The 115,343-nt window shown below is 38.6% G+C and carries 77 protein-coding genes, 15 tRNA genes and 4 pseudogenes (2 of these 96 running past the window's edge); 61 read left to right on the top strand and 35 right to left on the bottom strand.

What is annotated here, in order from left to right:
* On the top strand, positions 1-913 hold the 3' portion of the coding sequence (locus SKA34_RS05605; RefSeq protein ID WP_232284221.1) for an EAL domain-containing protein. The gene continues 1,040 nt to the left of window position 1, outside the view; the window shows 913 of its 1,953 coding nt (coding positions 1,041-1,953); its start codon lies off the left edge, out of view; it ends in the stop codon at positions 911-913.
* 816 nt (positions 914-1,729) lie between these two features.
* Here SKA34_RS05605 and SKA34_RS05610 read toward each other — a convergent pair.
* The 3 genes from SKA34_RS05610 to SKA34_RS05620 all read right to left on the bottom strand — a co-directional run bounded on the left by SKA34_RS05610 (position 1,730) and on the right by SKA34_RS05620 (position 6,120).
* On the bottom strand, positions 1,730-3,823 hold the full coding sequence (locus SKA34_RS05610; protein ID WP_006644540.1) for a tRNA(Met) cytidine acetyltransferase TmcA: 2,094 nt from the start codon (positions 3,821-3,823) through the stop codon (positions 1,730-1,732).
* Between the two features lie 100 nt (positions 3,824-3,923).
* Positions 3,924-4,898 carry a ParB/RepB/Spo0J family partition protein gene (locus SKA34_RS05615; RefSeq protein ID WP_006644541.1) on the bottom strand — a complete coding sequence of 325 codons (975 nt, stop codon included), beginning with the start codon at positions 4,896-4,898 and terminating at the stop codon, positions 3,924-3,926.
* A gap of 7 nt (positions 4,899-4,905) precedes the next feature.
* The gene (locus SKA34_RS05620) at positions 4,906-6,120 is read right to left on the bottom strand and encodes an AAA family ATPase (RefSeq protein WP_006644542.1); all 1,215 of its coding nucleotides are present in this window, start codon (positions 6,118-6,120) and stop codon (positions 4,906-4,908) included.
* Positions 6,121-7,479: 1,359 nt separating this feature from the next.
* On the opposite strand from SKA34_RS05620, the gene SKA34_RS05625 reads away from it, so the two are divergent.
* From SKA34_RS05625 to SKA34_RS05635, 3 genes are all read left to right on the top strand, one after another.
* On the top strand, positions 7,480-9,480 hold the full coding sequence (locus SKA34_RS05625; RefSeq protein WP_006644543.1) for a replication initiator protein RctB domain-containing protein: 2,001 nt from the start codon (positions 7,480-7,482) through the stop codon (positions 9,478-9,480).
* A 168-nt stretch (positions 9,481-9,648) separates the two neighbouring features.
* A complete protein-coding gene (locus tag SKA34_RS05630; protein ID WP_006644544.1) occupies positions 9,649-11,949 on the top strand; it encodes a patatin-like phospholipase family protein in 2,301 nt (766 codons plus the stop codon).
* Between the two features lie 404 nt (positions 11,950-12,353).
* Positions 12,354-16,748, top strand: a complete 4,395-nt coding sequence (locus SKA34_RS05635) for a M36 family metallopeptidase (RefSeq protein WP_006644545.1) — start codon at positions 12,354-12,356, stop codon at positions 16,746-16,748.
* Between the two features lie 50 nt (positions 16,749-16,798).
* On the opposite strand, the gene SKA34_RS05640 is transcribed toward SKA34_RS05635, so the two are convergent.
* From SKA34_RS05640 to SKA34_RS05655, 4 genes are all read right to left on the bottom strand, one after another.
* Positions 16,799-17,884 (bottom strand): hypothetical protein, encoded by a 1,086-nt coding sequence (locus SKA34_RS05640; RefSeq protein WP_232284222.1) that lies wholly within the window; start codon positions 17,882-17,884, stop codon positions 16,799-16,801.
* Between the two features lie 60 nt (positions 17,885-17,944).
* Positions 17,945-18,655: a hypothetical protein gene (locus SKA34_RS05645; protein WP_006644547.1), complete on the bottom strand. Its 711-nt coding sequence runs from the start codon at positions 18,653-18,655 to the stop codon at positions 17,945-17,947.
* A 318-nt stretch (positions 18,656-18,973) separates the two neighbouring features.
* Complete coding sequence (locus SKA34_RS05650; protein ID WP_006644548.1) at positions 18,974-19,762, bottom strand: helix-turn-helix transcriptional regulator; 789 nt, start codon at positions 19,760-19,762, stop codon at positions 18,974-18,976.
* Positions 19,763-19,836: 74 nt separating this feature from the next.
* On the bottom strand, positions 19,837-20,460 hold the full coding sequence (locus SKA34_RS05655) for a hypothetical protein (RefSeq protein ID WP_006644549.1): 624 nt from the start codon (positions 20,458-20,460) through the stop codon (positions 19,837-19,839).
* A 266-nt stretch (positions 20,461-20,726) separates the two neighbouring features.
* Between SKA34_RS05655 and SKA34_RS05660 the strand changes: the two genes are divergently transcribed.
* The 5 genes from SKA34_RS05660 (at position 20,727) to SKA34_RS05680 (ending at position 21,231) form a co-directional block, all read left to right on the top strand.
* A tRNA-Ser gene (locus SKA34_RS05660) sits at positions 20,727-20,817 on the top strand.
* Between the two features lie 41 nt (positions 20,818-20,858).
* Positions 20,859-20,935: transfer RNA gene (locus SKA34_RS05665), tRNA-Asp, on the top strand.
* 43 nt (positions 20,936-20,978) lie between these two features.
* A tRNA-Thr gene (locus SKA34_RS05670) sits at positions 20,979-21,054 on the top strand.
* Positions 21,055-21,063: 9 nt separating this feature from the next.
* Positions 21,064-21,148 (top strand) — tRNA-Tyr (locus SKA34_RS05675).
* Positions 21,149-21,155: 7 nt separating this feature from the next.
* Positions 21,156-21,231, top strand: a tRNA-Asn gene (locus SKA34_RS05680).
* Between the two features lie 78 nt (positions 21,232-21,309).
* On the opposite strand, the gene SKA34_RS05685 is transcribed toward SKA34_RS05680, so the two are convergent.
* Positions 21,310-22,203, bottom strand: coding sequence for a DMT family transporter (locus SKA34_RS05685; protein ID WP_006644550.1), 894 nt, complete (start codon positions 22,201-22,203; stop codon positions 21,310-21,312).
* A 93-nt stretch (positions 22,204-22,296) separates the two neighbouring features.
* Between SKA34_RS05685 and SKA34_RS05690 the strand changes: the two genes are divergently transcribed.
* The 6 genes from SKA34_RS05690 to SKA34_RS05715 all read left to right on the top strand — a co-directional run bounded on the left by SKA34_RS05690 (position 22,297) and on the right by SKA34_RS05715 (position 24,422).
* Positions 22,297-23,769 carry a PLP-dependent aminotransferase family protein gene (locus SKA34_RS05690; RefSeq protein WP_006644551.1) on the top strand — a complete coding sequence of 491 codons (1,473 nt, stop codon included), beginning with the start codon at positions 22,297-22,299 and terminating at the stop codon, positions 23,767-23,769.
* A 151-nt stretch (positions 23,770-23,920) separates the two neighbouring features.
* Positions 23,921-24,011: transfer RNA gene (locus SKA34_RS05695), tRNA-Ser, on the top strand.
* A 41-nt stretch (positions 24,012-24,052) separates the two neighbouring features.
* A tRNA-Asp gene (locus tag SKA34_RS05700) sits at positions 24,053-24,129 on the top strand.
* 43 nt (positions 24,130-24,172) lie between these two features.
* A tRNA-Thr gene (locus SKA34_RS05705) sits at positions 24,173-24,248 on the top strand.
* Between the two features lie 9 nt (positions 24,249-24,257).
* Positions 24,258-24,342, top strand: a tRNA-Tyr gene (locus SKA34_RS05710).
* A 7-nt stretch (positions 24,343-24,349) separates the two neighbouring features.
* A tRNA-Asn gene (locus SKA34_RS05715) sits at positions 24,350-24,422 on the top strand.
* Positions 24,423-24,471: 49 nt separating this feature from the next.
* Here the strand turns inward: SKA34_RS05715 and SKA34_RS05720 are convergent.
* Positions 24,472-26,250 (bottom strand): LamG-like jellyroll fold domain-containing protein, encoded by a 1,779-nt coding sequence (locus SKA34_RS05720; RefSeq protein WP_006644552.1) that lies wholly within the window; start codon positions 26,248-26,250, stop codon positions 24,472-24,474.
* A gap of 160 nt (positions 26,251-26,410) precedes the next feature.
* Positions 26,411-29,293 (bottom strand): GNAT family N-acetyltransferase, encoded by a 2,883-nt coding sequence (locus SKA34_RS05725; RefSeq protein ID WP_006644553.1) that lies wholly within the window; start codon positions 29,291-29,293, stop codon positions 26,411-26,413.
* A 219-nt stretch (positions 29,294-29,512) separates the two neighbouring features.
* Here SKA34_RS05725 and SKA34_RS05730 point away from each other — a divergent pair, with 219 nt between their 5' ends.
* The 3 genes from SKA34_RS05730 to SKA34_RS05740 all read left to right on the top strand — a co-directional run bounded on the left by SKA34_RS05730 (position 29,513) and on the right by SKA34_RS05740 (position 34,284).
* Positions 29,513-30,073: a 3'-5' exonuclease gene (locus tag SKA34_RS05730; protein WP_006644554.1), complete on the top strand. Its 561-nt coding sequence runs from the start codon at positions 29,513-29,515 to the stop codon at positions 30,071-30,073.
* A 244-nt stretch (positions 30,074-30,317) separates the two neighbouring features.
* Positions 30,318-32,288 (top strand): excinuclease ABC subunit UvrB, encoded by a 1,971-nt coding sequence (gene uvrB, locus SKA34_RS05735; RefSeq protein ID WP_006644555.1) that lies wholly within the window; start codon positions 30,318-30,320, stop codon positions 32,286-32,288.
* A 619-nt stretch (positions 32,289-32,907) separates the two neighbouring features.
* A complete protein-coding gene (locus SKA34_RS05740; RefSeq protein WP_232284223.1) occupies positions 32,908-34,284 on the top strand; it encodes an EAL domain-containing protein in 1,377 nt (458 codons plus the stop codon).
* Positions 34,285-34,389: 105 nt separating this feature from the next.
* On the opposite strand, the gene SKA34_RS05745 is transcribed toward SKA34_RS05740, so the two are convergent.
* Positions 34,390-35,481: a DUF4056 domain-containing protein gene (locus SKA34_RS05745; protein ID WP_006644557.1), complete on the bottom strand. Its 1,092-nt coding sequence runs from the start codon at positions 35,479-35,481 to the stop codon at positions 34,390-34,392.
* 212 nt (positions 35,482-35,693) lie between these two features.
* Positions 35,694-36,908 carry a glycosyl hydrolase family 18 protein gene (locus SKA34_RS05750; protein WP_039859733.1) on the bottom strand — a complete coding sequence of 405 codons (1,215 nt, stop codon included), beginning with the start codon at positions 36,906-36,908 and terminating at the stop codon, positions 35,694-35,696.
* 234 nt (positions 36,909-37,142) lie between these two features.
* Here SKA34_RS05750 and SKA34_RS05755 point away from each other — a divergent pair, with 234 nt between their 5' ends.
* Positions 37,143-37,982 carry a helix-turn-helix domain-containing protein gene (locus SKA34_RS05755; RefSeq protein ID WP_006644559.1) on the top strand — a complete coding sequence of 280 codons (840 nt, stop codon included), beginning with the start codon at positions 37,143-37,145 and terminating at the stop codon, positions 37,980-37,982.
* 27 nt (positions 37,983-38,009) lie between these two features.
* On the opposite strand, the gene SKA34_RS05760 is transcribed toward SKA34_RS05755, so the two are convergent.
* The 4 genes from SKA34_RS05760 to celB are packed head-to-tail and all read right to left on the bottom strand — an operon-like array spanning position 38,010 to position 40,941.
* Positions 38,010-38,327, bottom strand: a complete 318-nt coding sequence (locus SKA34_RS05760) for a PTS lactose/cellobiose transporter subunit IIA (protein ID WP_006644560.1) — start codon at positions 38,325-38,327, stop codon at positions 38,010-38,012.
* A 4-nt stretch (positions 38,328-38,331) separates the two neighbouring features.
* A complete protein-coding gene (locus SKA34_RS05765) occupies positions 38,332-38,637 on the bottom strand; it encodes a PTS sugar transporter subunit IIB (RefSeq protein ID WP_006644561.1) in 306 nt (101 codons plus the stop codon).
* Between the two features lie 15 nt (positions 38,638-38,652).
* A complete protein-coding gene (locus SKA34_RS05770) occupies positions 38,653-39,615 on the bottom strand; it encodes a N(4)-(beta-N-acetylglucosaminyl)-L-asparaginase (RefSeq protein WP_006644562.1) in 963 nt (320 codons plus the stop codon).
* A gap of 3 nt (positions 39,616-39,618) precedes the next feature.
* Entirely contained in the window at positions 39,619-40,941 is a 1,323-nt protein-coding gene (gene celB / locus SKA34_RS05775) for a PTS cellobiose transporter subunit IIC (protein ID WP_006644563.1), read from the bottom strand.
* Positions 40,942-41,566: 625 nt separating this feature from the next.
* On the opposite strand from celB, the gene SKA34_RS05780 reads away from it, so the two are divergent.
* Positions 41,567-42,394: a DMT family transporter gene (locus SKA34_RS05780; protein WP_006644564.1), complete on the top strand. Its 828-nt coding sequence runs from the start codon at positions 41,567-41,569 to the stop codon at positions 42,392-42,394.
* 67 nt (positions 42,395-42,461) lie between these two features.
* Positions 42,462-43,639, top strand: a protein-coding gene (locus SKA34_RS05790) for an IS3 family transposase (protein ID WP_086004105.1) whose coding sequence is annotated in 2 segments (ribosomal slippage) — positions 42,462-42,720 and positions 42,720-43,639 — 1,179 coding nt in all. Because the reading frame shifts where the segments join, the coding sequence is not laid out codon by codon here.
* Between the two features lie 208 nt (positions 43,640-43,847).
* Here SKA34_RS05790 and SKA34_RS05795 read toward each other — a convergent pair.
* A complete protein-coding gene (locus SKA34_RS05795) occupies positions 43,848-45,149 on the bottom strand; it encodes an amino acid permease (RefSeq protein ID WP_006644565.1) in 1,302 nt (433 codons plus the stop codon).
* Between the two features lie 1,155 nt (positions 45,150-46,304).
* Here SKA34_RS05795 and SKA34_RS05800 point away from each other — a divergent pair.
* The 4 genes and pseudogenes from SKA34_RS05800 (at position 46,305) to SKA34_RS05815 (ending at position 51,360) form a co-directional block, all read left to right on the top strand.
* On the top strand, positions 46,305-47,759 hold the full coding sequence (locus tag SKA34_RS05800; RefSeq protein ID WP_039859737.1) for a peptide MFS transporter: 1,455 nt from the start codon (positions 46,305-46,307) through the stop codon (positions 47,757-47,759).
* A gap of 360 nt (positions 47,760-48,119) precedes the next feature.
* A complete protein-coding gene (locus SKA34_RS05805; protein ID WP_006644568.1) occupies positions 48,120-49,487 on the top strand; it encodes an NCS2 family permease in 1,368 nt (455 codons plus the stop codon).
* A 149-nt stretch (positions 49,488-49,636) separates the two neighbouring features.
* Positions 49,637-50,722: pseudogene (locus SKA34_RS05810) on the top strand (linear amide C-N hydrolase).
* A gap of 452 nt (positions 50,723-51,174) precedes the next feature.
* Positions 51,175-51,360: a hypothetical protein gene (locus SKA34_RS05815; protein ID WP_006644571.1), complete on the top strand. Its 186-nt coding sequence runs from the start codon at positions 51,175-51,177 to the stop codon at positions 51,358-51,360.
* 127 nt (positions 51,361-51,487) lie between these two features.
* On the opposite strand, the gene SKA34_RS05820 is transcribed toward SKA34_RS05815, so the two are convergent.
* Positions 51,488-51,730: a Rho-binding antiterminator gene (locus SKA34_RS05820; RefSeq protein WP_006644572.1), complete on the bottom strand. Its 243-nt coding sequence runs from the start codon at positions 51,728-51,730 to the stop codon at positions 51,488-51,490.
* An 851-nt stretch (positions 51,731-52,581) separates the two neighbouring features.
* Between SKA34_RS05820 and SKA34_RS05825 the strand changes: the two genes are divergently transcribed.
* On the top strand, positions 52,582-54,216 hold the full coding sequence (locus tag SKA34_RS05825) for a chitinase (RefSeq protein WP_006644573.1): 1,635 nt from the start codon (positions 52,582-52,584) through the stop codon (positions 54,214-54,216).
* A gap of 165 nt (positions 54,217-54,381) precedes the next feature.
* Here the strand turns inward: SKA34_RS05825 and SKA34_RS05830 are convergent, their stop codons facing one another.
* On the bottom strand, positions 54,382-54,900 hold the full coding sequence (locus SKA34_RS05830; protein ID WP_006644574.1) for a hypothetical protein: 519 nt from the start codon (positions 54,898-54,900) through the stop codon (positions 54,382-54,384).
* A 5-nt stretch (positions 54,901-54,905) separates the two neighbouring features.
* Complete coding sequence (locus SKA34_RS05835) at positions 54,906-57,053, bottom strand: LruC domain-containing protein (protein ID WP_006644575.1); 2,148 nt, start codon at positions 57,051-57,053, stop codon at positions 54,906-54,908.
* A gap of 340 nt (positions 57,054-57,393) precedes the next feature.
* On the opposite strand from SKA34_RS05835, the gene SKA34_RS05840 reads away from it, so the two are divergent.
* The 5 genes from SKA34_RS05840 (at position 57,394) to SKA34_RS05860 (ending at position 57,876) form a co-directional block, all read left to right on the top strand.
* Positions 57,394-57,484, top strand: a tRNA-Ser gene (locus tag SKA34_RS05840).
* A gap of 46 nt (positions 57,485-57,530) precedes the next feature.
* Positions 57,531-57,606, top strand: a tRNA-Thr gene (locus tag SKA34_RS05845).
* A 9-nt stretch (positions 57,607-57,615) separates the two neighbouring features.
* A tRNA-Tyr gene (locus SKA34_RS05850) sits at positions 57,616-57,700 on the top strand.
* Between the two features lie 19 nt (positions 57,701-57,719).
* A tRNA-Gly gene (locus SKA34_RS05855) sits at positions 57,720-57,794 on the top strand.
* A 6-nt stretch (positions 57,795-57,800) separates the two neighbouring features.
* Positions 57,801-57,876: transfer RNA gene (locus tag SKA34_RS05860), tRNA-Asn, on the top strand.
* Between the two features lie 156 nt (positions 57,877-58,032).
* Here the strand turns inward: SKA34_RS05860 and SKA34_RS05865 are convergent.
* Entirely contained in the window at positions 58,033-58,248 is a 216-nt protein-coding gene (locus tag SKA34_RS05865) for a helix-turn-helix transcriptional regulator (RefSeq protein WP_005366791.1), read from the bottom strand.
* 133 nt (positions 58,249-58,381) lie between these two features.
* On the opposite strand from SKA34_RS05865, the gene SKA34_RS05870 reads away from it, so the two are divergent.
* From SKA34_RS05870 to SKA34_RS05880, 3 genes are read left to right on the top strand one after another with little or no spacing between them, the layout of a single operon-like run.
* Positions 58,382-58,594: a hypothetical protein gene (locus tag SKA34_RS05870; protein ID WP_005366793.1), complete on the top strand. Its 213-nt coding sequence runs from the start codon at positions 58,382-58,384 to the stop codon at positions 58,592-58,594.
* Between the two features lie 9 nt (positions 58,595-58,603).
* A complete protein-coding gene (locus SKA34_RS05875; protein ID WP_006644577.1) occupies positions 58,604-59,779 on the top strand; it encodes a site-specific integrase in 1,176 nt (391 codons plus the stop codon).
* Position 59,780: 1 nt separating this feature from the next.
* Positions 59,781-59,993 carry a hypothetical protein gene (locus tag SKA34_RS05880; protein WP_006644578.1) on the top strand — a complete coding sequence of 71 codons (213 nt, stop codon included), beginning with the start codon at positions 59,781-59,783 and terminating at the stop codon, positions 59,991-59,993.
* Positions 59,994-61,077: 1,084 nt separating this feature from the next.
* On the opposite strand, the gene SKA34_RS05885 is transcribed toward SKA34_RS05880, so the two are convergent.
* A complete protein-coding gene (locus SKA34_RS05885) occupies positions 61,078-61,719 on the bottom strand; it encodes a hypothetical protein (protein WP_006644579.1) in 642 nt (213 codons plus the stop codon).
* A 457-nt stretch (positions 61,720-62,176) separates the two neighbouring features.
* Between SKA34_RS05885 and SKA34_RS05890 the strand changes: the two genes are divergently transcribed.
* The 4 genes and pseudogenes from SKA34_RS05890 to SKA34_RS05910 all read left to right on the top strand — a co-directional run.
* Complete coding sequence (locus SKA34_RS05890; protein ID WP_006644580.1) at positions 62,177-62,458, top strand: hypothetical protein; 282 nt, start codon at positions 62,177-62,179, stop codon at positions 62,456-62,458.
* Positions 62,459-63,133: 675 nt separating this feature from the next.
* Positions 63,134-64,366: pseudogene (locus SKA34_RS05895) on the top strand (class I SAM-dependent methyltransferase); the annotation flags it as partial.
* A 119-nt stretch (positions 64,367-64,485) separates the two neighbouring features.
* Positions 64,486-65,663, top strand: a protein-coding gene (locus SKA34_RS05905) for an IS3 family transposase (RefSeq protein WP_086004105.1) whose coding sequence is annotated in 2 segments (ribosomal slippage) — positions 64,486-64,744 and positions 64,744-65,663 — 1,179 coding nt in all. Because the reading frame shifts where the segments join, the coding sequence is not laid out codon by codon here.
* Between the two features lie 29 nt (positions 65,664-65,692).
* A pseudogene (locus SKA34_RS05910) lies at positions 65,693-66,097 on the top strand (HNH endonuclease domain-containing protein); the annotation flags it as partial.
* A gap of 69 nt (positions 66,098-66,166) precedes the next feature.
* Here the strand turns inward: SKA34_RS05910 and SKA34_RS05915 are convergent.
* Genes SKA34_RS05915 through SKA34_RS05925 form a run of 3 tightly spaced genes read right to left on the bottom strand, consistent with a single transcriptional unit; the run spans position 66,167 to position 72,037 of the window.
* Complete coding sequence (locus SKA34_RS05915; protein WP_006644584.1) at positions 66,167-69,250, bottom strand: tyrosine-type recombinase/integrase; 3,084 nt, start codon at positions 69,248-69,250, stop codon at positions 66,167-66,169.
* Positions 69,247-71,490 carry a hypothetical protein gene (locus tag SKA34_RS05920; protein ID WP_006644585.1) on the bottom strand — a complete coding sequence of 748 codons (2,244 nt, stop codon included), beginning with the start codon at positions 71,488-71,490 and terminating at the stop codon, positions 69,247-69,249. Before SKA34_RS05920 ends, SKA34_RS05915 begins: the two co-directional genes overlap by 4 nt.
* A complete protein-coding gene (locus tag SKA34_RS05925; RefSeq protein ID WP_232284224.1) occupies positions 71,474-72,037 on the bottom strand; it encodes a hypothetical protein in 564 nt (187 codons plus the stop codon). The genes SKA34_RS05920 and SKA34_RS05925 overlap by 17 nt, the downstream gene beginning before the upstream one ends.
* Positions 72,038-72,672: 635 nt before the next feature.
* Between SKA34_RS05925 and SKA34_RS05930 the strand changes: the two genes are divergently transcribed.
* Positions 72,673-73,191: a winged helix-turn-helix domain-containing protein gene (locus tag SKA34_RS05930; RefSeq protein WP_006644587.1), complete on the top strand. Its 519-nt coding sequence runs from the start codon at positions 72,673-72,675 to the stop codon at positions 73,189-73,191.
* A 250-nt stretch (positions 73,192-73,441) separates the two neighbouring features.
* Here the strand turns inward: SKA34_RS05930 and SKA34_RS23875 are convergent, their stop codons facing one another.
* The 8 genes and pseudogenes from SKA34_RS23875 to SKA34_RS05965 form a co-directional block, all read right to left on the bottom strand.
* Complete coding sequence (locus tag SKA34_RS23875; protein WP_369750672.1) at positions 73,442-73,909, bottom strand: DMT family transporter; 468 nt, start codon at positions 73,907-73,909, stop codon at positions 73,442-73,444.
* Positions 73,910-73,978: 69 nt separating this feature from the next.
* Positions 73,979-74,334: pseudogene (locus SKA34_RS23880) on the bottom strand (EamA family transporter); the annotation flags it as partial.
* A 565-nt stretch (positions 74,335-74,899) separates the two neighbouring features.
* Entirely contained in the window at positions 74,900-76,990 is a 2,091-nt protein-coding gene (locus SKA34_RS05940; RefSeq protein ID WP_006644590.1) for a M9 family metallopeptidase, read from the bottom strand.
* A gap of 336 nt (positions 76,991-77,326) precedes the next feature.
* Positions 77,327-78,553: an RHS repeat-associated core domain-containing protein gene (locus SKA34_RS05945; protein WP_006644591.1), complete on the bottom strand. Its 1,227-nt coding sequence runs from the start codon at positions 78,551-78,553 to the stop codon at positions 77,327-77,329.
* A 128-nt stretch (positions 78,554-78,681) separates the two neighbouring features.
* Positions 78,682-79,944, bottom strand: coding sequence for an RHS repeat-associated core domain-containing protein (locus SKA34_RS05950; RefSeq protein ID WP_006644592.1), 1,263 nt, complete (start codon positions 79,942-79,944; stop codon positions 78,682-78,684).
* 3 nt (positions 79,945-79,947) lie between these two features.
* A complete protein-coding gene (locus SKA34_RS05955; protein WP_006644593.1) occupies positions 79,948-83,745 on the bottom strand; it encodes an RHS repeat domain-containing protein in 3,798 nt (1,265 codons plus the stop codon).
* A gap of 73 nt (positions 83,746-83,818) precedes the next feature.
* Positions 83,819-85,012: a hypothetical protein gene (locus tag SKA34_RS05960; protein WP_006644594.1), complete on the bottom strand. Its 1,194-nt coding sequence runs from the start codon at positions 85,010-85,012 to the stop codon at positions 83,819-83,821.
* A gap of 263 nt (positions 85,013-85,275) precedes the next feature.
* Positions 85,276-86,469 carry a hypothetical protein gene (locus SKA34_RS05965; RefSeq protein ID WP_006644595.1) on the bottom strand — a complete coding sequence of 398 codons (1,194 nt, stop codon included), beginning with the start codon at positions 86,467-86,469 and terminating at the stop codon, positions 85,276-85,278.
* A gap of 478 nt (positions 86,470-86,947) precedes the next feature.
* Here SKA34_RS05965 and SKA34_RS05970 point away from each other — a divergent pair, with 478 nt between their 5' ends.
* The 17 genes from SKA34_RS05970 (at position 86,948) to SKA34_RS06045 (ending at position 106,959) form a co-directional block, all read left to right on the top strand.
* The gene (locus SKA34_RS05970) at positions 86,948-87,478 is read left to right on the top strand and encodes a helix-turn-helix domain-containing protein (protein ID WP_232284225.1); all 531 of its coding nucleotides are present in this window, start codon (positions 86,948-86,950) and stop codon (positions 87,476-87,478) included.
* Between the two features lie 2 nt (positions 87,479-87,480).
* Positions 87,481-87,903, top strand: coding sequence for a hypothetical protein (locus SKA34_RS05975; protein WP_006644597.1), 423 nt, complete (start codon positions 87,481-87,483; stop codon positions 87,901-87,903).
* 48 nt (positions 87,904-87,951) lie between these two features.
* Positions 87,952-88,506: a hypothetical protein gene (locus tag SKA34_RS23505; protein ID WP_006644598.1), complete on the top strand. Its 555-nt coding sequence runs from the start codon at positions 87,952-87,954 to the stop codon at positions 88,504-88,506.
* 61 nt (positions 88,507-88,567) lie between these two features.
* Positions 88,568-90,448 (top strand): Ig-like domain-containing protein, encoded by a 1,881-nt coding sequence (locus SKA34_RS05980; RefSeq protein ID WP_232284226.1) that lies wholly within the window; start codon positions 88,568-88,570, stop codon positions 90,446-90,448.
* Positions 90,449-90,747: 299 nt separating this feature from the next.
* Positions 90,748-91,929, top strand: coding sequence for a DUF3103 family protein (locus tag SKA34_RS05985; protein WP_006644600.1), 1,182 nt, complete (start codon positions 90,748-90,750; stop codon positions 91,927-91,929).
* Positions 91,930-93,424: 1,495 nt separating this feature from the next.
* Positions 93,425-93,988, top strand: coding sequence for a hypothetical protein (locus tag SKA34_RS05990; protein WP_006644601.1), 564 nt, complete (start codon positions 93,425-93,427; stop codon positions 93,986-93,988).
* A gap of 882 nt (positions 93,989-94,870) precedes the next feature.
* Entirely contained in the window at positions 94,871-95,434 is a 564-nt protein-coding gene (locus SKA34_RS05995) for a hypothetical protein (protein WP_006644602.1), read from the top strand.
* A 212-nt stretch (positions 95,435-95,646) separates the two neighbouring features.
* Positions 95,647-96,030 carry a hypothetical protein gene (locus tag SKA34_RS06000; protein ID WP_006644603.1) on the top strand — a complete coding sequence of 128 codons (384 nt, stop codon included), beginning with the start codon at positions 95,647-95,649 and terminating at the stop codon, positions 96,028-96,030.
* On the top strand, positions 96,027-98,759 hold the full coding sequence (locus tag SKA34_RS06005; RefSeq protein ID WP_006644604.1) for a TcfC E-set like domain-containing protein: 2,733 nt from the start codon (positions 96,027-96,029) through the stop codon (positions 98,757-98,759). Before SKA34_RS06000 ends, SKA34_RS06005 begins: the two co-directional genes overlap by 4 nt.
* 9 nt (positions 98,760-98,768) lie before the next feature.
* The gene (locus SKA34_RS06010; RefSeq protein ID WP_006644605.1) at positions 98,769-99,521 is read left to right on the top strand and encodes a hypothetical protein; all 753 of its coding nucleotides are present in this window, start codon (positions 98,769-98,771) and stop codon (positions 99,519-99,521) included.
* Positions 99,521-100,549 (top strand): hypothetical protein, encoded by a 1,029-nt coding sequence (locus tag SKA34_RS06015; protein WP_006644606.1) that lies wholly within the window; start codon positions 99,521-99,523, stop codon positions 100,547-100,549. Before SKA34_RS06010 ends, SKA34_RS06015 begins: the two co-directional genes overlap by 1 nt.
* Positions 100,550-100,568: 19 nt before the next feature.
* Positions 100,569-103,145, top strand: coding sequence for an Ig-like domain-containing protein (locus SKA34_RS06020; RefSeq protein WP_232284227.1), 2,577 nt, complete (start codon positions 100,569-100,571; stop codon positions 103,143-103,145).
* Between the two features lie 305 nt (positions 103,146-103,450).
* Positions 103,451-103,768 (top strand): hypothetical protein, encoded by a 318-nt coding sequence (locus tag SKA34_RS23510; RefSeq protein ID WP_232284228.1) that lies wholly within the window; start codon positions 103,451-103,453, stop codon positions 103,766-103,768.
* Entirely contained in the window at positions 103,755-104,312 is a 558-nt protein-coding gene (locus SKA34_RS23515; RefSeq protein ID WP_006644609.1) for an Ig-like domain-containing protein, read from the top strand. Before SKA34_RS23510 ends, SKA34_RS23515 begins: the two co-directional genes overlap by 14 nt.
* A gap of 449 nt (positions 104,313-104,761) precedes the next feature.
* On the top strand, positions 104,762-105,019 hold the full coding sequence (locus SKA34_RS06030; RefSeq protein WP_006644610.1) for a hypothetical protein: 258 nt from the start codon (positions 104,762-104,764) through the stop codon (positions 105,017-105,019).
* A gap of 13 nt (positions 105,020-105,032) precedes the next feature.
* Positions 105,033-105,281, top strand: coding sequence for a hypothetical protein (locus SKA34_RS23285; protein ID WP_039859744.1), 249 nt, complete (start codon positions 105,033-105,035; stop codon positions 105,279-105,281).
* A 529-nt stretch (positions 105,282-105,810) separates the two neighbouring features.
* Complete coding sequence (locus SKA34_RS06045) at positions 105,811-106,959, top strand: multidrug effflux MFS transporter (RefSeq protein ID WP_006644613.1); 1,149 nt, start codon at positions 105,811-105,813, stop codon at positions 106,957-106,959.
* A gap of 291 nt (positions 106,960-107,250) precedes the next feature.
* Here the strand turns inward: SKA34_RS06045 and SKA34_RS23135 are convergent, their stop codons facing one another.
* Together SKA34_RS23135 and SKA34_RS06050 are read right to left on the bottom strand one after the other, a co-directional pair.
* Positions 107,251-107,403: a Hok/Gef family protein gene (locus SKA34_RS23135; protein WP_157044451.1), complete on the bottom strand. Its 153-nt coding sequence runs from the start codon at positions 107,401-107,403 to the stop codon at positions 107,251-107,253.
* A gap of 503 nt (positions 107,404-107,906) precedes the next feature.
* Positions 107,907-108,287 (bottom strand): hypothetical protein, encoded by a 381-nt coding sequence (locus SKA34_RS06050; RefSeq protein WP_223295690.1) that lies wholly within the window; start codon positions 108,285-108,287, stop codon positions 107,907-107,909.
* Between the two features lie 1,439 nt (positions 108,288-109,726).
* On the opposite strand from SKA34_RS06050, the gene SKA34_RS06055 reads away from it, so the two are divergent.
* The 5 genes from SKA34_RS06055 to SKA34_RS06075 form a co-directional block, all read left to right on the top strand.
* Positions 109,727-112,369, top strand: coding sequence for a hypothetical protein (locus tag SKA34_RS06055; RefSeq protein ID WP_006644616.1), 2,643 nt, complete (start codon positions 109,727-109,729; stop codon positions 112,367-112,369).
* A gap of 15 nt (positions 112,370-112,384) precedes the next feature.
* Positions 112,385-113,134 carry an ADP-ribosyltransferase gene (locus SKA34_RS06060; RefSeq protein ID WP_006644617.1) on the top strand — a complete coding sequence of 250 codons (750 nt, stop codon included), beginning with the start codon at positions 112,385-112,387 and terminating at the stop codon, positions 113,132-113,134.
* 14 nt (positions 113,135-113,148) lie between these two features.
* The gene (locus SKA34_RS06065) at positions 113,149-113,922 is read left to right on the top strand and encodes an ADP-ribosyltransferase (protein WP_006644618.1); all 774 of its coding nucleotides are present in this window, start codon (positions 113,149-113,151) and stop codon (positions 113,920-113,922) included.
* 112 nt (positions 113,923-114,034) lie between these two features.
* Positions 114,035-114,775 carry an ADP-ribosyltransferase gene (locus SKA34_RS06070; RefSeq protein ID WP_039859751.1) on the top strand — a complete coding sequence of 247 codons (741 nt, stop codon included), beginning with the start codon at positions 114,035-114,037 and terminating at the stop codon, positions 114,773-114,775.
* Between the two features lie 57 nt (positions 114,776-114,832).
* A protein-coding gene (locus SKA34_RS06075; RefSeq protein ID WP_006644620.1) for a hypothetical protein crosses the window boundary here: on the top strand, positions 114,833-115,343 show its 5' end (the start). Its footprint extends 1,778 nt past the window's final position; 511 of the gene's 2,289 nt are visible here — the first part of the coding sequence; the start codon lies at positions 114,833-114,835; its stop codon lies beyond the right edge, outside the window.

Raw genomic sequence — 115,343 nt, forward strand, 5'->3', positions numbered from 1 at the left:
TGATGATATCGTTAATAATTCAAAATTAGTCAGCCCATCAACTACAGATATTGGCTTAGTGTATAACGAAGCGAAAATTACTCCGAGCCAATTATTAACACAATTAGATAACGCATTAACGCAAGCAAAGCTTACCCCTCATAAATCCATTGCTTTAATAAAAGATCCTAATAGCCATAGCAGCTTAGGTAAACAACAGTGGAAACAATTACTAGAACAAGCGATTAATGAAGATTTATTTCAATATAAATTCCAGCCTGCAACATTAGAAAATAAAAGTGTCTACCATTATGAAGTATTCACCGCGATACAAAAAAATAAGAACTTTTATTCAGCCGGTCAGTTTTTAGGTGCTATCGAAGATTTGAAGATCGGAAGTTGGTTTGATCGACATGTCATTGTTACGATAGTTAACCGACTTAATGCAGATAGGACAATTGGTCCATTTGCAATTAACATTACTAACAGCAGTATTGGCGATCCTAGTTTCACTCGCTGGTTAGATAGACTCTTAAGTAATAATACTCAGATAGCCTCTAGATTATTTTTTGAATTACAAGAAATCAGTTGTATCAGAAACACCGATGCGACAAGCCTGTTGTGCAGCATTATAAAACGTTACCACTTCGGCGTAGGAATAGATAACTATGGACGTCATTTTCAATCGTTAAATTACTTAAAAGAAACTAATCCTGATTACGTTAAAATCGATTATGCATATACTTATCAATTAAATGACCAAACAAAATCAGCTGTGTTATCTTCTATATGCAGAACTGCACATAGTTTAGATATTAAGGTTATTGCTACTCGAGTTGAAACAGAAACACAGTTGGAGCGGTTATCTGATTTATTCGTAAGTGGTTATCAAGGTTTTATTACTGAAAAGTATTCACAGTTAGAAACTGTATAGATAATTTACAGTGTAAATAATATTGTTCACTAAAAACCAGTACCTCAGTACTGGTTTTTTAATTTCTATTTATTATCTAACTGATTCACCATATGACACAGCCACTATCATGACTTTTAATTTCAAGAAAGCAAGTTGATGTTACTGACTTATTTTAATCACTCGAATCACGCTTTGAATTGAATAGATCCAAATAAGTGCACTCTCAATTATCTAGGAATCAACATTTAATGAGTTCTCATTCTATTTTAAGAACTTATAGATATTTGCAAAACAATTCATTCTCGTTAATCAAAACTTCTTAATATTGGTTAGCCATTTATTTACAGTGTAAATACTATACTTCCACATCTAGTACCTAGTATCATTCCTTCTCTTTAAAGTGTAAATACTTGTTATAGCTTTTAATATTTACACTGTAAATCACTGAATAATAATATGCTACTATATGCATATTATGGATAGCTTCTATTTGAGATAATCCCTAACTATACAATTTAAAAGTTTCTTTTAATCAAACTTTTCAACTAATTCAATGAGTATCAGCAATCTCTTCATAATGCCGAAATTGATATAAAAAGCTAATTTAAAGCTTAATATATAACAAGCGCCTTGCTATCAAAAAAATATAGCTGCCCCTATATAGTGATGGCTAGAAGTAAGAAGTAAGAAGTAAGAAGTAAGAAGTAAGAAGTAAGAAGTAAGAAAATCATAAGTGGATAATTTACAGTGTAAAGCGAATATACAATTTACACTGTAAATAAAAGAGAGAAACAATTTACACTGTAAACAGTACTCCCTCGCTCTGAACCAACACTAGATAAGATTCTCACTAACAAATTGACGTAGAATATTTTCAGCTTGCTTGCGTCCAGTAAATTTGAACGAAGAGATAACATCAGTCCAAGCTTGGCGCTGCATCACTTTTGCTATGGCAAAAAACAATTCTGCATTTCGAGTACAATCATCACTTAGTAAATAAGATGATAACCTTGTTTCAATACTTGCAACCACATAATCATAGCCTAACGCCCCCAAGCAAAAACCATCAAGTTGAGACTGAATAAAGGGCTCAGAAAGTTGATAATCAATTGAATAACTCTTCTGATTTCTATATAAACGAAGAAATAATTCAGGCGCTAACTGTTGAAACTGTTCAACTCTTTGAGCGCTAAAACTCGCAGAAAATAAAAGCTCTGCATCATTAAACCAGATGTCATAACAATTATGATTGAATACCTTAACGCAGAGTAAAGAATGTAGACTACTGGCCGCATCTTTATTTATGCCTAAACGAATAGGAGTAAAACCTGCGTTATGCCAAAAATTCACTAGTTCATCGGTGGCGCCAAAACTTGTACCAATATAATCAACGCCGCATGCCAAAGCGTACTGCTCAGCACGAGATAATAATTGCTGACCAATTCCCTGCCGGTGGAGTACAGGTAAAACAGCAATACGTAATATTCGATAACATGACTGTTTCGCTGCCGCTTTTAAGCCTAGATGTGCTGCAATAGATTGTGCTAATAAATGCCCTTTAATTCTTCGCTGCCCAAGCATGATCGCTTCTGCTAAATCATCATCAAATCCACCTTCTTCGACTAACAAGCAGCAACCAATTACGTGATGTTCAGAGCGAGCAACTAATACATGTTGGGTAGAATCATCGAAAAGTTGTTGAACGTCATTTGGAGATGTTTGGTAATGGGCATGAATTAATAGACCAACAATTTGAGACAATAAATTTTTGTTTGTAACAAGCTCAGCCTTCGTTACGAGTTCATAAGAAATCGTTGCATGAGATAATGTCTCTAATGTTGAGTACTCTGCATTAAGTAGTAATGCATTGAAAACCCACTGTTCTAACGGATCGTTTACTTGCCAGCGAATAGGTTGCTCAATATGAACCGCTTTCCATTGTGGCATTTTCTTATTTAGTGCTTGCTTAAATTTAATTTCAAAACCACGCCCAGTCCCTTCATAGCCATGAATCGTTGAGGCAAATACTAAACGATTATGTCGATTCAATAACGCGATCAAGGTATCACCAGGAATAGCTGCAGCTTCATCGACAAGGATAAAATCATATTTATCCGCAACATCACAAATAACATCTTGTGCAATAAAATGCAGCTCACTCCCTTGGCATAATAATCGATGAGGATGAGTGGTATCAGCGTCAATCAAGCGTTGTTGCGCATGTGAAAAAACGGTAGATGCACAAGCAAAAGAAGGAGACGTCACCGCAATTTTCATTTTTCGCACAAGCATTAACTCTGCTGCAGCGATACCTAACGCAGACGATTTACCTCGCCCTCTATCGGCGGATAAAACTAACGGGCGCTTTCTATGACCAGCAGCAACTTTAATAATGGCATCAACCGCATGCTCTTGTTGTTGTGTTAAACAAAATCGAGGGGCACTTGAGGTAAAATCTACATGACTATGTGACTCACAAATCCAAGGTTTAAATACTGGAAGATTACTATTTTGGCATAACGTAATCACATCAGGTTCAGCACACAATAATGATAGACGCTTCATAAATGGAGAAATATTAGCATCACTTTTCCAACCAAGAGGTAAGAGTAATAACATTACCCCGCCCCCTTTTATTGTGCCAGACAACGCACCAATAACATTCGCATCAATACCGTGATGAGCGTTAATAGCAATACCGTCCGTCTCTTGTCCCAACCACTTTTTCGCTGTTTTAAAATGACAATGAACTATTGATTCAGGCGCATCTTCACCCGCCCAAAGCATCGCTGAATAGTGTTCAGAAAATAATTGCGTGATATTAGTCGCCCAGCGAAGATCACCTTCAACAATAACAAGTCGACGGCAATTAGCAGCAAGCGAGTCCATATGAAGCTGAGAAATAAATGTAGGAAGAAGTGATAACATAAAATAACCTGAACAACATGATTGTTGAGATCATAACATGTGAAGCAAAATTGAGATGAAAAAAAACCACGCTAGAATGCGTGGCTTTAATAAGAATTGATTATTTCAAATAATCATTTAAGTAATCAAGAATGTCACTGACTTGGCGATCGCTCATTTTTTTCAAACGTAACTGTAACTTATCACCGTCGCGAGTATAACTTACTTTACCTTTAATAAGCTCTTGAGAACTTGGTTTTTCAACAACAACTTTCGGCTGAAGTGCATCGCCCATCTCTTCAAGTTTAACCGTCACTTCGCGAGTAATTCGGCTGATACCTTGTGCTTTGATTGTTTTCCAGAGTGCCGTATTTTCAGCACTTAACTCTTCAATCATTTTTTTCTGTTGTTCAGCTTCTAAACCAAAAAAAACACGGTGAAGTTTAACAATAGTAGGACGACCAAGCTCACCAACGCTAGGATAAGCCATCAGCAATTCCATAGGTAAACTCGCCGCTTTTAAAGCACCACTTACTAGGGCTTCGCTGCATTGTAAATAACGAGCTAACTCTTTTTGATCCGCAACTTTTCCACTATCAAGTAGATGTTGCATCTCTTTACCACGCTCAAATAAACTTAGCGGTTTATGAGCGTTAGCGACGTCAGATAAAAATTTAGCATGCTCAGTATTAATACCTTTAGCGACATAAATTAAAAAATCTTTATGAGCTAAAATACAAGACATACGACGGCGGCTACCGTCTAAAACTTCAATACGACCATCATCTAACCAACGACCAACAGCTGGATATTGCTGTCCACGATCTTTCAATGTAGATAATATATCAGCTAGAGCATGCTCATTTAAAAATGCTTGTTCACGTGCATTCTCAGCAAAAACAGTAGTTTTAGTACTGACATCGTCAGCATTAATTTTAATTAATTCAAACGCAACTGTTTCTTCACCTGCTACAGCTAATTCTATTACTGCTGCTTTATCGCGTGCAGCTGTTTGTGCTTCTGTTACGTTGGTCGCGCGACGTTTATCCGCTTTACCAAACAGACGAGCATTAAGATCAGTTGTTTTAATAGCCATCTGTTAGTTACTCCTCGTTAAGATTTGCCCAGTGGCTATGCATCACGCGTTCTAGTTCTAAACCAACACGTTGAATAGCCTCTTGAGCGGTTGAAAGGGTCTTTTTACCCCCTTCAAACTCTGCTGCCGTTAAGTCAAATACCGTACTATACGTATCAGCACAAGTTTCAAATGCACGGCTACGTGGTACTGTGGCCATCATAACTTGATCACGAAGCAAGTAATTCATTTCAGTTAACACAGAAACTTGCTTCTTATTATCGTCTTCAAACATTGTTGGCATTAAACGAATAAATTCTAAGCCATGCCAATCTTCAGGGAACATCTCGTAAACAGTAGGTAAATGCTGGAAAAAGTTAACAGTAGATGCCCAGTCAAGACGTTTAGCAGCACAAGGAATGATTAACGCATTAGATGCATACATAGCATTCCATACCAACGGGTCGATGTGAGGGCCCGTATCAATCATAATAATGTCGAACTCATCTGCAATTGGATCAATTACTTTTTCTTTGAGTAAACGAACAATATCAAGATCTTGATTTACAGCAAGATCTTGCCAAGCATCGGCGTTAAACATCGCATCTTCAGGAAAGGCTGCTATGGTTTTAAGATTAGGATACTGGGTTGGCATAACCACATTATCTTTCAAGAAATCTTTATCCATTTCAACGCCATCAGGTACGTTGTCAAGCATAACGTCAACAGCAGAATATATTGTTTCTTGTTTTCCCACACTTATAAGAGGGTTTAAAAACAGACGTAATGAACCCTGTGGATCAAGGTCGATTAGACAAATACGATAACGTTTATCTAAATCTAAAGCTAAACAAGCAGCAATATGTACCGCTGTCATTGATTTACCCGTACCACCTTTCTGATTCTGAACATTGACAACCCAAGGCTTACGACCTGCACCTTCTCTCTCATGAAAAGCCGGCTTTTTTGCCGACGTCATCAGTTTATGGGCTTCATCTAATGTAATAGAGTAGTGATTAGCATTATTTTTCGTAAATTGATGACCATCAGCCTCCATACGAGAAATTGCATCATCAAGTTTACGTCTTGTTAACCCTGAGCGTGTTTCCATTAAAGCTTTAGACATCGGAGGGAATAACTCCTCACGACGCTCTTCTAAAACAATCTCAATTCGGTCCGCTTGTACTTGTTTTGTTTGCTCTGCAATATTGAGCAAATTTTGGATCGTCTGTTCCCTATTCATTATCACTCTTCGCCATGATGATAGACTAAGTAACATTGTACAGCAAATATAAAAGATAACAATAAAAAGCTGAACAATCAGTGTGATATCAATCTAAATTCAAAAAGCTTAATTTTTGATAAAAGCAGATAAAAGGTCATTATTTAAACATTATTTGACTCTAATAATGGGATTAACTACCCGAAATAAGACATAGATTTAAAGTGTTACACCGTCACAACTTTACAATGTAAATTGATTTTAGCAGGGTATTTACAGAAGCATGATAAAAACAAGCTAAGTTACGGAAGATGTTATTTCAATTTCAGATCAGCCTAAAATTGAACAAATAAGCATAAGATCTAACAGTATGATGAAATCAGTCAATTTCATAGCCATTTCATTAAAATAATTGATAATTAGTAGATAAAGGCAGATCACATCATCAAAAAAGCGAAAATGAATGAACAAAATCTTGATCATTGTTCCGAGAAAATAACGACGGTCATGAAAAGATGATCAAGTACTCTAATAAACAATATAAATCAGAACATCTTGAAGATATTAGATCATATTTTCAGGAAAAATGATCAAGGTAAAAAGGGGAGAATAGCGATTCACAACCATAATTACGGAAGCATGATAGAAAGACGATAAGTTACGGCGAGTGTAGGTTCAATAAGGGTTTAGCTAACAATATCCAGCTAAGAACAAGACCAAAAGGCCAATATTGAATGAAATGGGCAAATATTTGAAATGCAGATTCATTTACTTGATCATTTTTCCGAATATTAAACGATAAAATAACCACTTCTTTGGTAACATTCCGAATCAATGTAAAATGGATTAATCGTTATGGTCGCAGTTATCACACTGTTCATCATGATAAAAAAGTGAATGTTTTTTAAACAAACTGGCTTGAACGACACTCACATGATCATTGTTCCTAGTAAAAATGCCTTGATAAATGACCTTTTCACCGTGGAATTAAGAATAAATCAATACAGAGAAAGGATTGCTGTGGATAACTCTGTGAGTAAGCATTGAATCCATTATGATCATGCTTTCAATTGAATGCTGATCATCGTTTCAGAATGAAGATGATCATGCTTCCAATGCAATGATGATCATGTTTTCTAACAACTGTTGATCATACTTCCAATAAAACCATGATCATTGTTCCGTAGTGCTACTGTTTTATCTTCTTTTAAAACAGAATGTTAAGCTGTAAAATATAACCAGATCATAAGATCAGTTAATCAATAAGATCAGAATTAATCATAAAGATCAGTATTAAAAATCTTTAAATAAAAAACTTTATTTATTGATCTTTTTCTATTAATCTTTGCGGAAAGATGATGGATCTACGGTCAATGATAAATGAAACAACCTCGAAACAGTGAAAATGCCCCAATAGAAAAAATATTGATCGAAGCCCCTAGATCGCACAAAGATGGTCATTTATTTTTGATCCATTCAAATCTTGTCGATTGGCTTCCGCAATATCAACATTTCAAAGGGGTCACTAAAAGTATTATTGAACTGCTCAATATTATTTCGCTACGTGGTTTATCAAGCAAAGACGGTTATGTATCAACAACTGAACTTGTTGAAGCAACGGAAGGTCAATTAACGCGAGCTGCAATTCAACAACGTTTACGTGCAGCTGTAAGTGTTGGTTTATTTAATCAGCAGCCTGTAAGATTCGAAGAAGGCTTAGCGGGTAAAACCATGCTGCATCACTTCATTAATCCATCTTTGCTAATCTCTCAATTAGGCACTGGTAGTTTACAATCAGACCAATTTAAAGAAAAAGAAAAGCAAAAACGTTCAAAAGCATTAGCACAAAATCATGTAAATCGACGTTTACTGACAGAACATGGTTTAGGTACACCACCAAGTATGCCTGATGAAGCTGATCAAATTGTTGTTTCACCAACTAGCTGGGCTGGGATCATTGATCAGGCGTTAGCGCCGCCGAGAACTAAAAAAAGTTATCAAAAATCAATGGTTGCGATCAGTGGTACTAAAGCGATCATTGAAACACGATCATCAAAGTCGATCATGACGGTGGATGATCTAATGACACTGTTTGCGCTGTTTACCTTAACGGTTCAGTATCACGATCACCATATTGCTGATTATGAGATTCAAGCGCGATCTATGGCAAATAAAACGCCAGTCTATATCACTGATATTTTGGCTTTGCGAGGCAAAAAAGACAGTGGTCCAGCCCGTGATTCTATTCGAGAAAGTATTGACCGTATTGAATTTACTGATTTTCAATTGCATGAACTCACTGGTCGTTGGCTAAGTGAAAATATGCCTGAAGGGTTTAAGAGTGATCGTTTTCGTTTTATTGCTAGAACGATCACGGCCTCAGAAGAAGCTCCTCAAGAAGGTGAAGATGGTGAGATCAGAATCAAGCCTAATTTGTATATTTTGGTGTGGGAACCTTCATTTTTTGATGAACTATTAACACGCGATTACTTTTTCTTGTTCCCACCTGAAATCTTACGTCAGCATACATTAGTCTTTCAGTTGTATACTTTTTTCCGTAGTCGTATGTCTCGCCGTGTCAATGACTCTATGCTTTTAAGTGATTTAAATCAAAAGCTTGCTCGAAATATTGAATGGCGACGTTTTTCTTCTGATCTTATTCGAGAACTAAAAAAATTAGCTGAAGGAAAAGTAACGGAAACGATCTTTGCTGTGAATTTATGGGGATATCATTTAACGATCAGTGCTGAAGAGCTTGATAAACGTTATACCGATTATCGTATCGATATTAAATGTGATGCTGATGAAGTGATCCGTTATTCTCGTGCAAAAACGACCAATGAAGGTAAGCGTACGATGGCACCAACCATGCCAAACCCGTTACGTAATGAGATCATGCCAAAGCAAGAATTGGAACAATTGTCCGCCATTATTGATGGTGAGTTTGAACCTATTCAGCGAAAGGCACCACGTCCAAAAGGTCGCTTAGGGCGTCGTATTAAGTTGCGTAAGCATCTCGTTGAGATAAATGCTGATGAATTAACGATTGTGTTATCTAAATATACCTCACCAGAAGCCCTCCAACGAAGTATAACGGCTTTATCTGCAATGACTGGTCATCCTTCATCAGTTATTACTGAAGAGTGCCACGGATACTTAGAGAAGCTTGATTGGTTATATGTTTCTGGTGAAAAAGTCAGTTATGAAACTTTAAGTCGTACCGTTGAGTTATATAACAGCCGTCAAGACGAACGTCATTTATCGATTGAACGTTTAATTTCAGGCTTGGCTGTTAGACGAAAAGTCTGTCAACTTGTCCATAAAGGCCATATTAACGAGCAGGTCTTAAAAGCACTTGATGATGTCGCCAAAGGCATTTAACACTGTTGCGTTAGAGAGAAAAAGAGCGTTTTTGTGCGCTCTTTTTTCATATTATTAACGGTATAATTAGTATTTACTGTATTTTATTGAGTTATGAATAGTTTTAGTCAATATTTTAACGATGAGAGGAACTCGTTGGTTAAAATATTTTCATAGTGATGGCGCTAAATGATTGGGAACTTCACGGTGTTGAAAAAGCATAAAATAATCAAAACAGTATTATTTATGGTACTCAGTGTACAGTCTATTACGGTGTATGCGAGTGCAGACGAACGTCCCATACTTAATCGAGAACGGATTGGACTTGTTCTTAGTGGTGGGGGCGCAAAAGGTGCTGCCCACATAGGCGTACTGGAAGTATTAGAAGAAAATCGAATTCCTGTTGATATTGTAACAGGTACCAGTATGGGCGCTTATGTTGGTGGCGTATACGCCATGGGGTTAAGTGCCAAAGAAGTGAAACGTCGTACCTTTGGCGTAAAATGGGAAGATGGATACCTCGATCGTGCTAGTCGTAACGATCTTACGTTACGAAGAAAACAGCAAAATGATAAGTATCAATTACATACTGATATTGGCCTCGATCTCAATGGGGAATTTAAATCTCGATCAGGAGCATTTCAAGGGCAAGGGTTTGCTAAAATTCTACGAAATGTCACTGAGAACCTCCCATCTTTAAAGTCTTTTGATCAGCTCGCAATCCCGTATAGAAGTGTAGCCACCGATATTACTAAAGTGAAACCTGTTATTTTAAGTTCAGGCCATTTAGCGACAGCAATGCAAGCATCAATGACGGTACCTGGCGCTTTAAAACCGGTTCACTTAAATGAAAAATTGCTTGTTGATGGCGGTGTTGTTAACAATATGCCAGTTGATGTAGCGCAAGATTTAGGCGCTGATGTAATTATCGCAGTAGATTTACGTGATAATTTAATGCCAAGTAAAGAACTTGATAGTGCGTTGAATATTGTCTCGCAGTTAACGACTTATATGACCAATGCGAGTGCTGATTTTCAAAAAAGCCTAATGGCTGAAGGTGACGTATATCTCCAGCCAGATGTGTCATTTATGACAGCTGCAGATTTTGATCAAATGAAAAAAGCATATTTAGCGGGAAGGAAAGTGGCGACGGCTTCGCTTCCAAAATTACTTCGCTACCAATTATCAGAGCATGACTATCGAGCTTATATTAAACAAAAACAAAGTCGTCGAAGCCAACTAACTGCAGCCTCTGGTTATTACATTGATAAGATAGAAATAAAGAATAATACTCGCTTACCTGAGAAAACCTTATTGTCTCAGTTGGATTTGAAAACAGGTCGAGTGATTTCTAATGAAGAATTAGAGCAAGCCGTTAAACGACTACAAAGTGAAGATGTTTATGGTCGAATTACTTACCAAATTAAGCAAGAAAACGGCGAGAACGTGCTTGATATGGATATTAATGAAAAATCATGGGGACCGGGATATTTAAACTTTACCTTGTCGTTTGAAGATAATTTTAACAATCGATCAAACTTCTCTTTTGGTGCGCAATATCTTTATACCGACCTTACGGATAAAGGGGGAGAGTGGTTAACAGAGTTCTCATTAGGTAGTTGGAAAAATATCAACACTGAATTTTATTTCCCATTAGATTATAAACAGCAGTTTTTTACAGAAATTGGTGCTGCTGCAAGTAATGAAGTGAGGAAATTCAAGCGTACAAGTAAAATCCTCGATAGTGAAATAGCTGATTATCGGTACAATATAGAAACTGAATATCGACATGTGAATGGTTATGCGGCTGTTGGTTGGAATTTAAAATCATCGGCAGAAGCGACTCTTGGTTACAATGTTCAAAAAGGGTCTATCACGGTTCTTTCAACCCGCAATAAAGAGGATTATTTATTACATGGTCCCTATGTCAACTTGACTTATGATGATCTAGATAGTTTTTACTTTCCTTCAAAAGGTACATATGCAAATGCAAGAGTGGGTTATAACCAAACGATCAGTGAATATCAAAATAGTGATGAAGTGAATGGCGAAACCATTTCTTATAATTTCTCAATAAAAAAACCGTTTACATATGATCGACATACGTTAGTGCTCACGGCTAAAACCGCTGGCTCAGATTCGGATGAAATGCTACCTGTTTTCGCCCAAGATTTAGGTGGATTATTTAATTTATCTGGATATCACCGTTATGAGTTAAACGGTCGTTACAGTGCTTTTGGCAGTATGATTTATCGTTATCGCGTCCTTGATAACAATTTTGGCGCGTTTAAGCTCCCTGTTTATGTTGGGGGCTCCATAGAGCATGGCGGTGTCTGGGATAAATCTTCTGATGTGTCTTGGGGGAGTTCATTAACGGCTGGCAGTGTTTATGTTGCTGTTGATTCTATTATAGGCCCTGTTTACTTGAGTTATGGTCAAGCCGAAGGTGGCAACAGCTCGTTCTACCTTTCTCTTGGTTCTTCGTGGTAATCAACAAAGTAAGGTTAGGTAAATTTACCTAACCTTACTTATGTTAATTATGAATATATTGTGTATTTACATTACTATGACAAATGCGTCTAAGTATATGGCAAAATAATTATCGATATAACCTTTGTCTTATCATACTTAGGATTAATTATTTAGGAAGGATTTTGAATAATAATCACTTTTGTATTGTATATTACGTTTGCGAGCATTTTGGTCGCTTTTTTTTTAACTAAGATTATCTTTAATGACTTGTGGGTTTTATCCTATATTTAATAAATAAATAGCACTTATTTATTAAATATTTCCTTTCTTTTAAACAAGACAATTAAAAAGTAAACGGTTTCTATAATCACAAAGTTAATTTGTATTCAGCAAAGTAATTGAGATGAAATAGAGGCTTGATCATGAAAATTATTCGAGTATTTATATGGCTCGCAATGCTTATAAGTATTGTGAGTTGTAATGGTGGCAGTGAAGATACGGTAGAACCTTACAGTGATAGCGAAGCTGTAGTCGTTGATTTTACACCTGAATTCACCGCATTTCGTATGGCTACTCCTTCCACAAAAAACGAACAAATAGGAAAAAATGCTTCATCGCCAATCTTATTAGTGGGTACTTTACAAGCAACGAATACAGCTACGAATGCTGTCGATGAGTTCGATTGGAAAGCATATCTACATCTCGATACTTTTAAAGTGGAATCTGAAACAACGGTTGGTCTAACACCGGGTAATTATGATCTCGTGCTTGATATTGAGCATGATGGACAAAAATATCATGGTGAAGCGAACACCGATATTGTCGATGGCAACTCCCCTGTTGCAATGAATTTATCTCCTGTCCTAGGAAAACTTGATACTGACGTCTCTGTCAATCCTGAAATGGCTAAGCTCTTTTTTAAAGTCGATCCTAGCGAATTAAATTTATTAGGCTTAGGAACCCCTATTGTTGGTATTGGGCTTGATAATAATCAAGAAATGAAGTTTTTAATCAACAAAAATTCAGCACAATCTGATCTTTTTTTTAATATCCAATTTGGTAGCTATTTAGTTGATATTAACTTCTACGATGATACTGAAAAAGTGGGTCATTTAGATATCCCCAATCAAGCATTAAATATTGATCAAAATACGACTGTTGTTAATTATGATGTGGTTCCATTGATGGGAGTCACCGTCATCACATTTAATGAGCAAGGTGATACTACTGATATCACCGTTAAAATTCCTAACTCGATCATTACCCATGTTCAGCAATTATCAGATCTTAATACTGAACTTAAGCTATTAGATCCTAACAATATGATAGTGTTTGATGATCAAGTGATATTTACCCAAGATCCCAATGCGCCTGATAGTTACATTGCAACGCTACCAGTGAATTTGAATTTTGCTCAAACGCAGACCCATGGTTTATTTTTAACATTAAAATTTTTCGATACAGCGAATAATCCGACTGTCGCATTTGCGAGTTGTACATCTGAAAGTTTCCATTTAGAGCACAATGATAAAACATTAGGTTGCCAAGTTACATTTAACGATACGACGGTAGACGTTGTAACCGCTCTAAATGCGCATTTTGTAGTGAATGTTTACGATGTAAACGGTAATCCAGTGAAAGATGCTCAAGTGTTTGTAGATGATGCTACAACCCCTATTGGTGTAACCGGAGAAGATCCGTTTACCAGTGAAGGTGCGGTTGTGTTTAATACATCAGTAGGAGAGCATGATATTAAGGCTAAAGCGATTGGTTATGTCGCTGAAAAAGTCGTTAATGCCACGCCTCTGAGTATCAATAATGTCGATTTATATTTGATGATCCCTGAATCACCACCAGCAGATGCGGTTGAGTCAAGAAATTATGATACGCGGGTATCTTTAACTGAAAATATCAATATTACACCTAGTACAGAGCAAACAAACCTTGCTAATGATTTGGTTGTAAAAATCCCTCCAGTTAAAATTGATTATGAAAAACGTACAGGTGTCGCGCGGGTTATTTATAATCAGACGGGATATTTAACCGATGCCGATCCGTCTAAAACCACTGAGCAAGTGGTAATGGATTTTCTAGATGATAATCGTCGTTTATTAAACTTATCGCCTAGCGATATTGCCAACGTAGAGCAGCAAGTTTATGAAACTGCAGCGACAGGAGCGAAGCGTTTTTATTTAAAGCAAAAACGTTACGGGCGTGATGTTTTTAATGCGCAACTACAAGTCAATGTAAACCGAGATGGGCGTATCTTAAGTGTAAATAACACGTTTTCACCTCATATTGAACAGGTAATTATTAGTAAGCAATCCCCAACGATCAGTGTGAAACAAGCCATTGTTAAAGCTGCTGAAAAAGTAGGGATCAAGGTTCGCCACCAGCCAGCCATTGAAAATGAAGATCTTGGTGCCGATGATCAAGCAACAAAAGTTAATGCAGCCAGTGCTTCTAGAGAGCCGATTGAGGCTAAATTAGTATACATGCCAGTCAAAAATGATGAACTACGTTTAGCATGGTCATTCTTACTCTTTACTCATGATCAACGTCATGTCTATCAAATGATGGTTGATGCGACTACTGGGGAGGTTTTGGCTTATTTCGATCAAGTTGATGAACATAGCTATGAAGTGTTCCAATATCCTTTAGAGTCTCCGAATCAGGCAACACCAGTAAATGCACGCCAAGTTGAAGTTAATCCTGCTGCAAGTCCTGGTTCACCATGGGGGTGGCATGATATTAATGCCACCATTGGCAATGAATATACCATCATGCGCGGTAACAATGTTCATGCGTATAACGACTCAAATAATTCAGGTTCACCAACAGGAGTCGAGCCAGATTGTTTGGCGGGTATAAGTTGTGTATTCCCACTTGATTTCACTCTACCACCACAAGATAACAGCGATGCGGCTATAGCAAACTTATTCCACTGGAATAACATTATTCACGATATCACCTATCTATATGGCTTTGATCAAGCTTCAGGTAATTTCCAAGTCAATCAATATGGAGCACCAGGCGCTGGTGGCGATGATGTTAAAGCGGAAGCGCAAGATGGTGGGGGAATGAATAATGCCAACTTCTGGACGCCTGCTGACGGTACACGCCCTAGAATGCAAATGTACCTATGGTCATATACCACCCCACAGCGTGATGGTGATTTTGATAATGCGATCATTGTCCATGAGTATGCTCACGGTATTTCCAATCGTTTAGTGGGCGGTCCTGCTAATGTAAATTGTTTAAGCAATATACAACGACCTTCAGAAGGAATCAGTGATCTCTATGCTCTGATAATGACTCAACCAGCAGGCATGACAGGGGCTGATCCTCGTGCTATGGGGACCTATGTATTAGGGCAACCAACGTCAGGAGCCGGGATTCGTCCACAACGTTACAGTACTGATTCAACGATAAATAATTATACTTATGAAAGCATAACTTCGGGTATGTCAGTGCCTCATGGAGTAGGTTCTGTATGGGCACAGGCTGCATGGGAGGTTTACTGGGCATTAGTTGATGAACATGGCTTTGATATTGATCTGTATAACTCATTAGGGGGAAGCGGTAATCAACGAGCAATGCTGTATTTCACTGAAGGGTTGAAGAATACCATTTGTTCACCAAGTTTTATTGATACTCGTGATGGTATTATTCAAGCAGCTATTGATAACTATTCAGGCGAAGATGTGTGTTTAATCTGGCGTACTTTTGCCGATTTTGGCTTAGGTGTTGATGCGATATCGCCAAGTAGTAATAGCTTAAATGTCACTAATGGTTTTGGTATTCCAAGTTCATGTGACGAAACCGCTGATGTTTGGGTTGAAGATACCCATTTTGATTATTTTGGTCCCGCACCTGATACTGGAAATGAGCCTGATGCCAATATGGTTGGAAAATCAATGTGGCGCAGTAAAGCAATTTGGAATCGCGTCGTTGCAGGTAGCCCAGGTCCTCACCAGAATCCTGAATTTGGCCAGAAAAATGAAATTTACGTAAATGTAAAAAATCGTGGTGCAGCAACGGCCTTTAATACCACTGTTGAAGTGTATTGGGCACATGCGTCTACTGGATTAACTTGGCCTGCGGATTGGACATTACTCGGTACAGATACCATAGGTACTTTACCTGTTGGTGCTGATGTAGAAGCGACAGTTGCATGGGAGCCACCATCAACAGGACATTATTGTTTAGTCGCGCGTTTAATTAATCCACAAGATCCAATGAGTTTCCCTGAAACTTCAAGCATTAATTATAATACTCGCCAAAACAATAATATTGCATGGCGAAACATGAATGTTGTGGATCTTATGCTTAATAAGCAAGTTGATGTTTCCTTTATTGCTCGTAGTTTGGCGAAAACAAGTAACCAGATCATGTTGCAAATTGGCGAAAGTGAACAGCAACGCTTTATAAGAGAAGGAGGAAAGATCCATATAAACTTATTTGAGTTTACTGGCAAAGATGAATGGGCTGAAATTCATCAACTCCCACACATTATACGTGACTTACAGGCGCCAAACAGCACTGACAACGCGGCAAAAGTAAAATTACGTTTTAGTGCTGGGCCAATGCCAATTACCGATAGAGTCAGTGGGTTGTATCATATAGATGTGTTGCAATTAGATACGGACTCAGGAACGAATCAAAGAGTCGGTGGGGTTGCCTATGAGATTGTTACTCGTACTATGCTAACTGATTCTGATAATGATCAGAAACCAGATATCCAAGATGATGATGATGATAATGATCAAGTTCCAGATACACAGGATACCTATCCTTTAGATCCACAACGTCATTAAGATATTGGTAAGTATAAAAAAGCCCTGCATCGAAGCAGGGCTTTTTATCTTTAAGAGTTTACGCCATAAATTCGCTGTCTTTCGAATCGATAGAATCCTCTTTTTTCTTCCTTTTCATAAGTTTCAGCGCTGCCACCAAAAAAATTTGTTCTGAGGGTTTTTAGTTTATGTTGTTGGTCAGCTTTAGAAACATCTCTTAGAAGCTGTTCTCTTTCCTTCATATATTTCATTCCAATATCCCAACGGGCACTTTTTTCAGCATCTTGTTCAGCTGCTAGTACCACTTGATCTTCTGTAAAACCGATATCCCTTCTAGCATTAGCGATTTTTTCCACTCTTTCTTGCGCTGTTAATGTTTGCATTTCCTTTTGAACAGATTCCAAATTAAAAAAAACTTGTTCAATTATTGTTATTCTTTGCGTGCTTGATTCTTGGTTTGATAGTTCCAAGTTTTCAATGCTGTTTTTAATGATAAAAAGGCGATCCTCAAACTCTATATCTGTAGACTTATCCAGCAATGATATAGTTTTTACAACTAATGATTTCTTAGTATTTAAAGCTGTCGTGTTAGGATCCCAAATTAATTCCGCATCTTCTTTAAAAACCTTATACCGTTCCTGCCATAATAATTTTTGGCTTTCAATCTCGTTGAGATTGTTGAGTAATGATAAATTTTCAAAGAACCATTTATTATAAATATCCATACTATTCATTAAGTTAAAAATATATTTTTCATACATTGGAAATGATAAACTTACAATTCTATTAAAAATTGCATTTCCATTAATATTAAATTTATTAATAACCTCTTGTTTGAAATCCCAAAGTTCAGATTGTACTTTTACATTTTTAATTAATGAACCTAACGATGATTTTAGGTTTTCTACTTGATAATTAATATACTTCACTTCTTCAACAGAAAATTTTGTTGTTTTATCTTTTGAATTTACTCGGTCGTAATTGAAATTGTTATTCTGATTAACTGTAGAAATCTGAAAATCATCGTTACTATCTTTTTCTACTGATGGTGTAGATGAAAGAGGAAGAATCTCTTCATTTTTAGTTGTTTCAATATAAAGTGAAATTAAAACGGTAACACTAATAATTAATGACGATATAACTATCTTTTTTTTCACGATATATGTCCTATTTAAAGGCATGAAGATAGCCTAACATCATGCCTTAATTCTTAGTATTTAAATGAGATCTTTTAATACTGGCCAAATTAGATTTGAAATTTTCAATGAGCCGCTAGTGTTAGGGTGTATATTATCTGAAAGAATATCGTCAGGAGTTATTGAATTTCGAGGATCAATAAAATGACATTGAGTAGAGGCCGTATCAGTACATGCTCTTTCTAGGTTTACCATTCCATAATCAATTGATTTTTTAAGGTTAGTGAGATCTCCTTTAGTATGGTAGTAACCTAAATACACGATATTATCGGTTCCATTTGAGCCTAGATTATTCATAAAATCGACAATTTCAACATAGAGATTATCTGAGATTCTCTTACAGCGTTTTGTTGGTTCAGGTCTCCACCAATACGTTTTACAGCCATAAAGATCACCGAGTATTGCTGGAATTAAAATATCATTACCGCCTCCGTCCATTAAAACGGTTTTAATTTTAGTAGAAGGAGTATCTTTTTGTGCTTGCTCAAATTGTTTAGTTACAGGCTTAACAAGTATACCACTAGAGAATTTTGCACCGCTTAGAGCATAATCTCGAAACTCTTGATTGGCTTTATATTCAAGGTCATCTAGTATCTCACCCGATAATGCAAATATTGAGTCTCCTATCAGTAATATATCATCTCGTTTATTATCATTTAAATTATTAGCATTAGAATGTGTACTAAATAAAAGTAAAGTTGCCAATGAAATTGATAAGTTGAATTTTTTCATTTAATTCATCCCTTGATTTATAATTTTTCAAAAATTTAAACATCCGTATGAATACTTTATTAAGTTAGTACAAAATATGATAATTACAAAAGCACAGTTACTTAAACAATTGCTATTTTCCGTGTAGACATCGTTTTTTTATTTAAGTAACTGAAAAGTTTTGCTTTTTATAAAAGGTGTGTTTTTGGATTAAAATCACGTTTTTTATATTTTAAATGTGATGGTTATTTATTAATAAGGCTGAATTAATATAGATGTCCTTTTAATAAAGTATATTTTTATGGAAAAGGTACTTAATTGAAATCATATTAATTATGATTATTTTTCTGTACCTAGACGTTGACGATATTGATCGGGTGTACTGCCTGACTGTTTTTTGAATGCGGTTATAAATGGTGATGCTTGATGATAGCCAAGAGTAAATGCTATTTCTTTCACAGATAACCCACTACGAAGCAAATGTAGTGAATAGATAAATTTACGGCGTTGACGCCATTCTGTAAAACTCATGCCTAGTTTGTCTTTAAAGTGACGCGCTAAGGTACGTTCTGTCGTGTGCAGCTGTTTTGCCCATTCAGCTAATGTTGTGTTGTTGGTAGGGTTTTTCTCAAGTTCAATTAGCATTGATTGAAGTAACTTGTCCTCAGTCGTGGGTAGATATTGCTCGTGTTCTTTACTCATCAATACTTGATCAAATAAAACTTTAACGAGGCGTTTGTCTTGTGGAGTTTCAGGAATGACGATACGACGCTCGCGTAGGTCATTAACCATGGCTTGCATTAAAGGGCTAACCTCTAATAAACATGAATAGTCAGGAAGAGCATCAGCTAGGGGCTTAGTGATGTTCATCGAACAATAATTTAAGCTACGACGAATGTAGCTCTGATGTTCGATCGCTGGTGGTACCCATAATGCGTATTGAGGTGGGGCGAGAAAATGTTTAGTTTCTGCTTTTAATTCAATGATCCCCCCACTGATCAGTTGCAATTGTCCCCACGGGTGAGCATGTTTCATCGTTCCGGTATTAGGCAGAAAAATCGTATGGCCAAAAAAGATATCACTGGGTGGATTATTATCATCAAATAAAGGTTGGTATACGTTTTTCATTTACTATTACTGTTAAACAACTAATGATCTAAGTATACGCAGATTTAAAGGCGTTTATCTATTACAGCTTAAACCTATTGATACCAATCAATATCACATACTTCTAACGCCTTTAGAAAATCAGTATTCAGCGGGTAGCGGCCATTCGTCGCACCATGCTTGTCTGTCGGCATGATACGATAATCTAAAAATTTACCAGTGAGCATTTGTGTAAATATTTTTTTAGCAACTTCACCAGATGCGACGGTATAAGGTGACGTTGATGTTAAAGCTTTCGCTGTTGCTGTTGTAAAGCTTAGTTGTAGCTCGGCAAGTTTTAACTTATTTGAATTATTAATATGACGACCATAACCAACCAAGGCTTGTGGAGAAATATCCATTTGCGGTTGAAGGTAATAGTTCATGTCTTCTTGTTTAATAAAAAAGCCATATTGATTATCAATGCGTATCTGTATGTCTCCAACAGGAATTGGGTTTTCATCTGGACTATGCATACCGATACGAATTTGATTGTCGGTCATATCAATCATGGGGTAAAAGCTACCGTGTGTTTGTATCGGAGATAATGCACGAACACGACAAGTTTCTTTACCTGTGAGTTCATCTTTAAGTGTGATTGCTTCCCATTGTGCAGGGTAGAGTGCAACACAACCAGAACAAAATAAAACAATAAAAAGAGGAATGATGTTGAACGGCATATAACATCCTTGTGAATATTGATGACACATTGAAGCGTTATAACTTGTTTTAGTATAAGCAAGCATTAAGTATCGTGTTGAAGTTGAATGAAAAGAAAACGACTTTAGACGCTACATTGGCGGAAAAATGAACGTGAAAAAGTATAAGAAATAGTTGGATTGTTATCTCTCGTAACAATCTGAACATTTGTTAATCGAGTGGGTGTTTTTTCTAAAAAATAGACTTTACAGGCTTTCGAACTGTCGGTAATATTCGCCGCACTTACGGAGAGATGGCTGAGTGGTTGAAAGCACCGGTCTTGAAAACCGGCATACGTTTATAGCGTATCTAGGGTTCAAATCCCTATCTCTCCGCCATATTCTAGAGATTCGATGTTATCGGGTTTCGTTAAAGAATTGGAGCGGTAGTTCAGTTGGTTAGAATACCGGCCTGTCACGCCGGGGGTCGCGGGTTCGAGTCCCGTCCGCTCCGCCAACATTTTGATTTAACGCGTGCGTTAAATAGACGAAATTTTAGTGCCGACTTAGCTCAGTAGGTAGAGCAACTGACTTGTAATCAGTAGGTCACCAGTTCGACTCCGGTAGTCGGCACCATTAAATTTCGGTGGGGTTCCCGAGTGGCCAAAGGGAGCAGATTGTAAATCTGCCGGCACTGCCTTCGAAGGTTCGAATCCTTCCCCCACCACCATTACAATTCCTCCTTAGTTCAGTTGGTAGAACGGCGGACTGTTAATCCGTATGTCGCTGGTTCAAGTCCAGCAGGAGGAGCCAAATAAAAAAAGCCCGCAAGAAATTGCGGGCTTTTTTACGTCATAAGATATTGTTTATATCCATTTTTCTTTTGATTTTCTAAGTCAGCTGTTTGTATTGTCTCAATTGGATACTTGGCTTCTTGGTCACTAAGTAAACAGCACTGGCTGCTAAAATAAAACCTGTTACTCCTTTCCAATCTAAAGATTCACCAAATATTAGCCAAGCTTGAATAGCTGTAACAGGAGGAACTAAATAAAATAGAGAAGCAACCGAGGATGAGGCACTTTTATTTACTATATAAAGAAGTAAAAGTAATGCGATACATGAGAGACAAAGCACTAACCACGCTAATGTTAGAATAAATTCGGTTGTCCATTGAACTTCCATCGTTTCAAAGTTGAAAGCTACAGGAAAAAATAACGTTAAGGCAGCTAAGTATTGGACGCATGCTCCTCCAATCATATCGATATTCTGACAATATTTTTTTTGGTAAAGTGTGCCCAAAGTAATACCCAATAATGCACAAAAACTGAAAAAATACGCACTCGTTTTATGCAACTCTGATTGCCATTCAATTTTCCCCATCAACACCATAGCGATGCCAATGAAACCGATGATCAGACCAACCCATTGAGATAGCCTAAATTTTTCTTGAGTAGATAATAAGAGAATCATCGCTGTTAATATCGGCTGAAATCCTACAAGTAATGAGCTTAACCCTGTTGGCATTCCTTGACTGATCGCGTAATAGCTCCCACCAAGGTAAAAACCATGGATTAACAGCCCAGAAATAAAGCTGTGAAAAAAGTTCATACCTTTTGGTATACGCTTATTAAGCACTACTGAGATAATTAGAAATAACAATATGTTTAAAGCCATACGGATTGAGAGTAGTGTGGCTGGCTCTGCATAGTTTAATCCTAATCGTGCTCCGATGAACCCAGATGCCCAGAGAATAACAAATACAAAAGGGATAGCCTTAATTAGCATAATAAATCCTTGTGATGTAACTCGTGTTACTTTTGAATAGAATTAATATACTTAGGTGCAGATATTTAAAAAGTCACAGAGTTGAATGTTTTTATGGGTACAGATGTTGGTAATTTAGTTAAACTCACCAATCTTATTGATCAAGAAAAAAGGAACGGGAGTAGTAAGTATATTTTGGTTGAAAGCTACCTCCTGAAGATCATTCAGAGTGGCGCTTTTCAAGATAATGATAAATTGCCTTCAATACGAAGATTGAGTGCTGATCTGTGTGTAAGTAAAAATACCGTTATTCGAGCTTACCAAGAGTTGGAAGCACAAGGTTATGTGTACGCTTTACCAAAATCAGGTTATCGAGTGTCGGTTCGAACAAAATTAGATTCGATGTTGATGGAGCCGACATGTGTGGATTTAATTTCCATATGCAAAGATATTTTGAGCTATCCTGAATACAAAGAGTGCTTACCGTTAGGTTCTGCCCATCCGAATATTAATGCACCAGCCATTAAGAGTTTGTACGCTGAAATTGGCCGCCATAGCCGCCAGCAAGTCCACACATCAGGTCATTATCAACTTCCTCCTGGTAATAAATTATTGGTCAAACAACTGACTAAAATTACACAAGATTTAGGTATCTCTGCAAATACCGATGAGCTGCTTGTTACTCATGGCGCTCAGCAATCTATTAGCTTAGCCCTTAGAGCGATGACTCAAAGCGGTGATATCGTTGCGGTCGAATCCCCCTGCTACTTTGGCAATTTGTTGTTACTGGAGTCGTTAGGCTTAAAAGTTATAGAGATCCCGAGTTGTTCCCGAGACGGGATCAGTCCTGAAGCTCTTGAGCAAGCAATGAAAAATTGGGATATTAAAGTCATTATTGTCACTCCTAACTTTACCAACCCCACTGGGGCGGTAATGCCATTAAAATGTCGGCAAAAACTTCTTTCTATTTCTAGCAATATTCCAATTATTGAAGATGATGTTTTTGGCGCATTGGCACACGGAACGTCGTTACCGAGCTTATACAGTCTCGATATACAGAAACGGGTTATCTATGTAAATTCATTATCAAAAACCTTGGATTCTCGGTTACGTATTGGCTGGATATTAGCGGGACAATACCGTGAAAAAATAGAAAAATTTCTTTTATGTGACAACATGGGGTGCTTGAATTTGTTGCATTCGGGGGTGGCAACATTTTTAACATCCGGTAAATACCGTACTCATACTTCAAAGATGATCCGCAATTACCAAAGCCAAGTTCAGTATTTCTGCCTGCTATTAAATCAGGTGTTAAGTAAATATAAAAATATGAAAAATCGTTATCAAATCCACAAAACACAAGGCTCCTTCATACTCTGGATTCGGTTGCCTGAAGGTACTGATAGCTACGAACTTTATCGTGAGTGTAATCAACATAAAATCAGTATCTTACCTGGTACTGTGTTTGGTTCACATAATCAATACAAACACTGCTTTCGAGTCAGTGTGGCGAATTTTAATTGTGATAACGACTGGTTGCCTGCGATGGAAGTTTTTGGACACTTAATTTCTCAACATGTGAATTAACAGACATTAGAGATAGTCGTTGTTTCTGTTCGATAAAACATCAAATTGAGTGAGTGAATAACTTTTTGATTGATAGATAAACAGTTGAAAGATTATTTGATGCTATTACTTTACAGATAAAAAACAGCACTATATTATACGCCGCACTTACGGAGAGATGGCTGAGTGGTTGAAAGCACCGGTCTTGAAAACCGGCATACGTTTATAGCGTATCTAGGGTTCAAATCCCTATCTCTCCGCCATATTCTAGAGATTCGATGCTATCGGGTTTCGTTAAAGAATTGGAGCGGTAGTTCAGTTGGTTAGAATACCGGCCTGTCACGCCGGGGGTCGCGGGTTCGAGTCCCGTCCGCTCCGCCAACATTTTGATTTAACGCGTGCGTTAAATAGACGAAATTTTAGTGCCGACTTAGCTCAGTAGGTAGAGCAACTGACTTGTAATCAGTAGGTCACCAGTTCGACTCCGGTAGTCGGCACCATTAAATTTCGGTGGGGTTCCCGAGTGGCCAAAGGGAGCAGATTGTAAATCTGCCGGCACTGCCTTCGAAGGTTCGAATCCTTCCCCCACCACCATTACAATTCCTCCTTAGTTCAGTTGGTAGAACGGCGGACTGTTAATCCGTATGTCGCTGGTTCAAGTCCAGCAGGAGGAGCAAAATAAAAAAGCCCGCAAGAAATTGCGGGCTTTTTTACATGTAAAATCTAGGCTTTTGTTAACAACTCATTGGGTGATAAAGGTCTATTAACTATTCTTAACTCACTGACATAACCATATAAAGGATTATGTAATTTACTGTTAGAAAACGATGATCCCACAATCCAAGCTGCATCTTCTTTGATTGAAAGGCCATTACTTTTCTCAGTTGGATTACGCATTACTTTGTATCCATCAATGTACATAGTGGTGTGTTCGCCATCATTTATAATGGCGATATGGTACCACTTCATCAAATCGAGACTCCAAGACCACGCAGTGGTGGTATCTTGCTGTTGATTGTCCATGGTTTCCCATTGAACCTCATGAAGAGAAGAAATCGCCATGACAACGGCAGGATCTTCGCCAGCATCTTTAACAAAATCATTGAGGCTGGCTTGCTGACATAAAATTCCACCCCAACGTGATAAATCACTTTCCCAATCATCCGGTAACTGCAGGAAGGTTTCAATGGTATAACCTTGATCCCAGTTATTAGTACTGATTGCTGTTCCCAGCGTTGATAAGTATGCGCCAGTATCTTCTGCTTTATTACCTTTTAGTAGAACAGAGCCTGCTGTGTGCCCGTTTTCTGGTGCAGATTCTGAGTATTCAAAATACTCTTTCAGTGCACCAGTGTTGGCTTCTCTTGGCATCATTTTGAAATGGCTACCGTTTCCTGAAAGATCCTGAAAAATAGAAGTGACACTGCCTTCGTCATCGACTTTCATCATGTTTTCTTGATCTAACTTCCAGTAACCCACTGTGCCGTCAATAAGGGCTGGCATGGGTGATAATTCCCCTTGATTTAAGTTACTAAAACGCTCTTCAAAATTCATGTCGAACTCGAAGTGGTTGGTCTCATTGGTTAACTCAGGTATATCAAACGGTGTTCGCTCATCGTCTGGAATCGCTTGAACCCAAGGGGAGAATGAGCGAATGACCAGTTGATTATTACTGTAATCAAAACCGACAGTACGGAGCATGCCATTGCCTCCCCAAAAGTCTGCTTGGTAATCGACCACCATCATTAGTACATCACGACCATAAGCATTTTTGGCGACCATATTAGCCGCACCATGATGGTGACCATTCATGGTTAGGAAGATCTGGTCATTCTTATGAATAAAATCGATCCAGAACTCAAAGCCTTTTGATGTGATTAATGGGCTTTTTCCATCACTATCAATATTCAGCAGTTGGTGGGTTGATAAAATGGCTGGGGTGTTAGGATATTGATCAAGTAAGTTTTGGGCCCAATCAAACGTCGCTTCTGAAGGATTCCAATCGATCGCAAAAACTAAAAACTCGGTGTTATTGTGCGGCTCTTTGAAAAGATGACAACTATTGAAGCCACAGTCACTGACTGCGATACATGTATTGACTTCAAAGATCTTATTCTCTGGGAAGTGATTTAAAAATGGTTCGTTGCTTGGGCGGTCAATGTCATAATGATCACCGTTTTCAAGATCGTGATTACCACATAAGAGAGAATAAGGTGTATTTTCTGATGCACCTAAGATATCCATTGCCTCACAGGCAACATCCCATTCTGCTGGTTCATCGTAATGCTCGACTAAATCACCAAGGTGAATAGTGAATGGGATATTTTCATCTTTCCAATTATCTGCGATCCATTGAGTTTGAGAAAAATAACGTTCAGGACTATTTTCAGAATACTTTTGAGTGTCAGGTAAAACGGCTAATTTCCAGTTTTGATGAGCTTTCTTTTTATCATTGCCAGAACTGTCGTTTGATTTACATCCTGTTAAATATGTTGCAACCATAGTTGCGGCAACGCCTTTTAGGAATATTCTTCTGCTTATCATGCTTTTTAGTGCTACCTGTAATTTATAAAGGCACAATACTGGCAGGGTTATGTTGCATTTTTATTTACAAAATCTAACTGAAATTAAACTTATCAATATTAATGTAGTGTTCTTTTACCTAAGGGTATTGCACTTTTTTAAAGCACATTAAAGTATTAAGGGATGGATCATGTGCCTGTAACAAATACTGTTTGCTATCTTTTAATCCTTTTTTTTCTAGCGCAGATATCCAATAATCAATGCCTTGGAAGTTTCTCAACTCGGCTTGATTTTCTTGCCAACTAATATGTAATCCAGCATTAAAAACGGTATGGACTAAAGAGCAAAATGTACGTTGTTGATCGGTACCTGCATCGTGATCCCGTAAGATAAAATACCCTTCAGGCTTTAACACGCGATAAATTGAATCAATATAGCTATCGAGCTTTTCGGGCGGGCAGTGATGTAAACCTATATAACAGGTGATCAAATCTAAACTATTATCTTCAATGATATTATCAGGGATAGGCTCATAATCATCCAGCGCAAAAAACTCACCAACCAATTTTATACTGCCGCGTTCGACAATCTCTGCTGGTGAGTTATCTGGGGCATTTTCATTAGAAATAAAAACTTTTCCTGATAGCTTCAACGCTTTCTTTAACCCATTAACATAGCGTCCTGTTGAGCCAATTTCTAAATAGCCATTAAGGTGCCTGCCTGTTGGTAGGATGGTTTGGGTTTGTTCTGTCATTTCTTTTTTTTGCTTTGCTAGCGCAGGAAGCGCAAATCGAATATCTGCAAGCGCTGGTTTGATATCTGGTAGTGAATACTGGATCTCATGATAGATTGCTTCATCAGTATTTATGTACTGGCAAGCGTCCATTATAAGCTGGTGGAATAAATGCTCGGGGTAGAGGTGATAAATATTTTGTAAAAATAGATAGAATGCATCTCTTTGCTTGACGGTATTATAGATTTGGCGAAATTCAGAGGTATTTATTTCTTTTGGACTAAGCAACGTCGGATCATTGTTTTGGCGATAATATTTATCCCATAAACAGTGACGAAAACGATAATCAGAATCCCATTTCGCTTTGAGTTCAAACAACTTAGTGGCATTAGGGTAGGCGCGATGAAATTGATCAAAACGCGCATGGGGTTGATACGGTAAGTAATAACAGCCACCCGCATTTATCGCTGCTTCAATTAATTCTCTTGTCCAAATTGCCACTTTTTCTTGTTCTGCTTTACTTGCTCCTTGTTTGTAATAGAGCACAAAGGCAAAAACTTCTTCTCTTGCCCACGCGAGAATAGAGCCTGGATCTGGATGGGAGTGACGAATAGAAATATTCACAGTATTAACCGTATAACGGGTTAATATTTCTGTCATTCTTGGTGTGAATTGTTCAATATTTCCAACAGGAATAAAATACTCCTGTAGTACGTAAGTGGTTTCCGTCCGTGAGATCGGCTCGAGTTCTGCCACATAATAATTAGCTTCATCATTACGTGTTGTGATCTTGTTTCGCCAATAAAGGACTGGCTCGTAAATATATTCCCGTAGCCAGTTACCAAAAGGAGCTTCAGTGATGGTCCAAAGCATATATTTTTCAGCTAAATAAAGTTTACGTGATTGCCTTGGGGCAACATTTACCGCTTGATCTGTACTGAACCAAGTGATGACTTGTACCCGATTAAACTCTGGTGGCAGCATATCAGCATTATGGAAAACTGCATCTGGGTCACCTTTGATATTCTCGGCAAAAAAAGCGGGATATTCCGTTAACGGTATTTTCTTATGTAAACGTTTTATATGACTGTCGTTAGTGAGTGATAGCTCTGCTTCAACAATGATCCCCAATGCGCCATAACCACCAATGGCGCCATAAAATAGTTCGCTATGTTGCGTGGGAGAAGCAATGACAGCTGTACCGTCATCTAATAATAATTTAATTTCATTAACAGAAAGAATGAGCGGACCAAGGCTAACATAACGTCCGTGACAATTGACACTCAATGAGCCACCTATGGTGAAGTTGGCATAGGTTTGCATGATTTTTACCGCAAGGCCGTAGTCTTTAATCTTGGCTTGAATATCACGCCAACGAGCCCCTGCTTGAACACGAATAGTTTGTTTGTTTATATCTAGCTCAAGGATACGGTTGAGGCCACGCATATCAATATGTAACGTATCTGGATGTGCGGTTTGTCCGCCCATGCTATATCGTCCACCACCAATTGAAATAGGCTTGGATGTCGATTGGAGCATTGTTTGTAATTGCTCGATCGTGCCAGGAATATATACATCATCAACACCAACGGAATAGAGCCGAGACACTTCTTTTATAATATTGGTATTGGTTGTTTGCGATGATGTGCTTGTTGGTAACACATAGCGGAGCCTTAATAATAAAGGTAAGCCATATTTCTGGCTTAATGCTTCTGAACCAGATTGTGATACTTGGTAAAAGCCATAACGCTGATAAAAACGGATGGCACCTTTATTACAAAAAGTGACGTCTAATTCAATACAGCGATAACCTTGCTGTTTTAACTGATGGCAAAGATCATCGAGCAATGATGTACCAAGACCTTGTCCTCGAGCGTTTGAAAATATAGCAACATTGTTAATGTAAAACGCATCTTTAGAGGGTAGGGGAACATAGTTTGCTAATGCTTTTCGGACCGTAGTTAATATGCGCCATTTTAAATGAAGCGGGGAGGCAAAGAGCAGTTGTATCGCGCCTGTTAATTCTTGTTGTTGTAACTGCAGACGAGAGTATCCAAGTACCGCACCTTGGGTTATATCATTATGATTATAAAGCCACCCAAAACGATAACTAAATAGCCCTTGAGGTTGTACAACAAGTTTATGCAATACGCTCAGTGCGGTTTGTTTATCAACAAAGATGAAATTCATTAATTCATGCGAACTATAATAGATACAATTAACCATTGTTTCTATATCGGCTTGTTGTGCATGTTTCAGTGTTGTCTGAGTTTTTTGTGGCGGACTCATAGAATTATTATTCCTGTATAAGCTAAATCAATCCACTTGGCACTATAAATAAAGATAGTGTGAGCTTAACTATTTCGCTGCTCGTTTTTTGATATTGGGCTTTATTGTTTTTTTCTATTAAGACCATAGAATATGTTTATCTCGTCTCTTAACTGATGAACCAGTAAACACAAAATGGTATTATTGACGGCTGTTTTGCCTGTGACACTTGGATAACTAATGAATTTTGACCGTATTGTGTGTTTCGATCTCGAAATGTGTTGTTGGAATGATGGCCGCACATCTAGAACCGGTGAAATTATCGAAATTGGTGTGGCAGAGCTTGATCTCAACACCGGAAAAATCGTTCGTCGGGCACAACATTATGTGCGTCCTGCAAAAGATGAAATCTCACCGTTCTGTACAGAGTTAACAGGTATCAAGCCTGAGGTTGTGGAAAAAAATGGCAAGCCACTTTCTGTGATTTTAAAATCGATCGAACAAAAGTTTGGTGGTCGACATAAGATCTATGCAGCGTGGGGACATGATGATCGTATTTTGAAAAAGGAATGTTTAGCTAAAGAGCTAAAAGTGCCTTTTCGTGAGTATTTAAATCTTGCTACCTTATTTAAATTACAGCGCCATGTTACTAATAAACGATTAGGTCAACGTGCCGCAATGGAAATTGCTGGTGTTGAATGGGAAGGTCGTCAGCATTCGGGTTATGTAGATGCGTATAATCTTGCACGTTTAGCGGCAACCATGTTCTGTGAAAAAGACACAGATTCAACACAAGTATAGTGTTACTACCAATCGATTTGTTTAGTAAAGCCGACTGATAAAGTCGGCTTTTTTATGTGTATGATGTAATTCGAGCAATGAAAGTGTAAGTGTTTATATTTCGTGATTCGGTGCCAATACTTGAAAAGATATTTGGATAACTAAAAGACTAATATTAGTTTGTAGCAAGGGATTAAGTGTTTAAACGGCAAAATATAATGCGTTATGTATACTGACAAAAGCCGCTCATTAAAAGGTAACTTTTATGTCACATAATACGTTTATTTTGCATTCCGCTTATCCTCCATCAGGCGATCAACCTGAAGCTCTAGCTCGATTAATCGGTAATATTCAAGACGGTGTTACACACCAAACATTGCAAGGGGTAACCGGCTCAGGGAAAACCTTCACGATGGCAAATATGATCCATCGTCTTCAGCGTCCTACTTTAATATTGGCTCATAACAAGACGCTTGCTGCACAGCTTTATAGTGAGATGAAACGTTTCTTTCCTGAAAATGCTGTCGAGTATTTTGTCTCTTATTACGATTACTACCAACCTGAAGTGTATATTCCTGGTAGCGATCGTTTTATTCGTAAAGATTCTGCGGTGAATCAACAATTGGAACGATTACGTTTGTCGACCACCAAATCGTTGATAGAACGTAAAGACGTTATTGTAGTGGCATCAGTATCTGCTATTTATGGCTTAGGCGATCCAGCCCAATATCGCGCGGTACAAATTCCTTTATCGGTAGGTATGACAATCGACAGAGAAGACTTTATTCAACGTCTTGTCGCGCTGCAATATAGCCGTTGTGAACGAACGATTGAACGAGCAACTTTCCGTGTACACGGTGAAATCTTTGATATCTATCCAGCAGATTCAGAATCAAAATCAGTACGTGTGGTGATGTTTGATGACACCATTGAGCAGCTCCAATGGCTTGATCCTATTACTGGGAAAGTGATGGGTGACATTGACCATTATTTTGTTTCCCCAAAAACCTTGTATGCCGCTTCAAAAGACAAGTTACTCAAAGCAAGCATTGAAATTCAAAAAGAATTAGAAATGCGTGTCGCTGAATTAAATAATGAAAATCGTATTGTGGAAGCGGCGAGGCTGTATGAGCGCACGACACATGATATAGAAATGATGCAGCAGCTTGGATATTGCTCTGGATTAGAAAACTACTCATGTTATTTAAACGATCGCGATCCTACCTTGCCACCGACGACCTTATTAGATTATTTACCTGAAGATGGCTTACTGTTTATTGATGAATCACATGTGATGATCCCGCAGATTTCAGCAATGTACCGCAGTGATGTGAGTCGTAAAGAGACATTAATTGATTATGGTTTTCGTTTGCCATCTGCGAAAAACAATCGCCCTTTAATGTTTAAAGAATTTGAGCAAATAAAACCACAAACCGTATTTGTCTCAGCCACTCCCGGTGATTATGAACTCAAAAAATCCGATCAGCATGTTATTGAACAAATCATTCGTCCTACAGGTTTACTTGATCCTATTGTTGAAGTGCGTCCTTTAGCGACTCAAACAGATGATCTACTAAAAGAAATATCAGAACGTACGCAAAAAGATGAACGAGTACTGGTGACGACATTAACGAAAAAAAGTGCAGAGGCATTGTATGAGTTAATGTCAGAGCAAGGCATTAAGGTCAGCTATATTCACTCTGAAGTGAAAACCGAACAACGTGTTGAAATTATAGATGATTTACGTGCAGGTACTTTTGATGTTCTTATTGGGATAAACCTGTTGCGAGAAGGGTTAGATATTCCAGAAGCTTCATTGGTCGCAGTGTTAAATGCGGATCATGCGGGATTTTTGCGTTCAACACAGGCGTTGATTCAGATTATTGGTCGGGCCGCTCGTAATGCAAACGGTAAAGCGATTTTATATGCTGATAAAATAACGCCTGCAATGCAGCAAGCGATGACGGAATCACAGCAACGCCGAGAGCGACAGGTGGAATATAATAAAGCACATAATATTACGCCAGCCTCTTCTCAACGTAAAAAAGCAGCGATAGATAATAATGAGCCCACACAACATAGCATTGAGTTCTGTTCTAATCTATCTGAGTTATGCCAGCAAATTACGGCAACAGAAAAAGAACTCTTGGTGGCTTGTGATAAGAATGATGACATACAAGTTGGTATTTTTAGAGAAAAACTCAATGAGTTATATCGTCAGTTCATATTTATGTAAGACAAGATATTAATTGACATGAAATTAAGGTCGTTATTATTCGGCCTTAATTACTAACAATCAACGTGATTATATTCACCTATTATGTTCTTGTTGAATCGTATTAGTTGTATACATTGTAATAAAAAGTAATAAACAATAGCGAATGTACTATGATATTTTTTATCACAAAGAGAAGTGAATTTTATCATGATTTTATCTATATGATAAATTTAAGTTTTATTGGATTCTTCGAGTTTTTGGATTTTTAAATTGTGATTGTAATCACATTAAGTGTTGATATAATCCGCCCGCTATTTATATAAGAAAATAGAACCATATAAAAAAGTTATAAATTGTTATAGATAAAAGCGTATGTTCATTATTAACATAAAAGATCTTAATTTTATCAGTCATAGTGCTGGAAAATCATGTGTTACGATAGAAAATATAATTTAAGTGTATTCATTTTGTAAGAATGAATATGGGGGTAAATTGCTTCCCTTAGCTTGTTATAAAGAGTTGTTATGGCGTTATACAAAGCAATAAATATGGCTTTAAATGGGATTGTTCTTTTATGAACATTAAATACATGAAGCCTTATACACTGATAGTGTGCTCTGCGTTCTTTCTCATTATTTTGGCATGCTGCACTTATCTTCTTTATCAATACGATATTGATACAAAAATTCAAAATGAGCATGAAATACAACTAAAAACTTTTAATTCAGTTGTTAATAGCAAAGAGACACTGACCTCTCTTTTTTCGAAGATGACGATTCCGACCTTAGCTGAGCAAAGGGAGTTAAAACGTTATGTCTCCGATCATAAAGATGTTAGCAGCGTATCTGTGATTTATAAGGATTATTATGTATACAGTACATTTGGAAATCGCCTATATTCAATGGAGATGAAGGCAGTAAAAGGTTTTAGTATTAAGGTAAAAAGCTTACTAACACATAAGCCAACCTTGTCTTATACGTTGCAGGTTGGAGCGAATACTTACTTAAAAATATATTTTAAACCGCTTCGTTTTAATGTTATCGATAGTATTGGCCGAGGGTATATTACCGTTTTTGATAATATTGAGATTGGTGAAGGCAATCAGTTGGTAAGACATGTACTGTTAGGCCATCATGATGAGTATCATTTTCATCTCGACGACACTGATTTTTTTGTGGATGTTGATACGACACTCGCTCTAAAACAATTTGTTGAAACTAAATATGTTTACTTGTTAATGCTCTTATTGGGTTGCATGCTAAGTAGTTATATATCCGCAGCTTACAGCAAAAAAATTTGGGTACGAATTTGTATCAAACGCAATATTATTCGCCCATACCTTCAACCCATTGTTAATAATGAAGGAAATATTATTGGGGCTGAAGTTTTAGCGCGTTGGATTACTAAAAAAGGTCAGGTTTTACCGCCTCATTTATTTATACCCTATATAGAGAGTAAACACTTAACACCCTTGTTAACCTACTCTTTGATGACACAGGTTTATCAAAGTCAGTTAATAGTCGTGAGTAAACAACTAAAATTGAGCTTTAATTTGACGGAACCTTGTTTGTTTGACGAAAGTATTTATAAAGCGAGTTTATTATTGGCGCCTAAGTTTGAACTGGTGCTTGAATTTACGGAATCAGCACCATTTTCGAATAATCATGTGAAAGCGCGTATGGAAAAATTTCATCAAGATGGCATATTCTTTGCGCTTGACGATTATGGTACTGGGTACTCCTCACCGTATTATTTGACTGATTATAGTTTTGATTATTTAAAAATAGATCGTTGTTTTATTGAGCAAATTGAACATAATCCTAAATCAATCCATGTTGTTGAATCGTTAGTACGATTAGCTCAAAAACTGCAGCTTTCTGTCATCTCTGAAGGCGTTGAAACAGAAAAACAAAAACAGATGTTAGATCAATGGGGAATTAAGCAATATCAAGGTTTTTACTTTTATAAACCGATGTCAGTAGAAAGCTTTATAGATATATATCGTTCTTATTAATATAGCGTCTTGTTGATATACCTAGCCCTTCTTGCACATTGTGCAAGAAGGGTTTTTTATCTTTTTAGATATATAAAATTAATCGTAAGTAAGTATTCGCTAACTTTAATCTTTAACTACCTGGGTACTTTGACCACGTTCTTTATGATCTTGATGCTTTGCAAAATTAGCGAGTTGTTGAAATTGAGCGGGTTGCCAGACCATGATGCTTTTTAGCGCAGGAGGGAGCGTGTTAAACGTTTTTTCATTGCCTACATTATATAAATACAACTCAGCCCACACAGCATTATTATCACCGTTACTCAATTGGGTAGATAAAGAAAGAGGAATACCGTTTTTCACCCCATTAGGGATGCGAGTTAATCCCAGTTGATAATCGCGTTTTAATACCACCCACTTTTGTGGCAAACGTGTATTGTGATCCCACCACTGACCATTTAATTGCTGTATGTTACGTTTGGTTTCTTCTGATGAAACACTGCCTAAGTGTCGTAATTGATCGTTAAAAGCATCAGTCATGGCTTGAGAAAAATCTGACGAAGAGAGAGCGGGTTGCTGCTCTAGTACTTGTTTTGCGGTGATAGCACCTAACATGTTGGAGTAGAGATCTTCTGGTGAAAAAGCAGAGACATATTCCGGAAAGCCAACGACTGATTCATAGCCAAACCATTGCGCAATTTCATGCCATTGTGCTAATCGAAATGCTAATAGAGCCGCAAGCTCGATACTTATTGTTTGCTTCTCGCGGTCTGTAAGTGTTCGCTTACTTCTCTTTAATATTATATCGCGTTTACGTAACTCTGTCGGTAATGTAATTCGATAATCGGAGCCTAGATGTTGGTGAATTTGCTGATACAAATAATAAGTAAAATCTGCGGTATCTCGAACATGGGCTGTATCAATAAACCCACCTTTAACCGTAAATATTAAGCCGTTTGATTCATTGCCTAATCCTAATAAACTCGCAATAACGTTTTGTGAACCATCGTTATAGATATGTTTGCCAAGCTTAGAAGCATCAACAATATTTTCTAATGAAAAGAATGGGATAGGTACGCCGAACAGTTCTGTTTTTAAATCTTGACCAAAAGCGCAGCATGGACGTACCCCAACTGGGGCGGTTAAGGCTTTCGTCGGACTACTTGTTAATAATGAGCAGAGTGAAAAGCATGTGATGAGTAATAAGTTCTTTGTCATTAAAAAGCTTAGGTTGTGTGGGTTTAGATATTCAGGTAACTGTAAATATAGCCATGTTTATATTGATTAAAAAGCAGTGTGAGTATTTACTAACGAATATTTAAGACAAAGCTTTCATTGGTATATCGGCATTAATTTAACCTGTTTTAAGTATTAATTTGTTAGTTAAAAGAAAAATGCCAAGTGATCTTGGCATTAATTTTGTAGCGATATTAGCTTTCAAAATGAGGCATAGGATCATCTTTGCGATAAACTATCCAATCTTCATGTTTATCACATACATTTTGATAACTGCGATCTTGATTAATTGTTGCATCAATTGTTTTTATGATTGATAAATCAGAACTGCCTTTTTCAATAGCATCGCAAGGTAATTCCCATAACATTACTCCACCTAAGTGATAATCTTCGGCTAAGTGAACCTTGCTTCGAATGGTAGGTAAGCCATTGTAATAATGTGTCACACCATCTTTTCCTTCGATGGTATCCCTACATGCCATTTGATGTTGATCGTGAACCATCTTTGTATAAGTTGGACCATGATGAGAATAAGATGGTAAACCTAATGTGACGCGATGTGGATCAAGGTGGCGTTTATGAATCCAGTAGTCGAGTGCCGTTTTAGTATCTTTGTAGCTAGAATGATCTTCATTTCTCATGTCATACGTCATGAGATTTACGGTATCAAACACATCAAGTGCCTCGTCCATATAAAAATCACCACACTCACTTTTATCTTTGGTTTGAGTGCCGCGACCGTTAATTAATGCTGCGGTAAAATACAAACCTTCTTCATGTAAGCGATCTGCTAACATGTTGACAAATTCCGTATAGTTATAGGCCACCGTATCATCTGTTCTAGGGTATTCCCAATCGAGATCGATGCCGTCCAGATCATAGCGGTTAACCACTCTCATTATACTTTCAATGAAGTTTTCGCGAGCTTCTGGTGAAGCAGCTATTTTTTCATAAACAATATCACGTCCAGTCATACCATCATCATTTTCACCGCTCTCATTATCTCGCCAACCGCCGAATGATAAAAAGACTCTTCCATTTGCAGATTTGTCTCTAAATGTTTGTATTGTTTTTACGAGAAGTTTTTCGTGTTCATGATCGAGTGAGGGAACAATTCCATCAGGATGTGAGATACCTTCTGAGTCTCTGTTCGCTGAAGGGTTCATGAATGCAATATTTAGATCTGTAATTTCACCAAAATTATCATCATTGTCTACCCAAGGTTTATTCTGCTCTGTTTTGTTATAGCTAACATAAACTAAATTTCGAAAGCTATCTGTTAGTGCAGGCTTTTCTACTTGAGCTCTATAGCCTTGATAAGTAGAGCTAGAGTTATCATCACTATTATTACAACCCAATAATAGGGTTCCTAATATCAGCATTGTTAATTTGCTTTTGTTGTATTTCATTTTAATCTCTCACGTTATTGATTACTTATAAATATATTGTTTTTTATGATTAATTTTTTGAAATATATTGTTATTTTAGGGGGGGATCATGTATTTATGTTTTTTTATATTAATTTAATTGTAATTTTTTTGTCATTTATATTGAAATAAATAATGATGAATAAATTTTAAATTTTTGTTACTATATATAGAGTTTTTAATGTTTGATAATAAAATTAGAGAGTGTTATTTTTTATGGAAATAAAACTACATTCAAATGCAAATACAACACCTAGAACAAGGAAATATATAAAAACATCAACAAAATCTGATTCTGAGTTGGCGAAAGAATTAGGTATTTCTATTGATACGGTAAGGAAATGGCGAAGAAGAGATAGCGTGATTGATAAGTCACATCGTCCAAATGTTATCCATCGACGATTAAATGCCGAACAAGAGTGGATTATTCTTTATCTTAGAAAAAGGTTAATGCTTTCTTTAGATGAGTTGCTTGATGTTGGCTGTGAGTTAATCAATAAAGATTTATCAAGATCATCCTTAAGTCGTTGTTTAAAAAAGAATAATGTACCAAGGGTTATCAAGAGTGATATTTCTAAATTGGGAGAGGTCATTGTTGATATCGTTCAAGTACCATCAGAGATATATGCCAAAAATGCTTACTTAATTGTGTTCACTGAAGTTTATACATCTTATATTATTTTTGCTTTGATCAATAATTTTAATAATGATTCAAAGAAAAAGTTAATATCATTTTTAACTGAATCTCTACCTTATGATATAAATAAAGTAATAATTAAAAAAAATGAAGATGTAGAGTCTTTGTTGAAGATGATGAATATTGAATATGATATTTGTGATGATGAATTAATGTATTTTAATTCAGGTGAGATCTCTTTTGATTTTAAAAAAGATATTTCAGATATTATATCTGGTGTTGCTTTTGATGAAAGGTTAGGGCTTCCATCTATATTACTATCTTATGAAGATATTCTTAATAAGAGAATTATAAGAAAAAGATTAAAAAACTTAACGCCGAATGGATATTTTATAATGAGTAACGATGAAAAAAAATAAGGGAGAATACTCTCCCTTATTTTAATTTTACTGAGATACTGTTTTTCTTAAATCAATTATCTCAGTGGCTAGATCCATCATTAAGACAGCATTCATTAGGTGGTCTTGTGCATGAACCATAACGATATGCACTGGTAACTTTCCTTCACCCTCATCATATTCAATGAGTTTTGTTTGAATTTGATGTGCTTCTTTTAACGATAGACTTGCATTTTTAACAAGAGAATCGGCTTCATCAAAATTGCCATTTTTAGCTTCTCGAATGGCTGTCATTAACATACTTCTAGTCTGACCGGCTTGAACTATCAGACTCATTACAAATTCTTCGTATTGATCTTTATTCATAATATTAAACCGCTAGTTCAAGTGCTTGAGATAAGATTTTCTTACCATCTGTCATGCCATAATCCATCATGTTGATCAGCGCAACAGGCTTTTGATGAGCATCAGCAATTACTTTGAAATCCGTTAATTTATAACTAATTTGTGGCGCAATAAGAAAACAATCGAATTCATTGATATTGTCTTCAAAATCTTGTGAGCCTTTTGCTTCAATCAAAGTATCAATTGATTGTTCTGTTGCCGCTTCTTGCATACGCTTTACTACTAAGCTTGTAGACATACCCATATCACAAATAAGTAAGATTTTTTTCATTGTCATAATCCTTGTTTAAATAATTGGAGCGGTAATGCGCGCTTGATAAGCGTCTAACCATTCTTTTGTCGCGACTTGGTATGAGGTTTTTTTACCATCGCGCTGACATACGTAAATTGTCGCTGGGTGTTTTGATGTGGCTACTGAAAATGAAAAGTTATCGATATTCGTTGCGGCACCAAAGTCGCCATTTTTATCAATACAAACCACAGAAAGATCGCCGGCCTTGCCATATTGTTTGATTAATTTTTCTTCAAGATCATTTACTGTTGAATCAGCGGCTTCTTGAGGCGTCATTCCCTCACCCATTCGGCGGATAATTTCATAGCTGATGCAACCTTTCATTAAGTCTTCACCTAACCCTGTGGCCGTTGCGGCGCCAATATCACTATCGGCATAAAAGCCTGAACCTGATACAGGAGAGTCACCCACACGACCAGGTCGTTTCATAAAGAGTCCACTGGTGGATGTGCCAACACAAATATCGCCATTGGTATCGAGTGCAGCTACGCCGACTGTGTCATGACCTGTGTAGGGAGATAGACCGCGAAAAATGGTTTCACGGCAACGCTTGGTGTAGTGCTGATTTGCTCGCTCTGTGAGCATTTTCTTCTGCTCAAAACCTTGGTCATGAGCCCATTTCTCAGCACCAGCACCAACCATAAAGCTATTAAAGCGCTCTTGACTCAGCTTTTCAGCAACCTCAATTGGATTAGCAATATCTTTAATACTTGCAACAGCACCGAGCGCCATTGTTGTGCCATGCATAAATGCAGCATCAAGTTCAACGACGCCATCTTCATTAGGTAAGCCGCCATAACCGACACTTTTGTAAAAAGGATAATCTTCGACCATTTTTACTGATGTTATTACAGCTTCACTGGCTGGATGTTGGTTCTGAAGCTGAGTTGCACCTTCTGAGATCCCATCAAAAGCCATACGCCATGTTGCAATAATACCCCATGTGTTCTTTTCCATTATTTAAGCCTTAATTGGTTGTTGTTCTTTGATCTGTGATGCATCATCTTGAGTTTTCTCTTCACTTGCTCGGTATTGCTTATCGAGAACTCGTAAAAACGGTAAGTAGATGACAGCACCGATAGCGAGGTTAATAATTTGCATAATTGCGCCTGAAATACTGGCAGTAACAATAAAACCAGACAGTATTGGCGGAAGAGTCCAAGGTATAAATGCGCCAGTAGTGGTTGAAACTAACCCTGTAGACATCGCAACATATTGAATAGTAACGAGCACTAATGGCACTAAGTTAAAAGGAATCAACATAATAGGGTTCATGATAATAGGTAAACCAAATAGCACAGGTTCATTGATATTAAAGATGGAAGAGCCTGCGGCTAATTTACCGACTTTTTTGATATGCTGAGAGCGAGAGAATAAAAGTACTGCAATAATTAAAGACAGTGTTGCACCTGCACCACCCATCCAAATTAAGTCAAAAAATTGTTCAGTTACGACATGTGGGGGGGTGATACCTTGTGCTACTGCGAGTAAGTTATCTTGTTGGTTTTCAGCCCACACTGGACGCATAATACCGTTGACCATCGAACCACTATTGATCCCTACAGACCATAAAATAGTGATGGTGATAGAGGTGAGCAAGGCACCAAAATAAGATGTGCCAAACGAGCGAACTGGTGTGGCAAGCACATCATAAATAAATTGGTGGATAGTTTCATAAGAAGTGCTTGCAAAAGCCAATCTGATTGCAAGGGCTAAACATAAAACAACTGTTGCAGGAATGAGTGCCGCGAATGACTTTTCGACTGCTGGGGGCACGCCGTTTGGCATTTTTATCGTAATATTATGCTGAATGAACCAACGAAATACTTCAGTCCAAAGCAGCGCGCCAATCATAGCAACAAACAATCCGCGCGAACCTAGCCAATCTGTTGGGATAACTGTTCCAACTTCTTCAATTTGAGCAAAAGGGGTTAATACAAGAAAGGCTGATAATGATAAAATTCCGGCTGAAATTTTATCGATTTTATAACGCTCAGCTAATCGATAAGCGACCATAAAAGAAATAAATAATGACATGCCAGAAAAAATGACGGAGAACGGAATTTCAATATTTGTGCCCCAGTTAGGTCCAAATATTGATGCCATAAATTCCTTATAAGCCGCATTTGGAAATGAGCTGATCACAAGTAAAATTGAGCCAACAATAATAAAAGGCATGAACGATATATAAGCATTCCTTATTGCACCTAGATGGCGTTGTTGTGCCACTTTTCCTGCGATAGGCATGAGTCTGCTTTCTATAAATCGCATTAACTTTTCCATTTGCTACTCCATAAGTAATCTTGTGGGACTTTTTTAGTTCTCCATTATTAAATACCCATATTTACTTAAATATTTAGCTCAACATCACATTGATATAAATTTAGTCTCATATGATTGCTTAAATTCATTAAGCTGTGATCTTTATTCAAACAATATTTGAAAGTAACAACCTTTATTGCAAATTATTACCATGTGGAATGAATGCTGGAGCTATATATTCCATATGAGCGGGTAATGATGTGTCTAGCGAAATGAGGATGTCTTAGTTATATAACTAAACTTTTTAAAAAAGGAATAAAGGGTTGTCCCTTATTTATTGCAGGATCTTCGGGGTTTTGAGGTCTGTATTGTGATAAGCGCTATCTTAAATTTTAATGGCCCAGCTTAAATAGTTGAGCTTTTTGTCCTGAAAAATTAAGACACAATGTATTTATTCAGCTAATTCAGCATGTTCGTTTTTTGTCGTATTTTTGTGAGCAATATTTGATTTATGAATATGTCCGACAATCGATTTAGGATGTCCGACTGGAGATATATGTATCTTAAAAGACGTGACAGAATAGCAGCATTAATGATTCAGATACGGATTTAGTTATCTGATCAAGTTCTTCATATAAGGCAGACAATGTTCTATTTATTCCCCTTAATTACAGTTGCAATATGGGCAGGGAATGCCATTGTCAACAAGATGGCATTCAGTGTCATTGATCCTGGTGCGATATCTTTTTATCGCTGGTTCTTCGCATTAGTTATGCTAACTCCTTTTGTTGCTAAATCTGTTTGGCGTGATCGTGCGATAATTAAACCTTACCTTACTAAGCTGGCTTTTCTCGGCTTACTTGGCATGGTTTTAAACCAATCATTAGGCTATTTTGCTGCGGCAACCACAACGGCGACTAACATCGCCTTGATTATTTCACTCGTGCCGTTGATCAGTATGTTTTTAAGTGTACCGATCCTTGGTCAGCGTTTATCACCATTTGCGTTAATTGGTGCGGTATTATCCCTTAGTGGGTTGGTATTAATGCTAAGCCATGGTGATGTAAAAATCTTGATTTCACAGGGGATCAAGCAAGGTGATATGTTGATGTTGATTGCTGCAGTAGTTTATGCACTTTACTGTGTGCTGCTAAAACGCTGGAAAATGCCATTTTCAACATGGAAGTCTGTTTACGTTCAATGCTTGTTTGCCGTTATTATGTTAACGCCATTGTTGTTAATGAGCCATCGTATGGCGATCACCGCGTCTTCTGTACCTTTGATTGCGTATGCTGCATTGTTAGCTTCTGTGATTGCGCCTTGGTTATGGATGTTATCGATTGAGCGTTTAGGTGCTGATCGTACTGCAATGTTTATGAACTTATTGCCGATCATGGCGGCTGGTATCGCTAGTGTGATGCTTAATGAGCACTTAGAAGCTTACCATTACATCGGTGGCATCATGGTTCTGTAGTGGCATAGTGAATTTGGTCACTTAGTTAGAGGTGATATCATCACTTCATACGTTAACAGGTGACACTATGACAAATCGTACAAGACGACTATTCAGCGCAGAATTCAAGCTCGAGGCTTCACAGTTAGTGATTGATCAAAATTACTCAGTGGCAGAAGCCGCCCAAGCCATGAATGTGGGTAAATCCACGATGGATAAATGGGTTCGTCAGCTTAAACAAGAACGACAAGGCAAAACGCCAAAAGCTTCGCCTATGACCCCTGAGCAAATAGAAATTCGGGAATTAAAAAAGAAGTTAGCTCGTCTTGAAGAGCATAATGAAATATTAAAAAAAGCCACGGCTCTGTTGATGTCGGACTCACTGAACAATTCTTGATGATCAAGAAACTCAAGCAGAGCTATAGCGTAAAAACATTATGCGAAGTCTTCAATGTTCATCGAAGTAGTTATAACTATTGGCTAAAGCGTCCAACAGCGATTAGGGCGGAAACAGTCAAACTTCGCAGCTTAGTTAGTGAGGCCCACGCAGCAAGCAACGCCTCTGCGGGAGCGAGGACTATTGCAGATATAGTCACAAATCAGGGTTTAAAACTGAGCCGATACCGAGCAACAAAACTCATGAGAGAGCTTGGTTTAGTCAGTTGCCAACAGCCAAAGCATCGATACAGAAAGGCTTCTCAAGAACATGTTGAGGTTCCAAATCACTTGGGCCGACAGTTTGCTGTTACCGCCCCAAATGAAGTTTGGGTTGGTGATGTTACGTATATTTGGACAGGAAATCGCTGGATGTATTTAGCGGTTGTTATTGATCTTTTTGCCCGCAAAGTGATTGGTTGGTCGATGTCTTTATCACCTGATTCCAGTCTGACAGGCAAAGCTCTTTCAATGGCTTATGAGTCGCGTGGTAAGCCGAAAGGCGTCATGTTCCACAGCGATCAAGGTAGCCACTATACAAGTCGAAAGTACCGTCAATTACTGTGGCGTTTTAAGATAAAACAGAGTTTATCTCGCCGAGGAAATTGCTGGGATAATGCACCAATGGAGCGTTTCTTTAGAAGCTTAAAGACCGAATGGGTGCCAACAGTGGGTTATCGTAGTTTTGCTGAAGCTCAACAAGAGATCATCCGCTACATTATCGGGTATTACTGTCAACTCAGGCCGCATCAATATAATGGCGGCCTAACTCCCAACGAATCAGAACGATTATATTGGGAAAACTCTAAAACCGTGGCCAATTTTAGTTGACCACTACAGTCTTACAGGCGTCGCACTTGCACAAAAACGTATAAAAGCGAAGAAACAAGCTGTTGCGATGACAACTGCATAATTCGACCTCTTTGCAATAGAAACGCCGTTACTTCCATCCTCTTTCAATCAGAAAGAATAAGAAGTAACGGCGTTTTTTATGTTTTAACAAAGAGTGATTATTGAATTAAATAAAAGCAAGCAGTGGTTAGATGCATAACAAGATGCCTGTGATAATAATAAGGTAAGTTGCGGTACCTTTATATTTATTCAGCACTGGAACTTTGTAGACTAAATAAGCTGGAATTAAACAACCTACGATACCGAAGATTGGTGAGCAGATAGATGTAAACGATAAAATCGGTAGGTTTAATGCAACGGCTGCCCATGCAATTACGATGATAAAAACGGTGATCAGCTTATTCACTACATCGTTATTGATCTGCTCTGGTTTATATTTACGTTCTAAAATATTCATGGTCAGTCCGCGACATGCTTCTTTAAATGCTAAGAACACACCAAAAAATGATGTCACAACGGCAAAAATATTGATCACAATACCGACTATAGTTGCCCAACTACCAGGGAAGTAATGCGCAATCATAGCAAGGGCTGAAATGTTTTCTTCCATTGCATGTCGTGCTTCAGACTGGCTAATCGCAAAGGTGAATGAAACGGCAAAGAAAAAGACCACGACAAACAAAATGCTAAAGGCTATTTTCATCGCGCGTGAAGCTTTATAACGTGCCACTTCAATCGACTTTTCATGAGAGCGGTAAGAGATCACCATTGGGCTCAGTGATTGAATAAATAAGATTGATGTCAGGGTAAAAGGCAGTGTGATGATTGCATTTTTTAGCGTTACTTCCCAATCACCAACAGCAGTAATATTGCTAAAGTTCCATTGTGGGATAAGAAGAACACCCATAACAGCAACCAAAGTAATGACAGTAACCGCCATAACTCCAGAGATTTTAAACAGAAACTTTTCACTTTTTGAGCCGATATAACTCAACAAGCAGATTAATGCTAAGCCATAGAAAATATTATGGTTTAAGTGCCCACTGGTCACCCCAAAAGTATGTAGGTATGAGGCACTGTCATTAGTGATTGCGAGGGAGTAAACCAATACCCAAATGATTAACATAATAAAGTATAGAATACCGAGTGCAATCCCCCAGTTTTTACCTAAATAACCGCTGATGACGCCTGGATAATCGGTACATTTTTTTGATTCAGCAAGGGTATTGATAAACAGTTTCTGAAACAAATACATTGCAGGGTAGCCAATGACCGATGAGAGTAAAAAGACCCATAACCCCATGACGCCAACTTGTACTGGGAGAAAAACAATCCCCGCGCCAATGGCCATACCAATACTCATGACAATCCAACCGATATCAACACTGTCGAATTTTGTTGCAGCTTTCCATTGTTGAGGTGTCATGTTTGCTTGTTGGTATAGGGGAGTACTGGTGCTTGAAAGGGCGGTATCAATATCAGGTTTCATTATATATTCCAGCTTCTTATCGTAGTTATGCTGACAGCGAATAGCTGGATTATGGATCTAGTCATATATTTGCTAAATAACTAAAAGGTATAACATATAAGCTAAAGAAGCATAAAAAATGTAATTAGGTGCTTTTAATGATTGTTTTATTTTTAGAGGTGACTGAAGAGGACTGAATGCTCTTTTTAATTAGAAAAAAGTAAATTCATTCAAGAGGCGAAAAACCTCATTTTAGAAGATGAAAGATCTGAGGTTGCTGATTTCGATTATTTATTAATCATGGTACCAATGGGATCAAAATCGGGATGGGTAGTGATGCGATCTATTTGTTGGTTTTGCTCTATCGCAGTTACTGAGCCTTTATCATAGTTAGCAACTGACAGCCGCCTAGAAGTAATTTCTCTTTAATTATGTATGTAGATGCATTCATCGATGAAATGATTGCTTAACTTTGGCTAACTGTTGCTCTTATGGTTTGACCAACATCGGAAGCCAAATGGACGTAAGGTAAAGCAAAAAACGAGATATGTAATTGTGTGGCAGTTTATTGAATTCGCAGCATCAGTTTGCATTGTAGATAAATGTGGGTGATGCCGAAATGGAGCCAAATATATATTCAAAGTGATATTGCCTTCGAGTCGTTCCCGTTCTCGCAAGATAATTATATTTTTAAGATTGCTCTGTCGTACTTCGATATATTTGAATCAGCACTAAGCCAGGCCTCAAATATGAATATTTACCGTAATTCTATGCACCCAAAAAAAGCATTATAAATGGAAAGTTAGATCTCGATAATGGTTTGCTCTTGGTTTCTATTCATTAAATAATGTTATTTCGTATGATACATATCATAACATGGCTAATTAGTGAATATTTAATGACTAGTTATGCTGTAGGTTACAATATTTGTTTTTAGTTTTTCTCTTGGCATTTATACAAAATAAAGTATTCTTTATGTGAATTTTTATTCACTATTGGTTGATTTTTATTCCTTGCTTAAACAGGAAGATATCACCAGGTGATTTAAAGTTAACAGCAGCTGTTGCTGCTTTTTTTTCGTGAGTTAGCTAAAAGAAAGATAAAAATTATCTACCTCTTTTCACTATGTTAGTTCGCTGTGGCAGAAAAATATAATTAATTCAGGAAAGGAAAAATATGAGCAATATTTCTCATCCTAGGGGTCTACTTTACGTAATCAGTGTACAGGCTTGGGAGTATTTCAGTTATTACGGCATGCGTGCCTTACTGATTCTATATTTAACAAAGCAGCTACTTTTTTCTGATGCACACGCCTACGCACTTTACGGTGCTTATACATCGCTTGTTTATGTGACGCCAATCATTGGTGGGTATATTGCAGATAGATACTTAGGAAACTTTTGGTCTGTGGCAATAGGCTCTTTGCTGATGGTTGCAGGTCACACCGTATTATCCTTTCCTACTTCAGGGCACTCTACTTTATATATAGCTCTTGCTCTAATTATTGTTGGATATGGTTTCTTCAAGACCAACTCTAGCTGTTTGCTGGGTGAGCTTTACCATGATCGTGAATCAATCCGAGATTCCGGTTTCTCTTTATCTTATGTTGGTGCCAACCTTGGTGCTTTTATTGCTCCGATTGCTACGGGTTATTTTGCTGAAACTTATGGTTGGCATATTGGTTTTGGTATTGCGGGCTTGGGTATGTTTGCTGGCCTTATAGTATTTCTTTCTGGTCGCAATGCCTTTAAAGATGTAGCTGGTCTTAAAAAAGAAGCACTGTCGGCTAAAACCGCAGGCATTTCGAACTCAATGTTGTTAGTTGTCGGTGTGATATTGAGTGTTGCATTCTTTGCAGTCATCCTTGCGCAGCTTTGGGCTGGCTTTGTTCTCATTGTGATCGGTATTGTCTCGCTATTTTTAATGGGCCGTATTTATGCTAGTAGCGATGCTCAGGGTAAGAAAAATATATGGGCAATAGTATTGTTCATGTTGTTTGGTACGTTATTTTGGGCATTTGACCAGCAAGGTGGTAGCTCTATTACCTTATTTATTGAACGCAACGTAAATAAAGATCTGTTTGGCTTCAATATTCCTACTAGTTTCTATCAATCAATAAATCCATTTGCCGTTATCGTTGGTGGGGCATTGGTTGCTTGGGCGTGGAAATTACTGGCACGATTTAATATACAGCCCAAAACGTTGTCTAAGTTAGGTATTGGCTTCTTATTCCTGACTGCGGGTTTTCTCTTGATCAATATTTCGTCTAAGCTCGCAATGCATTCTGGTCACACTTCAATGCTATGGGTAACAGTTGGTCTAGGTCTGATTGGTTTAGCTGAAATGTTTATCGATCCAGTTGCGTTGGCGGCAATCACTCGTTTGAACCCTGCAAACTCAACAGGTACTCTTGCGGGTATTTACATGTTGGTATCAGGCTCTATCGCTAACTATGTAGCAGCTTGGATAGCAACGGCAACATCGGTGACAATGGCAGACGGTAAGGTGCAAAGCCTGACTCAGGCGGCGAGCAGCTACCATGATGTATTCCACACTATTTTCTTGATTGCACTATCAGCCTTCATTTGTTTGATTATATTAAAGATGTTTACTAAGAAACTGCTGCCATAATACGCGTAGGTTTCAGCAAAAGTATTCGGGGCGATTTGTTCGCCCTTATTTTCATTTAGACCTTTCAATCGTTATATGTTGGTTTTCAGATTGTTAGACTGATGGTTTAAACATGCCAATGGCTGCAATGATCACTCTTTTCTTGCAATAAATGTAATAAAACGCAATTTTAAATGATAAATGTGATTTATTTATAGCGCGACACACCTATTTATAGGTATGATCGCCGCGGAAGAAATAAAAGGCTGATGTCTACATCAGCCTTTTATTTTCCAAAAAAAGAAAACGTTTGCGTACGTTGGTTACGCGCAATTTCAACTGTAAAAAAGCATCGTAATATTGATCAAATAGGAATTTACCATGTCTGCTGACAGTACAAGTCAACGCCCTTCTCATTCTGAACCTCAAAGTAAATTGGATCGTTACTTTGAAATTTCTGCTCGTGGTAGCAATGTTAAACAGGAAGTGATTGCAGGTTTAACTACATTTTTAGCGATGGTTTACTCCGTTATTGTAGTTCCAAACATGTTAGGAGCTGCTGGCTTTAATCAAGGTGCAGTGTTCATTGCAACCTGTTTAGTTGCTGCATTTGGCTCGTTACTTATGGGATTATGGGCACGTTTGCCTATGGCAATTGGTTGTGCTATCTCACTGACTGCATTTACTGCATTTAGTTTAGTGTTAGGGCAAGGTGTCAGCGTACCAGTTGCTCTTGGCGCTGTATTCTTGATGGGTGTTGTGTTTACTTTGATCACTGTTACAGGTGTACGTAGCTGGATCATGAAAAACATGCCAACAGGTATTGCTCACGGTACGGGGATTGGTATTGGTCTATTTCTACTTTTGATTGCCGCTAATGGTGTTGGTCTTGTGATCAAAAACCCAGCAGAGGGTTTACCTGTTGCGTTTGGTGACTTTACTGCTTTTCCTGTTGTTATGTCTATTTTAGGTCTAGCTGCCATTTTAGGTTTAGAAAAGCGCCGCGTTCCTGGTGGCATTTTATTAGTGATTATTGCCATCTCTATTATTGGTCTTATCTTTGATCCAAAAGTGACGTTCCATGGCATCTTCGCATTGCCGACATTTGGTCATGAAGGCGAATCATTATTAGGCTCAATGGATATTATGGGCGCCCTAAACCCTGTTATTTTGCCTACAGTATTAGCACTTGTGATGACTGCGATTTTTGATGCAACAGGTACTATTCGTGCTGTTGCTGGTCAAGCAAACCTGCTTAACAAACGTGGTCATATTATTAATGGTGGCAAGGCTCTAACTGCCGATTCAGTTAGTAGTATTTTCGCAGGCTTTGTCGGTGGCTCTCCAGCTGCGGTATACATTGAATCAGCAGCGGGTACAGCTGCGGGTGGTAAGACGGGTCTAACAGCGACTACGGTAGGTGTATTGTTCATCTTCATGTTGTTCTTGGCTCCGCTTAGCTACCTTGTCCCTTCTTACGCAACAGCTCCTGCACTGATGTACGTAGGTCTATTAATGCTAAGTAACGTTAGTAAGCTTGATATGGAAGACTCTGTCGATGCACTATCAGGTCTTCTGTGTGCTGTGTTTATCGTACTGACCTGTAATATTGTAACGGGTATCATGTTAGGTTTTACTTCACTGGTTGTTGGACGTGTAATGTCAGGAGAAGTGAAAAAACTTAATATCGGTACAGTAGTGATTGCTATTGCACTGGTTGTGTTTTATGCCGGCGGTTGGGCGATTTAAAAAATAGCTCATAAAATTTAGCGAATTAAAAGCCCACTTCTAGAAGTGGGTTTTTTTATACATGAAGACATATAAAACGTTGTTTTTATTTTCCACAATGGACTATTATCAAAGATTAATTATATGCGTTTACATTCGCAGGCATATTTATGAAAAAAACGTTATTAACATTGCTTTTGGCGTCATGTTTTAGTTCTGCTGCAAGTGCTTGTACTGGAATTACACTGGGCACAACAGACAATGATCATATTCAAGCTCGTACCATTGAGTGGGGTCATAGCGATTTAAACAGTAAGTTAATTGTTTCTCCTCGTAATTACAGCTATACCTCGACAATGCCAGATCAAAAGCAAGGTCTAACTTGGAAGAGTAAATATGGCTTTACTGGGATCTCTGTTAGTGATGATCGTTTTATTGCTGAAGGTATTAACGAAAAAGGCTTAACGGCCGGTTTATTCTATTTCCGTGGTTATGGCTAACTTGCGAAATATGATCCAAAAAATACCGTGAATAACATCACTGATATGGACTTTGTACGTTGGATGTTAAGCCAATATTCAACGGTTGCAGAAGTTGAAGCTGCGTTAAGTAAAATCAAGATTGTAACGGTTTACTTTGATTCGGAAGGTAACCCATCCCCAACGGCGCACTGGCGTGTATCGGACAAGCAAGGTAATAGTATCGTGATTGAAATAATGGATCACGGTAAGATCAATATTCATAAGAACACGGCAAAAGTGCTAACTAATTCGCCAGATTACAATTGGCAGGTGACGAACTTAAATAACTATATCAACCTTCACCCTGGTATCAGTGCGCCACAAAAGATCAATGGGGTAGAAGCTAAATCGTTTGGTGTTGGCTCTAACTTTGTGGGTTTACCGGGTGATATTTCTCCGCCGTCACGTTTTGTTCGCGCTGCATTCTATGTCAATAGCGCACCTGTATTTAAGACGTCGCAAGAAGCAGTATCACAAGCTTTCCATATTTTGAATAACTTCGATATTCCAATTGGCAGTGAGTTTAACGATAAGTCACATATCCCTGATTTACCGAGTGCGACTCAGTGGACATCAGTTATTGATCAAGGCAATGGTGAACTGTTCTACAAAACTATGCATGACAGTACTATTCGTCGTGTAGAGTTATCTAAATTAGATTTCAATGCGAAGACTGAACACAAGCAACCACTTGATAATGGTAAGTTTACTACTCAAGATGTTGTGATTAAATAATCATAAATAGCTTCTAGATATTTACGAGGGCAACAGCATGTTGCCCTTTTTTTATGTTTTATTATGTCAAAAATGAATGTGGGAATGATCATTTTTGCAATCTTGAATTCTATTCATAAATGGTAATTATTTATTCACCACTATTATTGCGTATGATGTACCTTTTATAGGTTGTTGTGATATTTCATAGTATGTATATTTCATATATACCATTGTTTTTATTGCGTTAATTTTATTTTCATATAGGAGGTGGTTGGTTCGCGTATTTATTCCCCTAAGATAAAAACAGAAAAAGGTAAAATTTTTTTGAATGTACCATTTATGAATAACTAACGTTGCATTTTTGTTGTAATGACAATTAATCAAAACGAGGTAAATTAAAGAGACTAACAGAGGAACCGCGAAGTGTTTCGGTAGGATTGTTTAAAATATTCATTTGAGGTGCATTGATTATGAAAGTTGTAGTAGAGATTTTAGAAGCAGGTAAATACCGAGATGTTGCTTGGGAAGGTCAATTTGTATCAGCGAAAGGTGAGTTACGCGCTGTTACACCTTCATATGCAGCACAGTTGATTAAGCAATCTAAAGCGACGTTATACACAGATGCTAAGGGTGAAATGGCGTTTACTTATAAATAACTTAAATATGTTTAAATGGTATATTTAAGTTTTTTGGTTAATAAAAAGGTGACTTACTATTCAAGTCACCTTTTTGTTTTTCACTCGCGTAGATGACTAAAAAACAATCACTATTTACAATGTAAATTTAAAAATTAACCGTCTCAAAATGCGGATTCGCGGTGAGTGCCTGCATAGAGGCGAGATGATCGAGTACGATTCTTGAAACGGTATTATTAATTTTCAATTCAATACATTCTTCTCTATGCGCGTTATAACAAGTATCTTGGGCGATCCCTGAAATTCTCTCTCCATTTCTATACGTTAAACTCACATCAAGGTGGAGCATACAGGCTATCTCAATATAGTCATGTTGATGACAACTTATCATTATTACTGCTCCTTAATTTAAAGCTCACTTCCATTTTAGATTACTCTCAGCGTTATAAGAATTCAAAATATATACCTTAATAATCTCAATATGTTTGGTTTAGAAAAGGCATGTGATAGATGATGAGAAATATTTATTTTTATAACTGAAGTAAAGTTAGCTTAACCTTTCAACTAGTGTCACTAGTTTTATTCCAGCGTTAAGGAACGTTGATATAGCGCACTATACAACGTGTAACTATGTTTCAACGTGATTTATAATAAAATACGAAATTATATATTTAAGGTGTTTGATATTATAGTTGTATCATTTACAACGCTAAAGCTTCTGCTTAAAAATATTATTAATATTTTTGTTATTTAACTCTATTTTAGCGTGATATTTATTTCTTATTATTAACTTTATCATATCCTAAATATATTGATCATAATGATCTGCAACTCAATTCATCTTTGTTTATTGCCATCTACGTCTTAAATGAATAATATAAAAACAATACTTTTCAATACGTTATTTTTTTCATTGATGATTTTAAGTATTTTTAATAAAAGAATCTTAAATAAGTTTTGCTAGCCTTCATTATTATGTTTTCAAATTTTGTGTACAGTGTGACAGCCAAAGATATTAATTGAATCAATTCATTACAGTGTACATAAAAATAAGTTATGTAACACGGTTTTAACATTTGGACGTTGCCGTTATTAAGTAATTATTTGTAAATGTACTGATAGCTAAGATGAGTTTTGAATATTAAAAATTATTAGCGTCACATTAAATAGCACTGTTTGGTGAGTATGCCGACTTATTTTAGCTCTGAAAGATAGATAATTCGTACTGAAAAGGAATTTATAATGGCGAAAATAAGTCAATTAGCATTACTGATTGCTGGTTTATCCGCGACAAGCAGTTATGCGATGAATCCACAGCCTGATCCCGAAAATCCAGGTGGCTACATAATTGAACGAGCAGAAATAACAGCCGCGGAAGATGCAAAGATGTTAGATCCAATGTATGACGTATGGGCTAAAGCACTCGAAACACGCCCAAATACAGAGGTTGAAGCGATCTACCCTGATGCTGCAAGCAACCCTGACAACGTAAAACGTGTTGAACGAGTATTTCCTGAAACCGAGTGGAATTTCTTGACACAAATGGCGGCTCCTGAATACACCTATACTCGTTTTCTCCGCGCAATTGGTAAGTTTCCTGCTTTCTGTGGCGACTATACCGACGGACGTAATGCTGATGAGATCTGTAAAACGTCTATCGTGACGGCATTCGCTCATTTCTCACAAGAAACGGGCGGACATATCAGTATCGATAATTATTCAGATAATCCACTGGCATTAGATGAATGGCAACAAGCATTAGTTCACGTGCGTGAAATGGGCTGGTCTGAAGGGCAAGCGGGTTATACTACAGGCTGTGGGCAAGATGATTGGCAAAATAAACGTTGGCCATGTGCTGACGGCGAAGGTTATTTTGGCCGAGGCGCTAAACAGCTTTCCTACCATTTTAACTATGGTGCCTTCTCTGAAGTGATGTTCGACGGTGATGCAACTGTGTTACTGAATGATCCTGGTTTAGTCGCCGATTCTTGGCTAAACCTCGCTTCTGCAATTTGGTTTTTCTTAACCCCACAAGCCCCTAAACCTGCGATGCTTCATGTTATTGATCGTACATGGAAACCATCACAACGTGAAATTGATGCAGGTATTACATATGGCTTTGGTACCACTATCAATGTGATTAATGGTGGTATCGAATGTGGTGAACAAAACAAAAATAAAGGACAGCCTGTTAACCGTATTCGTTACTGGGAAGGTTTAGCAGAGCATTATGAAATTGCTATTGCAGAAGATGAAAAAAACACCTGCTGGCAGCAAACACCCTATGGTAGTTTAAATCTTAATGGCGCAACCGATGTGTTATACACCAACTGGGATGCAAACTGGAAATATTATTCTGATCGCCCAGGCGGTGTTTCTTTTGAATGTGAATTGGTAGGTTTCCAAACAGCGTATTCAGCTTTAGTTGAAGGTGATTACGAAAAATGTGTCGCTAATGCATATGGCTCTCATGCTAATTGGCCAGCTGTTCGCGTTGTCGATAAATTACCAGATACGGGTAAGCCTATCGATCCTGTAGACCCGCCATTAGATGGTGTGGCTACATGGGAAAGCAATAAAGTTTATACCGGCGGAGATAAAGTCAGTTACCAAGGCGCAGTATATACAGCGAAGTGGTGGACACAAGGTGATAACCCTGCAAGTGGAGGACCTTGGGGGCTAGAAAGTGGTACGCCAGTTACACCTGAGCCTGTTGATCCAGTCGAACCCCCCGTTGATCCGGTAGACCCTGTTACGCCTGTCGAGCCCGTCGATCCAGTGGTTCCTGTAGAACCAGTTGATCCTCCTGCGACAGATACTCCTGCATGGAATGCAGGAGCTGTATATGTTGGTGGTGACAAAGTCAGTTATCAATGAAGTGAATATAAAGCGAAGTGGTGGACTCAAGGTAATAAACCTGATGCTGGAAGCCCTTGGCAAAAATTGTAAATATTAGCCGTTAACGATAGCCCGAAAGATAGAAATAATATCTTTCGGGCTTTTTTATAAGTTGATGCTTTCAATTGGGAAAGCGATCTCTTGTTAGCTAATTATTTGATTATTATTGAGTTCAATAATCTCGATGAGTAATTTATTGATATCCGGCGTAATAAATAACTCACCTTCATAAGTCGCTTCAATAACTGCAGTAGCAATTAGTCTATCTATATGATTAACAATGAAATTACCATCAATGTCTGTACTGTAATCGCGATAGATATTTACGTAGATATTTTCTGAAATGGGATTAGTAATGGTTACAGGGATAGTCGTAATATTTCCAGAAAAAGTAACACTTTTAGCGTCTAATGTTGGAAACTTCTCACTGTTTTGTTTATCAAATATATCGTCATTTACAGTATCAATTTCAACCTCAGCTTCATTGTTGCTATCGTTTACATCATCAGTCTCTTTAACAGGAAAGAAAACAGGAGGTTGTACACTATTTACTGTGTCGTTATCCGTGGCTACGGATTGATTTTCTTCCTCTGATGGACTACTGCTCAAACAGCCCGTGATCATAAAAGTAAAGAGTAACAATATAAATAGAGTCTTATTCATTGGTATTACTCCTCGTCGGTAAGAGAATAAACTTTTGATGCTTCCGATTGACTAAACCACGCTTTATCAACGTCTTCATCATTGCTTATATAGTCTTCAATACCTGGGTAGGCTGATAAAATACTTTTGCCCTCTATCGGGCTTTTCCAGTCTGATGGCACTAAGATAGCAAACGGGATCCCATTTTCATTTTGATAACTATCACAGCTATTCTCGACACCACAATTAATAGTCGGATTACTTGAACGGTCATCTTCACTTGTAAATAAATTCTGATCGGCTTTTATCGTCGGTGAAAAATTCTTTAAATGGATCTCTAATCCACGAGAGGGGGGAGAGTCAAAACCATGATTATCATTAGGAGTGGCAAAAATAAATGGATTTAGATAAGGGTGAAGGTGCTCTGGGTAAGTGATCGGTGTGTTAAAGCTAACTTTCATTGACGCGGTAACACGTTCATTCATATCTAGCTCACAGTTTGGATCGACCCGCAAAAAGCCATTATCACAATCAGAACTAAAATACTGTTTAAGGGAGCTGGTAAAAATTAAAACTGCGTCATCTTCTGGATTTTCTGGCATTTCCAAGACGCTATCATGATGCTGATTATTAATAATAATAAAGCTTTTTGCCGTATCTATACTGGAAGATGGAATGCCATCAAGTTTAATGCCAAAGCCATTGTTATAACCGCCGCCATAAGATTGTAATTCAATATCGATCGTGAGTTTTGAAAGCTTACCAGTCACCGTTTCCTGAATATGACCAACGCGGTATTTTAATACGACATCGTTAAAGTCATAGTCGTCTTGAAAAGGCCAACGGTCTTCAAATGCAAGTGTTGCAAAACCACCTTGAGAGGGAAACCATAAGTAACTTTCTTGTGTATCAAAGCTAGTAACACTCAAAGGGTAGTCTTCTACTTCACCAATTCCACCTTCTCCAGCTGGTGATGTATTTAATTGTTCATTAATTCTAAATCGTGACCAGATAGCATCAGAAATACTCGCATCCATAGGAACATCAATAGTCAATGTGTGATTCCCTTCATTTAGGGGGATATTATCGAGTACCTTTTCATCGCCACTATCAAAATAACCATCATTATTCCAATCAACCCAACCTGATAAATGACCAGTAGCAAAGCCACCGACTTGAGCATTGAGAAATGCAGTTGAGCCTTGGTTGAGTGTTGCGGTAGTAAAAGTTATTCCTTGATCATCGTTCCCTGTTTCGTTGTCATCGAAGAGTGGAAAGTGCTGAGCGAGTAGATCTTCATCCGGCTCTAAACCAAGGAATAAACGTGACGATACTCTATGGCGTGCACCGTTTGATAAAAGCGAGGTGCCATATGAATTTGGCGCGTCACCAAAATCATAACCCTTTAGTGTTAATGGCGCCTGATTACAGCGAGCAATATCTGAGGTATTAGCGACGTTGTCAAAATTAGACAGGGCGCTATAGCTAACGTCTTCCATTGAACTTGATGGCGACAGGCTATAAAAGAAAAGCGCTTCACCACTCAATGAATCGATAACGAAAAACATTCCATCAGCATCAAAGAATTGGTTACTAAAGTCACGTACCCCTTTTAAACCTGATGAGACAGATAAAGCAAGATGGTTTTCTTCCAATGTACCTGAGAGATCGAAGCGATGGATATTCTTACTATTACCAAGCGCATATAAGGTGCCAGTAGGGTGAATCGCAAGATCGGAAAGATTATAAGATGCATGTTCGGCTTTTAATATTTGTTCCGCTGTTTTTATTGCTAAATCAACCGCCCAGATCCCTTCACTTTTGGCATATAAGTATAACTTATCATTATGAACATCCCCTGCCGTGAAGTTATGTTCAGGCAGATTTTCTATCTCTATTTCTTCACTTGCAAAGGTGTTATGAATTCTAACGACGTTATTATTTTGGAGGCCATAAATGTAGTTATCAGTGTCATTGAAGCCAACGGCATCATAAGTACCGGTAATACTTCCTTGATGGTTGGTTCGCCCGTCAACATTTATCAATGTCACATTCTCGGACTGATGAAAGAGATAACCAATATGCGGGCAGGTTGAAAACGGTTTAGCGTTTACCATATCTACATAAAAGATTAATAAGAGAAAGGCAGACAGAGCAAAAATTTGAGACTTCATCGTTACCTCTCAGGTTTTTAGTGCAAATAATATAGTGCTTAAATATTCATCAATATTGATGCCAACCTTTATTGTGCTATATAACAATGACTTAAGTTTCGAGGTGTTTTTTAACTTCAAGTTTTTGCAAAAGGCTATGGATAATAAAAAAGTACATATCTCAAAGTGAAAAAGTAATAAAAGTACATAGAACCAATTAAGGCTATGAGATAAAAGCAATAAGATTGTTTCTTTTTTGAGTAATGGTTGCATATTTGGTTGAAAAGTAACTACTTGAACAATTTTCGTTTTTTTTTCCTTTACAGCAGCAGCTTAGCTCGATATTATTCACCGCACTTACGGAGAGATGGCTGAGTGGTTGAAAGCACCGGTCTTGAAAACCGGCATACGTTTATAGCGTATCTAGGGTTCAAATCCCTATCTCTCCGCCATATTTAATTGTTAAGCTTTGGCTTGATGATAAAACGAAATTTTAGTGCCGACTTAGCTCAGTAGGTAGAGCAACTGACTTGTAATCAGTAGGTCACCAGTTCGACTCCGGTAGTCGGCACCATTAAATTTCGGTGGGGTTCCCGAGTGGCCAAAGGGAGCAGATTGTAAATCTGCCGGCACTGCCTTCGAAGGTTCGAATCCTTCCCCCACCACCATAATTTGCAGAGATGCTTAGCAGGCATCGTATAATGGCTATTACATCAGCCTTCCAAGCTGATGATGCGGGTTCGATTCCCGCTGCCTGCTCCAAACAATTCCTCCTTAGTTCAGTCGGTAGAACGGCGGACTGTTAATCCGTATGTCGCTGGTTCAAGTCCAGCAGGAGGAGCCAAATAAAAAAGCCCGCAAGCAATTGCGGGCTTTTTTACGTCTGTAAAAAATCACTTAAAAAATGCTCGGTGACCAAACGGTGACCAAATCAGTGACCACCATTTTTCGTAGGCTTTAATCATTTTCTCATCGGTTAGCACTTTCGTTATTAGATAATCTAATTAGTTTCACTGTCTTTCTGGATTTCAAACAACTCACCTACCGTAATATCTAAGTAATCGCAAAGCTGCTCAATGACTTCTAGATCAACTCGTGTCGCTGTTTCGTTATATAAACGTGTAATTGTGCCTCTATTTATTCCCGTATCTCTTGATATATCAGAAATTTTTAATCTTTTTTCGCCCATTAGCTTAGATAAATGGCACTTCAGCATGCTCTTCTCCTGATAAAAATGGTCTCCTGTAGGTTAAAAATGGTTGCAATAGGTCAATATTGTGTTACATTTTGTTCTGTAGGAGAGCATTTAAGCTTTTTGTAAATCAAATCGAGTTATAGGAGATTGTACGATGGACAATACCTATCTTACAACAGCAGAGCTAGCAGCTCGTATCAAATATGATGAGCGTGTCATTCGTGAACGATTAAAAGATTCCGTTTTATTTGAAGGCGTGCACTACATTCGCCCATTTGGGGGGCGAAAGATTTTATTTATTTGGGAACGTGTAGAAGAAGAAATGTTGATTGGCGTTTCTATTGAATCATTATTAACGGGTAAATAGGGTGAGCTTATGGCATCAATAAACACTCGTAATGGTAAATTAGTTATTGATTTTAGATATCGAGGTCAGCGTTGTCGAGAGCAAACCCAGTTGGCGGATACCCCGCATAATAGAAAGCGACTCACTTTACTCGCTAACAAAATAGAAGCTGAGATCACTCTTGGTTGCTTTGAGTATCAAAAGTATTTTTCTCAAAGTAAGTTGTGTGAAAAATTTAGAGCAATGGAGCATAGAGAAAGAGCATCCTCCCAATATCATAACGCACCGTATAGTCCTAACTTGGCTGAGTTTGCTGATATCTGGTTAGCTGAAAAAAAGATTGAATGGTCAAAAGGGCATTATATTGATGTCTCTGGGGTTATTGAAAAATACTTACTACCCGCCTTTGGAAATCATAAGATTAACTCTATTACCAAACAGAAGATTCTGAAGTTTCGCTCTATTTTATCTCAAGTTCCAGGACGAAAGGGCGAATACCTAAGCTCTTCAAGAATCAATCACATTATGACGCCATTGCGTCAGTTATTGAATGAAGCCGCAGATCGGTATGACTTTAATTCACCATGGAAAAATATTAAAGCGTTAAAAGTTAGTCGAACGGTCATTGATCCTTTTCATCTTGATGAAGTAGAGAGCTTTTTAAATGCCGTTCCAGATGCTTATAAAACTTACTATACCACTCGCTTTTTTACAGGGATGAGAACGGGAGAAATTGACGGACTACAGTGGAAAGATATCGATTTAGTAAATAAAACGATCAAAGTAAAACAAGCACTTTCTCGTAACGAACTAAAAGAGTTGAAAACTGAAAGTTCATACCGAGATATTGATTTAATTGACCGTGTTATTGATGTTCTACAAAAGCATAAGAGGAGTAAATACACAACTTCTACTTTCGTGTTTATAAACAGCAAAGGTAAACCATTTTGTTATCCTGTCGTGTCTCGAACTATTTGGTATCCCACGCTTGATGCTGCAGGTCTCCGTCACCGTAATCCTTATCAAACCAGGCACACCTATGCGACGTTATTGCTTGCATCAGGTGAATCTCCAGAGTGGATAGCAAAGCAGATGGGGCACAGTACAACCACCATGTTATTTCGTGTTTATTCTCGCTTTGTGCCCAACCTTACACGCCGTGATGGTAGTGCTTTTGAAAAATTTCTCAATAATGGGGGACGTTAGTATGAAAATCTCATCTTTAACCGTTCATTGTGCGAGTTTATGTTTAGATGTTGTAAATGGAGATAGTTTTGAAAAACTTACTATTGCGGATATTCAGAGCTGGCAAGACGAGCTATATTCGTATATTGAAAATCGAGTAGCACTTTTAAAGCTCAGTAATGAAACACAACACTTGTTTATTACTTCTGTACGTGATGAAGTGTTAATGATTTAAATGCTAAGTAAAGATAATCTATTTGCGAGAGAGCCGAATTGGATCCTTGAAAAGATGCAGCGGAAAATAGTATTAAGTTCTCATCTTTATATTAATAATAGTTAACTATAAAAATCCTTAACTAGTGCGTAATAACGTTAGTTGTAGTATGCGCACAGCCTTTTCTTGTTTATACCATAGCGCAGAGTTATGAGAAACTCTATGTTTTACCATAAAGTGATAAACGAAAAACACATATTTTTATAATATCTAACTTAACGAAATACCTTATCTTTTATACGATTAAATTGTATATCTTGGTAGTGTTTTAAATAAGAAGAAAATTATTACTGAATGTTTTAAAAATACAAACAAGCATTTGTTTTTAATGATTCGTATCTGTGGCTTCTTGTGGCAAAAATTCACTACTGGGTCTTGATAAATCAGAAGTGCCCCATTATTAGTTACATAGCGTCAGGCGTTTGATTTTGCTAGAGGCGATGAGCTCTAAAAAACTAATACCATGATTATTATGATCTTTAAGCCGTTTTGGGACAAAGGGGAGTTATAATGTTCAAATCTCAACTTATCTGATCATGTATTTAAAAATTATGATAGATTGTTATTGGGTGATCACTCTAAAAAGTTTTAACGTAATGAGTACTCGAGTGGAACGGGCTCGACCAATATCTTGGCTTGGAACACTGAGATATTAGGAACAGGAAGACGGCTCTTTGCTCAAGCATCGAGCCGTTTTTTTTAAGAGTCAAACCACAAATAGATATTGTTAGATTTAAAAAATAATCATTTAAGTTGTTAATTTTTTTAACGCATTATTTTTTCTAATACATCAAAAATTTAAAATATTTATTTAATTATTAGAACTAGAGAATTTCTTTCTAAGATATTGATAAAAATTTAACATTAAAAAAATGAGAGTAAAGAGTATAGTTTCTTTATAAAAATATTTTGTTAAACCAAAATACCCGCACTCTTTTATAATAAAACCCCATACTAAAGTTATAAGTAAAGGTATTAAAATATCCAAAAGAAGTACATTTGCAACTATTGTTTTTCTATTCATATATAATCATAAAATCTATATTTAAGAGTGGCAACCAGCATAACAACTTGCAGTTCTTGCGCTACTTACACGTGAATAGGTTCTCATACCAGATGAGCTAAACCCTTTATTGATATCTATTCTAGTTAAAGGGCGACGATCTTTACCTCGTCGTTTAATATCTTCTATAATGTATCCCCCAATAAAAGGACCAGCCACAGGACCAGATACAGCTGCAAACATACCTCCAATAATTTCAGGTGCATAATCTGCTTCACCTCCTGCCAACCTTGAGCCAGCCACAGAAAGAGCAGCTGACCGCCCAGCCTTCACAATTTCAACTGCATTTCTTTTTCGCCTTTTTTTGGGTGCATTTTCTAAATAAATAAAATCGTTACTATATGTAATATGCATATCAGCAAAACTTGTTACTATAAATTGATCTTGAATTATCAATTGTTCTTCAGGATACATAATTTCAAAAACTGTTTTATTTTTGTCAGAAATTTCTGCCATATCAGTACCCTTACCCATCTCTAGAAGTACATACTTATTTTCAATTTCTAAACAGTATTCAACTCCTTTTTTAAGCAAGTACTTATGACTTTGTACTAGTTTTGTGCATGACGCATAAGTAGATTGAGAGGCAAATACAGCAAAAATCGCCATTGTTAACTTGTACATATAAACTCAAAAAACTAAATTAAAAAACGTTTTTATAACAGAAAAAGCAATAATCAACTTCTAAAAATCAAAAATACGAATATAATCACGTAAATTATTGCTTTTGATGAAATATGTTCTTTTTTTGGAAATTTTTCAGCTACATTTATATTAACAAAGAAACTTTATTAAATAAATTCCCGCATTATTAATGCAAAACTTATCAACCTTCTAAATTATCAAGTTGTCTGGCGTATAAGTTTTCTGCCGCTTTAACAGTCACAATGGTTGACGGTGGTGATGAGTGGATACTCAATTTTAAGGGGATACGTTACGATAGAATTGAGATCAGCTCTGACGAACTAACGACAACATACCTAGACCCGCTAAACGAAATAGATTAAATAATCCAAGCAATTTCTGTCCAACTCTAATATCTGAATGGAAGAAGCACCGTTCATTGTTTACTCGAAAGTAGTTGGCTTCTATAATCGCGAAGAAACAAGTTAACTTTATAAAACCGCAGAGTACAACAACTGACATTATCAAAAATCATTTAGAGAATGCTAAATATATTTCTATCGCCAGGAAAGATGCTCATCTGATTGATACAGCTATGATCTCAGATAAAATTGTTGCTTCAAATGATGATATTGCTAGAGGTGTATTCTGTGAGTTATCTGAATGCTATGGAGGTATAAGAACTATAAAGTGGTTTAATGCTATAACCGATAGAGAGTTTGTCTCAAATTTTCTATAATCAGATTGCTTTGTTCCTGAAAAATACTACGTAGTCACTAAAGTTTAAATTGGACAAAGTGTTTAAAACTTTATTCACTTTGAGTTAGGTAGGTTTGATGATGTGTTCCCCATAATCACGGGGATGAACCGCTTGCCAATTCTGGCGCCATTACTTGTAAACTGTGTTCCCCGCGCCCACGGGGGTGAACCGCAAATCATCAGCAGTGCAAATAAGCGAAAAAAGTGTTCCCCGTACTTACGGGGATGAACCGCCAATGGCACACTAACTGGCAATCATTCCACCGTGTTCCCCGTATCCACGGGGATGAACAGAAATCCTTACGGTTAATTTTGTTGTTATATAAGTTCAAAATGTAAGGGTTTAAGGATTGAAATTATTAACATAACTTATGAAAAACAGTGATTGTTAAATACTAAATAAGTTTGCACTCACAATACTTTTTCTAATATTCAAACAGGCTTTTGATGACTACCTGAAAGAAATCACTGTCCAAAAAACGAATCTGAGAGGTGTTTAACCTACTGATTAATTAAATATTCTCTCTTATCGTAATGACCAAGGGAATTTTTTTAGTGCACTTTTTAAATTACTTTCGATCATTATCAGGATAAAATTGAAATTTAAATGTGCTTACATTCAGTATATTAAAAAGTTTACTTGTTAGTCATATTTATGAATACAACATCACGCTTTTATAGTCTAAATGCTCAGCGTTTGACTAAGCAATACAACGCGCTTGATTTTGAGAGTGTCCATCAATCTTGGAAAGAATATTAGCCATCAAAAGGTGATAGTGTTTTAGATGTAGGGGCAGGCTCTGGCAGAGATGCGAAGTGGATGTATCAACAAGGTGCTGATGTTATTGCTGTCGAGCCGAATGATGCTCTTCGGGGTATAGGAAAAAATGTCACTCCTGAGTGTGTAATATGGCTTGATGATGACCTTTCCGCTTTAAAAAATACGATTAATCTAGGCATGCGCTTTAACGTTATTTTGTTAAGTGCGGTTTGGATGCACCTTCCAAGCGGTCAGCGTGAGCGGGCTTTTCGAAAACTTACTAATTTACTAGCACCAAATGGCAAGTTAGTTATTACGCTACGCCATGGTTCTTTTTCTGATGGTCGACAGAGTTATCCCGTCTCAGTCGATGAACTAGAGATTTTTTCTAATGCCCATGGTTTAAAGGTTCTACGGGTTTCTGAAAGTAAAGATAATCTCAATCGAGGCGATGTTCAATGGCAAACCGTCGTGATGACTTTACCTGATGATGGAGCTGGTAATCTTAATACTGTGCGTCGTATTGTGGTGAATGACTCTAAATCTGCCACATATAAGCTGGCATTGTTGCGCACACTTCTACGAATTGCTGATGCTCACCCAGGAGCTGTTATTGAACGCCGAGAAGGAAAAGTGGCGGTATCTGCAGGGTTAGTCGCTCTGTATTGGGTCCGTCAATTTAAAAGGTTATTAGATATTGAAATTGATGGAAGTGGATTACAGCAAAATGCCAATACCAGTAAAGGTCTTGGCTTTGTTAAATCTGATGGATGGGGCCTACTTAAAGATCTCTGCGCAGATGACTTCTCTATTGGGGCGCTCTTTTTAGATGATGATGTACGAGCGATACAGAAGCTTTTTTCATACACTTTACAAACCATTAAAGCTGGTCCCAGTTGAATTTATTTATCAAGGTGAAAAGCGTAATTGTTTGTTTGAGCTTGTGCCGCCAGCTTCTAGAAGACAAAAAAAGACACCGTTATCCTCAATAATGATTTTTTCTCAAGTTACGGTCAATTTGTATTAGATGAAAAATTATGGGATTGCTTTCGGTTATATCACTCATGGATTGAACTACTTGTTGTCAATCAGTGGGTGAGAGAAATGCAGTGCTTTAAGCGAAACCGTTAAAGGCAAATCTCCTTACAAACCTACTATGATTGCTTAGGATTGATTGTAGTGGCATAGTGAATTTGGTCACTTAGTTAGAGGTGATATCATCACTTCATACGTTAACAGGTGACACTATGACAAATCGTACAAGACGACTATTCAGCGCAGAATTCAAGCTCGAGGCTTCACAGTTAGTGATTGATCAAAATTACTCAGTGGCAGAAGCCGCCCAAGCCATGAATGTGGGTAAATCCACGATGGATAAATGGGTTCGTCAGCTTAAACAAGAACGACAAGGCAAAACGCCAAAAGCTTCGCCTATGACCCCTGAGCAAATAGAAATTCGGGAATTAAAAAAGAAGTTAGCTCGTCTTGAAGAGCATAATGAAATATTAAAAAAAGCCACGGCTCTGTTGATGTCGGACTCACTGAACAATTCTTGATGATCAAGAAACTCAAGCAGAGCTATAGCGTAAAAACATTATGCGAAGTCTTCAATGTTCATCGAAGTAGTTATAACTATTGGCTAAAGCGTCCAACAGCGATTAGGGCGGAAACAGTCAAACTTCGCAGCTTAGTTAGTGAGGCCCACGCAGCAAGCAACGCCTCTGCGGGAGCGAGGACTATTGCAGATATAGTCACAAATCAGGGTTTAAAACTGAGCCGATACCGAGCAACAAAACTCATGAGAGAGCTTGGTTTAGTCAGTTGCCAACAGCCAAAGCATCGATACAGAAAGGCTTCTCAAGAACATGTTGAGGTTCCAAATCACTTGGGCCGACAGTTTGCTGTTACCGCCCCAAATGAAGTTTGGGTTGGTGATGTTACGTATATTTGGACAGGAAATCGCTGGATGTATTTAGCGGTTGTTATTGATCTTTTTGCCCGCAAAGTGATTGGTTGGTCGATGTCTTTATCACCTGATTCCAGTCTGACAGGCAAAGCTCTTTCAATGGCTTATGAGTCGCGTGGTAAGCCGAAAGGCGTCATGTTCCACAGCGATCAAGGTAGCCACTATACAAGTCGAAAGTACCGTCAATTACTGTGGCGTTTTAAGATAAAACAGAGTTTATCTCGCCGAGGAAATTGCTGGGATAATGCACCAATGGAGCGTTTCTTTAGAAGCTTAAAGACCGAATGGGTGCCAACAGTGGGTTATCGTAGTTTTGCTGAAGCTCAACAAGAGATCATCCGCTACATTATCGGGTATTACTGTCAACTCAGGCCGCATCAATATAATGGCGGCCTAACTCCCAACGAATCAGAACGATTATATTGGGAAAACTCTAAAACCGTGGCCAATTTTAGTTGACCACTACAGATGCTGCTAATTATACCTGAGAGGTGCGTAATAGGGTTGAAGAGTTAGTTTGTACTGGTGAGAGAATTAATAGCGTATGGAGTGGTCGTTCGCTTCGTAACGAATACCATATTGATCATTGTTTACCATTTGCTTATTGGCCGAATAATGATAGATGGAACCTTTTTCCTGCTTCAGCAAAAGAGAATTTAACGAAAAGTGATCGATTGCCTTCAGCACGCAGGTTACATGACTCTAGAGAACGTATTATAGATTGGTGGGAATTGGCTTGGGGCGGTGATTCACAGAAAGAGCGATTTTTCACTGAAGCTTCTTTGTCATTACCGAATTTACCTTTTCAATGTCGCGACTTTGAAGCGGTTTTTGAAGCTATGGGTCTTCAAATAAGAGGGGTTAAAAGCCGATTACTCGTGTCTGAATGGTAATGAATCACCGTTGTTTAGTGATATTGAATAAGTTTATAACTCGGATGACACCATTAAATTACTCTCTAACTACGCCTCAATATTTGGCAGTACGATTAAGGCACTGCGTGCTGCCGGCTTATCCTTTATTTTATTCGCTTTATTCGATACGTTGAGCACATCGCTTTTAGGTGCTTTCAACATCATGATCCCCACCATGTGAAATAAGTACACTAATGTATGGGTTGAGTATTTCTTAAAACGTCCTCGGGTTTTGATGTTTTTTTCAAGAGGACTAACATATTCCAGCCTGACTGCCCCTTGTGTGACTCTGTTACTTGTCGGTTTTTTACCGCGTTTTATTCTGAGTCCTTTTAGTGCTTCTTCCCATTCAGATGCGACTCGACTGTTTTGGTGATAGTGGGTAATTGCCCGCCATGATGATCTCGGTACGATACATAAAAAAGTTTGGATAAAGGTGTTTAATTTCAACGGATCATTGAAGTAAATACCAGATTTACTCACGCTGGTACTTTTCAGTGCGTATCCAAGCATGGCTTGGAAATTATCTTTATCAATTTTGTAATGCTCGCGTATTTTTAAAATGAGCTTATCAACCAATAGAGCTTCAGCATTGGATTGTAATGGGGCTGGTAATATCAACTGTGCTCTTGCCTTAGAAAAATGCCGTGATGTTGGTGATGATGTGTTTGTCTTGAATGACTTTATGAAGTTTGCATTTGCCAGCCACTTATCAACGACGGTTTGCTCGATAAAGTATTTGTTGGTGATTTCTTGAATAGATAGCCCTTTTTGGTATTCATCAAGAACACGATAGCATCGCAGGATGCTAATAGTGGGTTTCGTTGCAGGTAACGCTGTGGGTAAAGGCTTTGATTTAATTGCGTCGGATTTAAGCGGGGTTATCTTCAGCTTTTTGATTAAGTACTCAAGATGCTCGTCATTGAAAGAAGACTGAAGGCGTCTTGATGATATTCCAATTATGACTTTTTGTGTCGGCAAAAGGGCATTGACGCTTTTTGTGACTTTCAGGTGTGCAATGACATCGGAAAAATGAAAATAGTGTGCAAAGGTCATTTCCGGTGATTCATGACCGGCAAGTGCCGCGATAGCAAAATAGCCTTTTTGAAGCGATTGTCCCAGTAAGGTGGATTTGATGTCTGCTCTTTGCTGGTGGGAGTATCGGCAAAGGTTCCCCAGAGTATCAAGTTCTTCATCAAGTTCAAAAACCAATTGCAGCCGGCTTAAGCAACTGTGTCTGAGATGATAGAACACAAAATGATTGAGGCCTGAGAGTGCCTTTAATGTTTGCCCCACAAACCTTGAAACCTCGCTGGTATCGAAACATTGATAGGGATTGTGACCAAAGCTAAACACTAAGCTGTTTTGTTTGTTATGGAGTAACCGTCGCTGAACAAGATGCTGCTGTACTATTACTTTTTCATGCTCAAGCAGAAGAGGAAACAGTGGAACTTTGCGACGACTACTGGCTGTCTTATTGTTTCCGTATCGATTATCACGAATATCAATCCAGCCTATGTCTGATATTTCAACATTACGGAGCTGTAATTTTTGTAATTCACTTAACCGAAGCCCGCAGCGATAACTGATGATACACAGGCTTTTCAGGCAAAATTTCTCATCGTCATTTAAGTCTTTAAGGTGTTCAATGTGCACCAGTAGAGCGCTAAATAAGGGCTCATCAACAAACGCTGCACGCGTATGTTGTGTCGATTTCTCTTGGGTAAAGAGTTCTGATGATACCTCTGGTAACACGCCTGAAAGAGCACCAAATTGATGGAGGTCTTTCAGTCTAGCTACAAAGTACCGCTTCGAGTTAGGTTTATCTATTTTCGCCATGCTGTCTTCATACATTTGCTCTAATAGCTCTGAATCTAGGTAGGCAAAATCACAGCTTTCCGTTAAGAACAACCAACGTCTTGATAAACTGCAATGGTATTGCATGAGCGATGAAGGGTTGCAGGTTTGCGCTTTATGAATAAACCAATCAAGTAAAAGCGTTTCTCCTATTGTATAAGGGCCGTCATCGACCATTGCGTGTAGCCTTCGGCTAACCTCTGACGGACTGAGTTTGTTGTTATTGTCTTTTGCTTTGATGAAACACGCTTTGAGCGTTGTAAAAAATGCCTTGTTGGACACCTCACTATAGTTGCGATTAGCGGGGTTGCGGTATGTAGCTTTGGCGGCATCGGTATAAAACTTAAAATGCGATAGGCCATTAACCGCAGGGAATGAAAGCCTTGCAAGGTTGTCTTCAGGCAAACTGTAAGATTTCACCCTTCCTATTTGATACTCGACCAGTGCTTGACTGAGCCCTACATACTCTTGATGCTCCGTTGTATAAATGGCTGCTTGGCAGAAATGATGCAAGGATGTGGGAAGCGCTTTGTCTGTCGGCGCTCCGTTTCTTAAAAAAGCACATAATTGTTTGTCATGAGGAGGAGACCATGTCTTTTTACATACTCCTTGCCATTGGCGAAGCAAACCTAAAGTAATAGGGTGCAGGTAGGCGAGATGGATGTGTTTCTTTTCACCCTCCACATAGCAGTTAGTATTTAAACCGCGGCCCGTCAGTTCAAGGCGACAATAAATATGATTGTTGATGTGCTTAAGTTCTAGATTGTCGTTTGAGAGCCCTTGATGAAAAGCCAGGATAACAGCACTTTGGCATTGCCCAGTGTGAAAAAGCAAGGAGAGCAACACATTACGGTATGCTTCCCTTGCATCAGGTTTTGATATGGCAAGTAGAGAGTCAAACCATGCGTGGTAGAAATCATTAACAGCCCAAGCTCGATTTAACCATTCTTTTGTTCGAAGTTGTTTAGGCTCTTTGTGTGAGACTAAATATGACGGCGGAGAGAAAGGCCAGCCAAAATCACGTTGGTATTGGCGTATTATCTTCACTGCAGCATTAAACACGATGCGATAGTCTCTCTTCGCACCGAGCGTGTTATCGCAGTCGTCCATAAAGCACTGCCACTGCTTTTCAAAGTATTGTTGAGATGGAGGTAGATGAGGAAAAGGAAAGGCTTTGGTGATTAATGCCTTTGCATGTTGCTCTAATCGAGCAATCTCAGCGTTCCTTTTTTTACTCAAAGCCTCTTCTCTGGCATTAACACCCACCTTCGTCATATATCGCTCCCCAAACCAAGTTCAATGAAGAGCTGATTGATAATATGACTGACTTGTTTAAGTTGGCTCTGACTCAGCAGGCTAAAAGAATGAAATACTTGTTTACCCATGTCCTGATGTCCCATCCATGCTGAGATTAACTCAGGTGCGACGCCGTGATGACAGAGTAAAGAGCGTATGTGGTGTCTGGCCCAATTAGGCTGCAATGGAAATAACTTATCGGCAAACTGGGCGAAGTTCGAAGGGGTTACGTCATCAAAAGAGCTATCTTGTCTATAAAAGAAAAAGTGCTCTTCGCTTGTTAAGCTTTTTTCATACCGTTGTTTCAGTGATGGTGCACGGTTCCCATGATAAATAACGGCTTGATGGAGATAGTCGATGTAGTGCTTTAGGTAGAGAATCGCAATATCGGCAAGGAGGATACAGCGACTGCTATCACCCATCGATGTATTTTTGTCGTTAATCCAATATGTGCCTGTGGGGAGGTGAAAGTCTTCACATTTACCAAACCAGCCTGTTACTGGGCGATACCCTGATGCGAGCATAAGTACAAACTGGGTCATTAACGTAATATCGTTATGGCCGTTGTCTGAAAAATAGACATCGTTGCGACGTTTATTTTCATGTATTTGCTCTTTTAAACGCGTAAATAAATACCTTAATTTCTTATTCTCAATGTGCAGGGGAGAACCAATATATTCATCATCAACGACTTGGCTTTCATCGCCAGTGTCCCATAACCCTTCTTTTGAATATGCGGATAAGTGACTCAGATAGTCTTGGAAGTGACTGAACAGAGTGGATGATGGGATTTGAGTGTAAAACACCGCGGGTAAGACTTTATTATCAACACCACTAATAATATGTGGGATGACTGGGTCAATATTTCCATGTGCGCAGTAATCGCTAAGGTAATTACTCACTTTTGTCAGCGTAAGGTGTAGCCCTTTACGTTTATTGATTGACTGTAAATAGGCTTTTAAATCTGAAGCCTGTAATTTTGAGAACTTTAAACTATTGAGTCTGGCAGTAATAAAATCAGGTAGTGGTAATAAAATTGTCGTGCTGATGTTTTGAGTCAGAAATCTTAACTCCTCGCGGATAGTTTGACTCGGTAATCGGTGAGTCCTTACGACCCATTTAATCTGGCGCTGCTGATTAGAACAACGCTTGTTTTTAGTGTGTTTTAGTTGCTCTTTAGTATTGCCTGTTATTAGCATAAGGAGCAATAACTGAGCGATATCTTCATCTTGCCGAGCGAAAAGACTGTCTTCACACGATTTTACTAAAGTATAGAGTTCATGGTGAGACATGCTGTAGATGTCACAGGGCAAGTGCATGGCTTTTTTCTTAAGATTTTCAAATATCGCCTTTGCTTGAATCGCACCGAGAGCTTCACTTTTAGAGCAATTATCACTACTGGTAATGACATTAAGGCTTCGAGGGTCGTTATCAGCAAAATCCTCGCCTTGCCAGCTCTCTACATGTTTGTGTTCAAAATGAAGTTGAGATATTTCGACTACGGCATCACCTTCGTCGTTTAGATAGACGCGTGGCTTTACCGTTAATGCCCCGTTTTTTCTAAAGCGTTGTGTATTTACATTGCGTTGATAGCCTTCACTAAATTTATCAGCAGCCTTGAAGGGGCGATTATAATACTCTAGCTGGTTCAGCACTGTCTTTGGGGGAGGGGATTGGGAGCTTTTATCGACGAGAACCTCAAATCCATTAAGCAGGTCTTTAAAGTTAACGCCGATTATTTCAGGTAGATAGCCTGATAAGTCTTCCCGCTTTCCTGAAGAAAAGAGTCTAATTTCATCACTCAGTGTCTTTATTTTTGAGTCATGTTCACCGATGTAAGATAAACGAGCAATAGTGAGTAAAGCCAACGCTTTATACTGGTCGAATTTATCTTCGTTGTAAGAAGTACGTAATAATGTTGAGCAAATAAAAGCGGGAATAAAGTGAGTACCAAGCTGTTTATTCTTCGTAATCATTTCCAGTACGGAAATCGTATCAATTGAAGTCACCTCTTGGTGTTTTTGTGCCTCCTCAATTAATAAATAGTACTCCTCAAAATAGTCGCGATGTTTATCGGATAGTAATGCACAAAGCCGGATCACCTCTTGTGCAATGGCTGTATTTTCTTTATCTGAAAAAGGAAACAGCGCTTGAAAAAAGCGAGCTTTGTTCCTTTCTTTGAAGCGCGATGCTATTTCACCTTTATCCAGCATATTCATTTTCAAGTCGCTCGAAAATAGAGATTTGAAGCTCTGTTGGTTTATTCGTACTTTGATTCTGTTTGGCTAATCCGTCTCTAGATACACCGTTGAATTCGCTCCAAGTCCTTTGCGATATTTTTATTTTTTTAAAGACTAAGTTGATGTAGTCAGTTGGCACTAAATTATTGATCACCCGTCTTAACTCTTCTAAATGCTTAGTTGGCGGTGAAGTCAATACAACGTGTAAAGTAGCAATCCATGCTAGCTGTATGATTTCTTCATCGGTGAGTGATGAAAAGATGATGACGTTATGTTGTGTGAATTCGATATTGGCTAAATCAAAGCCGATAAATTCATATCCTGAAAATAGTGCTATTTCATTTTCCTGTGTTCTTATTCCATAAAATGTTTGGTTTTGATTAAGCATCTGTAAAGTCGAAGCATTTAATCGACTTCTGCAGAATAGATGCGTGTGATTAAAGAAAAAATCAAAGGCAGGCTTGGCGTTCGGGTGCAAAATAAAGGTACACCTTTTTAATTCTTGTAATGACAGAAGTTTTTTCACTATCTTGACCACCAATAATTATATACATGACAATATAAAACTTAGTGCTTATTGGGAGGAGGGGGATTGAGTAAAAGAGAGATAATTTATAAAATATAAGTTGGCTCAATATTTTATGTGAAAACATGATGAGTATTACTATCAAATTCATTTGTTGCTCACAGACGATAACTCTTTTTTAGTCATTTTATGCATTTATGTTGATGAGCATACCGCCATAACACATTAATAGAATGCTTTTAGGTATCTACTTATAAATACCTTCTTGGATTGAGTATTATAAATATGATTATCATATTGACAGTGTAGTTAGGGTGTTGTTGTGATGATGGATGCAAAAAGGTGGCTGCTCCGTGAGATATGCAGAATGGCGCGATGTTTAAGACGAATAAGCATGGTTACGTTAGAGTGTTCTAATGCTTGCTGGTGCATTGATTTTTAATATGTTGCGTATAGGGATAGACCGATAGTCTTTCATCAATATTACAAATTTAAGGTAGCTATCTGCGATACTGATCTATCTAAGTGCTTTTTTCGTACACTTGTACTGTGATTTTAATGGATTTATTCAATCAAATTTCAGCTATGTGTTGTTTAAAAGATTCTGATGAAGGCGTGATAAAACGGTAGGGACTATGTACTTTTATAAATTTGAGGAAAATGTGTTTGAACCTCAAAAGAATAAATACTCAACACCAGAAAAAATAACAAAGCTAAGCCCGAGTGAATCTAAAATATTGCAGTATTTAATTGATAACAGCGGTGATATCGTCAGCCGAGAAATATTATTAGAAATTGGTTGGCCTGGAAAAATTGTAGTACCTAACTCATTAAATGTTTCAATAGCAAATTTACGTAAAGCTCTTCGTAAAAATAAAAATCTTCTCATCACGATTAAGGGAGAGGGCTTTACATTTTCAGATAATAGTTTTTTTAAATATGAGATAGAATCTCATCCTATTGATAAAAGTGATTTTAATGATGTACTGTTATCTGACAACGATGAGGGTGAGGGGACGAGCAATAATAAGAAATTAATCCGTCCACATAAACTTATTAGCATAATGAAAATAGTAGGTTATAACTCACTTTTCTTGGCTATGTTTGTTTGGAGTATCTTATGGCTATGTTTGTTTGGAGTATCTTATGGCTAGATAATTGGCAGTCCCCATCTTGCGTGATGATAAATAAAGATCAAAGAATTTGTGGTAATATTGAATTACTCAACTTAAACGACTCCAACAAAGATATTCCCAAGAATGATGTAATATATGTAGATAACGCAGGTAATTTACATTAGCAAAACAAGAGTTCTTTATGGCATGGAGAGAAATACAAGAATCACCGTCAAGAAAGACGGCCACTAAGTTGAAGATTAATTTTTCTACTATAAAGTGTAGAACTCTAAGCCCGTGTTCGGAAAAATCTCTTAGGCATTTTGGTAAGCAAAATCCCTAAAAACAGAGGGATCATTATCAACAGTGACTGCTTTGAGAACACTTCTCCGCTTACATAGCAAGAAATAAGAATAGCAATTAATGGGAAGATCAAAAAACAAATAGAAGCTTGAAAGGGAGTTGAGACCTGTCCAAGTCTAAAATATGCAACAATGCCACCTACACTCGCAACAACCCCAAGATAAGCGACTGCAGACATAGACTCCCAAGTAAATGAATTAATATGGATCCGCTCAAACATTATCGATACTAAAAATAAGAGAAACGCTGCAGCGAAACTTGGCATTGCATTATAAGTTAGTACTGGAATACCGTCACAATACTTTTGAACTAATACGTAAATAATTGCATGTATAGCGACTGCAAAACCTAAGCAAGTTATTCCTATTAAGCAGTCTTTGCCATCGATATTCATTTCGTTACTAAGAATCAAACAAAGACTTATAACGGCTGTTATTAAACCGAATATTTGATGTTTTTCCAATCGTAGGGCTAGAAATAAACATGATATCAACATCACCGCTATTGGCATATTTGCGAAAATTAGAGAAGCTAAACCGGATGATATGTATTGCTCACCATAAATCATTAAAGAAAACGGAAGAGCGAAATACATTACAGCAACAATAAGAAACCATTTACGTTTCCCTTTTGGAAAAATAAAGGTTGATTAAATAATATTGCCAAAATGATAAGTACTTGACCTGATATGAAAAACCTTAGTCCTGTGGCAATAATCGGAGGGATTGAATGCAATGCTTCTTCCATGGCGAACCAAGTAGTCCCCCAGATCAAACAAACAGATATAAACAACGAAACAGTTAGTAATTTCGAATTCATTATACATACTCTTTAAAATAATCATTTTACTTAGGAGCTTGTTGCACGTTCATGACGTGTGAATGCGAATTATAATCGATATTTTACAATAAGGATTTCTATTTTTTCTTTAATGATTAGAAGATGAGAAATAAAAATTAAAAAACTAACTATACTGTATTTAAATTACATATTATGCTAACAATTATAAAAGTCTTAGTGTTAGAAGCTATATATTAAAGAAATAACCTCGCAAAAGTAACGTTCGTCATGATGTATCGTTGCTTACTCATAAAGAGTAGATTGTTAATAAGGTGCGCTTTTGGTCGTATTGGTCTTCAATGCTTAACGAAAGGATGACAGTGACACCACTACCAACTCACGTATGAGCACTTTCTTACCTTTGGATTGTGTTATATTTTATAAAGTTAAATTTCAGATTATTATATATTAATAGTTATAAATGAAATTTAAATAACTCATATTAATATGGGTGGAAAAGTTTTTTCAATAATATAACCTTATAAAATCATGATTTTTAAGATAAGAAAAAGCCATATAAAAATATGGCTTTAATTTTACTAAATTATTCTAAAGTGACGAATAATTCAACGTTAGAATAATCCTTCCTAGCGGCAACACTGATAAAGTATCGACCGGGTACTATAAGGTTATCGCCATCTCTATTAAATTGAATACTTTCACGACTACCTTCCTTAAAGTTACTGAATTCATAATCATAATAATGTGCCGGTTTATTAATACTAATATATAAATCAGCGTCACCATCTCCATCCATAGTAATTTTTAATACGTTAGAATTTTCTGGAACATCGATATAAAAAAGATTCTCTGAATATTTTTTCGACGATAAAAATAACGTTTCACCTATTTCAATTTTTTTAAAATCGCTATATATATTGTCTTGGTTGTCTTGGTTGTCTTGGTTGTCTTGGTTGTCTTGGTTGTCTTGGTTGTCTTGGTTGTCTTGGTTGCTATTTATACCTTCATCTATCCAAGCTTTAAACTCCGCGTCGTAAGCACTGCCTATGTCAATAATGTATTTAGACCACGATTCAAAGTTACCCTCTCTTGAAAAGAACAACAGGTTATCAATATCTTCTTGATGTTTTTCCATCATGAATCTTACAGCTAAGTAACCCCAACGATATATTCTATTTTTATCATCGTTATATGATGTTGAAAAAATATGAGATAGGGGAAGATTTTCTATTGATGTCAATTCTATGGCTTGAAGGTAGTTATTTCCATAGTGTAAGTATTCAGCAAAGCCTTCAAGCCACCAAACGATATAACCATGTGACAAGTTTTCAATAAAAGAACCTTTTAAATTGTATCTACCATCTAAATAATGAGTATATTCATGTTCTAAATTTAATATAACTCCATTTTCGTTATCATTATAAACTATCAACATAGCTTTATTATCTAAACTATCAGGGTTTCCTTCCAGATATATCCCTCCGTTATCGGTTCTATTTCCAAAAAGAAAAGATGAATATCTTTGGTAATCATATCTATCTGAAAAGATAATAACATTTAGTTTTTCATTATAATCATCTGCAACTACATTATTATGATTATGCATAGTGTGATGAAATTTTTCTTTAACATTTTTAAGTTTTAAGCAAATATCATTTAATTGTGAATCATTTAACTCTTGAGAACGAATAATTATATTATCAATACATTCATATGAATTAGGAAGCACACGCGTTGCTAGATTTTCTTTTAAGTTAGATAACTCCTCTGACGTAATATAGGACCCGTAATAGGATGTGGTTTCAAGTATAATAAGAGAGATTTTCTCATTCCTACTTCCTATTGGGTATTTTTTCCTTAAGTTATCTAATACTGTTATGACGTTATTCTTTGTTTCGTTATCAGGTATGTTTATTAATCTTGAAATTTCTCTCACCATATTATATATAATGAAGTGATAATCACTATCTAATAGCAATTCATTATCATAAATAAAGTTTTCTAGTTGATAAATTAGCTGATTATTGTTAGCGATAAAATCATAAAACTCAGCATTGCTCTCATGACCTGCCATCGCTCGAAATAAGTTGTTGATACCGTAAGCCCAATATAACCCATGATCGGTATTATTATTAAATAGCTTAAGAATGTCAAATTGATGATTAAATGTAATTGCTAACTTTCTTATATTGTCAACCAATAATGTAAGGCTGTAAAATGCTTTTTCTTGCTCTAAACCTTCTGTCTTGTAGGCAGGGTTTTCTAAATAATCATTAATTAAGTATGCGATTTTATTACTTAAATCATTACTATAGTCATCTTCATTACTGTTACTTTTTATATAATATGCCGCCCTAATAAATTCACTTATATTCCTTAATCTCTTAGCTTGTTCTGAATTACCATCGTATATCTTAATTAAGTTTTCAAGTTCAATGCTAAGTTCAAAAATCACGTCTTCATTTAGCATTTCATGATGATCTGAAGGATTGAGATCGAACCAATTTTTATAACAGTTTTCGTCTGATGATTTTATTCTTTCAACAAGTTCTAATTTTTCTTCTATATCTTTAATTTCGCATATTTCACTAGCTTCCGCAAATGTACTGAAACTTAAAAATAAAAAAGGAATAAATTCCTTCAAATACAATTTTGATCTTTTTATATTTTTCATCTGATATCTCTTTTATAATATTAAGTGTTTATTTTTATACTTTAATTTTCCATATAATCAATCTTGATATCATTTTTTTGCTAATATTATCGAAAGATTTTATTATTACTTATTATCTAATAAAGAAAAATGTCTGGTTGGAATTGATGCTATTCAAAACTACGATTTTTATCTTTAACTATTGAGATAAGTATAGAGTTAATTTAGATAGGATGAATAAAAAGTAAAAACTTTTTATAGATTTAAAAAGAAGCAGAAAATCTGCTTCTCTATAAGTTTTAAATTAAAAAAGCACAAACTTTAATGATTCAATTTTTTTATATTCATCTTTTTGAGTTATAATAACGGTAAAAATCCATCTCGAAATGCTTCGTCTTTAGCACTATGACAGAAAGCCATAATATGATGGCCAGAGGTGTGATTAATTTGATTAGTAAACTCTTCAAAATTCGCCGAACTGATATCATGAATATGGACTTGTCTTCCCGTTTTACTCAATATCGGAGGTATGAAATCAGAATCTTCATAGAAAAATGCCATTTCCATTAAACCAGGGTTTCTTAATCGAGTACTGAAATTCATCCAATTATTGCCTGTATGATATCCATGCGTTCCAGAATAGACGTGAACATCACTGGTAGAAAGTCTACGAGATATCGCTTTTACAGGACCGTTAATAACTTTATGTCCAGTAGTTTTTGCATTTGTTCCCCAAATCTGATGTGTGGTTGAATCACTTGCCAATGGTCCATCAATCCATATCCATTTTTCAGATGGCAGTTTTCCAGTTTCAATATCTTTTTGAAGTAAGTTATAAATTGTACCTGCACCTCTAGATGATGAGTTTTTAACAGGAATTTTTATTTTATCTATTACACTTCCCAATGCAAATGTTCCCAAGCCTATTATAGCGCCTATCCCCGCATTAACGCCGGCTTCTTTTACCGGGGTGCCGGCAGCTACATTTAGACCAAAGTCAGCACTACTTGAAACAGCCGCATCTGCCAATGCTAAACCCACCTTAACGGTAGTGGTTGCCCCTTTAGCCGCTACGCCAAAACCGCCGCTAATAAAACCAAGTGCGGCACTAATGCCTACTTGTTTCCAATCAAACTTATGTTCAGGGTTGACAGCACATTGAATGCCTTCACTTACGGCACTAATACTAGCGCCGACAATTGCACCAACAATCGCACCGATAAGCAGACTCAGTAGGGCAAAGTGACCACTGGGATCTCGCTGGTTGATAGGATCACCAAGACAGTAAGCATAACCATTGAGGCCCCCTTTTCCAAAAGGGCTCATATTATCGACAGCCTGAAATCGCATTAGTCTTGGATTGTACATACGATAGCCATTACCAAGATAGTACGCACCAGTAACAGGATCTCGTCGTTCACCATTAAATCGTATCGTATTATCTAATAATGATGTTGGTGTAGTATGGTTAATGATCTCTCGGGCTAATCCTCTTGTTGGCGTTAAGGGTAAAGAAGCAACACTCGCTACAGCAGTGCTTTTTAAAAAGCGTCGTCTACTACAATTAAATAAATCATTATTCATTAAATTATATTTCCTGATAAGTTTCAGGATCCAAGAACTGTATCTATTATTTCAAGATATTTTTTGACTTGAATCCTGATATCTATTAAATGACTGCTATTTATTTAAGAAGGTATGTTTTAGATCCTCTATTTTTTTAAGGCCTCAAAATCACCCCCAAAAATCGTATGGCAGCGACAGTGTACGGCATCGATCTCGGCATAATGCAAATCTGCTTGTTTTAGTACATTCATTAACTGTGCGTTTGTCGATATTTTTCCTGGTCTGACCGCAACAACATCAACACCTGTATAGTGAACACTGTAAGGAATACACTTTAGATCACTATTGTAAGGCCCAAGTAAATATTCTTTCGTTTTACCTCCTGCCTGAATGACCTCGTAAGGTTTAAAATTTCCGTCCATTACCCGAGCTAATCCCGGGTCGATAAGTTTTTTACCATGTGGACAAAAAAAATTAATTTTGGTGTCAGTTTCAAAGCTCTTAAAAGGAATGGCGAGACCATGTGCCGTAACTACTAACCTCTCTGATGTTGAATTAGCTTTTTTAAATAAAAGAAAATCACTACCAAGAGACGTCCTTTCTACTCCTTTGTAATTGATCATTTTACCCGAGCGACCAAAAATAAAGTTAAATCTAGAATTTTTAGTCATCTTGGAGATATGGTTGAGCCCAATACCAGCCCCAAAAGTAACGAGCCCAATAACTACACCCATACCAGCGTTTAAGCCTGCTTGTTTGATCGGCGTGCCTGCCGCTACATTCAAGCCAAAATCTGAACACCCAGATACAGTCGCATCTGCAATAGCTAAACCCACTTTAACCGATGTTGTTGCTCCTTTAGCCACAGCACCAAAACCACCAGAAATAAACCCAAGTGCTGCACCTATCCCAATTTGTTTCCAATCAAATTTATGTTCAGGGTTGACAGCACATTGAATGCCTTCACTTACGGCACTAATACTAGCGCCGACAATTGCACCAACAATCGCACCGATAAGCAGACTCAGTAGGGCAAAGTGACCACTGGGATCACTTTGGTTTATAGGGTCTCCTAAACAATAAGCGTAAGCATTGATCCCTCCTTTACCAAATGGACTACAAGTATCAACGGCTTGAAAGCGCATTAGACTCGGACTATACATTCGGTAACCGTTTCCCAAATGATAACATCCAGTAACAGGATCACGTCGCTCACCATTAAAACCTAAAGGAATAGAAGAGAGCGTATGGGTCGAGTCGATAGTTGTTTTTGTTAAAGCATGTGATAAAACAGGTGTTGGAATAATTAAAGTCGATGATAAAAGGCTCGATTTTTTTAAAAAATGCCTTCTAGCCAAACTAAAATGCCTATTTGTCTGATGATTTTTCAGACCCAATGAAAATTTCATGGTTTATCCTTCACCATAAGGTGTGTAGCTACGTGTCTCCTTTGATCTGTTAGAGGTGTTATCCTGCTCGCTCAATGTTTCAACGATACTGCCTTGGCTATTACCAAAAAGTATTTGGTTTTTCGTATTTTTGCCTTGAGAAACGGTTCTGCTGATTAATCCTTTTGCTGGTCTGTGATAACTAGAATGAGCGCCGTTTGAAAACTCATTCGATAACATATCATTACAGTAGAATAAATAAATTAACGAGTCTTCGACAGTTTGAGAAACAACACGTCGATGAGCATCGTATGTATAACGAGAAAGCTCTTTACCATTGTTTCCTTTAACTGAAGTCACTTGATTTAATGTGTTGTAGCTATAAATATTTCCTTTTTCATCATTAAGAAGGTTACCTGCAACGTCATAACGTAATATTACTTCTGCCGGGTAGCTTGGATGTGAATTCTTGATAGAAATCAACCTGACAGGATTATTTGGGTCATAGGTATAAATGCAAGTATTCACGGTGTTACCGAAAAATCGGCTTACAACTTTTGTAATATTTCCATAGATATCGTGGTTAAATTCTTGCTCCATTAGCTTATTGCCGACGTCATCTAAGGGTTGGTGTGGTCCATCACAACGGTAATTAATTAAACGATACAAGTCGTCGTAACGAAAAGTTTCTGTCGTCTGTCCATTTGTATCTCGGAAAGATCGCATCTCTAACAGCATACTCTCATTGTACTGTTGTTCGATCGTAAACTCTTCAACACCATTAAATCGTGCGATTCTTGATATTTCCAAACCAACTCCATCGAAAACAAGTTCTACAACTGCTTCATCGTTTTTATAGCGAGTTGTATATTTATATGCTCGGCTATACTGATCGTAATCAATATAGGTAGACGTATCTTGATCTGACACAGTGTCATTGATTGAAGCGATACGACCGAGAGAGTCATATTGATAAACCGTTTTATTACCGAAAAAATCAGTTTTTTCACAAAGTTTACCTAACAAAGAATATTGATAGCTTGCTTGTCTATTCGTACCATCATTTAATTGAATCTTCTCTTTTATTAGACGACCCATTGAGTCAGTCGTATATGTATTTTCCGAACCCTGATTAATAGAATAGTTTAGGTCAGCTGTTTCTTTGTCGTATTGATATATATTCGTCATCTCTTGTTGGCCTGGAATAGAAATACTATCCGGCTTATTCAAATATATATTTTGCAATATGTTGACCGTATTATTATCGGGCATTTTGATGTGCTCTGGATTAGTTTCAGCACCCTTATAAGAATATGATTTTGAACCGCCGGCAGAAACCTCATTTTTGACTCGGAGTAGGCCATCAAATTCCCGAAAACCGACCTCAATATTGTTAACGCTCGAATGACAAACGGCGGGGCTACTGGTGAACTCCGGATATGAGAACGATTCAATAATACTTTCGCCATCTATTTCTCTTTGTGTCTCATAGATACGGTCAAAATTATCGTATCTGTGTTCTATAACCCTTCCTAACGTATCGGTAACAAAACGAAGATTACCAAAACCATCATAATCAAAAACCGATGTGGCACGGAGGCTACCTTGGCCATCATGTGTTTCTTTTCTCACCTCTAATCCTGAAAGATTATGAATTGTTGTTTGGGATAATAATCCAACTTGACGTTGTATTGTTTTCAGTTCAATCGGATCTTGAGTTATGATTTCTTGTCTTCCGTCCTGATGCATAACAGTATTAATGTTGCCATATACATCATAGGTAAATTGCATGCCAACAGTGATCGGTGAGTTATCAATCCAATCCGTATCAAGTTGTTGTTTTAGCAAACCAAATTCGTCATATTGGTATTCGTGAATCACACGTAGGTCATCATCCGTACTCCCCATTTCCACGCTTATAAGTTTGCCTGCATTATTCATATTTTGAACAACAACATTCCCCTTTGTATCAGTAACCTTGACTGAGTTATTTCCACTTTCAAACTGGTAACTAAACACTTTACTTGCTTCATAATCAGTATCTGGAGCGACAACTGAAGACGTTTGTCGTCCTAAAGAATCATACTGTGAACGGATTACAACGCCCTGACTGTTCATCGCTTCAATTTCATGACCGAAGAAATAGTCCACACATTTACTTTCTGTAAAAGTAATACCATCATAAGTGGTAGTTTGCAGTGTGGTCTTGAGGTCACTCAGATTAAAATCATAACGATAAAGAATTTGACTGCTAAACTGATTAACCACCGTCGTTTCAACTCGTAATCGGCCATATTCAAAAATATTTGATTTATCCTCATAATAATCATAAGACTTTGAGCAATTATCTTTATTCATTTCATAAGGAACGATGAAATAATTTTTACCATCATTAAGACAAGGGAGTGAACGATATGTCATGATAGTTTTACGTTCTTGCTCATCATCAGCCGTTTTTACAGGAATCACGATCTCCTCTTTAATAAGAGAAACCATCCCATGCGGATCTGCGGGACAAAGCGATCCTTCACCAGAGGCAGGATAATAGTTCCATATGACTTTAGATCCATCAACATGGGATTCCAGTGTCTGGTTACCAAACTCATCAAAATTATATTGCTTAGTAAAAGAACGTTCAGAGCCATTAAAATAATGCGTTGTTGTTTGTTCTTTCAAAAGAGAATATGTTGCTGGCTGACTTTCAATACCCAGTTCGAGATCTGCAAAATATTGATAATTTTCTCTTTTATATAAATTGTTATTATCAAAATAACTGGCGCATTCTAGTAAGTGATACTTGTTATACTCTCGTATAGTGACTTTACTCTCATTCACCGTTTCTGTTGTTGTATATCGATAATCGTTATCGCTCTTAAATAACGTGTCTTCGCCTGCAATCCAAGCGCGATCGCAACCAAACCCAAGATAGTTTTTGTCTGAATATTCATAACAAGAATAATGAACAGCTTGTTGAACCCCAGGATTAATCGTGTGACTCAATACACAAGGTACACTTGAAAGGGGAGCATCTAAGGGTAAAAGCTGCCCTTTATCTAAATAATTTATATCTTCAATTAAACCTGAAGCGTGAACAATTTTTTCAATCACATCGTAGTCAGCACTAGCAATATAACGGTAGTCAAAAGTTGCTGGATCATTTAACTCAGGAAAAATAATACTAGAAAGCCGTTTATAATTTCCATTACCTGTTTTTCTCATAGTAAAGCGTTGATAGACCTTACTATCTAGAACTTGTTCAACGGTTGTTTCCCAATCATTAGACCACCAGTCAATAATAATTTCCCGACCTGCGTTATCAAAAACATGCCACAATACTTGTTGAAGGTTGAATTCACTATAATCAAAATTCACTTCTAAGCCTGATGGAGAAACGACCTTCTTAAGAATACCTGTTTCCCAATCAAGAAATTCCTTGATACCAGTCTTATGTAAAACAGTAATTTCCTTAGTCTCATCTAAATATAAAACACGAATATCTTTTAGTTTTCGATAAGGAATATCATACTCGCCAAGATCTTCATTATATTCAAGTTGAAAAGATTGTCCGGTTGAAAGTAATAAAGTGTTTTTATCTTTATTAAAACGGCTTAATGAGATAGACCAGCCGCGACCAAAACCGATATCATTATTACTTGATGCATCGTATGAAAGCTGGACAGGAACAATATGCCCACTATTTTTGTAACCGATAAAGTGACCAAGACTAAAAGAAACTGAAAATGAACCAGTTCTTACATCGACACCGGATGAAAGACTTTCAGAAAAATTAAACGCATTACTTATTAAATTTGAATCAGACATGTGGATTCCTTATAAAATATATCTAATTAAGCTGACAATAATTAAATATGGTTAGCTTAAAATAAAAAATAAATTAAACTAATTTTAATTCACGGTAATCAGATGAATAACCGTAACCGTTTATTAGGCCCATAATAAAGCTTAATTCTGATGTTGTACCATATATATCAGTGACCTTGAGAGTATTTGAAGGACGGGTTATCCATGTAACGTTATTAACGTTGTACACATATTCTGGTGCGACTTGCCAGAGTTCACCAATGTTTTGACATCTGTAATAATGCTGATCATAAATACCCCATGGAAATGTTTGTTCGGCACATAAGTTATAATGCCACTGATTTTCTTTAAGCAAGAATTTGTCCCCTTTAAGTATTTGGGTGACAAAGGTTGTAATATAGTTTTTTTCATTTTTACGATCATAAGGGATTGGTAACTCTTTAGTCGTACCCCAAGTGCTATGTAGTCCGGTATTTTCAACAAACTTAACTGAAGTTTGATAAGAATCGCTTTCAAGCCAACTTGCAACTTGTGATACTTGTGAAGGTAGATTTTTAACATAATTTTCAAGAACAAATGCATTTTCTGCATAGATAGCATCATCGCCTTTATGCCAACTATCACTTTCTACACTTAGAATACGAGGAGTATTCGGTTTTTTCATTAGTGTTTGTTCTCTTATTTCAATAGTGTCTTCCCATTTATCCAATAGAGGTGAGTCAGCCCATGAAGTAAGATTAAAATCCTCTTTACCCAAATAATGAGGTGCAATTGCATTGATATAAACGAATGCATTGCTTGTTTGTGAGTTACAGGTGGACTTTTTCGTCTCAACACCGTCTTTTATCGCTGTCGCTTCAACACAGACTGAAATACTAACGGGTATTTCATCTTCGGTTGATATATAACGGTGAGCCGTCATACTGTCCGACACCGAAATTGATGACGATAAATTATCAATCTGATGAAGATATTGGTTAGAAGTATCACTAATCTTCCATCCTTCTAATTCATCTTCTGTATTCAATTGTTTTAAATGGATGTCTTTTAATTCATAGCCCGGTGCTAGGTCATAAATGATATCCAATTTAGCTTGCATATTTCCATTCGCAAAAATATTTACTTTTGATGTACCATCTGAAGCAAAAATTTTTAAATTTTTAAAACCCGAATCGGGTGGTCCCGCATTTAGTTCTTGAGCATGACTGACGTTGAAGCAAGTCGATAAAGCAACAAGTAATGGCATGGTTGTTTTTTTACTGAACATAAATCCTCTTTTTATAAATATATAAAAGTTTTAAAATGTATCTTTAATCACACTTTGAAATACTGTGAAGATCTAAAAATATAATCAAGTAGTGTGTAATTAAAATTATTGTCGAATTTGTTATTTAGCAAATAAAAGTCATTAAAAAAAATTTTATAATTAAAATCGTTACTTATTAATTTTTAATCAGTCATGCAGATTACTTATAAAAAATATCTATTAATTCAGACCATGATTAAATATGGTCTGAATAAAGTTAAAAATTAATTTATTAATTGTAATTCACGGTAATCGGATGAATAACCGTAACCGTTTATTTGACCCATACCAAAGCTTAATTCTGATGTTGTACCATATATATCAGTGACCTTAAGACTATTTGAAGGACGGGTTATCCTTGTTACATCTCCAATAGGTTGCTCAGTTTCTGGTGCGACTTGCCAGAGTTCACCGATGTTTTGACATGTGTAATAAGGGTTATAAGCAGCATGCCACCATACATCTTCGGTACATAAGTTATATTTCCAAACCTTATTTTTAACCAAGAATTTGTCCCCTTTAAGTATTTGGGTGACAAAGGTTGCAATATAGTCTTTTTCATTTTTATGAGCATAAAGAATTTCTGCCTGTTTAGTTGTACCCCAAAAGTTATTCCGTCCGCAATTTTCAATAAACTTAACAAAAGTTTCATAATTAGAGTTTTCAAGCCAACTTGCAACTTGTGACACTTGTGAAGGTAGATTATTCACATAATTTTCAATAACAAATGCATTTTCTGCATAGATAGCATCATCGCCTTTATGCCAACTATCACTTTCAATATTTAGAATACGAAGAGTATCTGGTTTTTTCATTAGTGTTTGTTCTTTTATTTCAATAGTGTCTTCCCATTTTTCCAATAGAGGTGAGTCAGCCCATGAAATAAGATCAAAATCCTCTTTACCCAAATAATGAGGTGTAATTGCATTGATATAAACGAATGCATTGCTTGTTTGTGCGTTACAGGTGGACTTTTTCGACTCAACACCGTCTTTTATCGCTGTCGCTTCAACACAGACTGAAATACTGTTGGGTATTTCATCCTCGGTTGATATATAACGGTGAGCCGTCATACTGTCCGACACCGAAATTGATGACGATAAATTATCAATCTGATGAAGATATTGGTTAGAAGTATCACTAATCTTCCATCCTTCTAATTCATCTTCTGTATTCAATTGTTTTAAATGGATGTCTTTTAATTCATAGCCCGGTGCTAGGTCATAAATGATATCCAATTTAGCTTGCATATTTCCATTCGCAAAAATATTTACTTTTGATGTACCATCTGAAGCAAAAATTTTTAAATTTTTAAACCCTGAATCGGGTGGTCCCGCATTTAGTTCTTGAGCATGACTGACGTTGAAGCAAGTCGATAAAGCAACAAGTAATGGCATGGTTGTTTTTTTACTGAACATAAATCCTCTTTTTATAAATATATAAAAGTTTTTAAATGTATTTTTAATTGCATCTAGAAATACCTTGAAGAATAAAAAGATACTCAAGTAGTGTGCAATTAAAATTATTATCGAATGTATTGTTTAGCAAATAAAAGTCATTAAAAAAAAATTTATAATGAAATGATTTTTTTATAAAAAAGGAATAATAGATTAATAACTAATTTATCGATTAAAAAAACTAATCTTAATTGAAAAATTAATTTGTTGACTTATGCTAAAAAAAACATGAATTTTTTAAAAAGATAAATACTATTAAGAACCACTAAAAAAAAATTAATTAGCATGATCCACTTCTATAAAAAATACGAAACGTGCAAGTAATAAAAATTTCATTGATCCACGTCAAAAATAATTGTCTTATTTTTGAATAAGTATATAATTCGTTCATTCTTTACCCAATAAAGAATCAGTTACTGATTTATATGGTTTTGTTTTAGTGGCTAAGGATCAACCTCAAAGAGAACACATAATCATAACGGAAAATAAAATGAACTCTTCACAAAGATATACTGTAGATTTTTACAACTATGAGTTAATGCTACCTGATGGCAGACTTAATAAGCTTGCTAAAAGTGAGGTATTAATCATTGAGCATTTCATCATTAATAAATGTGAATATATTAACTCTAAAACATTAGTTGAAGTAGGCTGGCCTAAAAAGGTGGTTGGTACCAATTCTTTATCGGTAGCAATATCTAATATAAGAAGACAATTCGAAAGAAAAGATATTATCGCTTACTCTAAAAATATGGGTTATAAAATCAATGAAGAACTTGATTTAGAACTAGTAAAAGATAATGAAAGTATTACGGATAAGCCTATTGATATTGAACTAAAGTCAAACATATCGGCGACTGATATCGATAAGAGCTTTTTTTCAAAAGTAATGAATACAGGTTTTTTATTAGTCTTATTACTTCTGATTATCGATTCATTATCATTAACATTATTTTTTAAAGTTATTTAATTATGAAGCATAAGTTATTGATTTTATTTCTTTTAGTTGTTTTGTTTTTTTCAGTTTCTCCTTTAATTTTCGGTTTAGCGTGTGATTCACAGTTTTATTTAAAAAAAGGTAAAGATTTATACATAGGGCAGTGTCACTTTGGAGTTGTTGAAATTTATCAAGTAAAAGATTTTGGACGCGATCACAGTGCCGACGTTGTGCATTATAAGGGTATATTTATGCAATTATTTTCAAAAGCGGCAATTTATGTCAATTCAGTAGCTGAGCAAGCACCGGTTAATGATATTCAAACGATTAAAGAAATTGTCAATATACGTAATGATAGATTTTATAAATTTGAAATATTAAATGAAAACTCATGCAACGTAGAAGTGAAACTGGAGAATGGAAATACATGTAAAATCAATAAGTTTATCCCTGTTTAACTAAATTAACACTCATCGGTATTTTGTAACACTCATTGGCATATAGTAATGAAGAAAAAAAATTGTAATGTTTTTTCGATACGTTTTTGTTTATTAGCAATGTTAGCGGGCTGCGGAAATGGTAACTCACCGTCTCCGCCTGTTCCCCCAACGCCACCAAGTCCGACGGTTAAAACACTCGCTATGGATGGGTTCAGTGTTGTGCAACCTTCAGTTAAGACGCGTGTAAATGTAAGCAACTTTGTTCGTGGCGATGAAATTAGCCTGAACAATGCGACAGTAAACGGTAAAGGATGTAGCCAACCTGAAATTTCAGGTTTAAATATTATATTAACCGCGCAGCAGGGGGCGTACTGTGATTACCAGTACACCGCCAAGCAAGCGGGCAGCCCAAGCACGCGGGTGCATTTACAGGTGTTGGCCACCTCGGCGAGCCAACCGTTATTGCCGCCGATGTCCGGTGCGATGACCTTAAATGACGATGCGAAAGCCTTTGATGTGGCGGCGTTATTGGGCAGCGACTGGCAAGCAGGCGATGCGATAGTGGCTGATTCTGTGTCCGTACAGGGCATGGAAGGGGAACCAAGGCACCGCTGCGCTTGATGGCACCACCATTACCTTTACGCCGCCTGCCTTAGCAGGGTGGAACCGGGTGGTGTTCACGGTGAAAAACAGCCAAAGCGGTGATGACAAGCTTGGGGTGATTTACATCACGTTCTCTGATATGGCTAACCAAGCCCCGATCATTGCGCAACCGAAATACGACATTAATGCCAATAACCCGGCGATAACTGCGCGCTCGGGTGAATCGCTGACGTTGGATTTATCTCAGCTCACAGATTTAGGGATCACCGATCCGGAAGGGGGCGATTGGCAACTGGTGGAAGTGAAAAGCTTCACCGCCGATGTATCACCGGCAGATAAAGACGCGATCACCAACAAAGCGTTCATGTTCAGCGCAGGGACGGTGGGGGATCATTACATCAGTTACATCGTGGCGGATGAATACAACGGGTTCACTTCCGGGCTATTAAAATTGCACGTGGCGCCGAACGAGCACCCAGCAGGGTGGTCGTCATTGGTGGATGACAACAACCACACCTTCACTGCGCCCGAGTTGTACTCCAAGGTAGATGCGCAAGGGTACAAAGTGAGCGCGGTGTGGGACAACACGGTGTCGGATACCTTAGCCGGTTTTGATGCCAAATCCGGTGATTTGTACTGTCAAAGTCAGGGGCTATTACCGACCGTGTCGGATTTAGCGGCGTTACGTCAAGCGCACCTGAACGGCGAGGCGTTAGCGGAGGATTTAGCTCAGTGGCCGCTAGAGAAAACGTATTTAGCGTTAGACGGTGACAGCGTGAAAGGGTTTAACTTCACCACCGGTCACGCCGACGACTATGACCCAAGTACCCCGTATTACGTCACGTGTTTAGCGAACAACGAAATGACGTTAAACATGAAGCGTTTCAGCGTGGTGGCGAATGGGGACAGCGTGGTATTAGCGACGGTGACCCAGCCGACAGGGGGAAAGGGGATCACGCTTGAGAAGTTAAGCGGCAGCTTGTCGGATAACGACGTGAACATCAGCACCGATAGTCAAGGTAAGGTGACAACGCTGACCACGACTAGTACAAAAGCCGGGAGCTACCGTTTTAAGGTGACAGACAACGGGGATGCAGACAATGCGCTGACCAGCCCAGAGGTGACCTACCTTGCTGATGCAGACACAGCGGCGTTCCCCGACGAGACGGGGTTAGTGGTGACCAAAGATAAGGCTGCCGCAGACGGAAAAGCGCAAGATACGTTACAAGTGACGGTGGAAGATGCCAACGGTAACCCAGTGGCAGGATTACCAATCATGGTTGAAGTTGAGGGCAGTGATTCTGTAACTTTTAAAATTTCACCGTCAATGACGGATAAAGATGGGCATGTGACCATATTGGTTAGTGACAGAAAAGTAGGTTCCGTTGATATAACGGCACATACCACACGTCCTAGTGGGGAACGGATTGATTCCGAGGTGGAAAGTATTAACTTCACCGATATAGATCATTCTGGCGGTTTCCCTTGTCCGGAAGGTGGGTTTGCTTGTCTACCGGTATTAAAGTCACAACAACATAGTGGAACATGGTACACACCGGATCCTGAAACCAACTATATGAAGAAAATTAGTTACCTAACTTTCACCGATGGCTCGGTTGGTGAAAATGGTCATCATGGAATATCGGGTTTTTATGGCACGTTATTTAGTCATAACCATGCCCAAATGTGGTGTCAAAAACTGGCTGACGATGGCTTTGAAGGTCGACATAATTGGGCATTACCGAATGAAGAACAATTGCAATCGTTGTATTCAGAGTTCAATTACATTGATCCAAATAATGCGCTCTTTACGACCAAACAATGGCCAACAAGCAAACATTATTGGACGAATGAAGCGAAGCCAGTGAGATTTTCTGAAGTAGATTTAAGCGATGGAGCCGTGTATTTGAATAATAATCTTCAAAATATCTATGTGTCTTGCGTTTCGACGCAAGAATAAATAATAGTATTATTAGATAAAAGTAAGATAAAGCGGTCATACAGGCCGCTTTTTTATTTGTAAATGACAATTTAATTGTTAACGTAAATAACGCTAACTTTATAGTCTAACCGCCCATTGATTTGTTGGTAATTATTAATAAATTTATCCATTTAAATCGTAAAACTGTCTTATTGTTTAAAGTGTGAGAGAGTTTTAATAATCTAAAAAGAGTACGGTTTTTTACTTTTACATTTTAGTTTTATCGATAATCTTATTGCTCAGGATAAATGTTCTAAATCTATTTTGAGGAACAACGAATGAAATTAAACGGTTCTTTTAGAGCGGCTTTGCTGATCGCATTAGTGAGTTTTCAAGTAAATGCTCAAGCCCAAATCCCTTTGGATATTGCACAGCGAAGTGCCGAATATAAACAATCCATCGCATTACAATTAAGTACACATTATCATGAAATAGAATCCTCGTTATTGTCTCAGATTAACGAAACAAAGCTTGCTGCACCTTTAAGTACCCTGATAACACGAAATAAAAGTGAGATATTCAGTACTAATATCGAAAAAGTTGAACATGATTATCTTCTTTTAAAAGGAATCAATGGCCATGGCAAAGATATTTTGGAAGTACGTCTAGCTGATCCGAATATGATAAAAAGTTGGAAGAACGGAAAAAAACCGTTTTTTGCTTTTGAACCTGCTGGTGATGATGCTAACTGGACAGCCATAGAAGCATACGATGTCGATGGTCAAATACATACATTCGATGTTTATGAGATGCCAAATGTCCCTGTGTTCGTGGTTGATGCAAATAATCAATATGAATTGCGAGCTGGCCTGAAAACCATGCAAGAAGAAATGAACAAATTAGGTCAAAAGTCTGTGTTATTGCTGCCTGATTCACAAAAATCACTGGATATTGCAAGCATTAACCGGTCGGCTTTAAAAAATCCTCAGGAAAAAACGCTCAGTACGACCCAATTAACAAAAATTCGTTTGAATTACGACAATGAACCTTGGATTACTGGTAAAGCAGAAGTATACGCAATCATTACAGGTATTGATGCTAGCCGAGCCACACCGCAAATTGATTTAGTAGAAATGCCATACCTTGATTATGATGGTCAGGACTACTATCCAGAACAAACAATGATTATTTGGCCAAGATACCGTTGGGGTGCGGTGGATCTGATTCTTATGGAGCAAGATGACGGGACTGATTACAAAGCATTAGCTAAATTAATCGTAGAAGCGGCAGACGAAATTCTGAAAATGATACCTAATCCGGAAGTGCAAGGGTATACAGTGATTACGCAGATAACGAGTAAAATCATAGATATAATACCGGATGGGGCATTGACTAATGACGATGATCATATTGATACCTTTTATACCATAATGCAGAATACATCATATATTGATAGGCCAGGGGCATCAGGTAATGCCATTGCTACCTTTAAGCCGATAGTGATCTCTCCAACCAAATAATTCTTACTATACTGTTTAAAAAGAACATTTATCCGTCTTATAGAAATCGCGTGAATTTCGATATTGTCGACTTCCAGCGAGCGAAACAGAAGCTTCGACTGAACAAAGCGCTGCGTAGCCACTAACCACGAAAGAGAGTTGTAAAAGAGCACCTAACTTTAATTTTGCTAAAATTATCACCAAATAAAGATGCATTATTTTACATCAGCATGCATACACTATACATCTCTGTATCCATTTATACAGTTAATGAGGTTGTAATGAGGCAGTGTCCTAGGTGCAAATCTATTAAAATCCACAAAGAAAAATGGCGAGAAGCTATTATAAACGATTTTAAAAATTGTAAGGTTGCAGGTGTAAGTAAAACGGGCAATTTGATGTGCGATGATTGTCGATTTACTTCTTCTCCTCAATGTTTTACTAAAAAAGATCCTTAATTATTTTTTCATCATATTTTATAGCTTATAGGCGAGATATTTCCGAACTAATATATTCAGCCAAGTTCAATCGATATTTAGGTATTAATAAAAAGTCTAGCAGTCATTTAAATGTGCGAAAATTATCACAGTACAGTTTATTTAAATACCTTATTATGTTTTTTCTACAAAAGATGAGTGTTTAAAATTAAAGTAAAAACCCACTATCCATCTGTAGTGGGTTTTTTTTATTAAAAGATGATGAGTTAACTTCTTTTTACTCAATAAATGTTGCTCATAACTTTTATGCTTTCTTTAACTCTCACTGATATATCTTAATCACTGTAGCATTGCTATCAACCCTGTGAATGCGCACCGCGCAAATAATAGCCCTACAACAAAACTTGCCATTATAGATGACGGCGAGGATCTACTTACGTACACTAATTGTTACTATCTGCTTTCTATATTTTATCTAGCGGCACTTTTTAATTTTCATTGTCCTATTAATATTACTTCAGTTAACCTTAACCTATGAGACCTTGCTTACCGTTTATTTTTCAGATAAACGGTTTAATCATCACCACATGGCATAAAATATTATTTGATGTGGAAAAATACCAAAGGTGCAACATTTTACCCAAATGAAAGTATCACCCCACAAAGTAATTAACACCAATATTCAAGGTCGCTTCATCAACGGCCATGAATGAATGGCGAAAATCACCTTAAAACACCCCTAAATTATTGCTAACTCTTTCAATTTATTTTGATTTCACTTGATGTCTTTGGGTCAATACAAGCTCAAAACCACGTCGCAGACTAAAATATCACTAAAAACGATTCTTTGAGTGTTTTTATCTTTCTTTTTCGTCTTTTATTTCGGTGTTTGAAAATTTATTTTAATTGTTATTCAACGGCTTACTTTTTGGTTTTTCTGAAAAAATTAAAAAGAACAAGGGCGGGGATATTTTAGTTCCGTCTCTCTGTGATTTCTCTATTATCGCTGCCGTCAAGGGCGAATGATTCCTCCCATTCTCTCTTGGACCAATAATGAATTTTTAATAGAGAAATAAACAATGAAAAAAGAACTATTAGCAGTAGCACTATTATCGACACTTGGTATGGCAGCCACGCAGGCGATGGCAAAAGGCTATACGCCAGGTCATGCAAGTTTTCAGTGGGCAGGTACCGTACCCGCTCAAACAGACCCAGGTGACAATTACTTAATCGTAGGCGCAGGCTCAACGACTGACTTTAATAACGGCCAGTTAGTGTTTGAAAACACTAATAAAGGTGTCCAGTTGACGAACTCATCAACCATGAGCTTCAAAGTCGTGAAGCACGATAGCAAGTCTGGTGACGAGTATGACCCAACAAAAGACATCGAGCCATTGGGTTACAGCGCGACGTTGACAGACCTAGAAGTGGGTATCAATGGTTTCATGTCACAAGATGGCGCAGAGGCGTTTGCTGTTAGCGTTGATGGCGTGAACAAGAACGTGAATGATTCGATCTCAAAGACGTCGGATTCAAACACAACCAACCTAAAAATTGTGAAAGGCCAGGGCACTAATACGCTACAGGCAGCAGACAACGTTGTGGTACAAGCCGTGCTTGCTATCGCACCGACAGAAGCATAAGAACAACGCTACAACAATGTTTACTGCTATGGATGGCGGTAACATTGAGTCATACATTCCAATTGTTACTCCCTGCTCGATACCCTCTTATTTACTCGCTCCTCTTTTATCTTCACTTTCCCATCAATATTCATTCCGCTTAGCTTATTTCACATCAGTGATATTGCTTAACGTCACGTAGCATTCTGTTACCAAGGGCGTTGGTGAGAAATAACCTTGAAAAACGTGATGGGGAGTCATGTCATGCCTACGTATTGCACATCAGTTAAACAGTGACAGCAAAAGATAACCCAGAATCATACTCGAGATGGCGTTGAATCAAACTCAGTATAGCCATCAACATAAGGGGGTGCCCCTTTTCAAAGCAGATAGATCAGCCATACATAGAATGTCTATAAAATGTTATTTGGGAATGTTGATACACGTCAACGCAACAGCGTGTACAAATGAAAGTATCACCCCACAAAGTAATTAACACCAATATTCAAGGTCGCTTCATCAACGGCCATGAATGAATGGCGAAAATCACCTTAAAACACCCCTAAATTATTGCTAACTCTTTCAATTTATTTTGATTTCACTTGATGTCTTTGGGTCAATACAAGCTCAAAACCACGTCGCAGACTAAAAATATCACTAAAAACGATTCTTTGAGTGTTTTTATCTTTCTTTTTCGTCTTTTATTTCGGTGTTTGAAAATTTATTTTAATTGTTATTCAACGGCTTACTTTTTGGTTTTTCTGAAAAAATTAAAAAGAACAAGGGCGGGGATATTTTAGTTCCGTCTCTCTGTGATTTCTCTATTATCGCTGCCGTCAAGGGCGAATGATTCCTCCCATTCTCTCTTGGACCAATAATGAATTTTTAATAGAGAAATAAACAATGAAAAAAGAACTATTAGCAGTAGCACTATTATCGACACTTGGTATGGCAGCCACGCAGGCGATGGCAAAAGGCTATACGCCAGGTCATGCAAGTTTTCAGTGGGCAGGTACCGTACCCGCTCAAACAGACCCAGGTGACAATTACTTAATCGTAGGCGCAGGCTCAACGACTGACTTTAATAACGGCCAGTTAGTGTTTGAAAACACTAATAAAGGTGTCCAGTTGACGAACTCATCAACCATGAGCTTCAAAGTCGTGAAGCACGATAGCAAGTCTGGTGACGAGTATGACCCAACAAAAGACATCGAGCCATTGGGTTACAGCGCGACGTTGACAGACCTAGAAGTGGGTATCAATGGTTTCATGTCACAAGATGGCGCAGAGGCGTTTGCTGTTAGCGTTGATGGCGTGAACAAGAACGTGAATGATTCGATCCCAAAGACGTCGGATTCAAACATAACCAACCTAAAAATTGTGAAAGGCCAGGGCACTAATACGCTACAGGCAGCAGACAACGTTGTAGTACAAGCCGTGCTTGCTATCGCACCGACAGAGGCTTAATCGTCGCTTTATGTGTGAAAAACCACCACAGCTTTCGGGCAGTGGTGGTTTTCTATTTTAAAAATTAAGCATTGAAATAGTTAGGATATATGAGCCCTTATCAATTCATTAATTTATCCATCTTGTGTTTTTGTTTAGTGGGACACAACGCAAATGCCACACAGATACCAAAAACCTTCACGCCAGCAGTGACCATATTCAAGGATAACAATATGGGTGACATTGAAATTATTGGTAAGAGGGATTATGTGTCTTCCTATGATACAAAATCACAGGCATTCAAACCATTACATATTGATTTTGAGGTAAAAAGTCGCTCGGGTGATAACGTTAACTACTCCCTCACGTTACCAGTTTCACAGCACTATTGCATCAACAGTACGGGTGAATCCGATGCCTTGAACGGTTTATCTTTTACCTTAGATGGCCAACCGTTTGCGCCCAAAGACAGCGATGAAGCGGGACATGACGGACAAAGATTTAATGGCAGTGATGATCAACACCACCTTGAGGTGCGCTACCCGACATTACCGCAAACAGACAACAATCAGCAGTGTTACGGCACGATAGGGCTATCTGCAGAGGTAGTATTATGAAACAGACGTATCTCGCGTTAGTCATTGCAGGCTTACTCCATAGCCTGCCTGTCATGGCTGCGCCATCAAGCCATGAAGCCTACCCATCCGCGTTCTCTGACTTTTTTGAAGAGCAGTCGCAACGCATTGATGTGGAAGTAGCAGGGGCGGCGTCATCGGTGAATGTGGCTTCCTCTGTGACGTATGAAACCTATCGAATCGATGCTGGGGCGTCGGTAACGGCATTGAGTGAGTATTTACGCCAACAACACCTTTCACCGGTGGCAGTGAGCGCGATCATCGCAACCTTACAACAAGGCATACAAGCTAACCCACATTGTCAGGGTGAATTAGCCCTATGTGTGCCAACGGTAAAAACTGGCCATGCGGAGTATGTGTATGATTTTGATAATAGCAAACTCCGTATTTTTGTCTCTCCCGAGATGCTGACAAACAAAACGGGCAAGGTGGACTATTACCCAGAAAAACGGGAAAACAATGCATTAATCAACTACTCCGATGCGTATGTTTATACCGATAGTGACAACAACAGCAACGTAAACTGGACCAACAACGCGGTGCTCGGTTTACCTTATGGTTACCTGTCGGTGGATTCGCAATATGTGTCAGAAGACAGTGATTTACACATATACCGTGCAGCGTATGACCTTGACGTGCAAAACAAACACGTCGTGATAGGTTATCAGGATCGCAATACCCGTTCGTTAAACAGTACCGACTTTTTAAGCTACGGTGCCAATTATGCCGGTGTGAGGGCAACGGTCGGGTCGAGCCAAAACTTGGTCAAAGGTAACCATAAAGCGCTCCAACGTATTCACTTCTTTGCGCCACAAGATGCGCAATTAGAGGTTTACCAAGGCGACCGTTTACTGCTTGATAAAATTGTGGCTCAAGGGGAGCAATCCATCGGTTACGACGCTCTGCCTAGCGGGATTTACACCATTACCTTGGTATTAAAACAAGGTAAGAACGAAATTCTTAGAGAGCAGCGTCAGGTTGTGAACACGGATCAGTTCTCCATCAACGTCGGTGACTGGGACTACCGCCTTGAATCGGGCGTCTTAGATAACATCGACAACACGGACATTGATGAGCGTCATCACCTGACAATAACCGACAGCGATAGAACCTATGTCCGCGGGGCGGCATCGTACCGTTTTTCTGAAAATACCTTGCTCGGTATTGGCGCGACGTCCAACACCGATGACAGCGAGCTGCAATTGGGTACCGCTTGGATCATTGGTGGCAAGGTGAATGTTAGCTACACCGGCGCGTTGTTTAACACCGGTGAACGTTACCAAAACGGTGTCATCGGGATCGGTCCGCTTTCTACGTCTTATCGGACCGTGAGTTTGGACAATACACCGCATCCGTTGTCGCGTTTGTTATTTGGTGATCAAGACTATACCGAATGGAGTGTGAACTACACAACCGCCTTACTCGGTGGCAATGCTTTTGTGAGTTATTTTAATTACGTCACTGATGATAAAGACAACAACAATGAAGCCAGTAGTCACAACTTGTCGCTCAGTTGGTCACGCAACTTACCGGTGGGGACGTTAAGTATCAACAGCACATACAGTGAGTATAACGATCAACATAACGCGGTTAATACCACCGTCGCGTGGCGTTACGACTTTAACGATAGCTTCAGTACCCTTACGGCAATGGCGTTTAACGATACGGATATGGCCTACAGCGAGCAAAGTGCGACGTACAGTCATATCGACGACAACAACATCTTGTCAGCGACAGCCGGTGTCAAACTGGGTCAACAAGCGGAGCGTGAGAGTGATTTATCTGTCACCGCAAGCGGCAGTACTGACAGGTTTAACTACAGTGGCTACGGTTACATCGATTCACGGGGTGAACGTTCACTGTCAGGCAATATCAGCAGCACCCAAGTGCTGTCGAGCGAAGGCGGCATGATAACGTCAGAGCAAGGCCAATCGTTTGTGGGCATCGCCCCAACGTTAAAGGGGAACCCATCGCGCACCGTGCCTGTGCACTATGGGCTGAGTAAAAACGGGGAATACCGCTATGAAGACAACGTAGAGACCAACAGCACCACATTACTGAATATTGACCCATACACCGACATCAACATTAATTTGGATGCGGAATCGGAAAACGTATTGGTTGATAACACCCCGTATCAACATTTTATGATGCCGGGGATGTACCACAGTGTGAACACGGAAGTGACACCGTTGCAAAGCCATGTGTTTGTTTTAAACAACTTATACGGTCAGCCTATTACCGGCAGTGTGCACTGCTTAGGGGACGGGTGTCAGTCAGTCGAACAGCTGTCTGATGATGGGGTATATCGGGTTAATTACGCCAAAGAGGCGACTTTTAAATTGATCACCCAGAAAAACGTGTGTGTCTATTCACCATTGGAATCTTTGAAGACCTATTCCCAAGCGTATTGTCTACCGGGGCTTAACGACGAAGAAGAAAACATCCCGTGGGATCAGCAACAACAGCTTAAAGAAGAAGACAACACATTGTTATATGTCGGTAAATTTACAGACCTTGAAGACGGCAAAAAAGTCGTTACTCGGTTAAAACACGTCGGCTTAGACGTGACGAGTGTGGACATTGGTGACAGCGAATACATTTATGTTCGTCTTCAAGAGAAATATACCATCGCACAACAAAGTGTACTTGATAATTTACATTCATTCGTTGTTGTTGACAGTGCGCAAAGCGCTGCACCAACTGTATAAGGTAACAAAATGAAAACGAACACAAAAATACTTGGGGCAATCATGATGGCAGTGGCCCCCCTGTCCAGCCATGCCATTGGGATTGATAGCATGATGGGCTTTGCAGACAACGGCAAAGGGCATTTCACCATCACTAACTCAGAAGATTACCGTCAGTTTATTCAGGTAGCGATGAGCAAGGTGACGACCCAAGACGGCCAGTTTGTCAAAACCCCGTTAACGCGACATAACTTGTCGGATTGGGATATCACTGTGCGCCCAGCGCGCACCGTGATTGATCCACAATTACAAAAAGACTTTGACGTGAGCTACCAACCGAAAGCGGGGGCCGATAAAACTAAAGATCACATGTACCAAGTGACGTTTGTGCCGACCCCGTATTTCGCCAAAGGCAAAGCCAACAAACATGCGTTGCAGGTCGCCGTTGGGTTTGCGCCGTACTTCATTGTACCGGCAGAAAAAGACGCCCCGTTGAACTACGACATGACGTTTAAAGGCAAGACGTTCCATTTACATAACTATGCAGACACTTACCTGCATGCGGTGTTAGACACCTGCCCAACCGGGACCGTCGGCAACGATCGCGATGCGTGTAACAAAGTGCTGTATGCCGTTGCAGGTCGAGATCTTAACGTTACGCTACCGAAAGGCATGCAAAACGCAGCGAGCATGAAAGTCAGCCTGTCTACCCATCACATGACGTACAAAGACGACATGATCCTCAAGTCAGGTCAAACCCTTAGTACGCATAAGGGGGCATAATGAAACTGTCACGCGTAGCCAGTGTGTTACTGGCCCTGTGGTCGATGGCCGGTCATGCCGCCGATATAGAGGGGCATTTAGTGGGTGAAAAGTTGCAGTGGCGCTCCGCGACCTCCGTCGCCGGTGGCATTACTCCGGCCTTGTGGGATCTGCCGATCAATTTACCGACCGGCAGTAGTGTGATCCCGGGGGGGGTGCAAAACGCGCAAACCCCCTTGACGTTACACGGTCCAGACGGGGTGGCAGTGCAAGTGCCGCTGTCGATAAGTGGTATTGAATACCGTTTATCCAGTGTCAATGGCCAAGAGCCCGTCACCGGCACCGCACACACCACCATCAGTGGTGACATGGCGCAAACCCTAGGCACGGGCACAGGGGATGTCAACGTCATTTTGAGTCACGACGAAGCGCCTTTTACGCATTATCGACCGGTATTAAAACCGATCGATGCGGCTGCGCTAGCGCAAGCCTTTAAACAGGCGAAAGCGACGCAGGGCACGTACAGCGGTAACGTGAACATAACCGTGCCCTATGACTACTACCGTGACGGGGTCAGGGTGCGCAATACCTTGGTGATGCCGCTACACGTGGTGGTGGTTTACCAACCGGCGACCTTAGATGACATTCAGGTACAAGGGGATGGGGTGATTGCGGCAGAGTATCACGGTTATCACAAGGTAAGCGGACAAACCATGTATACCGTGACCGCCACCGGTAATTTCCCGAATGGGGTGTTAATGGGGCTACAACCGCATACCGACGGCCAGTTCCATCTCACCTCGACCGAACCTGATAGCGGTGAGATCAACTATAACCTGACCTGTGTCACCGGCTGTGATACCCAACAGTTAATTGTGAACGGTGTGGCAAAGATAGATAACAGTGATCACAAAGCCACTATCTTGGCGCCTAACCCGACGCAAGCACAAGCGCGGTTAAAGGTAGATTTTAATAATCAACCGATGGACACGCTCAAGAGCGGGACGTACCGAGACACCTTTGTCTTGATGTTTGAAGCCGGCTTATAACCGACAACAACGCGCTTGAATGAACAACAGATACCACCTGCGAGCAAGAAAACGGCTCGCGATTTTAATGAGTGAAAAGAAAATGAAAAAACACACGTTTCGTTTGCACACCTTAGGTGCGTGCATTGCGGTCTTACTCACCGGCTGTGGTGGGGGCAGTGATGGCAGCTCGCCGTCGCCTGTGCCGCCGAGCCCCCCGACACCCACGGTAAAAATGTTGGCGATGGACGGGTTCAGTGTCGTCAAGCCGGGGGTACGTTCGCAGGTTGACGTGGCAAACTTTGTGCGCGGCGATCAGATCCAGCTGAGTGATGCCACAGTCACCGGAAAAGGGTGTGGTCAACCGGGCATTAGTGGTTTGGGCTTGACGCTAACCGCGCAACAGGGGGCGCACTGTGATTACCAGTACACCGCCAAGCAAGCGGGCAGCCCAAGCACTCGGGTGCATTTACAGGTGTTGGCCACCTCGGCGAGCCAACCATTATTGCCGCCGATATCCGGTGCGATGACCTTAGATGACGATGCGAAAGCCTTTGATGTGGCCGCGTTATTGGGTAGCGACTGGCAAACAGGCGATGCGATAGTGGCAGACTCTGTGTCCGTACAGGGCATGCAAGATAATGAAGGCAAAGCTACAGTTAATAGCGATGGTACCGAAATTACTTTTACGCCTCCCGAGTTAGCAGGGTGGAACCGGGTGGTGTTCACGGTGAAAAACAGCCAAAGCGGTGATGATAAGCTTGGGGTGATTTACATCACCTTTTCTGATGTGGCTAACGAGGCCCCGACCATCGCGCAACCGAAATACGACATTAATGCCAATAACCCGGCGATAACGGCGCGCTCGGGTGAATCGCTGACGTTGGATTTATCTCAGCTCAAAGATTTAGGGATCACCGATCCGAATGGTGGCGATTGGCAACTGTTGGAAGTGAAGAGTTTTACTGCCGACGTGTCACCGGCAGATAAAGACGCGATCACCAACAAAGCGTTCACGTTCAGCGCAGGCACGGTGGGGGATCATTACATCAGTTACATCGTGGCAGATGAATACAACGGGTTCACTTCCGGGCTATTAAAACTGCACGTGGCGCCGAACGAGCACCCAGCCGGGTGGTCGTCATTGGTGGATGGCAACAAGCACACCTTCACGGCGCCCGCGTTGTACTCCGAGGTAGATGCGCAAGGGTACAAAGTAAACTCGGTGTGGGACAACACGGTGTCGAATACCTTAGCCGGTTTCGATGCCAAATCGGGTAACCTTTACTGTCAAAGCATGGGGGTTTTACCGACCTTGTCGGATTTAGAAAAATTTCGTCAATTCCATATTAATGATGATGGTTTAGACGAAGACTTATCTAAATGGCCTTTTGGTAACGATTATTTGGTCTCTGATAATGGAGTTATTAAAGTATTTGATATGCAGTCTGGCATTACTGACGTTTATAAAAGTGATACGTCTTATATTGTGACTTGTATGAAGAGAGCAGATATTTCGCTCGATATGATAACTCAAAAAGTGGTTGCAAATAATCAATGGGTTGATTTAGCCTCTCTGAAATTACAAAACAGTGACACAAAAGATATTGAGCTAATTAAAGAAGGAGGAACCTTAGAATTAAATGATGTTAACTTACAACTGAATAAAAAAAGTGACGAAGAATATACAGTTCGAACACTTAGCAGCAAAATTGGATTATTTAGTTTCAAAGTGTACGATCACGATGATACGGATATTCAGTTAACGAGCCCCGTAGTAGAATATGTAGCTGATTTAAATTCTATGGATTTTAGAGGTAAAGATGCTGGCTATGAGATAGTTAGTAATTTTGCTAAGTCAGATGGTAATTTTGTAAACATCATCAAAGCTACAGTAAAAGATGGCAATAACAATCCTGTAAAAGATGTTGACGTTAATATTGATGTATTATCTCAAGCAAGTGAAACGTTCAAACTAGTTCCAGAGTCACATAAAACTGATAACAACGGTGAAGTTCTTCTTAAGTTTACAGATACCGTTCCTGAACGTGTACAGTTAAGAGGTACAATAACGAGACCTAACGGTAACGTTGTTACTTCATCTTCACGAGAAATAGTTTTCTATGATAGACAAAGTGGAGGATATCCGTGTGATGACGGTTCCTATAAATGTTTGCCAGTGGTACATGATAAACAAAATCCAGATATACTCTATACACCAGAAGCTTCACTTGAATTTGGAAAGACTATTAATTTCAATCGAGATGTTCATGTTTCCGGACAAGGTATGAATGATGGTCTTCCTGACTTTATTGCGTTGAGATTAACCTTTGCTCAGGGTGCTGAATTTTGTAAAGCTTTGGCAGATAATCAATATTATGGTCGAAAAGATTGGCAAATGGTTGAAGCAAAACCTTTCTCTAATCTAATAAAAGATTATGATTACGAATTTGTAAAATCTTACAATTGGCCCAATTACCAAGGCTATTTTACAAAAACTCCATATGTAGACTTGGAAACTGAATTTTATAGGGTAAGACAAGCAACAGGGGAGATTTATCGCTTTGGAGATCATAATTCGGAAGATGCTGTTCCTTGTGTCTCATATACTCCTTAGTTTAAGATTCTCTACGAGAAATAATTTCAAAAACTAATAATTATAGTATTTAAAAAGCCATTGATTCAACCTCAGTGGCTTTTTTATTCATAAATCATCGCTATAGCTATTATTGACTTTATCGATAAACCACAATTGTTTAATGAGTGTGATAACCAAGTGATTCTGTTGTGCCCTATGCATTAAAAATGTGCGACACATATAGCGTGAAAGGGTTTAATTTCACTGCCGGTCACGCCGACGACTATGACCCAAGTACCCCGTATTACGTCACGTGCTTAGCGAATACCGAAATGACGTTAAACATGAAGCGTTACAGCGTGTTAGCGAATGGGGACAAAGTGGTACTAGCGACGGTGACTCAGCCGACAGAGGGAAATGGGATCACGCTCGATAAGTTAAGTGGCATCTTGTCGGATAACGATGTGAACATTATCACCCGTGCTGATAGTCAAGGTAAAGTGACGACGCTCACCACGAGCAGCACAAAAGCCGGGAGCTACCGTTTTAAGGTGACAGACAAAGGGGATGCATACAATGAATTGATCAGCCCAGAGGTGACCTACCTTTGCAAACACGGCAACATTTCCCAACGAGACGAGGTTAGTGGTGACCGAAGATAATGCCGCCGCAGACGGAAAAGCGCAAGATGCGTTACAAGTGACGGTGGAAGATGCCAACGGTAACCCGGTGGCGGGATTACCGATACGTGCAGAGAGTCTGTCCAGTGACACCGCGAGTGCGAGTGTGAGCCCTGCAACGACAGACGATAATGGCCATACGGTGGTGAAGGTCAGTGATACAGCGGCCGGCTCGGTCGATATTATTGCCCGTTTAACGCGCCCTAATGGTGAGGTGATGGACTCAAGCACGGCCAGTGTTACGTTTGCGGATGTGCCCTCGGGCAGTTATCCGTGTCCTGATGACTCTTTTGCGTGTCTACCGGTGTTGCCATCAATCAATAACCCTGGTGTGTGGTACACCCCAGACCCTGAGTTGAGTTACCTTGAGAAAATTAACTACCCTTCAGATTACACGGACACATACAGAGAAGGAGGGAAAGATGGTTTACAAGGGTTTAGGGCGGTGTTGTTTAATCACACCGGTCAAGCGGAGCGATGGTGCCAATATCTAGCGCAGACTCATTACCATGGTCGTAGTGACTAGACACTGCCGAAGAAAGAGGTGTTAGTGTCGTTATATAACGAATATAAAGCGGTGAGTGCGAGTAATGCTTTGTTTACAGCGAAATCTTGGCCGACTCGCTACGGCTACTGGTCGTCCTCGCCAAGCGAGTCTTTTTTATACTACGTGGACCTCAACGGCGGCGGCAGCGCTGTCGCCGGTGGGAGTAACGGCAATTACGTTTCTTGCGTCTCAGGATAATACTGGGTGTTTCGCGTTGAGTCGTTGGCGTTTGCTCTTTTTGCTTTTTAAGTGAAACGAGGCGTTAAAAAGGGAAAGCGCCCTAGGGTCAACCTTAACATAGACCACTGCGCTGTAGGCGCAGTGGTTTTTTCGCAGCAAAGCACATATACGTTTTATCAATATGTGCCGTGACAGTCAACGCTATAGCGTTGAGAGACAGGGTGAGAGTAAAACAGAGGAGAGAGTTGATGTTGATAGAACAAAAAGTGAAGTTATCAAAGAGTGCGGCAATGAAAAGCGTGCTCGTTGGGGTAAAAGAAGCGCACTTTGTCCGATTTTACAACGAAAGTTTATTTTTATGGCAACAGTGGGTCAGACAACAAGGGGGGGTTGCCGCCGTTAAAGGTTTCCGTGAAACCGGTATTAAAACTGAACAACGACGTCGTGTATGCAGGTGGTTTACCTATCAGTGTGTTATTGAAACGTGGGGTAAGGCCCAATCGTAATGGCGTCGTCAATATGGGTTGCGTTCCCATTGTCGTAACGATGAACGAATATGACGGTTGGTGTAAAAAGCATGCCTTTGCCGCGGTAAATAAGACGAAAAACGTGCAGAAAAATGATGATAATGACGTGTTTTTTCCCCTGTACATTCCCCGTTTATTACTGCAAGCATTACACGCTGCCGCTCTGACGGACACCTGTTCACCTGACGACAAAGCACTGCTCAAAAAACTTGCGCTATACGCCGGTATTCATCCATTTTGATAAGGTGCCGTTTAATGAAAACAGGAAACATAACGAGTCTCTCGTCCCTTACGTGTATTAAGGTTACGGCTTTAATCATCGGAGCCTGTATGTCATCGGCATTTATGACCTGTAAGGATAACTTCTCCTCCCCGACGTACTCTTTATACATGATTACTCGTGACAAATAATGTATAAAATGGCACAAACGACCAGCCGCTTTAAATTCCAGAATGCCTTTTTCAAGCAGGTTCAGGGCTGCATTTACGTCCCGAACGATGCCCGGAGTGTCGCAAGATGGGCGAGGATTTTCGGCGAAATTGCTGAAGAAAAAAATATTATTTTTTACGCTTTGCATCCACAAAACAATCTGCTAAATTCTTGCCAAATACTCATCCACAAATGAGTGTGTAGCATTATAGAAAAACGATAAATCCTCTCAATATCGTCATTCAACTCAGCCCCCCTAATATTAAAGTTTATAAAAACAACAACTGGATTGATTACTATGTTTCCCATATCTTACGATGGAAAATGGTTCAGATATTTAATGGTTTTTATCTTCCTTGGCGCTGCAATGGAAACCGATATTTATCTTCCGACATTTCCAGAGATACTGAATAATTTCAATACGAATGCCGTCATGGTGCAACGTATTCTCAGCTACAATTTTATCGGTATTTGTTTAGGCTCATTAATGTATGGTCCTCTCTCCGATCATTTGGGTCGTCGAAAGATCCTAATGTTTGGCTTTAGTGTCTTTTTGGCGTCGAGTATTGGCTGTATTTTTTCAACAAAAATAGAGGCATTACTTGCTTTTCGCTTGTTACAAGGATTTGGCAGTTCAGCCTGTGTGATTGTCGGAACTGCAATGATCTTTGATTTATTCGATGAAAAGCCAGCAGCCAAATTGATTGCAGATATCAATACATTGGTCGTTAGCCTAATGGCACTCGCGCCTTTGATTGGGAGCTGGATAAGCCTACATATGGGTTACAAGGCAAACTTTGTTTTTATTGCCGCACTTGTATCTATATCGGCAACAATGTGTTTCCTGTTTTTACCAGAATCACTCAATGTGGATAAAAGAAAAAAACTACAGCTAAAGCGTGTAGCGACTGATTACAAAACAGTATTGGCATCTCCTGTCTTTTGGTGCAACACCTTAATGACGAGCTTTATTTTTGCTACCATAATGGTTTATGTCTCTAACATGTCTTTACTGTACATAGAGCAATTAAATGTGAGCCCTGATGTGTTTCCTTTATATCAAATGGCAACACTGGGTACATTTGTGATCGTAAGCTTAAATAACGGACGCTTGATTGATAAATATGGCATCGAGAAATTAAAAGTCATAGGTCTTGGCATTATTTTTCTGGCGCCGCTTGTCTTTTTTCTTGCTCCAGATTCCATGATAAATACGCCACTGTTTTTAACGAGCACAATGTGTTTATTTTCTACAGGTGCTGGTTTATCAGCAGGGCTATTTTTTGCAAAATCCATGAAAGTTTTTCCCGAGCTCACCGGTATAGCAGCATCATTAGTTACCGCTATTCGTCTATTTATTGTTTCAGCGGCAATTGATTTAGGCAGTCAGGTTTATAATGGCACAGCACAGTCTATTATCAATGTGATGACAGGTATCATTGTTGTGTTAGCTGTTCTTTCCTTACTAAACTTTAAACGCCAAGCGTAGCTGACAGATAACAAAAGATAGGGCTCAACGCCTCCCAAGCATTGCGAAAGTAAAAGCAGAAGGTAAATATCGTGGTCGCCGTGTGAATGAATCTCTGCGTCAAGATAGTTGGGAGCAGTTAAGTCTTGGCTGACGTTATTCAGAGATACAACGAAAGTGAGGATGTAGCAGAGCGACAATCGCTTGGGTGGTAAAGAGAGGTTAAATATAAAAAGCGTGGGTACGCATTGGCAATGTGACCCAACAAAACCTGAAATGGTGAGGCATTGCTGCCTCACTATTTAGGTTTGATTATCTCACTTCGTAGGCAAGTACCGCTTTAAAGAGTGGCGTACCAACCTGATACTGAATTTCACACAATTCATCCCTGACGCGTGGCAATGCGACTAATAATGTGATACTGACAGTTTTATGCCCCTGACAGACAGCCAAGAGCACCCGCATTGTTTATACCTTAACTCTCCTGATGTTTATCAACGTTATGCCTAACTTTGCCTGCGATTAAGCGATCTGATTAACTCGTTAATATAGAATCTATTGCATATGATAACGGGTTGAAAAAAGAAACATAAAGGGAGTTACCCACCGAAATGGTGGATAAAAAAACAATAACTTTGCGTCAATGAAATAGATAACTAGTATTGAAAGTGAGGGGATTGAAGATCTTCTAATTAACTCGCATCAGGTGATCTTCATTGCCCCTCTAACCCAACATATCTCTTACTATGATCTTATTTGTTAGGTTGTTGAAACCCTAATGACCACTCAATCACGACTCGCATATAAAAACTGCCCTACTAAAACATGCGATCTAAAGTGACCCGATATACGGTATACAGAAACAAAATATGTATTTTAACTATGCTGAAAAAAATCGACATCATATTGCCATACTATGATCTCGATAAACGTTCGAAAACCTAACATATAAGGATATGTGCTTTTTACTACAAAACGTGAATGCCATTGATAGTGGCACTTAACTCACCGTCCTTGACCCAAGAAAACTCGAACTCAACGGTCAAATCAGTGATTTCACCATTGACAGGGAAATAGAATCCAAAAAGGTAACGGCCGTCATTACATTCCATGAACTCTGGTGTGCAAAACGCGATATCAGTATTCTCGATGTTAAATTCTGATCCGCCCTCGTAATAGTCAAAAATAGCCTTTCTTATTTCCATTTCCCCCCAACGCGTACCGTCATTGTTAGGGACAGTTACCAAATCAAGAGCGTGTTCAAAATTATGCTGTGACAGGTGACAAAGCCATTTTTGACAATATGCTTTTAACTCGGATTCAATACTTTGATTTAACTGTTTGAGCATGACACCGTCCTTAGTAACATAACATTCTATTAGTGCGCATGCGCATTTACACTCTTTGGCAGTAATAAAATCATCACCACTCACTCATTGCCTTTAATTTTTTTACCCGAAAAAACGCAATGAATCTTAGCGGCAAAGAGCGGATGCACATTTAATGGCGCGCTATCTTTTATGATAAATTTCTAGTCGATAAAATTTACTCGATTAAATTTTCATTCGCAATTCTTTGTGTATGGTCACGTTCTAAAACCACGAACCTTCTGTGATATTGCCTTTAAAGCGCTTTGTTTCAGTGCGGCGTTCGACCCGCAGGATGGTCTGTTGTACCTTCTCACCCTCCCTGTGCTGTGGCGAGAATAAAGGGGCGAAAAGTGGAGAGGTAGTGCGCATACCATACTGGAAGACTCCGTCTTTGAGACACTGGCGGTGGAACTAACGACAGTATTGATGACGCTTACTGGTAGCCGAAAAGCAGCATCGCCCGTTCAGTGCCGTGAGAAGTCACTCTTGAATGCGATTTGCTTTGTTATCGATTAACGAACGACGTCAATTGTGATGTTTTTTATCAATAGGAGCCCCCGTCCCAATCGAAAAGCATTAACGTGCAAAAGGAAGGCAATACTTTTCCTTATCCACTTTGGTATGCCAAATACGCCGCGAACAGTCCATCCACTGACTCATCCGCGATTTTGATTTGATGTTGGAGTCGTGCGTAACATGATGCGCAATTATCAAAGCGATATAACCCCCCGTCATTGAGTGCAAAATGCGTCTATAAAGTTGAAGCATTATATTGCCATGCCCATAAAATATGATAAATTATTACAAACTAACTCAGCAGGGTATCACTAGTAATTGTTTCAATGATGGCGTTGTTTGAATCGTTCACCGCGAGCTCGACTTGGCGATTGATCCGATCGTCGACCGTTTTAATCAAAAGGCATTCTTCACCTTTTTGTTGTTAACCGTCCCTGATCGCGTTAGGCATGAAACACTGCTCTCTTATGCCATCACGACCTGTATTCTGATGATTCTCAACACTTCTTCTGATGAAACGTAATATCCTATTTATTATTGTCTTAAGTGACGAATAATTGACAACAAGCTGAGATAAAGAGCAGGCTGTGTCTGGTCTCCTTGTTTGATGTGTTGCGAAATTTTATAAAAATAAAAAGAGTGCCATGCCACTTTGATAGGGGCGTTTTAACCGGCACTTTTATATGCAGGAGAAATAAGAGACTAAAAAAGTTTGGCTGTATATAAACCCAATGATCCCTCGGCATCACCCAAAGACTTAGCGCTACGTCCCTTCCAGTCTCAAAGTTTGCCCACGAGAGCATCTTAAATTAATAACGTTTCATTTCCTGTTGCGAATACGTAATCGGAGGTTTGCTGCTTCCTGCAAGAAGCGAATAACTTCTCAAACCAAGGACAGTCATATGAAGTTACCAAAATTGGTATTAACCTGTGCCATTGCTTCCTCCTGTGTTAATGCCTTTGAAGTCTGCAACATTGGCGATGAATACAAGGTATTGGATCGTGAAACCTTCCACAATGTACGTAAGTCAAATTACCGAAATTTTAGTGAAGGCGTAACGTCAGACACGTTATTTTCATCTGCACCAGAACACCACGCTGATATTCGCCCTTCGCTTGCTGAAGCAGAGGACGTTTTCCCAGCAACCGCATCTCTGCTAGAAGTCGGCCCTGTTAATGTTGCCGTGCTTGAAGCCGAAGAAGCGGCGAGTTTACTTGCGACGATCGGGCGTTCGACGGCAGGTTTTGCTAAGGGCGTTTTTAACGCTTTAGGACCGGTGGGCGATACCATTGCCGTGGGATTATGGGCAAATGATGTGGCTCACGCTTTTGAAGATGAGACAAAAACGTCTTACGATCGCTTTGCTACGGTGATGAGCTTAATTGACTGGTTTGGTGTTCTTAATCTCCCTAAACGCGATATTGATCACAGTATTTTAACTGCTCGTTGGAATCGAGTTGCTGCGGGTGAGCATTATAGCTTTACCGTTCATGATGACATTATTACTCAACAAGATAAAAAAGATAAGCAGCACTGGGCGGATCTTTCAACGGGTCAACAACGTATGCTTGAAGCGTTGGCCAAGGGCTATGCCACTGATATTACGCTTAAGTATCAACAGCATTATCAAGTGGCGTTAAAAGCACAAGCCGTATTGGCTGAGACGTTGATTAACTCGGTGGAGAGTGAAGTCCAGAAGGCTATCTTTAATAAGCTCGCGTTAGAGGGGGCGAATACCAAACTGTTTCCTTCTGATCTTGCATCCACTTGCCGCCCTGAGATTGATGCGTTGTTAGCTTTGTATCCAGAGCATGAAGAAAACAACGGCACTCCAATGTATGTGCCATCAAAGCGAGTCGCCAATCGAGCCTTAGCGCGTTTGCAGCATTGCCAACAAGATCATTTGGATTTAACCGTCGCGGTACTGAATAAACTTAGAAATGAGGAAATAGAAGGTTTAGATAGCCAATCACTGCACCAACTTCACCAACACGTGCTCAATGCGAAGATCAAAATCGTCAAGACCGCGCATACCCAGCTTGGTGCGCTTAGAGCCAAGTTAAAGCAAGAAATGTACGCGGAAGGTTTGAAAGCGATTGATCGTTTGTTCGATTCAGAAGCGGTGGCGAAAGCGCATCGCTATTTTAAAGAACAAGCGGATTACTTAGCAATTGATGAGATGTCTCGCAGTATTTTTGGGCGCCCAGCGACGGCCACAGAGCAACATCAAAAATACTTTGTTATTCAGGAAGGATACCAGAAGTGTTCGCGAGTCTGGATGCTTTCGGTGAGCCCGAGTTTCGTCGAGTGTACAGAGTATACCTGGATTCCTGAAGAGAGAGAGCATTATGACTCAGCGAAAGATGATGTGATTTCGCAGATGGTGATGCCAAACCGTGATGCGATTAAGCGCGTGTTTACTCAAACGATGGATGCATTGCTCAATGAAGGTTGGCGCTCTCAACATGAAGAAGCGTGGCTGGAACAACAGCTCCTAAGTCATTTCGATAAGCAACGTTTTATCAGACAAGCGGACGCTGATAAAGCACGAGTTATGCGTTGGGTGTTTGATTCCAGCGCGACGCTAAAAGCGGAGTGTGGTGGTGGTAATGCGTGTGCCGCTTGGTCTTCGAGTTACCTAGAAAAAGAAAATTTATCGCCAAAATCGTCATTGCACCACATTGCTGATTGGTATGAAAGCATCAAAGATTCTGGGTATAACGTGCATTCAAAGCGCGTCGAAAAACTGGAGGGACTCATTAGCTCAGCATTAGAGAGCGAGTGGCTAGCAACGCATGTTAATGGTTTTTATAGTTATCTTTATCCAGGAAGCTTTGATATCGATAAACATGCTCCTTTAATTGCCTCAGCGCTAAAGGCGTCTCAGTTAAATATCAGTCATCCTGCTTCGGCATTGCCGTTGGCGAAAAGCGTTGTAAAAAATCAGATTGTAGCAGCGATGAGTGTGGTTGAGAGCAAGGGTGAAGCATGGCTTGCTAAACAAATTGGCGATTTTCAAAGATACATCAGTATTATCCATGCGCAGAATATGTCGACAGGTCACTTCGCATCGGGAGAAATAGGGACAACCGCCCTTCTGTCTGAACCATTACCTGCACATTTACTGCGTTATATGACGTTGGACGTTTATTACAACCTTGACGATAGCGATTCTACTTATTACTCACTTGATAAAAGTGGCGAAGACATGAGGTATGACGTTCGTCTTCATGCATCGATTGATGAGTTGTTCAGCGCTACTTCTGCATTGGGGAAAAAGATCGATCTTCTGGTTCAAATGAATGAAAACTTTACTGAGCTACCGGGTCGAACATGTCAGATTATGTACCCGCCACTGCGAGAAGCCTTATTTAAGGTCGCCGGTGATGAATCATTGTATTGGTTAACACCATTTTCTGATTGGTTTAACAGTGTGACTCGTCAGCAGTTAGAGCTGTTTAGTGCGATTCGATTCGGTGTGATCAAGCAGAATGAACTACGCCTACCCTGTGACTTAAGCCCAAATAATCCTCAATATTGGTAATGGGAGGAACAGACGATGTTGAGAGTGATTTCACTCTGTATTCTCTGTTTTAGCTTTGCTGCTCAGGCTGCGCCTTTTGATGCTTTAAAGGCGCCTTTACGCTGCCAGAGTCACGTCGATGAATTAGCGTCTCAATTTTCTGATTGGGTGAAAACGTCCAGTGGCTGGCCCGATAAATTGATGACGGCGAGCGAAGCTGAAGCGTTAGAACACTTTTCCATTTCTGGTTATCAGTTCGCCAATGATTACTTGAGGGCTACGGATACCTCTACGTGGGGTAGGGCAGGTAAAAGTGCGAAGGCCTTTATTAAGACGGTTCGAAGCGCGATGACAAAACTGCCTCGCTACAAGGGAGTCACTTACCGTGGTGCATGGGTAAAACTGTCGCTTTTGAACAAATTGCAAGTGGGGGATGTGGTAGTTGAGCCCGCGTTTACATCAAGCAGTGTCATTCCTGAAGTTGCCAAGCGTTTTGCGGTTGTAAGGCCGAACAATCCGCAACCGGTACAGCGTGTGTTGTATGAAGTTCAAGTGAAAAGTAATGGTCGGGCACTTGGCGGTTGGTTTGGTTCTAGAGGAGAAGCTGAGGTGTTGTTACCCCCTAACACTTATTACAAAGTCACGAGCATCGAGTTTCATCGAAATGTTGTAATGGTGGCGCTCGAGACAATTTCATCTCACGAAAAGACAGAGGGCGTGACATATAACCTTTATTCGGGTGAAGAGATAAGCCAATCTTATTGGCGTTCTCTCGTTTGCGGTTGAGCAGGGAGCAAAATATGTATAAACGAATAGTGGCTGCACTGTTAGCGGGTGTTGTTCAGCACTTCGCATTTGCAGAAGACTTTACTGAGTTTAAAGGGCGAGATATGTCGCCTATGCAGCAAGAGCAGATGGCAAATGATCTGATGGATTGGTCAATCGCTCATCATAAAAAAGCAGAAAGAAAGATGATCCCAGAAGAATACTCGGCGATTAAAGATTATGGCCGCGTCGATCATGATGTTATTAAAGAGTATATGGTAGCTGGTGAACCGAAAGAGTTTCTGATGCCAGGGTATGCGGAAGCACTAAAAGTCCGGGTTGCTCATATGCGAAGCGTAATGGATAAACTGCCCAACTTTAAAGGCACGGTCTATCGAGGTTCGTCAATTAAGAACAGCCTGCTGGAAAAGCTAAATGTTGGTGACATCTTGCATGAAAAAGCTTTTTTATCGACATCAACCATTCCAAGTGTGGCGAGACACTTTTCTGCTGCGGAAACATATCAAAACGTTTCAGCGGTTCAATTCAAAATTGAGTTGAAGTCATCAGGGCGAGCAATCAATGCTTATACGTTCAAAGCGTATGAAGCTGAAGTTTTGGCTAAACCGAACACGTATTTTCGTGTTGAAGCGATTGAGAGAATGTCACCGGAAAAGAATTACATAAAATTAAGAGAGATAAAAAATCCGGCCAATTACCTAAAAGCGGAACCAGATATACATATTTACGATAGTTTTAGTGGAGATGAAGTGTTACTTCGCACCCGTTCAGCATTGTTTTGTCTGTGATAACCAATACCTCTTAGGAATATATTCATAAGAGGTATTATTTAATAAATAAGTGATTAGGGTTCTCCTCGTTACCTTTGAGGCGATCTTATTTCGTCTATTGGTAAATAATATGAAATTTAGAAAAGTATTATTGGGTTTATTATTTCAAGTTTGTTTTTGTGCTTATTCAATAGCAGGTTTGAAATACAATGATAACTATTACACCAGTTCAGACATAAAACAGATCATGGAGATTATGTCTGAGCCTGGTATTGATGATTATAAAGAATTTAACCAGCTAAGGGGGGAATTATACGAGCAAGCAGAGATTCAAAAAGGGCTACTTTCGGAACAAGAGGCCGCTGCACTTGCTGCGTATCAAGACTATGCTTTTGCATCGACTCGAAAAAGTTTTATCTCGGGTGTTATTGATGAGGAAACCCAGAATATAATAAATCATATAGATTCAGCATTTGACATCGGTTTTAAATATCAAGGCGTTACCTTTAGAGGTGAACGTGAACTGGGGGCTTATATATCCGATATAAAAGTGGGCGATATTGTGAGCCCTAGCGCTTATGTTTCGACCTCTATATCAAAAGATGTCGCTTATAACTTTCATTCAGGTCATCTTGCAAGGTTTGAATTACAACAGGGTAAAAGCGGTATTGTCATACCAAGTGTTATTGATGGCGAGCTGGAAGTTCTTATTAATAGAAACTCTTATTTTGAAGTGACTGCTATTAAAACGAGTTATATGGGAACTCATGTTGTTTATCGAGAAGTTAGTGCCAACTCAGTAGGTAATAAGAAAATAAAAGATATGCATAGCGGAGAGGAAATAACCGCCGATGAAGTATGCGTTTTTTAAATTTTTTTATGAACTGTCCAGTTTTACTCTTTTTAAAATATAAATAACGTCTTCCTTATGTATTTAAAATTACTACTTAGTTTCATTGCTTTGGTGACATTCAGTCCGGCGACGTATTCATTGTGCTTTATTGATGGTGTGCCTGATACGCAAAGCTTAAATAGCTTCGATAGCCAGCGCTTAGAAGGGCAGCTCCACCAAGAGTTTTTCTCAGAACCTCAGTTAGGCTCTACCTTCGGAGAGCTAGAACATTCTTTTCAGCAACCGTTATTTGCCGAGGCATGGCCTTCAACGGCAAAACTTTTAAAAACCCTGCCAGCAGCGTCTGAAAGTGTAATAGCTACTTCAGCGATATTGAATCGCCTAGGTCAAATTGGCAGTGCCACATTGGAAGTGCTTGGCCCTGTTGGCGATGCTTTTGCTGTAGAGGGGTGGGCAGAGAACATGGTGTCTACATTTTCAAAAGAGTCGTCGACGCGTTTAGATAAAATTGCCTCTATTTTTTCGATTGTTCCATTGGTTGGTGATGAGCTAAATATGCTGTCTAATGATATTAAATACTTTGCAG

The organism is Photobacterium sp. SKA34 (assembly GCF_000153325.1).
Classification (GTDB): domain Bacteria; phylum Pseudomonadota; class Gammaproteobacteria; order Enterobacterales; family Vibrionaceae; genus Photobacterium.

Bases quoted from the DNA above. Each gene is read 5' to 3' on its own strand.
- SKA34_RS05610 (WP_006644540.1), bottom strand. From the start codon at position 3,823: ATGTTATCACTTCTTCCTACATTTATTTCTCAGCTTCATATGGACTCG.
- SKA34_RS05615 (WP_006644541.1), bottom strand. From the start codon at position 4,898: ATGGCTATTAAAACAACTGATCTTAATGCTCGTCTGTTTGGTAAAGCG.
- SKA34_RS05620 (WP_006644542.1), bottom strand. From the start codon at position 6,120: ATGAATAGGGAACAGACGATCCAAAATTTGCTCAATATTGCAGAGCAA.
- SKA34_RS05625 (WP_006644543.1), top strand. From the start codon at position 7,480: ATGAAACAACCTCGAAACAGTGAAAATGCCCCAATAGAAAAAATATTG.
- SKA34_RS05630 (WP_006644544.1), top strand. From the start codon at position 9,649: ATGATTGGGAACTTCACGGTGTTGAAAAAGCATAAAATAATCAAAACA.
- SKA34_RS05635 (WP_006644545.1), top strand. From the start codon at position 12,354: ATGAAAATTATTCGAGTATTTATATGGCTCGCAATGCTTATAAGTATT.
- SKA34_RS05645 (WP_006644547.1), bottom strand. From the start codon at position 18,655: ATGAAAAAATTCAACTTATCAATTTCATTGGCAACTTTACTTTTATTT.
- SKA34_RS05650 (WP_006644548.1), bottom strand. From the start codon at position 19,762: ATGAAAAACGTATACCAACCTTTATTTGATGATAATAATCCACCCAGT.
- SKA34_RS05655 (WP_006644549.1), bottom strand. From the start codon at position 20,460: ATGCCGTTCAACATCATTCCTCTTTTTATTGTTTTATTTTGTTCTGGT.
- SKA34_RS05685 (WP_006644550.1), bottom strand. From the start codon at position 22,203: ATGCTAATTAAGGCTATCCCTTTTGTATTTGTTATTCTCTGGGCATCT.
- SKA34_RS05690 (WP_006644551.1), top strand. From the start codon at position 22,297: ATGGGTACAGATGTTGGTAATTTAGTTAAACTCACCAATCTTATTGAT.
- SKA34_RS05720 (WP_006644552.1), bottom strand. From the start codon at position 26,250: ATGGTTGCAACATATTTAACAGGATGTAAATCAAACGACAGTTCTGGC.
- SKA34_RS05725 (WP_006644553.1), bottom strand. From the start codon at position 29,293: ATGAGTCCGCCACAAAAAACTCAGACAACACTGAAACATGCACAACAA.
- SKA34_RS05730 (WP_006644554.1), top strand. From the start codon at position 29,513: ATGAATTTTGACCGTATTGTGTGTTTCGATCTCGAAATGTGTTGTTGG.
- uvrB (WP_006644555.1), top strand. From the start codon at position 30,318: ATGTCACATAATACGTTTATTTTGCATTCCGCTTATCCTCCATCAGGC.
- SKA34_RS05745 (WP_006644557.1), bottom strand. From the start codon at position 35,481: ATGACAAAGAACTTATTACTCATCACATGCTTTTCACTCTGCTCATTA.
- SKA34_RS05750 (WP_039859733.1), bottom strand. From the start codon at position 36,908: ATGAAATACAACAAAAGCAAATTAACAATGCTGATATTAGGAACCCTA.
- SKA34_RS05755 (WP_006644559.1), top strand. From the start codon at position 37,143: ATGGAAATAAAACTACATTCAAATGCAAATACAACACCTAGAACAAGG.
- SKA34_RS05760 (WP_006644560.1), bottom strand. From the start codon at position 38,327: ATGAATAAAGATCAATACGAAGAATTTGTAATGAGTCTGATAGTTCAA.
- SKA34_RS05765 (WP_006644561.1), bottom strand. From the start codon at position 38,637: ATGAAAAAAATCTTACTTATTTGTGATATGGGTATGTCTACAAGCTTA.
- SKA34_RS05770 (WP_006644562.1), bottom strand. From the start codon at position 39,615: ATGGAAAAGAACACATGGGGTATTATTGCAACATGGCGTATGGCTTTT.
- celB (WP_006644563.1), bottom strand. From the start codon at position 40,941: ATGGAAAAGTTAATGCGATTTATAGAAAGCAGACTCATGCCTATCGCA.
- SKA34_RS05780 (WP_006644564.1), top strand. From the start codon at position 41,567: ATGTTCTATTTATTCCCCTTAATTACAGTTGCAATATGGGCAGGGAAT.
- SKA34_RS05795 (WP_006644565.1), bottom strand. From the start codon at position 45,149: ATGAAACCTGATATTGATACCGCCCTTTCAAGCACCAGTACTCCCCTA.
- SKA34_RS05800 (WP_039859737.1), top strand. From the start codon at position 46,305: ATGAGCAATATTTCTCATCCTAGGGGTCTACTTTACGTAATCAGTGTA.
- SKA34_RS05805 (WP_006644568.1), top strand. From the start codon at position 48,120: ATGTCTGCTGACAGTACAAGTCAACGCCCTTCTCATTCTGAACCTCAA.
- SKA34_RS05815 (WP_006644571.1), top strand. From the start codon at position 51,175: ATGAAAGTTGTAGTAGAGATTTTAGAAGCAGGTAAATACCGAGATGTT.
- SKA34_RS05820 (WP_006644572.1), bottom strand. From the start codon at position 51,730: ATGATAAGTTGTCATCAACATGACTATATTGAGATAGCCTGTATGCTC.
- SKA34_RS05825 (WP_006644573.1), top strand. From the start codon at position 52,582: ATGGCGAAAATAAGTCAATTAGCATTACTGATTGCTGGTTTATCCGCG.
- SKA34_RS05830 (WP_006644574.1), bottom strand. From the start codon at position 54,900: ATGAATAAGACTCTATTTATATTGTTACTCTTTACTTTTATGATCACG.
- SKA34_RS05835 (WP_006644575.1), bottom strand. From the start codon at position 57,053: ATGAAGTCTCAAATTTTTGCTCTGTCTGCCTTTCTCTTATTAATCTTT.
- SKA34_RS05865 (WP_005366791.1), bottom strand. From the start codon at position 58,248: ATGCTGAAGTGCCATTTATCTAAGCTAATGGGCGAAAAAAGATTAAAA.
- SKA34_RS05870 (WP_005366793.1), top strand. From the start codon at position 58,382: ATGGACAATACCTATCTTACAACAGCAGAGCTAGCAGCTCGTATCAAA.
- SKA34_RS05875 (WP_006644577.1), top strand. From the start codon at position 58,604: ATGGCATCAATAAACACTCGTAATGGTAAATTAGTTATTGATTTTAGA.
- SKA34_RS05880 (WP_006644578.1), top strand. From the start codon at position 59,781: ATGAAAATCTCATCTTTAACCGTTCATTGTGCGAGTTTATGTTTAGAT.
- SKA34_RS05885 (WP_006644579.1), bottom strand. From the start codon at position 61,719: ATGTACAAGTTAACAATGGCGATTTTTGCTGTATTTGCCTCTCAATCT.
- SKA34_RS05915 (WP_006644584.1), bottom strand. From the start codon at position 69,250: ATGACGAAGGTGGGTGTTAATGCCAGAGAAGAGGCTTTGAGTAAAAAA.
- SKA34_RS05920 (WP_006644585.1), bottom strand. From the start codon at position 71,490: ATGAATATGCTGGATAAAGGTGAAATAGCATCGCGCTTCAAAGAAAGG.
- SKA34_RS05930 (WP_006644587.1), top strand. From the start codon at position 72,673: ATGTACTTTTATAAATTTGAGGAAAATGTGTTTGAACCTCAAAAGAAT.
- SKA34_RS23875 (WP_369750672.1), bottom strand. From the start codon at position 73,909: ATGAATATCGATGGCAAAGACTGCTTAATAGGAATAACTTGCTTAGGT.
- SKA34_RS05940 (WP_006644590.1), bottom strand. From the start codon at position 76,990: ATGAAAAATATAAAAAGATCAAAATTGTATTTGAAGGAATTTATTCCT.
- SKA34_RS05945 (WP_006644591.1), bottom strand. From the start codon at position 78,553: ATGAATAATGATTTATTTAATTGTAGTAGACGACGCTTTTTAAAAAGC.
- SKA34_RS05950 (WP_006644592.1), bottom strand. From the start codon at position 79,944: ATGAAATTTTCATTGGGTCTGAAAAATCATCAGACAAATAGGCATTTT.
- SKA34_RS05955 (WP_006644593.1), bottom strand. From the start codon at position 83,745: ATGTCTGATTCAAATTTAATAAGTAATGCGTTTAATTTTTCTGAAAGT.
- SKA34_RS05960 (WP_006644594.1), bottom strand. From the start codon at position 85,012: ATGTTCAGTAAAAAAACAACCATGCCATTACTTGTTGCTTTATCGACT.
- SKA34_RS05965 (WP_006644595.1), bottom strand. From the start codon at position 86,469: ATGTTCAGTAAAAAAACAACCATGCCATTACTTGTTGCTTTATCGACT.
- SKA34_RS05975 (WP_006644597.1), top strand. From the start codon at position 87,481: ATGAAGCATAAGTTATTGATTTTATTTCTTTTAGTTGTTTTGTTTTTT.
- SKA34_RS23505 (WP_006644598.1), top strand. From the start codon at position 87,952: ATGAAGAAAAAAAATTGTAATGTTTTTTCGATACGTTTTTGTTTATTA.
- SKA34_RS05985 (WP_006644600.1), top strand. From the start codon at position 90,748: ATGAAATTAAACGGTTCTTTTAGAGCGGCTTTGCTGATCGCATTAGTG.
- SKA34_RS05990 (WP_006644601.1), top strand. From the start codon at position 93,425: ATGAAAAAAGAACTATTAGCAGTAGCACTATTATCGACACTTGGTATG.
- SKA34_RS05995 (WP_006644602.1), top strand. From the start codon at position 94,871: ATGAAAAAAGAACTATTAGCAGTAGCACTATTATCGACACTTGGTATG.
- SKA34_RS06000 (WP_006644603.1), top strand. From the start codon at position 95,647: ATGGGTGACATTGAAATTATTGGTAAGAGGGATTATGTGTCTTCCTAT.
- SKA34_RS06005 (WP_006644604.1), top strand. From the start codon at position 96,027: ATGAAACAGACGTATCTCGCGTTAGTCATTGCAGGCTTACTCCATAGC.
- SKA34_RS06010 (WP_006644605.1), top strand. From the start codon at position 98,769: ATGAAAACGAACACAAAAATACTTGGGGCAATCATGATGGCAGTGGCC.
- SKA34_RS06015 (WP_006644606.1), top strand. From the start codon at position 99,521: ATGAAACTGTCACGCGTAGCCAGTGTGTTACTGGCCCTGTGGTCGATG.
- SKA34_RS06020 (WP_232284227.1), top strand. From the start codon at position 100,569: ATGAACAACAGATACCACCTGCGAGCAAGAAAACGGCTCGCGATTTTA.
- SKA34_RS23510 (WP_232284228.1), top strand. From the start codon at position 103,451: ATGAAGCGTTACAGCGTGTTAGCGAATGGGGACAAAGTGGTACTAGCG.
- SKA34_RS06030 (WP_006644610.1), top strand. From the start codon at position 104,762: ATGTTGATAGAACAAAAAGTGAAGTTATCAAAGAGTGCGGCAATGAAA.
- SKA34_RS23285 (WP_039859744.1), top strand. From the start codon at position 105,033: ATGGGTTGCGTTCCCATTGTCGTAACGATGAACGAATATGACGGTTGG.
- SKA34_RS06045 (WP_006644613.1), top strand. From the start codon at position 105,811: ATGGTTTTTATCTTCCTTGGCGCTGCAATGGAAACCGATATTTATCTT.
- SKA34_RS23135 (WP_157044451.1), bottom strand. From the start codon at position 107,403: ATGCGGGTGCTCTTGGCTGTCTGTCAGGGGCATAAAACTGTCAGTATC.
- SKA34_RS06050 (WP_223295690.1), bottom strand. From the start codon at position 108,287: ATGCTCAAACAGTTAAATCAAAGTATTGAATCCGAGTTAAAAGCATAT.
- SKA34_RS06055 (WP_006644616.1), top strand. From the start codon at position 109,727: ATGAAGTTACCAAAATTGGTATTAACCTGTGCCATTGCTTCCTCCTGT.
- SKA34_RS06060 (WP_006644617.1), top strand. From the start codon at position 112,385: ATGTTGAGAGTGATTTCACTCTGTATTCTCTGTTTTAGCTTTGCTGCT.
- SKA34_RS06065 (WP_006644618.1), top strand. From the start codon at position 113,149: ATGTATAAACGAATAGTGGCTGCACTGTTAGCGGGTGTTGTTCAGCAC.
- SKA34_RS06070 (WP_039859751.1), top strand. From the start codon at position 114,035: ATGAAATTTAGAAAAGTATTATTGGGTTTATTATTTCAAGTTTGTTTT.